The following is a 115,343-nucleotide window of genomic DNA, read 5'->3' on the forward strand; positions in this document are numbered from 1 at the left end:
ACGAGGATTGCTTAGGCAGTTCGTGAAGCGCTTCGGCGTAACGCGATCTGGACGAGCGGTTCGAGGCTCCAGATATCGACATCATCATAATACATAATCTGGCTGAGATTATAATCATCCGCACCTGACAAAAGCTAACGCGCACTGCTCTGCCGAGTTGGTGATCCGAAAGGACACCCAGTGATGTCGTTGGTGGTGTGGACTCTCAAGCGTGAGGTAAGGGCAATTCGTGGATGCCTTGGCATGTACAGGCGATGAAGGACGTGGCACGCTGCGATAAGCGCGGGTGAGCTGTGAGCAAGCTTTGACCCCGCGATTTCCGAATGGGGAAACCCACCTATCCCGATTAATCCGAACTGTGTGGCAACACACAGGTTGGGTTAATTAGGTTAGGTATCACTTAGCTGAATAAAATAGGCTTCGTGAAGCGAACCCGGCGAACTGAAACATCTCAGTAGCTGGAGGAAAAGACATCAACCGAGATTCCGTTAGTAGTGGCGAGCGAACGCGGACCAGGCCAGTGCCTGAATTTCAACTAGTAGAAGTCTCTGGAAAGTGACGCCATAGCGGGTGACAGCCCCGTATACGAAAGTGAGAATTCAGGACTCGAGTAGGGCGGAACACGTGAAATTCTGTCTGAACATGGGGGGACCACCCTCCAAGCCTAAATACTCGTACATGACCGATAGCGAACTAGTACCGTGAGGGAAAGGTGAAAAGCACCCCGATGAGGGGAGTGAAACAGTACCTGAAACGGATTGCCTACAAGCAGTTGGAGGGCTTTTATGGCCTGACAGCGTACCTCTTGCATAATGGGTCTGTGACTTAATGTATCAAGCAAGCTTAAGCCGATAGGTGTAGGCGCAGCGAAAGCGAGTCTGAATAGGGCGCCAGAGTTTGATGTATTAGACCCGAAACCCGGCGATCTAGGCATGACCAGGATGAAGGTGCAGTAACATGCACTGGAGGTCCGAACCGATTAACGTTGAAAAGTTACCGGATGAGTTGTGTTTAGGGGTGAAAGGCCAATCAAGCCGGGAAATAGCTGGTTCTCCGCGAAAACTATTGAGGTAGTGCCTCGCACGAACACCTTAGGGGGTAGAGCACTGGATGGGCTAGGGGGTCGCGAGATCTACCAAACCTAACCAAACTCCGAATACCTAAGAGTGATATGCGGGAGACAGACGGCGGGTGCTAAGGTCCGTCGTCAAAAGGGAAACAGCCCTGACCTACAGCTAAGGCCCCCAAATCGTATCTAAGTGGGAAAGCATGTGGGACTTCCAAAACAACCAGGAGGTTGGCTTAGAAGCAGCCATCCTTTAAAGAAAGCGTAACAGCTCACTGGTCTAAACAAGAGGTCCTGCGGCGAAGATGTAACGGGGCTCAAGATACGTGCCGAAGCTTAGGGTGTGCCACTTATGTGGTACGCGGTAGCGGAGCGTTCCGTAAGCCTGTGAAGCGATCTGGTAATGGGTCGTGGAGGTATCGGAAGTGCGAATGCAGACATGAGTAGCGATAAAGAGGGTGAGATGCCCTCTCGCCGAAAGACCAAGGGTTCCTGCGCAAGGCTAATCCGCGCAGGGTGAGCCGGCCCCTAAGACGAGCCCGAAGGGGGTAGTCGATGGGAACCACGTTAATATTCGTGGGCCTGGTGGTGTGTGACGGATCATGTGTGTTGTCATCCCTTATCGGATTGGGATGGCTTCGAAATGGTTCCAGGAAATAGCCCCACCGTATAGACCGTACCCGAAACCGACACAGGTGGTCAGGTAGAGTATACCAAGGCGCTTGAGAGAAGTGTCCTGAAGGAACTCGGCAAATTGCCTCCGTACCTTCGGAAGAAGGAGGCCCTCACTATGCGCAAGCACTTTGAGGGGGCACAGGCCAGGGGGTAGCGACTGTTTAGCAAAAACACAGGGCTCTGCTAAGTCGGCTTCAAGACGACGTATAGGGCCTGACGCCTGCCCGGTGCCTGAAGGTTAAGTGGAGGGGTGCAAGCTCTGAAATGAAGCCCAGGTAAACGGCGGCCGTAACTATAACGGTCCTAAGGTAGCGAAATTCCTTGTCGGGTAAGTTCCGACCTGCACGAATGGCGTAACGACTTCCCCACTGTCTCCAGGACATGCTCAGCGAAATTGAATTCTCCGTGAAGATGCGGAGTACCCGCGGTTAGACGGAAAGACCCCGTGCACCTTTACTGCAGCTTCAGAGTGGCATTAGGAAGAAACTGTGTAGCATAGGTGGGAGGCTTTGAAGCATCGGCGCCAGCTGATGTGGAGCCATAGGTGAAATACCACCCTGTTTGTTTCTGATGTCTAACCTCGTTCCGTAAGCCGGAACAGGGACCCTCTGTGGCGGGTAGTTTGACTGGGGCGGTCGCCTCCTAAAGAGTAACGGAGGCGCGCAATGGTGGGCTCAGGACGGTCGGAAACCGTCTGTTAGAGTGCAATGGCATAAGCCCGCCTGACTGCGAGACTGACAAGTCGAGCAGAGACGAAAGTCGGTCATAGTGATCCGGTGGTCCCTCGTGGAAGGGCCATCGCTCAACGGATAAAAGGTACGCCGGGGATAACAGGCTGATAACCCCCAAGAGCTCATATCGACGGGGTTGTTTGGCACCTCGATGTCGGCTCATCACATCCTGGGGCTGGAGCAGGTCCCAAGGGTTTGGCTGTTCGCCAATTAAAGTGGTACGTGAGCTGGGTTCAGAACGTCGCGAGACAGTTTGGTCCCTATCTGCCGTGGGCGTCGAAATTTGAGAGGAGTTGACCCTAGTACGAGAGGACCGGGTTGAACATACCTCTGGTGTACCAGTCGTTCTGCCAAGAGCGCAGCTGGGTAGCTATGTATGGACGGGATAACCGCTGAAAGCATCTAAGCGGGAAGCCTCCCTCGAGATAAGATTTCATAGAGCCGTCGGAGACCACGACGTTGATAGATCGGATGTAGAAGTGCGGTAACGCATGGAGCTAACCGATACTAATTGCTCTATTCGCGCTTGAGAGTCTCACACCATCAATGACAACACTGGGGTAACCCAGCGTCAGAGACGGTGCGGATGATTAAGACGACGCCAGATCGCCAATCCCCTCGCCGTCGAGGGATTGGTCACCACACTACAAACCTTGCACGGTATCGATTTTAAAACCCTCACCCAAGCTGCAAAGCCTAAGGTGAGGGACCCAGATATCACAGTGACGCATGTCGCACCGGCTCCATTGCCTGGTGGCTATAGCGTCGGTGTCCCACCCGATCCCATTCCGAACTCGGCCGTGAAACCCGCCTGCGCCAATGGTACTATCGCTCAAGCGATGGAAGAGTAGGTCGTCGCCAGGCATTGAAGCCCGTGCGACATGCATCACACGATATCAAAACCCATTCACAATCTCATCTACCCTTACGTCCCTAACCGGACCGTCGCGGGGTGGAGCAGCCCGGTAGCTCGTCAGGCTCATAACCTGAAGGTCACAGGTTCAAATCCTGTCCCCGCAACCATCTTCATTTGCAACGCCTTTGAGGGAATCCCCGCGGAGGCTTTTTGCGTTTCCGCTCCAGCGCTTAGCTCTAGCATTGACGCAAACTCGCCGCGAAGATGGATCGTAAGTACGCCGTTTTCCGGTTTTGACACCACGGTGTCGATCAGCGAACGGATGCGCTCGATCGCGCTACGGCTGAATGTCGGTCGCGCTTGCCTCCAGTCGCGCCGTCTCCTTCGCATACTCCTCGATGAATACCGCGAGCACCTCGTCACGCACCATCTCGTTCGCGAGACCGGATAGGATGCGGGCGTCGAGATCGTCCTGGCGGATGGTCAGGCGGTTCCCACAAAAGGCTGGGCCTTTCTTTGATGCCCCCTGACAGCCGAACCGCGTGCGACCAGATTTGGCATAGCTCGAACCGCATTCGCCGCAGGTCATCTTGCCGGATGTCAGATATTTCGGGCGCTGCTGTGCGAAGAAGGGCAGGGCAGGGACGGCGTCCCGGGCCTTCATCGGGCCACGCCGCAGCGACTGTTGGCGGTCCTTGACGCTCTGCCATAACGTGTCGCTGACGATGCGTAGGCCTGGTGCTGCGACTGTGGTAGCCTGCTGCTCTTCAGCATTCAGGAATGCATGTCGTTTACCGGTATCGGGATTCTTGCGGTACGTCTGGCGGGCGTAAGCGCGTCTACCGACATAAAGTTGGTTGTTGAGAATGCCAGTACCACGCTCGGCGTTGCCGGTCAGCGTGTTGGGCGTCCATGCAGGTGGACTGCTCGAAGTTGCCCGATCACGTCGACCGCTGCGCGGGGGCGGTACGCCTTCCTCGTTAAGGCGGCGGACTATGCTGCCGGGCGATATGCCAGCAGCATAGTCTTCGAAGATCCGTACGACGATAGCGGCTTGCGCCGGCACGATCTGCTGCAGACCCCTGGTACGTTCGCCGTTCAGGTCGTAGGCGATGCGTTTCTCATAGCCATATGCCGTGCCGCCGGGATTCTTTCCCATTGCGTGCCGCTTGATTAGAGCATCGCGAGTTTTCTCGCTGGTCGCGGCAATCTGTTCGGCGTTGATCGTTCCCATCATGCCGATTTGCAGCGCCCCGACCTCACCTTCCTTACATGTGACAAGGAGGATGCCGCGGAACATCAGTCTTTCGTACAGGGAAGCATGTCCGCCTGGCTTCGCGACACCCGGTCCATCGCATCTGCGAACACTACGTCAACGCCCCCGGTTCCTACCGCGGCAAGTAACGCCTGTAGCCCGGCCCGGTGGATTGTTGCGCCGGACTGCGAACCATCGGTGTAGCAGCCGACCTCGGTCCATTTTCGCTGTGCGAGTTCGCGACGGCACATCGTCAACTGCGTGTCGATCGATAGCGGATCTTGGAGATCCGTTGAATAGCGTGCATACAGCAGTACGCGCATCAGCTTTCCTCAACCTCGTTTCGCTGAACGTTCCCGTCTACATTATAGCCTCCTGCTGTCCTGTTCAGAGCAGCTCGTCTTCGGAACTCGGTTCGTGCAAGATCGCGCGCCAGCAGCTTTGACAGCTCGATGGCCAAGCTGCTGGAGCAGCGAAGTGGGGGCGTCGGTCGCACATCACCTACATAGCCGCCAGCAAGATTGGCCTTCCCGTCCTACCCCCCTAGAGAAGAATCTGCCGCTAACCCGTCGCGGAGATTAGTGAAAACTGGTGGCACGCGGCCTGTCCGCTTTCGGGCGCTGATGGTCAGAAGCCGACGTTCGTTCAGCTGCTTCGTAATGGCAGGTATGCGCCCTTCCCGGACTGATGCGGTCCGAGCGCCCAACAGCCGGAATTGGAAGCTTTCCTGCCGTTGCTTGCGAGAGGGTGGCTGAAATCCTTTCCGCGGCGTCGAAGCTGACCTTTCCGGCGCTGATGGAGCAGGTGAACCGCGGCTTGACCGAGCCAATGGCGTTCGACGCGGAATTTCGATCGCTGCAGAACGTCTGCAATTGCCTCGAGCATCACGGTGGGCGTGTCGGCACGAAGGATGTCGATCCGGTGACCGGCATCCACACCCTCAGCTTCCCCCGCCTGCAGACCTTCTACAAGCGCGGCGACGAGGAGGTCGAACTGCTGCTGGGCGAGACCATTGACACCCACGCGCCCGACAATCCGTTTGGGAAGGAAGAAGTCACTGTCTATCTGCGCACGGATTACGCGCACACGAGATTATGCGTTAGACGAACCGGTCGTCATCGGCGCTATCGACTTCTTCGAAATCGCGATGGCGTGCCACCTGTTCGCCGCCGACTTAGCCTCGAAGCTACCGAGCTCGAATGCGCGCGATGCCGCAACCAGCGAGCCGATCCCGGCCGGCTGATCATTCATCGTGTGGCTGTGCATGGCGTGGGCCGAAATAGCGCTTCTAGAGTCCCGCCCCGCCCCTGGGTTTTGGTGACAGCCAGCGCCAGAGCAGCAACGGATAGCTGCGCGGCTTCAGGTCACGAGGTTCTGCTCGTATCGCTTTAAGAGCAATGACGCGCTATTTCGAGATCCGGGCATCGGAGTCGGCGACGCTTGGAGCGCTTCATCTAAAGCGTGGCATTGGCGAACCCCGCGCCGATCCGGCACTATGTAAATCATGTCTCCCGCTGCCGCCCCACGCCCGACCGCCGAACGCAAGCGCCACCATTTCGTATCGGTGACCTATCTCAGAAGCTGGGCTGATGCCGGCGGCAAGCTCCACGCTTATCGCTGCGACCGTCCAACCTCCCCGCTCCACGTCCGGCCAGAGGAAATCGGCTTCGAGAATTACTATTACAGCCAGACCCGCGAAGACGGCTCGCGCGACAACGATAGCTTCGAGAATCTGTTCGGCAACGTTGAGACGCGGTGGCCGCGCGTGCTGGACGCGGTGAACGCCGGATCGCTCGGCCCGGCCGTCCTCCTCGCGCTCTATTCGATGGTCACGATGATGCGCACGCGGGTGCCCGCAGCGCGCGATTATCATGAAGCGCTGATGGCGTTGGAGACCCGGACCAGCCTCAAGGCCTTGGCCGACATGGGCAAGCTGCCGGCGAAGCTGAAGCGATACGAGGATGAGCTCGACACGGTTGAGGTCACCGTCAATCGCCAGCGAACGCTGGGCACGATGGGCGAGGACATGCGCCGGTTCGGCGACATGACGCGGCGGCTCGGCTTCGAGATACTGCGCGACGATACGGGGATCGGCTTCCTCACCTCTGACAATCCGGTTGCCTATTTCGATCCCGCCGATGCCGGCATTCGCCGACCCTACATAGAGAATACGAAGGTCGAGTTCTACTTCCCGCTGTCGCCGCAATATGTGCTGCACGGCGGGAACCGGCTGCTGCGCCATGGGCCGATTCCGCGCTTTGGCGGTATCGCGGACCCTAAGAAGGTTCTCGCGATCAACCGGATCACGTCCCGTTTCGCCTATCGTCTGGCCTTTGCCCGCGACCGTTCGAACGATGATCTCATCCAGCGCCACGCCGACACATCGCCAGTGCTCGACGCACGTGTCGTACGTCGACCCGGCAAGATCGATTATCACATCGGTCACAAGTTCGCCGGCCGTCCGGTGCTGCCCAAGTTCAGGCCTGAAGCGTGCGAGGACGGCCTCTACGATGAGGATTTCGGACTATAGCACCATACCGTGCTCTCGCCCCCCGGCATCGGATCGCAAGAATCCCATTTCGCTGACGCGGCATGTCGGCGGTGTTGCGCTGGCTACTCACTTTCAATCCCGTTGCCGGGTGGGTGGACGGACGGTTCCGTGGCATGATCGGCGCCGGCCAGCGGCCGGAGGCGTCATTTTGACTAGGGAAGCTTTGTGCGGTTCCGCAAATCCGAAGGCCTGACCGAATCCGAAGCGATCCTCGCGGGCCTGTGCGAGCGTTCGTTCCTGGCGCTGTACACCTATCCCAATCTGTTCAAGCAGCTGGTCGACCTCATGGTCGTATTCCGCTCTGATATCCTGCTCTTCTCCGACAAGAGCTGCGCCTATCCCGACACCGGCGATCCCTTGCTCGATTGGCGGCGCTGGTTTGCGCGCGCGATCGGCAAGTCCGCCCATCAGGTCCGTCAGGCCGAGCGCTGGCTGCGATCTCAACCGGGCATGATCTTCCTCGACCCGGCAGCATCGGCGCCGCTACCAATCGGGCTCCCGCCGCCGGCTTCGGTGAAGGTTCACCGCATCTGCTTTGCGACCGGCGCTGCGGACCGGTGCCGCCGGGAGACCGGCCAGCCGATGCTTGGGATCGACCTCACCGTCACCGATGCCGAAGCGCCGCTGCGCGTCGGCATCGTCAGCGAGGCCGGCGGGTTCCTGCACGTGTTCGACGCCGAGGTGCTCGAACTCGTGCTCACCGAGCTCGATACGATCAGCGATTTCGTCGCCTATCTGGATGCCAAGGCCGCGCTCGCCGCGGGTGGCCAGTTCAAGGGCGCGCCTACCGAAGCCGATCTCCTCGCGTATTACCTCCATCATGGTCGAACATTCCCGGCGGCGACGGGAGACTTCGTGCTCAAGCACAATCTATGGCGTCAGGTCGCGGCCCAGCCGGCCTTCATCGAGGGCCGCCGCCTTAACCGTGAGCACCGAACCTGGGACCGGCTGATCGAATATATCACCCGCCAGTTTCTCGCCGGACAGCTCGAATTCGGCAACGAGCTGACGATGGACGATTATGAAAGGGTCGTCCGGATCATGGCCGGTGAGAGCCGGTTCTACCGGTAGATCCTACCGGCAGATCCTATCGCAGTCGATCGAGGAGCGCGCTGCGCGCGACGCTGGAGAATGGATCGGCTCGCTGCTGCCGTCCGAGCATCCCGACATCCAATACGTCTTGCTGATCGGTCCTGGCGCATCGCGCGACGACTATGCGGAGTATCGCGCCCACCGTTCCCGCGAACTGGTGCTCAGGTGCCATGCCGCCAAGTCCGCTCGCCCGGCCGCGCGCTACATTGTCGGAATCGGCGTCGATGCGGCCGCACAGCGTGGCAGCTCCGAAGACCTCGTCTATCTCGACACGGCGGGCTGGACCGAGGACGATATGGCGCGTGCCAATGCGATCCGCGGCGATCTCGGCTATTTCGTCGAGGGCAGCATGGTCGTGCAGCCGCGCAACGTAGAGGAATATCCAGGCGCCGGACGTTGAATGCTCGGAGCTGATAATCACGCCGACAAGGGGCGCGGACGATTGGACGCGGCCGCCCCGGCTACCTATCTCTTCTGTGATGGCAGACGGCGCACCCGAGCAAGATGAAGCGACGAAGCACGGCATTCTCCCGTCGCAATTCATGCGCCGGCTGCGGCCCGAATATTATTCGGACACGCGAGATCGCACCGATTACCAGCTCGACGCGTCACTGCTCGGGTATCATCTCGAGACGCTGACCAGCCGCAACGAGACTCACGCCTTCGAGATCTTCTGCCGCAAGCTGTGCGAACGCACCATTTGCCCCAATCTGCGGCCCCAGACCGGGCCTGATGGCGGCGGCGACAGCAAGGCCGACACCGAAACTACGCCCGTCGCCGACGAGATCAGCGACCTCTACTATGAGGGCGAGGCCAATTCGGGCCGAGAGTGCTGGGCGTTCGCCTTCAGCGCCAAGCAGCGCTGGAAGCAGAAGATCATCGACGATGTCCAGGGGCTGATCGACACCGGTCGGCGCTATGATCGCATCATCTGCGTGACCAGCCGGTTCGCCAAAGCCATGGACCGCGCCAAGCTTGAAACCGAGCTGAGCGCGAAGGCCGGCCTCCCGGTCACCATCCACGACCGGTCCTGGATCGTCGCGGAGGTGATCGAACATGGCCGAAAGGACATCGCCTACAATCATCTCGGCATCGGCACCGAGGTCAGCGATGCCAGCCGCCTCGGCCCAACCGACTATTCGCGCGTCCAGCAGCTCGAAGCGGTCGAAGCCGAGCTAAGCGATCCGGACGGCTATCGCGGCCTCGAGCAGCACCGTGTCCTCGATGCGCTGCTCGCCGCCAAGCTCGCCCGCGGCATCGAAAAGCCGGGTGTCGACATCGATGGCCGCTTCGCCCGCGCGATCCGGCTCGCCGACCGGCACGGCACCCTCCACCAGCGTATCGAGGCGCGCCATGAGCAGCTCTGGACCGCCTATTGGTGGTTCGACGATTTCGCCTTACTCGATTCCGAATATAGAGCGATCGAGCAATTGGCCGACGATGCCGGCTACGCGCGCACGCTCGGCTTCCTCGTAAATCTCGGCCAGCTCCTCTTCAACGCGGTGATGCACGATCATCTCGATCGCTCCGCGTGCCAGCTCGATCGGCGCATCGCCGCCATCGTCGCGCTGCTGCAGCCGATGGCAGCCGGCGGCGAGCGGCCCAACAACCAGCTCGAAGCCGAGGCTGCCCTCTGCCACATCGGGATGAACGAGGCCGCGCTCGCCGGCGATGGCGAGGCGTTGTCCGAGGTCTGGCAGCGCTTCGCCGCGATCCTCGACCGGGCCGAAGGCCTCGGCGAGTTCGATGCGACACGCGTCATCAAGCTCATCACCGTCGCCGAGCGGGTCGCCGGAGATGACCCCGCTTATGCTTTGCTGGTCGACAAGCTGGCCGATTTCGTCGCGGTCCGTACCGGCGAAGCGCAAGGCGCGCTGATCCTACTGCGTCGCGCGGAGAAGCTGGGTCTCGGCCGTCATTTCGAGATGATCCGGTTGCTATCCAAGGCGGCGTCGCGGCTCACGAAGAAGGAGCATTCCGCCGACCTGACCGACGCGCTCTGCCTCCTCACCGTCGCCTATCGCAGCGCCGGCTTGCTGTGGGCGGCGAGAGCGACCTGCATATTCGCGCTCTCGGCCTTCATCATCGATGCGGAGGAAGGCGGCCGGCTGCGGCTACGCTTTGCGGTGGTCGCGAAAATCTGGGCGACATTGTCGCTCGACCTCCACCATTTTGCCGACTTCGTAGTCGCTATGGGGCTCGTCCGAGGCGCGACCGAGGCGCTGCCGTTTAGCGACAAGGACCGCGCGAAGTGCAGGCGCGATGCGCAAGATTTCGAGATCATCGCGGCAAGCCAGATCGTCAACCTGCCCGACGCCGAGCTCGCCCGGCTCTCCGACTGGCCCGACATCTTCGACCAGGCCCAGCTGATCATGCCGCGCACCGCCCTACTTTACGCGCTCGGCTACGAGAATGTGCTGCGCGCCGATCAGAGCATCCCGCCGACCGAAACCGAAAAGGGCGTCAAGGAGATGTTCTCGTCGCTCGCCAGCCAGCCGGCCGGCACCCAAGGGGCGGCAACCGGACCGATCCTCTATGCGCCGAATGTTCCCCAGACCATCTCGACCACCCTGATTGGGATGCAGGTCGAGATCCGATCCTCCGGCAGCGACCATGCGATCCTTGCCGCCGAGGCCGTCGCCGGAAGTCTGGAGGCCTTCTTCGCCACTACCATCGAGCATCACGTGATGCCGCATACCGAGCGATTTGCGATCGACGTCGTCGAAAATGCCGCGATCGTACGGCCAAGCTTCTCGGTCGATCGCGATACGATGCGCGCGAGGCTCGCTTGGCCGGCAGACCTGCCGCCCACCCGATACGGGGAGCAAGCGATCATTCGCGACTTGTGGGTCGATATCGCCGCCGAGCTGCTCGCCGCAACCTGTTTCGTCCCCGATTCCGAGCGCGTCTTGACCGCGCTGGTCAGCGACGAACGCGTCATCGGCCGCATGGCGCTCGTGACAACCGCTGCCAACAGCTACCACCGGATGAACGGCCGCTACATCACCCGGCCGAGCGGCCTCAGCGACGCGGCGCCCGCATCCTATCCACCGCGCGCCCCGCGGCCGGTCATCGAAAAGATCGATCTCGTCACCATGGCGGCTGCCCGATCGGGGCGGTCGGCCGATGAACACTGTGTCGGCGAACCGGCAGCGGAAAGCCACCGCAAGCTTGGCGTCCGGTCGATCACCGAAGTGCATTTGTGGGACCAGGCGGCGTGGCGCGGCGCCGGTTTCGATCAGAACGGACCTGGCTATCCGCCGCTCTTCGCGTTGATCTTCGAGAATGAGGCGGCCGCAACCAAGATTTTCGAACGGTGGCGCGATGATGTCGGGATCTACGACGAGCAGGACCGGATCCGCCTGTCGCTGATCCGTCGCCTGCCCGACCGTGATCCAAGCCATTATTCGATTCAACTCAGCGCCAACGCACTACCGGGCGAGCTCGAGAGCGGGCAGATGATCGGCTTCACGGTCCGGTCGTTGATCGTGCAAGCCACGAGCGATGAGAATTTGGAGAACTTTTTCGGCAGCTACCGCCACTATCACGCTTATTATCTGATCCCGGCGATCTGGCACGAGGGCATGGCGGAGCCGAACTTCCTTACCAACATGCTGATCCTCAAGCGGCAGCTCAATATCGTCGACGCTGCCGACGTGACCGATCAGCAGATCGAATGGATTGCGGTGAAGCAGTCGCTCGAGCCTGACGAGGGGCGAGGCGGCTAAGGTTTGCCGGACATGATGCTTGTGGGGGATGGCGCCTGCCCCGGCGGGCACGGCTCGGGCACCGATCTCAAGCTATCTGCGGCACAAGCTGATGGATTAGACCGGAGCGCTGCAGCTTTCGGTTCCTCACCTGCTCCGGATACTGAACAACCTGGCGTCGAACGGCTTCTCTGGGCGCCAAGCGGACGTTGCGTTGGTTGCCTCGAACGTCCGGGAAGGGCGCAGAGTAGCCACGAGTGCTGAGTGAATAAGTGTCCGGTTCTGGGATGCAGCGATGTCGCCCTGGACGGCCGAGAGTGGGTCTTCGCGATGGATGCCTCTAGCAGGCGAGGGCCGCGTGCTCGTCTTCTGCCGCGTTTGTGAAACGAAGCGTCACCGGCAGCGTCTTCGGAAGAGGCACGCCTAGGTGGCTGGCCCTCCATCTAAGGCTGACCGCGTCGGCTTCGACCAGATCTCCAGCGGGGCAATCGTCCGAGTGGCTGGGTTTCGTCGGATCCCGGTGGAGGATCCGTTATGGGGGCCGCTCGAACTGGCGTGCGGAGCGGCTGGAACTACTCGACCCGCTTCGAACCGGGCGGCAGCGGGGCAGCATCGGCTCCGCGACGTGGTAAGTTCACGCTGCTGCTTCTACGCGGTCGGTCGTGACTTGCAGTCGGTGACGAATTGCAGAACAAGGTGTCCACGAGTCCCTCCGCCGGGCGAGAGGACCCCAGCGTCCATACCCGTTTGTAACTGGAAGGACGGAGCGATGAACGGGTCGGAACAGACGAGCGCCAGGCGACGATGAACGGTCGCGCTCCACTCAGGCTGACGGTGTTCGGCATGCCGGCACTGCACGACCCGACCGGCAGTCGCATACCTCTGGGCGTGCGGGCTACCGCTCTCCTGACCGTGCTCGCGCTGGAGCCCACCAGCATGGGTCGAGCTGGCCTTGCGCACCTGCTGTGGCCCGATCGGCATCCTGAGCAGGCGAGGGCGAGCCTCCGTCAATGCCTGCTGGAACTGCGCCACGCAGTGGAGCGGCGCGGAACGGAGTTCCCGATCGCTGCGGAGGCAGGTCGCCTCGCGTTGCGGCCGGACCGAGTGACGAGCGATCTCGCCGACATCGAGGCAGCGGCCGCCACAGGCGACCGGGCGGCGCTCGCACGGGCGCTCAGCAACGCCACGCCGCGGGCGCTGCTCGCGGAACTCGAGCCTTCCGTCCCCTTCGTGGAGTGGGTCGCCACGGTGCGAATCCGCGTCGGGACGGAGCTGCGGCGGGCGACGACCGCGCTTCTGGCCCGCGGCGAGGACGCGGCGGACGAGGGGGATTGGGCATCGTCCGCGGAACTGGCGCGCGCCTGGCTCGCCCATGATCCCACCTGTCCGCTGGCCGCAGCCGTCCTCCGCGGACGCATAGCGATGTCCGATGCACCGGAAGCGCGCACGCCCCTGCCGCCGCTCGCGCTTCCCGCGGATGCGCCGCCCGCACTCTACGTCGAGCGATTCGGCCACGGGGGCGCCGCGGAGGACGCCGCCCTGGCGCAGGCCATCCGGGAGGAGGTCGTGTCGGCGCTGTCGCGGTTCCGGGAGGTCCGGGTGGTCGTGCTCGCCGACGACGCACGAGCGGACGCGCATGGCGGGTCCGACACCGCCTACCTTCTGAGCGTCACGCTGCGACCGGTCTCGGACGGAACGGTCGTCACCGCCCGCCTGGCCGCGATGTCCGGGGGTCAGGTGCTGTGGGCATCGCGCTTTCCCCTGGTCGCCGACCGGATCGATGCCGCGATCGACGAGATCGTCGAGAGGATGGCGGCGGCGGTGGCTCCTACCGTCGAGAACCACATCGCGGCATATGTCGGCAATCGGCCGACCGGCACGCTGTATTCGCGCTACCTGTCCGGCCGCGTGCGTTCCATGCGCCCACCGGACCATGCCGCCGCGCGGGCGGCGGCGGACGAGCTCGAACGGATCGTCGCGGAAGCGCCCGATTTTTCGTCGGCGAAGCTTGCGCTCGCGCGTCTCTACAACACGGACTTTGCCTGGACGCGGGCAATGAGCAGCGGCGACGAGGAGCGGGCGCGCGCCCTGCTGCTGGCGCGGTCGGCGGTCGCGGGCGATCGGGGGCACGCGCATGGGCACAGCCTCCTCGGGTGGTGCCATCTGAGGCAGCACGAATGGGGAGCGGCACGCCGCTGCTTCGACGAGGCGATTCGCCTCAACCCCTTTCATGCTGAGCGGCTTATGGAGGTGGCCTACGGCCTTATCCATCTAGGCGACCTCGACGCGGGCGAGACCTTGCTTCGACGCTGTCTGGCAATCAACCCGGTCTCGACCGACGGCTTCCACTTCGATATGGGCATGCTGGCCCTGATCCGCGGCGATCCTCTGCTCGCTACCGAGCATTTGTCGATGATCGTCGATCCCGACTGCTGGGGAGCGATTGCGACGGCTCTGGCCGCCGTTCAGGGGGGAGTGCGAGCCGAGGCGACGATCGCGCGAGCGCGCTCGGCGGTCTCCGCGGTCTGGATGGGGGGGCTGCTGCCGAACCGATCGGCGCTGAGTGATTGGGTGGTGACGCGACATCCCTTCAGGCTGCCGCAGCATCTCGAGCGCTACGTCGATGGGCTCGAGCGGATCGGCGGATGAAGCTTGACCCCGCGCTGTCGCGCGAGGGCTTGGAAGAAGAATGTTCTCGGAGGCGGCGTGCGCGAGGTAGATCGCCACGGATCCAGGCATGCCTTCAGGCATGATTGGGCGTCCAGCGCCTTGATCGGGACGCGGCCGGAAGGAAGCCACCCCGCGAAGCGTTCGAGATCCGCCCCATCGACGGACCTGCGGCAATCACGGAGGATGGCGGTCCACGTGCGCTCCCGCCAGAAGCATCCGCGGGCATGCTCGCGGATGATGCGTGCTGCAGGCGCTGAAAGGATCGCCGCTCGAACGGAGGCGGCGAGGGTCGCGCGCACGTCAACCAGCGGTTCGGTCAGTGCGCGGTATTCCAGTTCGCCGGGGGCATGTAGCAGGGCGACTTCGTCGTCTGCGGTGATGTGACCGCTCCGGTAGGCGGTGAAGACCGCTCCGACCCCCTCCATGCCGAAATGGTGCAACTCGGCCGCCCGCAGCGCTCCCATGCTGGAGGAGCCGAGCACGCGGAACCCCCGGGCCATCAATTCGAGGATCTCCTTGTGCTGGACCGCGGCCTGCGCATCGAAGACGCCGTCTATCAGGGCGACGACGCGCGGCTGCCCGTCCGCGAGGGCCAGCATGTCGCCTGCGCTCGCTGGCGGCAGGCGGACGACGCTTTCCAGCGGCAGCCCCGCCACGCTCGGCCCTGCGAACACGATTGGCGGAAGGCTCATGCCGGGCGCCTGCGGCGGGCTTCGAAGCCGAGACCGGGCACGAAGACCTTGACCGAAATCGCCGAGGCCTGGGCCGGAGAGAGTTCCACGAAGCCGGCCTGAGGATATCCCGCGCCGCCGAGCGCGCCGACTACGCCTTCGAGGTCGGCGAGGCGAGAGGTTCGAAGATCGAAGGGATGTCCTTGCCAGTCGGATCGCTGCGGCAGGGAGATCGGCTGCCTCAAGGTTCCAGCCTGCGCCCCGCTCAGCGGAATGGTGTCGCGCGATCCGGCGATCTGGCTGCAGCGCGTCTGGAGCGCCTCGAGGAGCGCCTTAAGAGCGGACTCCTCCGGGTCGAAGGCGGCCGCCGACCCCCAGACGTGCTCGTGCGGGCTGACGCGGGGGCCGTGGGTGGCGATCTCCGCCACGTGCACGGGCACCGCGATCAATGCCTGGACACGATAGAGGCGCCACCCGATCCCGAGCGCCGCCATGCGGGCGTCGATGGACCGCAGTACATCGGAATGCAGGGTGCGGGTGTCGATTTCCGATCCGCAGCGCGAGACGACCGAACCTGCGATCCATTCGGCGACGGCGTCTCGCTCGATCACCTCGAGGAGCGCCGAAAGGACCGCCGGCTCGCGTGCGAAGTGGGCCGCCTGGCCGTTGCTGTTCCGCGCCAATCCGGGGTGGGTCGCCGCCGCGCAGTCCAGCGAGACGCAGTCGCCGGGCACATGGAAGGCGGGATGGCAGCCGAGCGGTTCGACCGGCACCCATTCGACCGCGGCGGAAGGGTCCGGGGAGCCGCGGCGATAGGCGAAATCGTCCAGGGTCGGTGCGCGTAGGGCAGCCGGCAGCGAATCCCAGCTGCAGCAGATCGCGGCTGATCCGGGCAGCCACTGCTCGGCATGGTGGGATTCGATGGCCTCCATGAGAGCGCCGCGTCGCGCCTCCGCGTCGTCCAGACCCTTGCCCTGGTGGACCGTGAGCGCACGCGACCACGGCCGCACCGCCTGCCAGACGGGCACGCCGACGCAGTCGAGGCCCGTCAGCTCGGCCAGACGCGTCACCCCGGCCTCGATCATCACCCGGGCGAGACGTTCCTCCTCGGACGTGACGCTGCGCCTAGCTTTGATTCGGATCGGTGGACTGGTCGCTGCGGACGAGTCCGAGGGAGGCGTCTATCACGGCCGTGAACGTGCCCCCGGCTGCGACCCCCGCCTCGAAGCTCGCGGCCACCGCGTCGCAGGCTGCGATCTGCGATCCCGTCGCGTCCGTCCTCCGGAAGGCGACCATCGCGAGCGGCATCCAGTAAGTGTCGTCGATCTTGATGATCAGGCGCGGCTCGGAGAGCGCCGGCGTCGCGCCCATCGGCAACTCGCCGTCCAGCGGCTTTACGAAGACATCGGCTTCCATCGTCATCCTCCTACCCGATGCGGCGGACAACTGGCCCGTCGCGCCGCCACCTTCCAGGTTGATCAGTCTTCTGTCGAGCCGCTGCGGACACGTCCGCCGTCAATAATGCGTCAAAGACGCGTCAGCGACTTGCTGACGCACGGTCCCGCGATGCTTGTGACCTGCAGCCGTTCCGAGTGCGGCATTCCGAGCCGGCGCCGCACGACTGCGGTCGTGACCGTGCGGTCTGAAGGAGATCAGATGAGCGTTCCCGAGAACCTGCTGCGGCAACCCCTGGTGTGGCGCCAGCCGGTGCTCGCCCCATTGCTCGCCGACCTGCAGGCCAACATCCTCAAGGGCCACGGTCGACCGCACGCCGAGCTGATGCTGCTGCGGTTCGATCCCGCGCGGCGCACGTCCATCCGTGCCGCGCTGGCCGCTCTCGAACTGACGTCGGCCACCCACCAGCTCGAAGATGCAGAGCGGCGACGCACGGACGCAAAGTTCGACGGAGGACCGGTGGTCCTGCTTTTCTTGACGGCGCGCGGCTACGACGCGCTCGGGGTGGCGTCAGCGCGAGTGCCAGGGGGCGCCGCCTTCACCGCCGGCATGGCTGCCCGGGAGGCGCTCGGGGACCCTTCTTCTCAAGATTGGGAGGACGGATATCGGGAAGGAGCGGACGCCATGCTCCTCGTGGCGGACGGCAGCCTGAAGGGGACCGCGGCCGCCGCCGCCAGGGCGATCGAGGCGCTGACGACCGCCGGAGCCCGGATCGCCGCACGCGAGACTGGCGCCGCCCTGTTCCGCGATGGAGCGGGCATCGAGCACTTCGGCTACGTGGACGGACGCAGCCAGCCGCTGATGCTGGACGACGAGGTGGTCCGCGAGCTGAACCAACAGGGCGAACCGTTCGTCTGGGATCCCCGCTTCGGTCCCCTCGACGTGGCTCTGGTGTCCGATCCCGGCGGAGCGGGGCCGAATAGCTACGGCTCGTTCCTCGTCTTCCGCAAGCTCGAGCAGGACGTGGCGGGCTTTAAGTCCGCGGAGGACGGGCTTGCGGACGCGCTGGACCTTATGGCGCCGGATGCGCGCGAACTCGCCGGCGCGCTCGTGGTCGGTCGATTCGAGGACGGCACGCCGGTGGTTGCCTCGAAGCGGGCGCTCGGCGCCGCGCACGTTGCGAACAACTTCGTCTACGACGGCGACCCGGGTGGCGCGCGCTGTCCCTTCCAGTCCCACATCCGCAAGACCAATCCGCGGGGAGGAACGGTGCCGCTGGGTGCGACGCTCGCCGACGAGCGGAGCCGTCTCATGCCGCGGCGCGGCATAACCTACGGCGCGAGGGCGCCGGACCTCGGCGACCGGCCTGCGAAGGGGGTCGGCCTGCTTTTCATGGCCTACAATCGCGACATCGAACGGCAGTTCGAATTTACGCAGGCGGCGTGGGCGAACGACGACGCCTTCCCGTGCTCGGGAACGGGGCGGGATCCGGTGATCGGCAGCGGTGCCGCCGGCCATCTCTGGCCCAAGTCCTGGGACCACCCGGAGGCGGGAACGCTCGGTTCCGACTTCAGCAGCCACGTGACCCTGCTCGGCGGCGAGTATTTCTTCGCGCCGTCGCTGAGCTTCGTCGGCGGGCTGGCGCTCCGCCCCGATTAACGCGCCACGGCGCAGCGAAGGAGACCGACATGATCAAAGCCTGCACCAGATGCGGCATCTCCACCCTGGCGATGCTCGCGGGAGCCTGCACGACGCAGATCTCGACGCTTCCGGACGTCACCATGACCCTGCCGCAGGCGGCGTTGCCCGGGACGACCTACAACCTCCCGATGCTGCAGTATCGGATCGAGGTCACCCGCACGCTCTCGAATTGTCCAACGACCAGGCTGATCCCGGCTGCGGACGGCTCGTCCTCGCAGCGGGAGCTGTTCGTCGATCCGACGCTGACCTTCGACGTCAAGGTCGTCGCCACTTCGCAATACGTGCGCGGCGAGTCCTACGTGGTTGATTACCGCTCCCTGTCCAATCTCTTCAAGCAGACGGGATTCGGCTTCGCCAACTACCCGGAGACCGGCAACCTCAAGTCGATCAACGTGTCGGCGGACGACAGGACGGGAGACGTGCTGAAGGACGTGGCGTCCGTCGGGTTGACCGTCGCAGCGCTGGCTGGAGGCGGTCCTCTCGCGGGCGCCGCGATGGCGCCGGCGGTGCTCAGGGTCGGGGCGAGCGACACGGGGGGCGGAGGCGTGAAGGGCCTCGCCGCCAAGCCGGTCAAGCAGATCAACGCGGAGGACGACGCGGCACTCTACGAGCTCGCCGGCCGTGCGATCAAGCGGTCGACCTTCATCGACTGCGCGCAGTCGGCCCGCGAGGCCCTCGCAGCCCGCGAGAGCAGTGCGAAGGAGGTCAAGGCGGCGACGGCGGCCCTGACGGCGATCACCGCGCGGGTGCGCAACGGGACGCTAGTTGCCGGCGTCAGGGGTCTGTCCCCGACGGTGAAGGCCGGATATGCCGCCACGCTCGCCAAGGACCTGAGCGCGCTGGACCAGGCCCAGACCGTCCTTGAGGCGAAGACGCTGGCCAAGGGCAAGGCCGACGCGATGCTGCTCGAGACGAGCCCGCGTGTCTGGCCGGAACGGCTGTCGGATCGGGCTGGCCCGCTCAACGCCCCCGAGAAGGTCCGGGACGCATTCACCTCCCAGATGGGGGAGAGACCCGCGCAGGCAAGCCGCGTTCTTGACGTGCACGGCTTCGCGGTGCTCCTAGCCGCCTTCCGCGTTCGGCAGCCCGAACGCTTCGAGCGCCTCGCCGCCCGCTACGCATATCTCAGATCCTACCTCCTCCCGAACGGCGCCTCTCCGCCCAAACCGAGCGAGGGCCCGAGCGCGTGCAAACCGGGCGATCCCAGCCTCGACGTCTCCGCCTGCCTCACTGCTTCGCTACAGCTGGCGATGAGGCTCGACACCGTCGAGATGAACGGCGGAAGGTTCCTCGAAGGTGGATGCGCAGGTTTGGACCCGGAGTTTCCAACTCTTGATTGTCGGAAAATGCTAGAACTGCCGACGTCTGGCGTGTCGGGCGGGCGCGTGACGGGCGGTAGCGGGCGGTCGGCAACTCTCGGTTCGGAGGTAGTGGACGCTTGGGAGTTCCGGAACGGCGAGGCGGTGCCGAAAGGGGGCGTGTTCATCCGCCAGCCCGTGCGGGCGCGGCTGCTCGTGTGCCGCGGCGCGACCTGCGACGCGAACACGTCGGAGAACCTGCTCGTGGTCGATCCCAAGGCCGCGCCGACGTTCGCGCCGCAACTCGGCCAGCTCCGCTTCCTGCCTTTCAGGAACGTGGCGTTCCAGTCCAACGAGCTGGCGCTGGAGCTGGCCGCCGACGGCACCATCGCCAAGTTCGAGTATAGGGACAAGGCGGCGATCGCGGCCGGTATGGCCGCCACCGCCGCCGCGATCGCGAAGCAGGCGGATGACGATCGCACGAAGCGGCGGGACGAGGCCGCCAAGGCCCGGACGCAGGGGGTCGCCGATCTGCAGGCGGAGATCGATGCCCACGAGAAGGAGGCCAGGCTGATCGAGCTCCGGACGCCGAAGACCGCCGATCAGCTGGCGGCGGACCGGGAGATCGCGGACCTGAAAGCCAGGACGGCCCTGCTGGACGCTAAGTTCGCCAGGCAGAAGGCCCACAACGATCTGCTCGCAGCGGGAGGGAGAGATGACTGACCATGCCGGATCACGCAGGATGGGAAAGGTGAGATGACCGAAGCGTCGAAGGTTGTTCCTCATATCGGCGAGAATAAGGGAGACCTGGACAAGGGTGCCGCCCGGCTCCCGGTCTACACGCTAGTCGCAGCGGCCCTGCTCGCCGTCGCCTGGCTGATCGCCTCGTGGCTCATGTATGAGCGGTTCGTGCCGCCCGGTCAGCCCGAAGCGTGGGACCGGGCGCTCGTGCTCTACAATGGGCTGTCCGCCGTCGGCTTCACCGCGATCGGCGTGCTCCTGGGGACGCAAGTTCAGCAGGTGAACGTCGCGGCCGCGCGGCGGGAGGCCGCGTCTGCCAGGCAGGGCGAAGCCGAGGCCAAGTCGGGTGCGGCCGCGACCAAGGCCGGTGCGCGTGCGGCCGCTAAGGCGGCCGGCGCCGGAGACGACCGCGGCGGCGCCGGCGTAACCGATGCGAACGCGGCGCTCGTCCGCCTGGCGCTCGTCCGCAACCAGCTGATCGACATCCTGTAGGAGGGAAAGATGCAAATTCCGGCTTTCATGGGAGCGCCGCTGGCGCTGCGATCATCGGATCGTGGTGGAGCGCCGTCGGGGACCGAGCACGTCGTTCCGGGCTTCGAGCTGGTCTGCCAGGAGCAGACGAATTGGTGCTGGGCTGCGGTGACGCAGGCGGTCGAACGGCTGGATCACAACCCGGTCGAGCAGGCCGACATCGCCACCGACCACATCGCCCGAAGTCGACCCGACGAGGGTTGCGACGTGTTCGATCCGGCCGATGTCGAGGAGCGCGCCTGTGCGGAGGCCAGCTGCGATGCCCACTGCAACTCGCCCCATTCGCTCACCGCCATCCTTAACGAGCGTGGCCGTCTGCGGGAGAACGGCGGGCTGGGCCGCATTAGCTTCTCCGCCCTGAAGGCCGAGATCATGGCGGGTCGGCCGGTGCCGTGCCGCATCGCCTGGCAGACCGGCGGTGCGCACTTCGTCTGCGTCGCGGGGGTGTCGGACGGAGGAGCCGGCAAACGGTTTGTCCACGTCTACGACCCGCTGTTCCCGGGACTGGCCCAGGGGAGGGCCGACCGCTTGACCATGCGCTTCGACACGTTCCGGGACGGCTACGCCGACCGCACGGGCGAGAAGGTGCTGGGCGAGCAGAGCCACGCATATCTGGTAGGATGAGAGCCATGACGATCATGTCCAGAGCAACACCGGAGTCCGCCGACGCCTTCGTCGCGGACGAACTGCAGGCGGTCAGCCGTTCGCGCGGGCGCGGCGACTTCAACACGGCAGCCGCGGACGCGGGAGGAGGTGCCTCCGTGCCGACGGGGGCGGGTCTGCCGCTTTACGGCATGCCGCTCGCCGCTCTGACCGAGGCGGCGCTGAGCGACGGGTCCGATGCCGCGCTGGGCGAGGCGCGTCAGCTGGGCTGGAGATACCTCATCAGCGACGCGCGCGGCCCGAAGATCGTGGACATGCTGGACCAAGACGGTGGGAAGCCGGCGGCGATGGTCATCAAGGGATCGCTCGTGGACCGCTTCGGCAAGGCGGGCGCCCTGGCGGAGGAGGATGCCCCTGATCGACTGTTCGAGGCGCGCGTGCTCGATTTCGGTCGTCTGGGCATGAGCGAGCTGTGGCTGCACTGCGAGGACGGCCCCGACGTCTTCTACTCGCTCGCGACACCGGAGCCGTCTCGGCGCGAGGCCTCGGAGGTGCTCGGGGAGGCAGGCGACCGCGCGCGTCGGCAAGCGAGGCTCTCCGACGGTGGCGGTGGTAAGTCGAAGCGGCACCGGAAGGATGATCGCGGGGGGTGAGCGATGACGCCCGAAGTGAGCGCTGCCGGCGACCGCACCGCGGGGCGTTGGCAACCCGGCGATGCGCCTTGACTGCAAGCGTCGTCGCTAGAGCAGTTTTCGTGCGACGTGAATCGTTGAGGGATGCCCGAGCGGGTCGAAGTCTGATTCAGCCGTGTGTCCGGTGGCGGGAGGCCGGGCATATGCCGCGCGCATGATGTTCGAGAATATAGCCTGCGACCGCCCCTCGACCGTCGCGGCGTTGAAACGGGCGGAACGTGCTCCGAAGTGGTCGACCGTGCTGCAGCCCGGCAGCAGCAGGAAACCAGCCATCGTCCTCGTCCGCCAGGCGTGCCGGAATGCGGTCGAACTGCGCCGCTTGAGAAACAGGCTTGTCATCGATCCCCCTCTCAGCCGATGCATCGGGCAATATAAAGCGCAGCTTAGTCCAACCGAGTCGACGGCTATTCATCGGGGGAAGAAGCGATCATGGTCAAGGGAACTGGTATTTTCCAAGTTGGCGACTTATTCGACCCGCTCGAAGATATGCCGGACGACGAAGGGCAGGTTATCGGGCTCGTCCGCCCTCACCCGGATCTTGACGACGTCTTCCAGATGGCCCGACTGGAATCGACGGAGGACTGGCACGACGTGCACGAGAATGACGTTGCGGGGTTCTCCCCGCTCCGGTCTAGCGGACCGGAAGGCGGGCCGAGGCTGGTGCGCATCTTCCTCCGGAGCGAGAAGCGGCACGCGCTGTCGGAGGTCGCGACCGACCGCGCGGGCGCGGTGGAGGGCGCCACTGAGGCTTTGCGGAGGAACGCCGCGACGAGTGTCCTCTTGGCCGGTGCGCAATACTGCTACTTCGACGCGAACGGACGATATGTCTGCATTCCGATCTGAGGTCCAGGCGGGACGCGCAGGGGTAAGCGGGTGGGGACCGGGTCTCGTCGCCGTGAAGGGGCCCTCGCCGCGCCTCGTGCGTGACCATTCCGCCGCGGCATCTCCGGCCGGCACGTGGGCTCGGTCCACGAGGCGGTCGCCACCCGCGTCGTCGACGTGGACGGGTCGGCCCCGGTCCACGCTCGCGGTGGCGCCACCGGACCCAACCCGAGGAGAGAGCCGGAGCGGGGGCCAAGGGCGCGCAACATCGGGAGTTCGCCTAAGCTGCTAGCATTGCCTTCACCTATCCTGCTTTCGCGTCTTTTATCTCGACGATCTGTCGCTCCACCGTGACCTCTACCTGATGGAAAAGGTCTGACTCGCTGAGTGGGAGGCCGAATATAGCAAGCTCGCCGAAGCCGAGAGCGATTCCGACGATGAGGGCGGTGACCCTTACAGCGTCGGCTACATCGCCGGGCGAGCGCGAGCGTCGTCTCAGCGGCGGGTGACCGCCGCGAGGTGATCGCGACTAGCGCTTGCGCGGGACCGCTGCGAGAAGACATGCCGGATCGACGCTTCGAGCGGTGCCACCAGATTGTCTGCAAAGGCGGCGCTTGGTCCGCCTCTCCCGGTCCGGAGCGCTCTCGGCCCGAGCTGGATGACGAGTGGCCGGTTTCGGGATCGCTCAGAACCAAGCTGAACGGCTGAGATTAGGGCGCTAACCGACCGTTGGATCAGTTATGAACGATTGCCCGAAGTCGGGAAGCAACAGGGGCAGTCCGGACGTCCGCTTCTGGGTCTCCGTGTAGATAGTCCGCGGGTAATTCAGCGTACTTCGGACCGCCACGTACAAACGCGGCCCTAAGGCCGGCCAGAGTTTGCATCCCAAGCAGCCAATGCCTGCGTGACCCCCGCATCGAGATCTTCGTGAGAGACGCCATCGCGAGCCTGAAGAGAAAGGCCGACCAAAAACCCGTCGAACAGCGTGGTCAGTCCGGCCGGATTGGTGTCGTGCCGCAGTGTGCCATCCTCGATCGCCGCGTCGACACAGGCCCGGATCGCCGCACGGTTCGCTACCCGCTCCGCTAGGGTCAGCGCTTGAACGGATTCGCCATCGACAGAGCAGATAGTGCTCGAGAGCGTGACCATGCAACCAGTCGGATGGGCAGGGTCGGTCTGCATCTCAGCTGACCGGCGCAATGCTTGCTCTATGCGCTGCCGCGGCGAAAGCCCCTCATCATGCAAGGCCAGCACCACCTTGCCATGCGTTGCGCGATAGTCTTCTAGAGCGGTCCGATACAGGGCTTCCTTGGACCCAAAGGCCACGTAGAAGCTCGCTGACGAGATGCCGCCCATCGATTGGCGCAATTGCTCCAGCGACACGCCTTCGAAACCATGCTCCCAGAACAGGTGCATTGCCTGCCCGACTGCTTTGTCACGATCGAATCCTCGCGGGCGTCCGGTACGGGCCATGTCATCTTCCTTCGCTGACTTCTGGAGTAGTCGGTCCGGAAGTCGTTGACAACCAGTAGCGCATCATACACTTGTGGATCATTCAGTCCACAAGTGAGGTATTCTATGGCACATCCAATACCCGTACGCGTGGAAGGTGAGCGCGATACGCTGCCGATCGCTGCGCTTCTGGCGCTCGCCATGACCGGCTTTACGGCTATCCTGACGGAAACGCTGCCGGCCGGCTTGCTGCCCAGCATGTCGGAGGGACTTGGCGTTTCCCAAGCGCTCGCGGGGCAAACCGTCACTGCCTATGCCGTGGGTTCGCTGGTCGCCGCGATCCCATTGACGGCCTGGACGCAAGGATTGCGCCGCAAGCCGACGCTGCTGGCGGCAATCATTGGCTTCCTGATCTTCAACACGATCACCGCCATATCAGGTAATTACTGGCTGACCTTGGTCGTGCGCTTCCTGGCCGGTGTGGCGGCCGGCCTCGCCTGGGGTATTTTGGCAGGCTATGCGCGGCGGATGGTGATCGGCCCGCTCAAGGGCAAGGCGCTCGCGATCGCGATGGTCGGTACCCCCATCGCGCTCTCGCTCGGTGTACCAGCGGGCGCCTTTCTCGGCGCGACCGTGGGCTGGCGGGCGGCGTTCTTCGCGATGTCGGGAACGACGGTCTTGCTGATCGGCTGGGTGTTATGGGCAGTGCCCGACTTCGCCGGCCAGTCAGCGCACCGGCGGTTGTCGATTGGAGCCGTCTTCAAGACGCCCGGAATCCGCCCTATTCTCGCGACGATTTTCGCCTGGATGACCGCGCACAACATCCTCTATACCTATGTCGCGCCGTTCGCCGCGCTGTCGGGCCTGCAAGATCGGATTGATGTGCTGCTGCTCACCTTTGGCGTGGCAGCGCTTGTGGGTATCTGGGTGACGGGGCTGCTGGTGGACCGGATGTTGCGCCGTCTGGTGCTGGTCAGCCTGGTCACGTTCGTCTGCGTCGCGCTTGCCTTCATTCTGTTTGGTACGATCCCTGCGGTGGTGATCGCCGGTATCGTTGTCTGGGGGTTATCCTTCGGCGGTGCAGCAACCCAACTGCAGACGGCGTCTGCCGATGCTGCAGGTGACGGCGTCGACCTCGCCAATGCGATGATCACGACCGTCTGGAATAGCGCAATCGCCGCAGGCGGCATCGTCGGCGGCATCTTGCTCGATACGTCGGGTGCAGGCACCTTCTCGTGGGTCGTGCTCGCGCTTTCGCTGACCGCGCTCTGCATTGCTGTCAGCGCGGGTCGCCATGGTTTCAAACCCGGTGCGCGCTCGCCCGGGTGATCGAAGGCGCACGTTGTCTCGATGTATTTCGGGATCGAGCGTCAGGCGCGGGATTGGCGCAACCACGTACCGCGCTGAACCGCCATGTTCGGGCAATCTACGCCTGTCACATCCTCTTGGTGACCACCAGTGCAAGGTCGCAGGAGAGTGACATGATCACAAGACTTATGCCGGCCGCGGTTGCGTTCATTATGCTTGGCACGACCATTGCTGCCAATGCTCAACCCGGCGACCGCGGCTCCCGATATGAGCAGGCGGGTGACCGCGGCGAGATCCGTCGTGGTCGACCCGGCCGTGACCAGATCCGGCATCGCCCCGGTCGATACGGCGACCACGCGCGTCGGCACGACGACCGACGGTATCGCGGTCGATACTATAATGAAGGCCGCTATTATAATCAGCGGTACCGGCATCATGGCGGCTGGCGGTATCGCTAGAACGCATCGACGGTCTGCGCGAGATCACCCGTCCATCCGGCAATAACCGATTGGCCACGTGCCATCGAAGACCCGACCACGGATACCATCACGTTGGTCGACCACTCACAACCATGAGAGATCTTATGATTAAACTGAAAGTTAATGCCCGAGGGTTGCGCCGCCTTGCAATCGGGGCAACCATGATGGGTGCCGTTATGCTCGGCAGCGGGGCCACGGCCCAGAAGCGAAAGGATCAGGCGGCCTGCGCCAAGATGGGCGCTAGTCGCGGCTCGCCAGCCTATACCGGCTGCATGATGCAGCAACAGCGCCGACGCGGCCGGCAGAACTCGACTCTCATGGAGCAGCAACTGATGGCGCAGGAACTGGGCCGACCTGCCCGGGAGAAGCTCGCGGAGAAGCGGGCGCGCAGAGCCCGCGAAAAGGACCGCGCTGGTTACGAAGAGTAGGCCGGCATCCGGGGTGGCGTCGTGCCGGCCGTTCGACAACCATCCCACCCAGATCGGCTGGAGGATGGCGATTCCATTGACGTCGACAACGAGGTGCCCCGGTGCGGATTCTCCTGATCGAAGATGAGTTTGAATTTGCCGACACGCTGCGCGGTGCGCTTGAGCGCGAGCAGTTCATCGTCGATCATGCCGACCGGCTGGCGATGGCGCACGAGGTGACGCGCAGCTTTAGCTATGACCTCGTCCTACTCGACCGGACCTTGCCCGACGGGGACGGCCTCTCGATCATCCCGGCACTCCGCGCCGACAATCCCGGGCTGCCGATCATCGTGCTAAGCGCGAAAGGAGAAGTCCTGGACCGTGTCGCCGGACTCGACGAAGGGGCTGACGACTATCTCATCAAGCCGTTCGCGCTCGACGAGATGTTCGCGCGCATCCGTGCGATACGGCGTCGTCCGGCCGAACTGGGCGCCGACGAGGTTCGGGTCGGCGCACTGCTCTTCGATCTGACCAACGAGGAAGCGACCGTTCGGGGTGTCCGGGTCGACCTGGCCCGCCGGGAATTGCTGGTGCTCGGATCGCTCGTGAAGCGACGCGGCAGGACCGTCCAGCGCGAAGCGCTCGAACAGGCGGTCTATGGGTTCGACGATGATATCCAATCCAATACACTCGATTCCCATGTTTCGCGGCTTCGACGAAAACTTTTCGAAGCCGGGGCGGAGGTCGAAATTCACGCGATCAGGGGCGTCGGCTACCTTTTACGCGCGCTGTCATGACGGCACGGCAATCGCGATCACTGAAACGGCCCTTGATCGTTCAGCCGCTGATTTTTCAATTTGTAACGCTGTTCATATCGTTCTGGGTTTGCCACGATCGTAGGCCTCATATTCGGAGTGGGTAAGGTTGTGCCGTGGCACGGCTTCCCTGGCATGTTCGTGCCGTCAATCGTCGGCTGGGGCGTGCTGGGTTTCGCCGGCCTGTTGTCGGTGATTGGCCATCTTCGTCTCACGCAGACCTGGGTGCAGCAGCAAGGGCAGCATCGCCGCCAGGCCGGCGCGGTATTCGTCTCCAGCCTGATCGGTCTCGTCGCACTCACCGGCTTCACCTTCCCCGCGCTCGGGATCGACGCCTATCCTTGGCCGGTCCTGCTGCTGCCGCTTTACTCGGTCGCCTTGGTCTACGGCATCCTGCGGTATCGCTTCATGGCGACGGACCTTTGGGCTCGGCGTGGGCTCGTCTGGATTCTGCTCGTGGCGCTGGCGGGAGCGGACAGCGTAGGCATCGCCACGGTGCCGCTCGTGCTGGCCGGCCGGCCAGCGGGCCTGTTAGCGACCTGGGCAGCGCTCGCCGCGACGCTTGCGCTCGGCATTCTCGTGCTCGCCCCGCTCAAGCGGCTGGCTGATGCGGTCGTGTTTCCCGGCGGCCGGGTCAGAGACGCCGACGTCGCAGACTGGCGCGACCAGCTAGCCGGAGCGACCGACACGACGGAACTCGCGACGATCGCCAATGTGTTGCTCGTGCTGCGGCTGAACTTGCCAGTGGTCGACGACGGTCCGTCATTGGCGGTCACCGGCGAAACGGTGACCCTGCGTGGCTGGAACGATGCGCCGCCAGCGACACGCCACGTCGTCGACCGGTTCGCCGGGCTCGTTGAGGAAACTGCGCGCCGCCTTGCAGCCGCGCACCGGCTAGTTGATGTCGAACGCCAAGCCAGGATGATCGAACTGGGCGAACTGGCCGCGACCGTCGCGCACGATCTGCGCAACCCTCTCGGGATCGTGACGATGGCAGCAACGGGTGCCCCGTCCGAGGTGCGCGCGGAAATCAGCGAACAGGTTGCGCGGATGAATCACCTCGTCAGCGACATCCTCGATTATTCGCGTGCTTGGACGGTGGTGCCGCAGCCCATTCGCCTGATCGAGCTCGTCGGGCAGATGGGCGTCGGACTCGAAGTGCCTGAGGACCTGAGCGTCATGGCTGACCGCCGGGCGCTCGTCCGAGTGCTCACCAACCTCGTCGACAACGCGCGCGCGCTCGGCACGAACGTCACCATCGTCGCCGCAGAGGGCCCCCCTGTGTTCATCGACGTCTGCGACGACGGGCCCGGCATCGCTCCCGAGATCGTCGACAACCTCTTCCGCCCGTTCGTTTCGCGCCGCCCCGGAGGCACCGGCCTGGGCCTCGCCATCGTCCGCCGCATCATGGAGGCGCATGGCGGAACCGTCACGCTCGCTTGGCGGCCTGGCTGGTCGACCTGCTTCCGTCTTACCTTCGGAGATATGTAATGAGCGGCATCCTGCTGGCCGACGACGAACCCGCCTTCCAGCGGCTCACCGGCGCGTGGCTGCGCGGTCTCGGCCATGACGTCCGCGTGGTCGGCGATGGCGACGCCGCCCGTGCCGCCTTTGCCGAGGCACCCGCCGACCTCGTCCTGCTCGATCTCGCGATGCCACCGCACCATGATCCAGAAGCCGGGCTGGCGCTGATCGCCAGCTTCGCGCCTGCGCCCGTCATCGTCATGACCGGCCATGCCGACCACGCGCTTGCGCTGAAGGCCATTGATGCCGGCGCATGGGATTTCCTTGCCAAACCCGTCGACCCCGACATCCTGCGCATCGTCGTCGCCCGCGCGATGGAACGCGCGGGCCTCGCGCGCGAACTCGCTGCGCTCAAGGCTCGCGAGACCGGTGCCGAGGACATGGGACTCATCGGCACTACACCGGTAATGGCCGCATTGCGCGACCTGATCCGGCGGGTCGCACCGACCCGTCTGCCCGTTCTGGTGCTCGGTCCAAGCGGTACCGGCAAGGAGCTGGTCGCGCGTGCGCTCCACTTTGCCTCCCCGCGCGCCGACCGGAAGCTCGTGCCTGTCCATTGCGGTGCGATCCCGCCCGAGCTGCTCGAAAGCGAGCTGTTCGGCCATCTCAAGGGCAGTTTCACCGGCGCGACGAGCGACCGTCCCGGGCTCGTCGAGACCGCAGCTGGCGGCACGCTGTTCCTCGACGAAATCGGCGAGATGCCCGCGGCCATGCAGGTCAAGCTGCTCCGCTTCCTGGCCGACGGCAGCTTCCAGCCAGTGGGCGCGCGCGAGCCGCGTATCGCGGACGTCCGTATCGTCGCCGCGACCCACCGCGACCTCGCTGCCTGCGTTGCCGACGGCAGCTTCCGCGAAGACCTGTATTACCGACTGAAGGGCGTCGTTCTGCGCACGCCGTCACTCGACGAACGCCCGACCGACGTGTCCCTGCTCGCCACGGTTTTTCTACGCCGCGCCAGCGACGGCACTGGCCAGTGCGCACCGGACGCGCTGGACTGGCTGGCGAAGCGGCGCTGGCCCGGTAACGTCCGTGAACTGCGCTCGGCCGTCGAATGTGCGGCTGCGTTGGCCCCTCGATCGGCAATCGGCGTCGATGTCGGCGCAGCCGATCTCGCCTTCGCCGTCGGCGACGCCGTCGCAGACCTGCCAACCGTCGGCACGCCACAGACGCTCGAGGAGGAGATAGCAGCGCTTGAGTACCGCCGTATCACCGAGGCGCTGGTACTGACCGGCCATAACCACACTCACACCGCCCGCAACCTCGGTCTTTCGCGGGTCGGCCTGCTAAAAAAGCTAGATCGGATGGGACTGCGCTAGGTTCGTCGACTGTCAGTCCGTAGGCGCTGAACAGAGTACGGCAGTTTTCACCTTCCCTGATACTGAGACCCAGAGCCGGACGTTCGAGAGCCCTTGGCGGCGTCCCGACTTCGGCCATTCGTTCACATCGAATGGGACCACGCGTGTAGCGAGTTGGACCACACCAAGACCGTTGGCTGTAAAGGCATTGCGCTAGTGTCTAGCTACGATCGCGCGCGCGGCCTCGTCGACGTCACGAGCAACAAGCGTCGGTTGCGGAATGCCGTCCAGGACTAAAGGTGCGTTCACGCCGCGCGTGACCAGGGCGGCCTTCCATCCGAAGGCCTGCGCGCCGATCGTGTCCCATGTATGGGCTGCGATCAGCCAGATAGTGTCTGGCGATGACCCCATGGCATCCTGCACGAATTGATAGGTCGTCGGCGTCGGCTTGAACCGATGTACGGTATCAACGGTGAACCGGCGGTCGAACATCGGCCCCAGTCCTGCCCTGTCGAGCGCATCAGGCCCGGGACTCTTCGGCGAGTTGGTAAGCGTGACGATCGAGAATCCGGCGTCTTTCAGCGCGGCCAAACCGGCAGCGACATCGGCATGTACCGGCATATCGGCCGTCAGCGCGCCAAGCTGGCGAACATGGTCGTCCGTGACCGCAATGTCGTAGATCTCGCCTAGCATCCGCAATACGCCACCGCCCAGCTTGCCGAACGGGATGTAAGGCCCGGCCAGCGAGACCGCTTCGGCGTACAGGATGACCTGCGCGAACCATTCCCGCATCCGACCGGGAGCCGCGAAAACTTCGGCGAAGAATGGCTCAAGGAACTCGATATCGAGCAGCGTCTCATTGACGTCGAATACGATCAACGGTCGTTTATCCATATGCGCGCGTCTCCAGGCTCCATCTCAGGCGTGATGGCACACACCTAACGATCATAGGCGGTGGCCCGACCCCGTATCCGCCATCATTTTGCAGTTGCTCCGGTTCTGAACCTCAAGACCTGCGGGCCGACCTGTCGCTAAGCGCTGAGACCGCGAAATCTTGTCTGCCAGCGCCTTGCCTCCCCCTACCGTCTAATACTGTTCGTTTTATGATCGATTGTCACAGAAACTCCACAACCCTCGACTAGATGGCCTTCAGCAGCGCGGGTCACCCGCACTGGCAGCTACAAAAGGGGTTCTGATGTTTCGGTCCACGCGACTTTCGTCGCGCGCAGCTCTGCGCGCATTGCTGATGCTCGGCGCCACCGCCGGGGCCGTCGTGTTGGGGACTGTGTCGGTCGACGCGCAGGACTATACCAACGTCGCCGCATCCGGCCGGGTAACGCAGCAGGATGGAACCGCGATCGTCGGTGCCGAGGTCAAGATCACGTCCTCCGATCGCGGTGTCAGCCGCAGCGCGGCCACCGACGTGACCGGCAGCTACACGATTCCCCAGCTGCCCCCCGGCAACTACGACGTCACCATCACCGCGAAGGGCTTCGCGACCTATAACGAGCGCAGCATCGCGCTGACGCGCGAATCCGGTGGCGCCAACAGCTTCCGGCTCGTGCCCGCCGACCAGAGCGGCGACATCGTCGTCACGGGCACCCGCCAGCGCGTCGCCGACTTCCAAGACACGACGGTCGGCAGCACGATCAATCTCGGGTCGCTGACGACGCGCGTGCCGATCGGCCGAACGTTGCGCGACGTCATGCTGCTGACCCCGGGCGCGGTCCAAGGCTCGTCGCCCTCCAATGGCGGCTTTGCAAACCAGGTATCGATCGGCGGCGCTGCTTTCACCGAAAACGCCTTCTACATCAACGGCCTGAACGTCACCGACTTCGTGTCGGGTGGACAGCCAGCCGAAGTGCCGTTCGACTTCTACCAGACCGTCGAGGTCAAGACCGGCGGTGCGCCCGCCGAATTCGGCCGTGCGACCGGTGGATATGTGGTCGCCACGACCAAGTCCGGCACCAACGCATACCATGCGAGCGTGACGGGCATCTGGGATCCCGAAGGCCTGCGCGGCAGCGCGCCGTCGACCCGCACGGTCGACTATGCCCACGCAACCGCCAGCCGTAAGGAAGCGATCTTCCAGGCGAGCGGGCCGATCATCAAGGATCACCTGTTCATCTACGGCCTCTACAACCTGCGCGAGATCCGCTCGCAGACGCCGCAGGCCAATCAGGACAACGCCACCGGGGTCGCCAACACCAGCCCGTTCTGGGGCGGCAAGATCGACGGCTACATCACCGGCGACCATCATCTCGAATTCACCTATTTCGACACCACCAACGAGACGCGCAACCGCAGCTATAACTGGGATCGCACCGCCGACAGGCTAGGCGCCGAGACGGGCGGCACCAATGCGCGCGCCGGCGGAATCAACTATGTCGGTCGTTATACCGGCACCTTCACGCCGTGGCTGACGCTGTCGGGCGCATATGGCGTCAACAAGCTGCGCTCGGGCAGCGTGCCGCTCGATGTCACCAACCCGCAGGTCATCGACTATCGCAGCGACCCCGCCGGCATCCAGATCGGCGCCAACAAGGTCACTGACGCGTTCAGCAGCACGGACAACAAACGCGAATTCTACCGCGTCGACACCGACCTGCAATTCCAGTTGCTGGGCGCGCATCACGTCCGCGGCGGCTACGACCACGAGAAAAACACCCAGACCCAGACATTCGAGACGATCGGCGGCGGCGCGTACAAGATCTTCAACGTCACCGCGGAGTCGGCGGCGCGGATCGGGGCACCGGTCGGTACGCAATATTATACCACGCGCGTCTACGAACAGAGCGGCGTCGCGCACGTCCGTAACGAAGCCTTCTACCTGCAGGACCAATGGTCGCTGTTTGACAATCGGCTGCGGCTCGACATCGGCGTCCGCAACGATCGCTTCAGCAACCAGGGGGTCAACGGAAAGTCGTTCTTCGAATCGGGCAACCAATGGGCGCCGCGCCTGGGCGCCGCGTTCGATCCGGTCGGCGACGGACGCACAAAGGTCTTCGGCTCCTATTCGAAATATTACCTGCCGATGGCCGGTGACATCAACCTGAACGTCGCCGGCAGCCTGGTGACCTACACGCGCTACAATGTGTTCACCGGGGTAAGCGGCACGGGCAGCGTACCGAACGCCGGCGCACCGATCCTGTCGGTCGTCAACACAACGGCCTGCCCCGACACCGGCATTCGCAACTGCGAGGTCTCTGCCGACGGCTCGGCGTTCAACCCGGCCGGCGCGATCGCCACCAACATCAAGCCGCAGTCGGACAACGAGTTCATCATCGGCGCCGAGCACCAGTTCAGCGACCGGATCCGGATCGGCGCATACTTCACGCACCGCGCGCTGACCGACGTGATCGAGGACATCTCGATCGACGCCGGTGCGCGCGCCTATTGCGTCGGCGCCGGGTTCACCGCGGCGGCGTGCCAATCGGCCTATCCGGGGGGCAGCCAGTTCGTGATCGCCAATCCCGGCCGCGACGTGACGACGCAGATCAACAAGCTGCCCGACGGCACCACCCCGACGGTAACGCTCAAGGCGTCCGAACTCGGCTACCCCAAGCCCAGCCGCAACTACAACGCGCTGACGCTCACCTTCGATCGCAGCTTCGACGAGAAATGGAGCCTGTCGGCGTCGTACACGCTGGCGTTCGACAAGGGCAATTACGAGGGCGGCGTGCGTTCGGAAAACGGTCAGCTCGCGATCAACCGCACCGCGGACTTCGATTCACCCGGCTTCGTCAACGGCGCCTATGGCTACCTGCCCAACGATCGCCGCCACAGTTTCAAGGCCTATGGCAGCTACCGGGTGTTCGAGGCGCTCGATCTCGGCGCCAACATGCTGGTGCAGTCGGCGCCGCATTACAGCTGCATCGGCGCGGTGCCGCTTGCAGTCGATGCCTATGCGAACACGTATCACGGCTATGGCTATTATTGTCAGGGCACGCTGATCCCGCGCGGGACGGCGTTCACCGGCGACTGGCTGGCGCAGTTCGACGTCAGCGCGGTCGTCCACCTGCCGATCCCGCATCTGCAGGCGTCACTGCGCGTGGACGTGTTCAACGTCTTCGATAGTTCGGCGACGACGTCGTACAATAACTTCGGCGAGTTGAGCGACGGGTCGGCAAACTCGGACTATCGCGCGCCGGTCAACTACCAGACGCCGCGCTCGGTGCGTCTGACCGCGGTCGTCGGATTCTGACGCCTCCTCGGTCGGCTCGCGCTTGCCAGTCGGCCGAGGCATGGAGCATGTCCTAACCCGACGATGGAGGCCGAAATAGAGAAGCGATCACGACGCCAGCACGAGATCATGGCGCGCCTGCGCGGCGGCCGGACGCTGTCGGTCAGCGCGCTCGCCGCCGAGCTCGCGGTCTCGGACGAGACGATCCGGCGCGAGCTGCGCGCGCTCGAGGATCACGGCGTCATCATCCGCGAACATGGCGGCGCGCGGATGACGACGCCCGTGCATGAAGGACCGCTCCACCAGCGCATGGAGGAGAATGCCGACGCAAAGCTGCGCATCGCACGCGCCGCCGCCGAACTGATTGAGGACGGTGCGATCCTGTTCATCGATTCAGGCACGACCAGCTGCTTCATCGCCCGGCATCTGGCCTCGCGGCGATCGCTGACCGTCATCACCAACTCGCTGCGCGTCGCGACCGACCTGGGCGGGATCAACAACAACCGTCTGTTCCTCGCCGGCGGTCAGATGGACTATGACTATCGCGCCTTTTCCGATCACGTCGCGCAGGACTATGTCCGCGGTTTCACGCCACATCTGGCGATCCTGTCGGTCGGCGGCATCAGCCTGGAGCGCGGGCTTATGGACTTCCATCCCGGCGAGGCAACGATGAGCCGGATAGCCTATGCCACGTCGAAGCGCGTGCTGCTCGCCGCGGACGCGTCGAAGTTCGGGCGGTATGCGCTGATCCAGACCGCGGCGCTGACAGACGTCGACCTATTGGTGACCGACAAGCCGCTCGCGGACGAATACGCACGCGCCTTCGCTCACGCCGACGTCATGATCGCCTAACGAAGGCGCCGGGCGAGCGGGGGCCCGGCGACGAGGATCAGCATGGCACCCCCGCCCGCGACGGCGGCGTGCAGCAGCCAGAAATGCGGGCTGGTGACCCGCTCGTAATACACGCCGCTGAACCCCGCCCACAGGCTCGAGAGGAAGCCATGGAGATAGAATAGCCCCATCCAGAAGCCGATCAGGCGGCGCGGCGCAGCCCCCGCGATTAGGCTTAGCGCGGAGGGCCAGATCAGCACGATCGCGCCGTCGATGAGCAGGAGATAGACCAGCGTCCAGGGCAGCCCGAGCAGCGCCCCGCGGCTGATCGTGTCGCCGAGCGCCAGGACGAGGTACCCGGCCGCGCACAGCACGCCGCCGAGGAATATCTGGACCAGCGACCCGACCTGGATACCGCGCCGCGCAAACGCTCGAGAGAGCAGCCCCGCCCCTGCGATCAACGCGAGCGTGAACACGCCGTCGAGCGCGAGGAACCAGGCGACCGGCATGGTCCAGCCGAAGATTTGCCGATCGGTCCGCTCGCGCGCCCAGAGCAGGAAGATGTTGCCGAGTTGATCATAGGCCGAATAGCAGAGATAGACCGAGGCCAGCGCCACCACGAGCAGCGCGGTTGCCTGCGCATTTCCGGTCGGCGATCCTGGCGGCGATGCGCTCGGCACCTGATGCTCGACCAGGTCACGGCCGGTCATCGCGCACAGCGCCAGCCCCCCTGCGACCGCCGCCGCGGCTGCGCCGATCGCGTAGCTCGGGCCCGCGAACGCGGCGAGCGCGCCGCATACCAGCGGGCCGCAAATGATCCCGGCATTCAGACAGCCCAGATAGGCGGTATAGCCGCGCCGCCGCTGCGCGTCGTCGCGGAACAGCAACCCGACCTGCGCGGACAGGTTGCCCTTCAGCAGCCCGGCACCCACGGCGAAGGGCATGAGCCCAAGAAGGAAGGTCGGTTCGCTGAGCATCAGCGTCAGGCCAAGCAGCATCGCGACGCCGCCGATTGCCACCATCGCGCGCCGGCTTGCGATCAGATCGCCGATCAGACCGCCGACCGGGACCGCAAGGTAGATGAGCGCATTGACATAGCCGTAGAATTGCGAGGCGAGCCCTGTCGTGGAGACGGGACCGAACATCGCCAAGCTGGCCTCGCGCAACACCGTTGCGCCGACGATGCGCGACAGGTCGCCGATCAGCAACCGATCGACCAACAGCAGGACGAGGAGAGCCTTCATCCCCGACACCGCGAACCGTTCGAGAAACTCCATCGCCGCGAGCGAGAGGAAGCGCGGCGTGAATATCCTGTCGTCTACGGTCACGCCGCCATGCATTCCGTCCACCCTGCCCACGGAGCCCGGCTAGGCCGGCTTGGCGACAGCGCCGTGACAGTCGGGCTCAGACGGGGTGCGGGAAGCGCGCGGCCGGTTCGCTGATGCTGGTCCCCCCGGTCTCGATATGACCGGCCAGATGCAGGCGCACCCCGCCGGGCGCGGTCAACAGCAGATCATACCAGCGATGGTCGGCGGACGGGATAGTAAGCTGCGCCGTGCCTTCGGCCGCGACCACGATCTCGCGGCGCGCACCCGAATGCGCGCAGTGCATCGCCATCGCCACCGGCGCAACGCCCCGGTTGCGCAGCCGGACTACGCCGCCCGTGCCGGCATCGTGCCAGGCGGCTTCGATGCGCGCGCCGTCGCCCCCACCGCGATCGTCGCGCTGGAAGCCATTCGGCCCGCGGATCACCAGCGCGTGCGGTTGGCCCGCCCCGACGTCCCACCTCTCCTCGAGGCGCGACTGGCCAGCCACGGTGAAATAGCGCCATCCCGGAAAGGCCAGCTCGTCCTGCACGCCAAAAACGACACCCACCGGGCCTTCGTTTACGAAGCGCAGCGTCAGGCCCGAACTTGACCACAAGGGCTCGACGGCAAACCGGTACGGCAGCGCACGCGCCGGGCGTGTCCCCGTCTCCTGCGCGGGCACGCCCTGTCCGTTGGCGATGACCGGCGGCGGCGCGGTGGCGCACAACCGCTCGGTCTCCGCGACATAGCCAGAGACCGACGGCAAAGCCGCCGCCCAGCGCGTATCGCGCCGCGCGCGTAGCGGCACGTCGAAGTCGAAGATTGAAGTGAGGTCGCCGCAGACCGCGCGCCGCCACGGCGAGATGTTCGGCTCCATCACGCCGAAGCGCTTCTCGAGGAAGCGGAGGACCGAGGTATGGTCGAACAGCTGCGAATTGACCCATCCGCCCCGCGTCCAGGGCGAGATAACCGTCATCGGCACACGGGGCCCAAGCCCGACGGGCTCGCCTTGATAGGTTTCGCTGCGGACGTCGACATTGCTCGCGCCGTACCGCGGCGCGATTCCCGGGACAGGGGCCGGCACGTGATCGAAGAAGCCGTCATTCTCGTCATAGTTGACGATCAGCACCGTCTTCGCCCAGACGTCCGGGTTGGCGGCGAGTGCTGCGACCACGCTGCTGATCAGCACTTCGCCGAACGGCACCGGCGCATCGGGGTGCTCGCTCATCTGCATCATCGGCACGATCCACGACACCGCCGGCAACCGATCCGCGGCGGCATCGGCGGCGAAGGCGGCGATCAGGTGCTTCGCCTGCGTCTTCTCGGGATCGCTGGGCGCGACACCGTCGATCCAGTCGACACAGGCGCGCCCGCGCCGATAGCGCGACGACGCGCGGTTCAGTTTCCGGAACTCGCTGAAATAGCCGAGCGGGTTGTCCGAATAGTTCGCGGCCTCCTGGTATATGCGCCACGCAATCCCGGCGTCTTCCAGCCGTCCGGCATAGCTGCGCCAGCGCAGTCCCTCGGTGGCGTCGTCCTCGGCCATATCGGCACCGGGGTTCGGGTCGGTGCCGCCATTGGTGACGCAGTAGACCCCCTCCTGCCCGACGCTGAGCCCGCTGGTACCGCTGAAATGATAGAGCCGATTCGGGCCGGTCGGGCCCTGCAACGAGCAGTGATAGCCGTCGCAGATCGTGAACTGGTCAGCCAGCGCATGATAATACGGAATGTCCGCGCGGGTGAGATGCGCCATCGTGAGGGGGCCCTTCTGGTCCGCCCATACGTCCCAGTTGCGCCAGCGCGCCTGGCTGTCCTTCCAGCTGTGATCGAGCCCGGTGAAACAGCGTGCGTTGCTTGCGTTATAGTCCAGCCGGAACGGCCAGATCGTCCGTCCCCCGTCGCGATCCGCGCCGCGCTGCGCCCATACCGACCGGCCGCCGGGCAGCGCGACTGGCCGTGGATCCGCGAACCCGCGCACACCGCGCAACGTGCCGAAATAATGATCGAACGAGCGGTTCTCCTGCATCAGGACCACGACATGCTCGACGTCCATGATTGAGCCACCGCCTCCAGATCGGCGCAGCGCGGACGCGGCCCCCCCCTGTGCAGCGGCGGCACCGGATGCACCGAGCATGAAGGTCCGGCGATCAATTCCCATGCCCAGCGCCTTTACAAGCTTGCGACGTCGATGCCGCATCCCAACGATATCCAGCGATCGCCGATACGTAGCCAATGCGTAATAAATATGAATGCGCCCAGATATCTGACCGCTTTTTGCCAATATCGGGCATTATTGCGTCAGCTGTGGCGAACTGCGCAGACGCAGCGATGAGTCGCGCTTGGTCCTCATGCGTGCCTTGCCCTGCCATATAAATACACGCCCGCTTTCGCCGATCGGCACCCAAAAGCGGCCGTTCCGCTCTCCACCAAGCTCGGCCATTCCCGAGATTCGATCGAGAATGGACCAAGGGCAATGGCGGTCGGTACGGGGCCGCAGCAGGGTCCTTGCTACGCCCGGCAGCAATGCGTAGCGTATTAGCCCAGTAGGACACCAGAAGGCGGGGATGATGATCGGGCAAATTCGAGTAGCGTTCGTTTTGGCCTTCGTGTCCGCTCCTGTCGCCGCCCAGCAACAGCCACTTGCTTCTGGACCATCAAAGATTGCTGAGGTCGAGCACGGCCTGACCTCCGCTGTGGTGCTGGCCGGCACGCCAGCGTCACCTCGAACGATTGCCGCAGAGATGAGTCGGCTGCACGTGCCCGGTGCCAGCGTCGCCGTCCTGCGTGGCGGAACGATCGAATGGTCCAAGGGATACGGGATCACGCGCGCGGGGGGATACCGGTGACACCCGACACTCTTTTTCAGGCGGGTTCGATTAGCAAGCCGCTAGCGGCGCTGGCCGCGCTGCGTCTCGTCCAGCAGCGCCGCCTGAAGCTTGATGGCGACGTGAACGGGCAGCTTCGAGGCTGGAAACTGCCGACGCCGCCCGGCGCGCACGTTACGTTGCGTGAGCTGCTCTCGCACACTGCGGGGACCACGGTACATGGCTTTCCCGGCTATGCTGCCGGCCTACCGGTGCCGAGCGTCGATGACGTGCTCGCCGGCCGCGCGCCTGCGAACACCAAGCCGGTTGTCGTGGAGACCACGCCGGGCACGGCTTGGCGCTACTCCGGCGGGGGCTATACCGTCGTTCAGAAGCTGATCGGCGATGTGACAGCCCAAACATTCGCCGACGTGCTACGCGACGAGGTGCTCCGTCCCGCCGGCATGACGCATAGCTACTTCGCGCAGCCGCTCGACGCTGTCTTGCTGGCGAACGCAGCTTGGCCGCACGATGGGACGGGAGTGCCCGTTTTGGGCGGACCCCACACTTACCCGGAACTGGCCGCAGCGGGTCTTTGGAGCACGCCGGGCGACCTGCTGCGCTATGCCATAGCCGTGCGTAACAGCGCTCGCGGCAAGACGGGCGCACTTCTCAGCCGGGCGCTCGCGACGGAGATGCTGACACCCGGCAAGGGCGGTTACGGCCTCGGCCTTGAGGTCCACGGTGCATCTGCCGCTCGCGACTTCTCGCATGGGGGCAGCAACGAGGGATATGAGAACTTCCTGGTAGCCTATACCGACACTGGCGATGGCGTAGCCGTCATGACCAACGGCGCTCAGGGCAATGAGTTGGGGCTTGAGATTACCCGCAGCGTGGCCGCAGCCTATGGCTGGCCAAGCTACCGTAGCATCGAGCGCGCGAGTGTGCCGATCCCGGTGCTCATGCGCGCGCGCCTGGTTGGCAACTACGCAATTCCAAACCTTGGCTCTTTCTCGATCACCGGCGAAGGATCGGGCTTGGCCTTGTCGCTGAAGGAAGGAGTCAGCGAGCCGCTCTATGCGTCGTCGCCGGACACCTACTTCATACTGTCGACTGACATGGTGCTGCATGTGGATAGCACCGGTTCAAAGGTTAGCGGGCGCATTGTTTCCGGCCCGTTCGATGTGCCCTTCACAGAGGAAGCCGACGCCAAACCTTAAGCTGAAACGACTTCCATAATTGATCCTTTTGGGAACGGCAGCAATCGCCAGCTGCCTCCTGAAAGCTGCCTGTCCGCTAAACACCAGGTCGGGACGTTCAGGCGCTCCCAGCTTGCCAACCGTTCCTGAAAGCCGACTGGCAGCTTTCGGGCGGTAAAGCGGACGGACCCAAAACGCTCACACCCGGACGTTAAGGCTGGCGATCCGGGCTCCCGATAACGGCCACTCCATAGGCACGATTTTTCCTGTTTCTCCATGTCCGACAGGTCATTTCGGGAAAAAGCAATCGAGAACTCAGTTACAAGAGCAGGTGCCCCGGACGGCTATCCTTGCGATTGCCCCGGCGACTGTCCCGCCATGAATTCTTTTCCAGCAAAGTCAGGCTGGCAGAAATCATCCACAAACCGCAAACGATCCGATCCGTAACAACACTGACATGAACACTGCCCATAGGGGCCTCCGCTAGGCCGAAATGGCAAGCGGCCCAGGGAGATTTCATGAGACTAACCGCCATTGGCGCCAGTGTTCTGGCGCTTACCGTCGCTTGCGTTCAGCCCGCGTTCGCGCAGGAAACCACCTCTGCCGTCCGTGGTCGCGTCACCGATGCGGGCGGACAGCCCGTCGCCAATGCGTCGGTCACGATCGTTCACATGCCGTCCGGCACGCAGGTCACCCAGGCGACCGACACGACGGGCAATTTCAATGCCTCCGGTCTGCGCGCAGGCGGACCGTTCCGCGTGACCGTCAACGCACCGTCGTACGACAGCAAGACCACAGAAGGCGTGCAGACCGCCGCTGGCAGCACCGTCACGCTGAACGTCACGGTCGATGCGCAGACCGGCAACGACATCGTCGTTACCGCCGGCGCCAAGCGTGACGGTCTCGCCGTCGCCGGGCAGACGAGCCTGAACGCCGATGCGATCCAAGGCATCGCGTCGGTCAATCGTGACCTGCGCGACCTGCTGCGGCGCGACCCGCTCACCAGCCTCGATCCGAACCCGCGCGGTCGGGCGATCTCGATCGGCGGCGCCAGCCCGCGCGGCAATCGCTTTACCATCGACGGCGTCGCGATCGGCGACGATTTCGGGCTCAACGCAGGCGGCCTGCCGTCGGCGCGCGGCATCGTCTCTCTCGATGCGATCGACCAGCTCAACGTGAAGGCGGTCCCGATCGACATTTCCGAGGGCGATCTCCAGGGTGGATCGGTCAACATCATCCTGAAATCGGGCAGCAACCGGTTCCATGGCAGCACCTTCGGAATCTTCGGCGACGATTCGCTTCAGGGCACGAAGACCTACGATAATGTCCGCTCGGACGGGACGGTCGTCCCGGCGGCGGCGGGACGACTGACCCCGGTGCCGAGCTTCCGCGATTACGGCGGCAACCTGTCCGGCCCGATCATCAAGGACAAGCTGTTCTTCGCCATATCCTATGAGCAGCTCAAGGAAAGCCAGGTCAGCGCGCGCGGCCTGGCAGGAGAGGGCGCGAGCACCGAGATCCCGTTCGTCACCCGCGCCAACGTCGACCGCGTCCGCAGCATCCTGAACAGCCGCTACGGCTTCGACCCGCTCGACATCGCCAAAACGTTGCCGGAAAAGGACAAGAAGGCGTCGGCGAAGCTCGACTGGAACATCAGCGACCGGCACCGGCTCGCGCTGACATATATCTACCACAAGAACGAGGTGCCGCGCGATGTCGGCTTCAGCGAGACCGGGTCGAACCCGTCGGTCGGGCTGCAATCCAACTTCTATCTGCTCGGCGAGACGACCAACGCCTATGCCGCCCAGCTGAATTCCAACTGGAGCGACAATTTCTCGACCGAACTGCGCGTCACGCGCCGCGATTACGAGCGGACGCAGAACCCCTATGGCGGCAGCGATTTCCCCGAGTTCGAGATCTGCCTCGACCCCGTGTCGCGCGGCAGCGGGCTGAACTGCCTCGCCCCGACCGGCGCCAACCCCAATGGCCGCGTCCTGCTCGGCCACGATCAGTTCCGCCAGTCCAACTATCTCAGCATCCGGAACAGCGGCGTGTCGTGGTCGGGCCAATATTCGGGCGGCGGCCACGTCATCAAGCTCCTCGCCGAGGGGCAGCAGGTCAAGATCAACAACCTGTTCGTCCCCGCGACCAAGGGGAAATATTACTTCGATTCGATCGCCGATCTCGAGGCGGGGCGTGCGAACCAGCTGACCTATGCCAACGCGCTGTCGGGCGATCCGGCGGACGCGGCCGCGCGCTTCAATTACATGTCCTATACGTTCGGCGTGCAGGACAGCTGGTCGGTATCGCCCGATATCACGGTGACCGGCGGGCTGCGCTACGACTGGGTCGATGCCGACCGACCGCAGCTCAACGTCCGGTTCCTCTCGGCGTACGGCTTCTCCAATGCGGCGATGCCGACGGGCGGCGTGCTGCAGCCGCGGCTGGGCGTGACCTGGGATGCGAAGCCAAACCTGCGCCTGTCGGCCGGCGCCGGCCTGTTCGGCGGCGGGACGCCGGATGTCTGGTTCTCGAACTCCTTCTCGAACGACGGCGTGCGCCAGAACAGCCTGTTGTTCCAGCGCAACGGCACCAGCTTCGTCGATGCCACCCAGACCGGGGCCGCGGCCAACATCGCCCCATCGCTGGGATCGGCGGCGCTCGACAACGTCACCGGCCAGGGCATTCCAAGCGTCTTGGACCAGTATCTGGCGGGTGCCGGGGCCCCCGCGGCGGCCTCGGTCGGAGCGCTCGACCCTGATCTGAAGCTGGCGTCCACCTGGAAGGCCAATGTCGCGCTCAACTGGTCGGGAAGCCTGCCGTTCGGCCCCGGCTGGATCGCGGACAATTGGGAATTCAACCTCAGCGCGCTCGCCAGCGAAGTGAATAACGGCTTCGTCGCGACCGACGTGCGGACCGCCCAGATCGGCGAGCTTCCCGATGGCCGCCCGCGCTACAATCCCGCGGTCGGCGCCAATTGGGACATCGTGTTGCGCAACACGGGCCAGGGCCGTTCGCGCGTTCTCGGCGTAGGGCTGGGCAAGCGCATCGGTGGGCTCTCGCTCGGCGCGAACTACATCTATTCGGACGTGAAGGATGTCGGTTCGTTCACCGGCTATACGCCGACCGAGTTGCTGGGCGTCACCACCGCCGACCCGAACCGCGGCACGCTGGGCCGCTCGAGCTTCGAGACACGCCACAACGGCAAGGTGCAGATCGGCTATAGGGCGGACCTGTTCGGCGACAACGAGTTCCGGATCGACCTGTTCGGGGAATTCCGCAGCGGGCGCCCGTACAGCTACACCTTTACCGACGCCAGCAACGGCCGGTCGCAGGTGTTCGGCACGGTCGGCGGCAATGGGCGGCATCTGTTCTACGTTCCCGATTTCGATCAGGCGGCGATCATCAATGCGGCGGGCCGTCCGCAGGTCGGCGTGGTGGAGTTCGCCGACCAGGCGACGCTCGACGCGCTGCGTGCCACCGTCGACGGCAGCAAATTGCGCAAATATTACGGCGCGATCGCGCCGCGCAACCTGGGCACGTCGCCGGGCTTCTCGAGACTGGATCTCCATGTGTCGCAGGAGATCCCGTTCTTCTTCGGCAAGGCGAAGGTCTTCACCGATGTCGAGAATGTGCTGAACCTGCTCAACCGCAACTGGAACACCTACAAGGTCTTCTCGGACTCGGTCAGCATCGCCAACGTTTCGTGCGTCGCGGCGGCGGGGAATCCGTGCGCCCGCTATCTCTACTCCAATGCGAGCAGGCAGACCGCCACGACCTATCAGAGCGCCTCGCTCTGGCAGATGCGGGTCGGCCTCCGCTTCGACTTCTGACCGACGGACGGGGAGGCCACGGCGCCTCCCCGTCGCGCACAAGGATTACAGCATGCGATTCATCAGGGCCTTTCTCGCCGGCGCGCTGGCGCTGGCATCGACACCGGCGATGGCGTGGGGGCCGACCGGGCACCGCGTCAGCGGCGCGATCGCGGACCGCTTCATCTGCGGCACGACCCGGCTGGAGATCCGCGATCTCCTCGGCGTCGAAACGCTCGCCGATGCCGCCAACTGGGCGGACTATATGCGGATGCAGTCCGATCCCTATTGGAGCAAGACGACCTTCAACTGGCATTTCGTCACGATACCCGACGGCAAGACCTATACGCAGGCGGGCGTACCCCCGCAGGGCGATGCGGTGTCGGCGCTGGCCAAGTTCCGGGCCGTCGTGCGCGACCGCAAGGCGCCGATCGCCGCGCGACGCGACGCATTGCGCATGATCGTCCATATCGCCGGCGATCTCGGCCAGCCGCTGCATTCGGGCAATGCCCGCGACCGCGGGGGCAATGACGAGATCGTGACGCTGCGCGGCCAACAGACCAACCTGCACACGATCTGGGATTCGACGCTGATCGACAGCGAGCAGATGTCCTACACCGAATGGACCGACTATCTGCTCGCCCGGATCACCAGCGAGCAGGCCATCGCGTGGTCGAGCCCCGATCCCGTGTCATGGGTCGACGAGGCGCGGGCGCTTCATCCGCAGGTCTATCCCAAGTCGAAGACGATCGACGGTGACTATCTCTACACCGCCCGGCCACTGCTCCATGCGCAGATGACCAAATCGGGACTGCATCTGGCGGCGTATCTGAACGATCTGTTTGGACGTTGCAGCGGGTAAGGAGATGTCGGCTGGCTTACGTTGGCTATCTTTCTCAAACCCCGCCATTCCAAAAAAATCGATCTATTTTGGGAAAAGCGGCAGCTCCCGTAATGTCGGCTATTGCCACGCGCCTTCCTGGAAGCTGCCGTTCCGCGTTCCACCAAATATGCCTTCAAAAGTAAGAGGCTATGACGGTTCTCGAGAATAGCATTGGCTCAGACACGGCCGAGATCGCGGACCTCTGACACAAGGGAACCAGAGGGGTGAAGTAGACAACGCAATTCGCTTCATCACTATGTAATTGGGCAAGTCAGCATCGACATTCGATAAGCAAATCAAGGTGGCTGCACCTCCCCGCAACCACCGATATAGAACTACAATCGCCGCCCTCACGGGCGGCGTTGTCGGTTGTGCAGCGTATTCATATCTCTGACCGGTTTTGCCCCTCATTGGCGTGGGTGTGGCATGAACTTTGTCATCTGTGACCCCAACGCCATAAGCCGCTGCTGGGCCAATAGACGCGAGGTTAAGCTACCTGTGCCTGCCGTTCAAAATCTGTAGAACTGTGATAGCCCAGGGTCGAGTGCCCGAGCTTGCTGCGCAGAACACCGAGCGCTTTTCAGAACCAGGACATCGGCTAGTCCCCCAGGTGTCGCCAAGGACTCGAACGTTATATCATGCACTCACTTGCAATGCAGGTTATCGGGCAAGTCCAGATCTTGGCTAGCCTGCGACACCGCGGCGCGACACCTTCGCACCAGCTTCACCACATCAAGCTGAACTGCCGCCGTCGCAGGCTTTAAACTCCTGGCTGGGCTTGCGTGTCACAATCCTGAGGTGGATATGTCAATCGTTAAGTATAGCGACCGCTCGTGGCCAGCCAGTGGGACCATTCTCTATCTTTGCTAGAAAACAGGAAACCATGAAGCCGTTGTAGGGTAGGCGGTCAAGGCTAGTGAGCTTTTCCATGTGGTAATAGCCGATGTCTCGGCCTGCCTTTGCTTCACCGCCTCGGCGGCACGGGAATCCCGCATGCATGTTCGATGGTCGCTTCCCTTGCCAGCAAGCGCACAAGCTCGGCCAGCGCTTGTTGCGCTTCTGGTCCCTGTGCCAACATTATCCGTGCAGCGGCCATACCAGCGTTGTGTTACGGCTGTCAGCGGGTACGTACGAAATACACGTCATGTTACATGCCGGTTTCATGAAATCGGATAGTCCCCCCGCCCGGATGCGACTGCCACAAGGCTTCAGCCATCTGCGGCCGGAGCTCGGAGAGATACTCAGGGATCATCGTACATACGTGAAAGGCACTCTAGGGCGATCAGTAAGGAAGCACTTGCCTTCGGTGTAGGAATGACCTGCGTTGCCCTGTCGCGGATCGAAAATGTCCGCACTTGGCCAAAGGCGCAAACGCTCGACCGGATTATCCACGAGTTAGATATTGATTGGCCCGACGTGGCGGTGCGAGGGGTCGGTTCCACGCCGTCGCGGCAATCCGCGGTGTCGGCCTCGAACCTCCAGGATCGAGCATGCGGAAGCTGGTTGATCGGCGGTCTTCACATGGCACGACGATGATCTCGATCGTCCGCGCGAAGATCGCCGCGTCGCTTTCAGCAATACGGTCCTTGCCAATCTCGCTGCTGGTCAGTCGCGCAAGGATGAGGAGGAGTAGCGCGGTGCCCGATGTCGTGCGGTCGTACGTTCTACCGCCGCGTAGTTTTTTTGAGCCATCCCGCGGTTTTCGGCAACACCAGACCTTCTGCACGCAAAGCTGGTGGAAAGCAGCCTGTCTGCTTTCGGCCGGCGATCGGCATAAACGGACGTTCGTTCAGAAGAAGGGGCGGGGGGGGGGGCGAGTGTCGCTTCTTGGTGGAAAGCCGGCAGTTCGCAATAGGTGGCACTTTTAGCGTAAAGCGCCGTATGTTCAGGTGTGCCCCGTCGCCCTTCAAGGCGTCCCGTTCCGGACGTAGTTCCGATCATCAGGGGCGGCGACGCAGTCGCGCCCCATAATGACCTGCGTACGATCAAACGGGCTATCGTCCGATTGGACGCGTCATTTCTGGGAGGTTCCAGCCTCGTAACGTCACCGCCGCCGGCGCCGCGCCGACCGTCTTTGGATAGCGGATTTCGATGCGCCGGGTCTCACCGGGCAGGAGCGCGACATAATTGTCGTTGTAGAATGCCGGCAGGATGCGCTTTCCCGCCGTATCGACTAGCGTCAGCTTCGCATTGAGCGCGGGCACTTTGGTGTCATTGGTGAGCGTCACGGCCACCATCATGTCGTCACCGACGGATATCGGGGCGGCGACCGAGCTGCTCAGGGTAACACTCTGCAGGCTGTTGAGCATCTGGTAGGCTGCCTCGTCCTTGCCGCGCCAGTAGAAATTCTCCGCAACCGTCGTGCCGGACCGATCGGTCATGTCGAGCTTGACCAGAACCATCGGATGCGATGCGAACAGGCGGTCGAGTGGTACGACGGCAAGCGGGGTTGCCGCATTCGCCTTTGCATCGAGACGATCCTCGCGGCTGAACAGTTCGGCATTGTCGAGCCCGACGACCCGCGTGCGTACGAGAAGGCCGGGGCGTGGCTCGCGGGTGGTATTGAGTACGACCAGTTCGTTGCCCGGCAAGTTCAGCTGAACGTGGAGCGGCTCCGCGGCCTTTTTCGCCCCGTAATATGCCGCATGAGTATCATAGTCCCAGCTGTAGATCTGCCATGCGTTCGACGGCCAGGCCGGGTGGGTCATCCACAGGAGCCGACCGGAGTTTTTGGTCCAGAGATGGCCCAGAAACCCTTCATACATCGCCTTGTGCGTCTCGAGATTCATCATCTGTGCTTTCCGCTCGAAATCGGCGAAGCTCGTCGCAGGCCCGAACATCGTCGCCAGCGTCGTCATGAACGTCTTGGTGTCGCCGTTCCCGGCAAAGTGCCAGTCGTGATAGGCCAGCGTGTCGCTGAGCGGCCAGGTCTCGCTATCGGGCATGGTGGCGCGGACGGATTCAAGCGTCGAGAGCGACGGCGTTCCCGTTTCGACTGAGAAGCCGCTGGCCAGATCGGTGAAATAGCCCACCGGTGGCCGGTAGTTGTACGGCCCCGATCCCTGCAGATTGACGACGTTCGAGCTGCCCGTGAACCAGCGCGTGCCATCCTCGCGCGCGATGAGATCGTCGAGCCCTTCGTTCAGCGTGGGATAGGGCACGCCTTCGTTGCGGCCGAACCACAGGATGATCGACGGGTGATTGCGATAGCGCCGCACGACGTCGTCCGCATTCTTGAGGAAGAGCTCTGGGTCCTGCGGCTCGACCTGGAAATTCTGCGTTGATTGCCAGAAATCGTTGAGCACCATCATGCCGGTCTCGTCGGCGAGGTCGAAAAACTCGGCTTCGGTGTTATTACCCATCCAGTTGCGGATGACGTTCATGTGCGCCTCCTTCTGGAGACGGAAATAGGGTGCCAGCCGGTCCCGGCCGACGCGTTTCATCGCATCGTCCATGCCCCAGTTGCCGCCGCGCGCCGCGATCTGCACGCCGTTCACGCGGATGGTCAAATGCGGCTCGGGCATCGTCTCCTCGACAGGCGTCACCGCCGGTGAGGTTTGGCCGGCGACGGTCAGCGACTCGGTCCACCCGTTCGGCGACTGCTTGATCGCTTCGTGACGGACGTCGATAAGACGTTCGCCGCGCAGGCTGCCATCGGTGAACTGCAGATTGACCCGCCGGAGAGCGCCCGCGGTATCGAACAGCGACAGGTCGTAGCTCACCTCACGGATCCCGAACCGGTCGGTACGCGTGTCCGACAGCCGGCCATCAGCCAGCGCCTCGAGCGACAATTGGTACAGCGCCTGCTCGCCATAGCCGTTCGGCCACCAGAGTTTCGGATTTGCGACGCGCAGCTGGGCGAAGTCCTTGGGCGAGAAGGCGACCTTCGTCTCGCCGGGCGATACGGTCACCGTCTTCTCGACATGCACATCGCCAAACGCCGCGCGAACGGTGACGCTGCGCGGCGTGGTGCCGTCGTTGCGAACGGGGACGGTGATGTAAACATCGGCACGGTCGGTCCGTGGCAGCGGCAGGTCGGTGACGACCTGTGGGTCGAGCAGGCGGACGTCGCCATGCGCCAGCAGTTCGACCGGACGCCACAGCCCGGTGTTGCGGTCGCGGATGCCGGGAATCCAGTCCCACCCTTCGGTGGCGACGAAGGTCGGACCGTCGATGGCGAGCTGCCCGCCATTCTCGCCGACGCCGGCGCTGATCGACTGTTCGTGCGGAATGCCGGGATGGGGCGGCGGCGACACGCGCACCGCGACGACATTGTCACCGGCGACGGGGACGAAATCGAACTGGCCGCGGATGAACGCGCCGCGTGTACTGCCGAGCTTGCGGCCGTTTGCCCAAACGTCTGCGGCATAGTTAATGCCGCCGAAGACGAGCGTAAGCCGCTTTCCGGCGGCTTCGGGCGGGACGGTGAAGCTGGTGCGGTACCAGTAATCCTGCCGGGCGAGGCTTTCGGGAATCTTGAGGTTATTCAACCCGTAATAGGGGTCGGGATAGACTCCGCGATCGACCAGCGTGGTCAGCACGGTGCCCGGTACGGTTGCGGCACGCCATGTGCCGCTGGGCACGCCCGGACGTGACAGCGTCGCACCATCGTCGCGCACGTCCGGCGCGGCGGCAAGCTGCCAGCCGTTCACCAGCCAGCGGCCGTCGCGTGCCGGCGCCAACCCCGTCGGCGGTAAGGGCATGTTTAAGACCGGCGACGTGGTGGCGTCGCCGCGTGCCTTTGGCAGCGTCCACGGATCCTGTTGCTGCGTCAAACCGATATTGGCTTGTTTCTGGAGCGGCCAGCCGACGCCGACCTGCCAGAACTGGACGAGCGCGAAGTCTGGCTGCGCGCGGGCCGCGTCGGCCAGTGCCGCGGCGCTCCGCGCGCGCGCGTCGAACGTCGCGTCGGCCAGCGATCCGCCGAAATGCTGCTTCGCGCGGCCGGTGCCGGTGACGGGTGCCAGTGCCAGACGGGGCGTGACGGCGACCGAGCGGCCGGCGCGCGACGCGACCGGCCGGCCGTCGACATAGAGCGTCAGCGTGCGACCGTCCGACACGGCGGCGACATGCGTCCAGCGACCGGCGGCGAGCATGCTTCCGCCGGTGACGCGGACGCTGCCGTCGGCGCCGGTGACGCGGCCATCGACGAGCGAGAGACAGCGGCAGGCCCCTAGCGGATCGCCGACGGCCAGCAGGGTGCCGGTCATGCGCGTCGCACCGGGCCGGACCCAGGTCGACAGAGTCCAGGGCGCATCGGCGGCGACCCCTGCCTGCGCGCCGGTCAGGTCGCGCTCGACGCCGATCCCGCCGGCGAGGATGTCGACGTTATAGGGGCCGGCGTTGCCGATCGCTGCTGGCGCGTCGGCTGGCGCGGTTTGCGCTGCGACCGCGCCCGACAGGGCCGTTCCTAGCAGTAACAGGGTGGTGAGTGTCGCCAGTCGCATGAATAGTCCCTCCTGAGGTGCCGGCTTGGCAGTGCCGCCGGTCAGTTTTGTGCCGCGGTATGCCGGGTCAGTGACCGACCTGCGGATCCTTTGTCCATAATCTTGCGGCACCGCGAACGCCGGAGGCGTCGCCCCAGCGTGCGGGCACGATACGGCCGTCCCACAGATCGGAAAATGTGTGGCGGCGCACGACATCGGGCAGGCCGGCGTAGATTTCGGTGACGTTCGACATGCCGCCGCCAAGGACGATCACCTCGGGGTCGAGCAGGTTGACGACGAGCGCGAGCACACGCCCGAGGCGATCGACATAGGCACTTAGCGCGGCGCGGGCCGCGGGGTCGCCGGAGCGCGCCACGGCAACGATGTCGGGCGCGCTGAGCGCCAGGCCGTGTTCGGTGGCCGCGGCCCGCGCAAAGCCGGTACCCGAAACCCAGCTCTCGATGCAGCCCGACAGCCCGCACCAGCATGGTGGAGGATCGGCCTCGCGTCCGCCGGGCCACGGTAGGGGCAGATGGCCGATCTCGCCAGCGATCCCGTGCGCACCATCAATCGCGGCGCCGGACAGCACGACGCCACCACCGACTCCGGTACCGATCACCAGCGCAAAAACGCTCTGCGCACCCGCAGCGGCACCATCGATCGCCTCCGACAGGGCCAGGCAATTGGCATCGTTGACCAGCCGTACGGGGCGACCGAGCGCCCGGGCGAGGTCCTCGCGAAAGGGGCGGCCATTGAGATAGGTAGAGTTGCTGTTGCGCATGATCCCGGTTCGCGGTGACGGCGAGCCCGGTGCACCGATCCCGACCGTGCAGCGCGCGCCCCCGGCGTCGTCCGCCGCGGCGACCAGGTTCGATATCGCGGTCAGCGCGCTGTCGTAGCTGCCGGGATTGGGAATGCGTTGCCGCCACGCAGCCGCACCGTTTTTCGAGAGCAACACGGCTTCGATCTTCGTACCGCCGAAATCGATACCGAGCGCCGGCGCAGCATCTTCGCATACCAGCCCGCCGATGTTGGCAATGGTACCACTCTCCCCCACGATATCCTCCCCCCATGCTCGTGACCGCTGCACGGCCATCCTGATCGACAATGCCAGTTCGAAAAATAAACGCAAATTGATTATCCAATTGACGGCGCTTTGCGGCGCGGTAGAACACGGGTGGCAAGACAACGGTAAGTTGCGGCTGGCACGTGGGAGAGGGGTAGGGCGCCGCGGCGCCGATCAACTTCATTCTCGCAGGCTAAAGCGTTCGCCAATCGCTGGCGGTGTTGATTGTGAGGGAGAGGGTCGGAATGTTGCGCGCAAAATCCAAGAACATGTTGATGGTCGCCGCGTCGGTGACGGCGTTGGTCAGCAGCAGTACTGCGCTCGCGCAGCAAACATCGACGACGCAGGGGGTGTTGCAAAGCGCGCCCACAGATCAGGCTGCATCGCCGTCCGCCGCTGCGGCCGATCAGGCGAGCGAAACGCAAACCCCGACCACCCCGACGAGTGATGCCGCCGCGGAAAGCGAGGACATCGTCGTTACCGGCATTCGCGGCGCGCAGCGGCGTGCGGTCAACCTGAAGCGCGATGCCGCGTCGGTCACCGATTCGATCTCCGCCGAAGACATCGGCAAGCTGCCCGACGTGACCATCTCGGATTCGCTCCAGCGTATCCCTGGCGTGCAGATCCGCCGCGACGCGGGTGAGGGGGCCGCAATCAACATTCGCGGCCTGCCACAGGTGACGACGCTGCTCAACGGCGAGGCCTATCTCGGCGCGCAGTCGATCACGACGATCCAACCGAATTTCAACGACATCCCGTCGCAGCTGTTCGCCGGCGCCGACGTCATCAAGTCGAGCACGGCGGACCTGCTCAACGCGGGCATCACCGGCACCGTCAACCTGCGTACGCGCCGTCCGTTCGACCTGAAGAAGGGCTTCACCTTCGCGGCTGCCGCCGAGGGCGCGTACGGCGACAAGACCAAGGAATTCGATCCAAACCTGAACGGCTTGTTCGGCTTCCGTGGTGAGAAGGTCGGCTTCCTCGTGTCCGGGGCCTATTCGAACCTGCATCTGTCGAACTCGCACAACGGCATCCAGGAAGGCTATGGCGCAGCGCTCCACAACGAGCAGTTCAACACCGCCGCCAACCCGACTGGCGACGTCAACCTGAGCAGCGGCTTTTCGCCCGCCAATCGTCCCAAGGGCACGATCGTCGGTACCGGCCGCGACGTGAACGGCGATGGTGACTCGAACGACGCGTTCATCGTCCCACAGGGTTTTACCGCCTGGGACAAGGTGAACCAGCGCGAGCGGATCGGTATCAATGCCTCGGCGCAGTGGGAGATCAGCGATGCGCTGACCTTGAACGCCGACGCGTTCTTCACCCGCCAGAACGAGAACGACCGGACTGCCGGCATTCAGATGCAGAACGTCAACTGGCAGGCGGCCGAATTCGTCCCGGGGCAGTCGCGTAACACGGGTTCGGTTGTTTCGCTCAGCAACGGCGGCGTGACTCGCGACTATGACCTGAACACCACACAAGTCTATAATTACGATCTCGGCAACTTCGACTCGTACGCGCAGAATGATCGCTTCAAGTCGCAGTCGCAGAACTACAATGTCGAACTCAAGTACGACAATGGCGGTCGCTTCAAGGCAAGCCTGCGCGGTATCTACGGCAAGGCCTATTCGAATTACGACCAGAGCTATCTGCAGTTCAGCCCGTCCAACGGCGCGCAGTGGCAGCCGGGCGGGATCGGTCATTATCCGACGGGAGACGTCGCGTTCAATCCCGGCGGCTATGTCGTCAACACCTTGGCGGGCGCGGCGTCGCTACCAGCGACGGTCGATTTCACCGGCAACCAGCCCGTATTTACGCTGCCATCGCAGCTGACGAACGCGCTCGGCAATATCGACAGCTACACGATGAAGACGACCTCTTCGGAGGGCAATTACCGGCGCAAGGGCGACCTCAAGCTGATCCGCGGTGACGTCTCCTACGAGGCGAACGACAATGTCAGCCTGGCCCTGGGTGGCCGGTATAGCGAGCGCACGGTCGACGATTTCGAATTCGATCGCGCGGCACCGCTCTATGCCGGGCAGGCGTCGCAGGCGGGTGGCTGCCTGGTCAAATGGAAGGCATTCGACGTCCCCCTGAACGATGCCTCGTGCCGTGCCGGTACGGGCACGTTCGGGACCGCCAGCTTCGCTCCCTACACCGCAGGGCAGGTCCGCAAGGCGAGCGATCCGATCTTCAACGGGCAGGTCAAGCAGTACAACCTGCCGGGCGCTGGCCTGCCGCCGATCTACGTGCTGGATCCCAAGGTGATGGACAACGCGCTGGCGTTCCAGAACAGCTTTTATCCCGGCAACGTGGAAGTGCAGAACCCCGGCGCGTCGTTCAACGTCGGCGTGAAGCAGATTTCGGGCTACGCGCAGCTCAACGTCAAGGGCGACGTGTTCGGCATCCCGGTGTCGGGCAATGCGGGCCTCAAGGTCATCAACACCAAGCTCGACATCACGCAGTTTGTCACCGGTTCGCCACAGCCCTATGGCCTGGCCAATCTGAGCAACGGCACCGTCGAGACCAAGCGCAGCTTCACCGACTTCCTGCCCGCCTTCAATCTCGCGTTCAACCTCGCCGAGAATGTGAAGCTGCGGCTTGCCTATTCCAAGACGATGACGTTGCTCGACCTCAACCAATGGGGCGGCGGCCTTAACCCGACCTATGCGATCGACACGAGCAACCCCGGTTCGCCCGTGTTCCGCGTCACCGGCGGCAGTTCCAACGGCAACCCGCAGCTCGATCCGTGGCGCGCCACCAACGTCGAGGGATCGCTCGAATATTATATCGGCGCGAGCAGCCTGATCAGCGTCGGTGCCTTCTACATCGACGTTGCGAGCTTCATCCAGTCGGGCAACATCGTCCGCACCGACCTGCCCGACAATGACGGCGTCGTTCGCAACCGAACGGTCTCGATCAGCACGCCGGTGCAGGGCGATGGCGGGACGCTGAAGGGCGTCGAGGCAGGCTGGAAACAGTCGTTCAGCGACCTCGGCTTCATGCCGTCGATCCTGACCAACTTCGGTATCGACGCGAACATCACCTATTCGCCGTCCGACTCCGGCGCGGTCGATCTGAAGGGCGATGCAATCCCGTTCCAGGATAATTCGAAGATCCAGACCAATCTGGCGGGCTTCTACCAGGACGATCATTTCCAGGCGCGTGTCGCGTGGAATTATCGCTCCAAGCGCGCGGTGCAGCAGAATTTCGGCGGTATCCAGGGTCTCGAACTCTATCAGCAACCAACCAACTATGTTGACGCGTCGATCAGCTACGACTTCACGCCGAACCTGACGCTGTATGCGCAAGGGTCGAACCTGACCGGAGAATACGAGAAATACTATCTGACCTTCCCAGACGAGAAGGCCTACAACAACATTTACGAGCGCCGGTTCATGGCGGGTGCACGCCTCAAGTTCTGAGGCGTAATGTGTGACGCAGATGCCCGCCGGCTTTCATCGGGGTGGCGGGCACCTGTATGCCGGACTGCGTTGACGGGGAGTTGGTCATGACGGGCAGAACACCGGGTCCGGCATCCGCCCGCGGGCCGCTGCGCTCGATCGTCATCGTCGGGGGCGGCACGGCGGGGTGGATGGCGGCAACGTTGCTCGCCCGGCGGCTCGACCGCCAGCCGGTCAAGATCACGGTTATCGACTCCAGCGCGATCGGCACGGTTGGCGTCGGCGAGGCGACCGTGCCGGGCATCCGCGATTTCTTCCGCGAAATCGGCGTCACCGGGCAGGAGGTGATGGCGGCGACGCAGGGCACGGTCAAACTCGGCATCGAGTTCGTCGACTGGAAGCGCGAAGGCGAGCGCTTCTTCCACCCGTTCGGCCTGTACGGCATGCGATCGCGCGGCGTGGCGTTCCATCATTACTGGCGCAAGATGAACGCTGCCGGTCACGCTTCGCCGCTGGCCGATTTCTGTCTCGCGACCGCGCTGGCGGAGCGCAACCTGTTCATGCCGCCGACCGACCGGCCGGTTCATGATCTGCTGTTTTTCGACTGGGCGGTGCACTTCGATGCCGGGCTATTCGCACGGTTCCTGGCGCAGAAGGCGATCGCATGGGGCGTCGAACACATCGATGCCACTATCACCGATGTGCGCGTCGACGGTCGCACGGGGTTCATCAGCGGGGTGGACACCAGTTGCGGCAAGGCGATCGATGGCGATCTGTTCGTCGACTGCTCGGGGTTCCGGTCGCTGCTGCTCGGCGACGCATTGGGCGTGGCGTATGAGGACTGGACGAACCTGCTGCCGTGCGACCGGGCAGTGGCGATGCCATGCACGCGATCGGGGCCGCTGACCCCGTATACACGCAGCACCGCGCTCGAAGCCGGTTGGCAGTGGCGCATCCCACTCCAGCACCGCGTCGGCAACGGCTATGTCTATTCGAGCCGTCACATCTCTGACGACGAGGCGGTCGCTACGCTGAAGGGGAGGCTCGAGGGCGAAGCGCTAGGCGAGCCAAACATGATCCGCTTTCGCACCGGGCGGCGTACGGCGTTCTGGCAGGGGAACTGTGTCGCACTTGGTCTCGCTGCGGGCTTCATGGAACCGCTCGAATCGACCAGCATCACCCTGATACAGACGGGTATCGAGAAGCTTCTCGCCCTGCTGCCCGATCGCGGGTTTGATCCCGCGCTGGCGGAGGAATATAATCGCACGACCGGACTGGAATATGAGCGGATCCGCGATTTCCTGCTGCTCCACTATTTTGCCAATGTCAGGCGTGGAGAGCCGATGTGGGATCGCTGCCGCGACACGGCGCTCCCCAACGCGCTGGCGCACAAGCTCCGGTTGTTCAAGGCGCGCGGCCATCTGGTCCGGTATGAGTGGGAATCGTTCCAGGATCCGAGTTGGCTGTCGATGTATGCAGGCTTCGGGATCGACGCGGCCGCGCATGATCCCGGTGCCGACCATTTCTCGATTCCGGACCTTGAATCGGCATTTGCCCGGATGAAGGAGTCGATTGAACAGGCTGTTGCGCTCGCGCAGCCGCACGACGCGTTCCTCGGCTTGGCTGCGCGCAGTCCAGGGCTCGCGCAGCCTGCCGAGCCGGGCGGCGCTCCTGATCGCCTGATGATGCCGGCGCGTTAGGGAGTGTCGCGCAGCGTGCAGATTGGCCCGCGCAGGTCTCGCCGCGCAGCCGGGCCAGTCTGTTCGAACGCCATGTAGGCGCGCGTGTCGACCGAATAGCGCGCCCATAGGGGCAACCCGGCGCTGTTGGGATTGCCGGTTCTGACGAAGTTGACCCAATAGCGTTGTAGCGGCGGCTGGCCGGGTTGCGGCGGGTTGAACACATAGCCGATCTCGCTTGCATGGCTGACCGTACCGCCAGCCGGCGCGTAGTCGAACTGATACTGCCACACCGGTACACCGACGCGTGCGAATGCCTTGGAGACGGCAATCGTCGGACAGCGAAAGGTCACGTCATCGGCGATCTGCGCGGTGACGTCACCCAGGCGTGGGTCGTCGACCGGCGTGCCGCCTCGCTGGAGACCGTAGAGATCGAGCGCCCGGTCGGCGCCCGCACCGAATTCGCGTCGAACCGTCGCCTCCGCCGCAGCGCGACCGCCATGCAGGGGCAGTTCCTTCGCGTTGACGCCGATGACGAGCGGCTTGCGCGCGAACCGGCCGCTCGCCAGCAGCTTGGCCGGGGTATCGGTCAGGACGCGACCGTCGATTACCGCCTGCAACCAGATGAAGCTGTCATCGTCCAGATCGGGAACATCGACTGCGTCTTGCGCCTCCAGGATTTTGTCGACGGACAGGTTGCGGAGCTGGGCGGTCGGGGCCGTATCCGGCAGTCCGGCGGCCCTTATGAGACGTTCACCCAGGCGTTCGTTCTGCACTAGCGTGCGCGGCGCGACGCCGAAACCGGGCGTTCCGCTTTCCTGGATCGCCTGCGCGAACAACCCGCGCGAAGCCGGGGCCAGCTGGTGAAGCGCGACGTCCTGCGCGCCGGCGGATTCCCCCGCAATCGTGACGCGCTTTGGATCGCCGCCGAAGCGCGCGATGTTGCGCTGGACCCAGGCGAGCGCCGCCTGCTGGTCCATCAGCGCGTAATTGCCCGAATGCCCGCCCTGTTCACGGCTGAGGGCGGGATGCGACAGGAAGCCTAGCGCGCCGAGGCGGTACTGGACACTCACCAGCACGACGCCCGCTTCGGTGATCCGCGATTCGACGGTGCCGCCCCCGGCGCCCGCGCGATTGCCACCGCCGTGGATCCATACCAGCACCGGCAGCGCCGCGGTCGCGCTCGACGTCGGCGTGCGTACGTCGAGGAACAGGCAATCCTCCGAGCTATTGATCGCCGCGTCCCGGTTCCAGTCGCCATAGACGGGTTGCGGACAGGCCGCATGGGTCGCAATTGCCTCGACAGGTTCAGTCCAACGCGTCGGCCGTTCGGGCGCGCGCCACCGCAGCGGTCCGGTCGGCGGTTTGGCGAAGCGGATGCCGCGGAACACTGCACCGCCGTTCGCAAGCGCCTCGCCGCGGACCGGACCATCGTCGGCGCGCACCACCGGGCCGGCGGTGACGGCTGCGAGCGCCAGCGCGAGGACGATCACTGGGCGAGCGCCTTTGGCGCCGGCTTGGCGAGCGACGCGCGGATCGCCGCTTCGGCAACCGGTCCCATGACGGCATATCCCGCCTTGTTCGGATGGACGCCGTCATAGGTCAGGCTCGCGCGGAACCCCTTGCCGTCGTGTAGCGCCGTCCAGTAATCGGCATAGGTAGCGCCGGTCTGCGCAGCATACCCCTTCAACCAGCTATTCATCGCCACGATCTTGTCGGCGGTTTCGAGGCCGGGCCGCCACGGAAAATTCGCAGCGGGCGGGATCGAGGCGAGGATCACACGGATCCCGTGCGCGCGCGCAAGTTCCGCCATCGTCATGATATTGGCCTTCGACTGGTCGGGCGTCATCGGCCCGGTATTACCGGCAATGTCGTTGGTGCCGGCCATGATCTGTACGACTGCGGGTTTCAGATCGATCACGTCCTGGCGAAAGCGCAACACCATCTGCGGCGTGGTCTGCCCACCGATCCCGCGTCCGATGCGGTTGTTGTCGGTAAAGAAGGTAGGGGCCATGTCGAACCAGCCCTGTGTGATTGAATCGCCGATGAAGACGACGCGTGGGCCCGCCATGCCGGCCGGCAACTCCGCATTGGCCTCCGTGTAGCGGCCGAGCCATGCCCAATCGGTATGCAACCGCTCCTCCGCTTGGCGCGCGGCGCTGGCCTTCACATCATCCGTCTTCGCGATTGTCGGTGCGGCCACTGCTGCCAGAGACAAGCTGAGTAAGATCGTTTTCATATTGCGCTCCGGAACTCTCGCAGCGCTATCGCATAATGAGACGGCAAAGCTAAATTTTGTGCGACCGGCCAACTATGGGTTGTGGTGCCTTATCCTCACACTGATCCAGGGCAGCGTGGGTTTCGCAGAGCGTGGGGCCACGACGGTCTCCAACTTGTTGCCTGCAATCTGGCAGCACGCTTGGGGCGGCGGTGCTGGTCATTGAGCTCAATGACAGCCTAGCACGCTGACCCGCTGGGCCGCTGCAACAGATTCAGTAGATACTCGTAGGGCAGGGGTCGGCGGCAAGCACAGTGGCGAAGTGGGCAGGGCTAGCGCGCGGCCTGCACCTGACGTTCTAAGGCGTCCTGATAATCGTAGGCGTCACGCTCGCGCTCTCCGTGTTCGTGCCGCAAGCGACCAAGGAGCACAGCGTGCCAACCTAAACCGATGTCTGTTTGCGGGCCACGGAAGGAGCGGCTTGAAAGTCTGCCCGTGGGTCGCCGCAGCCGCAGCTGCTGAATATGACGTTGTTGAGCTGACTTCCGATACTGGAATGGGCAAAATATGCGAATTAAGCCCTAGCTTCAATCGCCGCCAAGATTGCGGATCCTGTACGGCCCTGAGCGCTTTGCAAGCGGCTGTCCCTTCCAGCTAAGCTGTACCAGCCCGTCGCTGACTAGCTCGTCTATCGCTTCGTGGACTGCAGGCATTGCGCTGCGCCAATCCTGTGCCATTGAACGGGCCACCTCGCTTGGGCATATCGTCGCCCCGGGTGCGCGGCGCTCGAGCAGGGAAAGAGTGGCTGCCTTCGGATCCGTCATCCAGACTGCGTCGACCGCGCACTCCGGCTGGTCAAGGTGCTATTGGAATTCGGTGCCTTCCTCGGGCAGCTTATCCGTGCAGAACGGGGCAGGATGGTCGTGGGAAACTCGCGCCGATGTGATCTCGGGTCCGTTCTGGGACGACCTCCGCGCGGTAGCGGCAGCGATGGGTGAGTGGAGATTCTATCGCAACAAGCGGGTGGGACCCCGGAGCGAGCTTCGCCCAGATCTCCGCCTACGGGTACAGGCTGGGTTAGTCGTCTCGGCGCCAGTCCGGCGATCGTTCGCCGTCAAGAAGGACATCTCGGCGCAAGTGCGCGGCCGGTTCCAGCGGAACTGGTCGGACCGGGCCGACAAGGAGCATTCTTGCCTATACTTTGGGCCGAGCATCACTTTCGGGACGAGGTTCTAGCCGATCGGATGCAGCCGGCATGGTCGACGAGGGCCCCATTGGAACGCCTGCTCGGCTAGCCTGTCGCGGCGGGCGCGTCGGCTAGAATACGAAGCTAAACGAACTTCGCCTCTTCGGGCGAAGGTAGGACGGTCTGAGCGTCGCCTTATGGGTCTTTGCGGATTCGGTGGGAAGGCGTCGCCGAGCTCGGCGTCTACCGGATCAATATCTTGTTCGGGCGCTCCAAGGCTTGGCGGCGTATCGGCACCCGCTACGACCAGTAACCGACGGACTTGCTCTCCGCCGTCGCTCTCGCGGACACCGTCATTTTGGCTATGATCAACGTATCATAACCTTAATGGCGCATCGCACCGATCAGAGCGAACAAGCGCCGTTGTTTGGGTCAGAAAATCAGACCCACAATGTCGCGTTGCCCTTCTGATGCGGTCTCGCCATTATAGCAAGGACCGGGGGAGAGTGACGTGCGCAAAAGCATCTCGAGAGCGTGTGGTTTGGTGATGCTGCTCGGGTCGATTTCGGCAGCCGCTCAGCAATTGCCGCCCCCTGCTGATTCCCCGACCGCCGGAACGGCGCAAGGCGACGTGTCGGTCACCATCTACACCAACGACGTCGCCCTGGTGCAGGACATCCGTCCGCTGAACCTGGCGAGCGGGCGGGTTCGCCAGAATTTCCCCGACGTGAGCGCAGCGATCCGACCGGAAACGGTGTCGCTGACCGTGCCCGATGCCGCGATCGTCGAGCAGAATTTCGACTATGATCTGCTCAGCCCGTCGAGCCTGATGGAGAAAGCGGTCGGCGAGACGATCACGCTGGTGCGGACCAATCCGGCCACCGGCGCGGAAACCCGCGATCGCGCGAAAGTGCTGGCGGTGAACGGCGGCGTGGTCATCGAATTGAACGGTCATGTCGAGGTACTGCGCGACGATGGGCTGCCGGTGCGCGCGGTGTTCGACCGGGTGCCCGACGCGCTGCGGGCGCGCCCGACGCTATCGGTGACACTGACCAGCACGCGCGGAGGAACCCGCCCGGCGACGCTGTCCTACCTGAGCCGCGGGCTCGGCTGGAGCGCCGATTATGTCGCGCTGTTCGACGACAAGAGCGGCACGGTCGATATCCAGGGCTGGGTAACGCTGAAGAATAGCAGCGGGACGACGTTCGCCAACGCCAAAACGCTGCTGGTCGCCGGCGAGGTCGGCAGCGCCGACGATGACGGCAGCGGCGGCTATGCGCCGCGTCCGCGCCGCCGAACGACGACACGCCCCGGCACCGAGAGCGCCGCGCGCGAGCAGCTCGGCGACTTCTACCTCTATCCGCTGGCCGAACGCACCACGATCGCCGACAAGCAAACCAAGCAGGTCAGCTTCCTCGATGCCAAGGGCGTGGCGGCGGGCGCCGGCTATCGGTTCGAGAATGGCTGGCTCGGCAGTTCGGACGAACCACGCAGCGCGCACTCGGTGCTGCGGTTCAGTAACTCGGGTGCAGCAGGCTTGGGCGATGCGCTGCCGGCGGGGGTGGTCCGGGTCTATGTCCGCGATGCACGCGGGCAGCCGCAGTTCACCGGCGAAAACCGGATCGAGCATACCCCGCAAGGGTCGACCATCGCGCTTCCCACCGGCGACGCGTTCGACGTGAAGGTGCAGCCCGTCACCGTGTCGCGCACGCGGCAGGGCGACAGCCGCTGGCGCACGGCGATGCAGTACAAGCTGACTAACGCCCGCGCCCGTCCGGTCACGGTCGAGCTCATCCAGGGCGGGCTCGACTGGGGCGACGTCCGGGTCGTGGAGGACAGCGCAAAGGGTGAACGTCGCACCGCCGGCACGCTGGCGTGGCAGGTATCCGTGCCGGCCAATGGCAGCACCACGGTGACGGCGACCTTCGACACGCGCTACTGATGCGCCATCTGCTGCTCCTGGCGGTCGCGCTGCTGGCGGGCAGGGCGGAGGCGCAGACGACCGTCACCTCGTCCGCGCCGGACCGCGTCTCGCTCACGGTGTACCGGGCACCTTATGGCCGCGGGGCGATGACCCTCCAGTATCTCGGTGGCTTTGCACTGGTGACGGAGACGCGTCGCGTCCGGCTGCCGCGCGGACCGGCGGTTCTGCGGTTCGAGGGCGTGGCGCATGGGATCGTGCCGGTCAGCGCAGTCATCGACGGCCTGCCCGGCGGCACGATCGAGAAGAACCGCGACGCCCGCCTGTTGTCGCCGGCCTCGCTTGTCGACGGTACGCTGGGTCGTGACGTGACGCTGACCCGAACGGACAGGGCGACCGGACGACCGACCAGCGAGCCCGCGACCATTGTCGCCGGCCCGGCACCGGGCGTCATCCTCCGCACGGCGACGGGGATCGAGGCTTTACGCTGTTCGGGTCTCGCGGAGCGGCTGGCGTTCGCCGGCGTCCCAGGCGGCCTGTCGAGCAAGCCGGTGCTGAGCGTAACGACCATCAGCCCGGCGGCGCGCACGGTCACGGTGCGTCTGTCCTATCTCGCGTCCGGGTTCGACTGGCGGGCGAGCTACGTCGCTGCGCTCGCCGCCAACGGGCGAACGGTCGACCTGTTTGCCTGGCTGACCCTCGCCAACAGCAACCCGGAAGTGTTCCCGAAGGCCGAGGTGCAGGCCGTCGCGGGCCGGCTCAACCGGGTGGCGTTGCCCGCGGTTCCGGCGGCGGCGGGCGGGCTGCGGCTGGTCTGCTATCCGCTCGGCACGACGACGTCGGATCTGCCCGAAACGGAGTTTGAGCCTGCCGACGAGATAGTGGTGACGGCGTCGCGCACGATGGCGCCCCCCCCGCCGCCGATGATGGCGCCCCCGGCACCACCCCCGCCGCCGCCCCCTCCCGAAGATCTTGGCGATCTCAAGCTTTATCGTATACCGACGCCCACGACCGTCGCCTCACGCGCGCAAAAGCAAGTTGCTTTGCTCTTTCAAAAGGGCGTGCCGGTCGACCGTCGCTACCGCCGCGCAGTGTATCCCGGCCAGCAGCTCGACGGCGTGCCGACGTCGATCGTGCTCGTGATGAAGAACGATACACCTGGCGGCCTGGGCGTGCCGCTGCCAGCCGGCAGCACCGCACTCTACGCCGAGCGGGCTGGCGGACGCCTGCTGCTGGGATTGGGCGCGGTCACCGACCGCACGGTTGGCGAGACGGTGCGCCTAGCGGCAGGTATCAGCAGCCAGGTTATGTTGACCCAGGCTATCGTTGCGTCGCGCGTGCCGGTGGCGGCTCCGGGGGAAGCATTGTCGCGAGAGGTCGTGCTGACGGCGACTAACGCCAACCCGTTCCCGGCGACGCTCGACGTCCCGATCGGGGCGGCGGGCCAGGCGATCGAGGCCGATGACAAGGCGCTCAACCGAACCGACGGGATCCTCATCTGGTCGCCGACCCTGCCGCCGGGCGGTCGCGCCAATTTGCGTTACCGTTACTGACCGGCCCACTTCGACCTCCCAGGTCGGGCGATACCGCATACGCCTGATTTCAAGATCTATATAGGGTCAGGAAGCCTGTACTGGTAGCAGCTACGATGCCTCGCCGTCCCCGCCAGTTGCGGCACATGAATGGATGACAGGTTTCGGCGAGCGGAAGGGGCGTTCGGAACGTCGCCTTTTGGGTCGTGACCGCCGAGACAGCCATCGACCAGTTCAAGCCATCGCTGCGTTAGCCGGGGAACGGCTGCTCCCGACAGATCCTTCCGTTCGCGTGGCACAAACCGGACAGGCAGCAACGGGCCCGAATTGGCCGCTCGCGACGCTCTCGATCGTTCCTGCATGCGGTCGTCCGTGCAAATCGGTTGGCGCCACCGATGGGTAAGCTGGAGCGAACAGCGCCCGGTCGACCGTGATGCAGTGGTAGTCCAGTTGGTTCTACCGCAGGAAAATCCTCCTGGGCTGGAGTTGGCCCGGCGGGCATCCATGCCGCCGAATTGTAATGCGAAGCCGTCGCCTGCTAGAATCGAAAGCCCAGCGTTGCCATAATGTTGCGCGGTGCGGCCATGAAGCAGTCCCCACGCGCGAGGCAGGAGGCGAAACCACGGTTGTCCAGCAGGTTGGTCGCGTTGATGGCCAGGCGCCATTTGTCCCAGCTGATCTCCGCCAGCGCATCGACCGTCGTCCGCGACGGGGTGACGATCGTGTACAGCGTGCCGGGCGCGATTCCGGGGTTGAGACCATAGGGGTCGAGCAGCCCGGTCGACTTGCTCTTGCCGCTATACACCACGCCCGCACCGAACCTTAGCTGCGGCCCGCTGGTGTCACCGAAGGTCTTGGTCGACCAGACCGACGCGGTGTGGCGCGGCATATAGTCGAGACTGGTGTTAACGTCGGAATCGAGCTGGCTGTAGCCATAGTTCAGCAGCAGCTCGAAATTGCCCGGCAGCACGCGGCTCGCCTCGAACTCGATGCCCTTGGTGGATAATTCGCCGGATTGGGTCGTCACGTTGTTGGCCAGATAGAGGACGCGGTTGCGCTCCTTGATCTTGAAACCGGTCACGGTGACCAGCGTCCGGGGATCGGGCTGCCATTTTACACCCGCCTCGTATTGCATGCCCATCTGCGGTTTGAAGGGGTCGGTCGGGACGCCGCCAGGCCCCGTCAGCCGGCCGGCGATCGGCAGGAAGCTTTCGGTGTAGCTGAAGAAGGGCGAGACGCCTGCGCCGAGCTCGCCAATGATGCCGGCGCGGAAGGTCGTGGCATTGTCCTCCTGGCCCGAGGAGTTGGTCACATGGTCGCGGCGGGCGCCAACAATCACCGACATGCGATCGAAGAAGCGGATCTGGTCCTGGACATAGACGCCGAGCTGCTTCTGCGAATCATAGGCAAACGGGCCGCTGGGGTCGTAGGTCTGCAGCGACGCATAATCGATGTCGTAGAGATCAACCGTCTCCAACGCCGTGGTCGCGAACCTCTTGCCGACCTTGTTCCAGCTATAGTCGAGGCCGGCCAGCAGCGTGTGCTCGATCTCTGCGCCGGTATTGAACTTGAGCTGGACGTTGTTGTCGGTCGAGAAGACGTTCATCCGCGCATCGCTGGCGTCTGCATACAGCCCGATGGTGCGGCCATCGGTGCCATAAACCGCGAACGGATTGGTCGGGTTGGTATAGCTGTCGGCGTAATGGGTGAAATATTCGAGGTCGCTGTCGATGTATCGTGCCTTCAGGCTGATACGAAGATTGTCCGAGAAGCGATGGACCAGCGACCCGCCACCCTGGAGCGAGCGGCCGGCATAGCGGTCCCAGCCGGCCTTGCCGACGAATGTGTAGGGATCGAGCTGCCCGCCCGGATTGCCGGGATTGGGCGCGAAAGTGCCGACGATCGGCAGGAACTGCGAGGTCGAGCCGGTGTCGTCCTTCTGGTACAGGCCGGTCAGGATCAGATCGGTATCCGCCGTCGGCTGCCAGCGGATCGACGGTGCGAACATCACGCGGTCGTCGGGAACATGATCGATGAAGGTGTCGGAATCGCGCACGCGTCCGACCGCACGGATCGCCAGCGTGTCGCTGAGCGCCAGGTTGATATCCCCTAGCGCCTCCTTGCGGTCATAGCTGCCATAAACGAGGTTCAGCTCGCCGCTGGTGCGGAACTCGGGCGTCTTGGAGACGAGGTTGATGAGACCGCCGATCGAGCCCTGGCCGAACAGCACCGATGCCGGGCCACGTACGATCTCGACCCGCGAGAAATTATACGGGTCCGAGGGGATGCTGGCATAATAGGAGAAAATGTCTCGCATGCCGTCGCGGAACTGCAGCGCGCTGATGCCGCGGACGTTGAAGCCATCGACTCGCGTATCGCGGCCATAGGGATTGGCGAGGACGCCGGCGGCGTACTTCACGGTGTCGCTGATGTTGATCGCGCCCTGCGACAGATACTGGTCGGCCGGGATGATGGTGAGCGGCTGCGGTAGCTCGATCAGCGGGGTTTCGGTCTTTGTGCCGGCGATGGTGCCGGTCACCACGATGTCGTTTTCCGGTGCGGGCGGCTCCGCATTCTGAGCCCAGGCCGCAGAACTGGCCAGCATGCTCGCCACCCCGGCCGCAACGATCAACTTCCCCATATTCCGCCCCTTCGTCTCACTGCAGTCCGACTGTGGGCGCTCTTATATATTTGCGAAAGATTATCAATAGCATTAAGAGTGCCTTGCATGACGCGCACGTACCCAATCTAGTCTCGTCGTCGATGGGCGCGAATTCTGCTGGCCGGGCCAGGCGCGTTCGAGGTGACACTGATGTCGCTTGCCGGCATGCCGCCGCACCCGCCGCTGCACCCGCCTTGGGGGAGGCCCAATGATCCATCTGAAGAAGGAAGAGACCAAGGCGATGGTCGCGGTGCACGGCTGGTCTGGCATCCTGCTCGGCCTACTGCTCTATGCCGTGGTGCTGACGGGCACCGTGGCGGTCTTCGCGCACGAAATCGGCGCATGGTCGGCCGGCCATCTCGCCACGCGCTCGTCGTTCCAGCAGCCGATCGACGCGACGATGCGCCGCCTGACCGCGCAGACCCCGCCGCACTATGGCGAGGCGGTCAATCTGTTCGAGATCGGCGATCACGGCCTGGGCGTGTTCTTTCACCGCCACCAACCCAATGCGAAGGGCGTCCCCGCTGAGAAATGCGTCTTAGGCCAGCTTTAGTGGCCGGTCGAGCGACCGTCTGGCTAAGATTAACGGGCGTCTGAAGTTGGGAAAGCCGGGGAGGGCACTTAACGGCGACTTATGGGTCTCGCCCGACTTCCCCACGGACTAGAACGTATAAGCAAGTCCGATCGTCCCCAGCCACTGATCGCGCGATCCGGCGATCGCAACGAGCGGGCTGCGGGCGATGTCGCCTTCCATGCGTCCATAGGTGCCGCCCGCGACGACCTTAATACCGTGCAATAGGTTGCCGGTGAGCGAATAGCTGCCGATCGCGCCGAACGTCCAGTTCTTGAGGCCACCGCGGGCTGTGTAGACGAGGAGTCCACTCGCCGCGCTCTGTGCCGCGGACACGCTGTAATAGGTCTGCGCATAGCCGCGTTCGACGATGTCGGCGGAGGCGAACACGCCGATCGTGGCCTTGCGCGACAGCGGCGTGACATAAGTGATGCCGGGGCTCCAGATGCCGCTGTCGTGAACCCCGCTGACGTCGTGGCGATAGCCGAGCGTCACCGACAGCGTGTCGTAGGGGCTGGTCAGCACGCCGGTCTTGCCGAGGCCGACATAGCCGCCGAGTTCGACCGCGACGCCAAGCTTGCCGAGCGCGCGGATGCGGCGGTCGTCGATGCTGCCGAGGGCGCTACGGTTGAGATTGAGCTGTGCGATCGGTCCGGCCTGGACGTCCCAGACCGCGCCTGGCGCGTTCTTAATCAGATCGACGCTCAGCTGGTTGCCGGCCAAGGCGAAGCCATAGCCCTTGATCGTCCCGATCGCGGCGGGTGCCGGGGTGATCCGATAGTCGATCGAGCCTTCGTAATCCGGGAGTGCGGCGACCCCGACACCGACGGTGACGGTATCGCGGTACGGATCGGCGGGTGCGTCCTGCGCATGGGCAGGTAGCGTGGTGAACGCCGCCAATGTGCTGCCGAGGATGAGCGACGAAATTCGGATATAGGGCATGAGAAGGTCCGTGATTAAAATGTGATCGGCGCGGCGAGCGGTCAGCCGCCGAGCGCGCGGTGGAGCTGGACGTGCGCGAGCGCGGCGGCGACGCGCTGGCGAACGACGGCCAACTCCGCGGACAAGGCCGCTTCGCGGGCGTCGAGCAGCGGCGCGGCCGCGATGTCGCCGCGGGCGTAGCGGGCCTCGACCATCGCCACCGTCCGGTTACGCGATGCGAGGTCGCGGTCGAACAGGCTGGTGCGGTCGGCGGCGGCGCGGCGCGCCGACAGCGCGTCGTCGACTTCGCGCCAGGCATTGAGGACGGTCTGGCGGTACGCGAGCGCGGCGGTGCGCTCCTCCGAGCGGCGCAGGTCGAGCTGCCGCTGCAACCGGCCGCCGGAGAAGATCGGCAGCGACAGGCTGGGGCCGATGCTCGTGCTGCGCGCGTTCCAGCCGAAATCGGCGAGGTTCAGCACGTCGATATCGAACAGGCCCGTCAGGCTGATCTTGGGATAGAAATCGGCCTGCGCGACGCCGATCTGCGCGGTCGCTGCGTGGAGCCGTGCTTCGGCTTCGACGATGTCGGGACGTGTGCGGGCAACCTCGGAGGGCACGCGCACCGCCGCCGCCGGGAGCGGGCTTTGCGGCCGCAGCGTCGTGCGATCGAACCGGGCGGTATCGGGCGTGCCACCGACCAGTATCGCCAGCGCGCGCTGGGTCGTGGCCGCCTGGTGGTCGAGCTCAACGATATCGCCGTGCAGAGCGCGTAGCTTCTCGTCGATCGCGGCGAGATCGATCGGTGTGGCGAGACCGCGGGCCAGCAGCACCCGCGCGATCGATGCGTTGTTCTCGGCGAGTGCGACCCCGTCCTGCGCGATGCGGCGCTCGTCCCAGAGGCCGCGCAGTTGAAAATAGGTGCGCGCCACCTCGGCCTCGACCGACAGGCGCACGCCGCGCGCGACGGCTTCGGTGGCCTCAACCGAGGCCTGCGCGGCCTCGGCCTGGCGACGATGGCCACCCCAGAGATCGATTTCCCAGCTCGCGCCGACGCCGACGCTGTAGAGATCGAAGTCGACGCCCTTGGGCGGGGTCGTCGTCGGGGTGAGGCCGAGCAGCGTCTGCGTGACCGAGGCGATCCCCGCGGTGCCGATGCGCTCGCGGTTGTACCCCGCCTGCGGTTCGAGATGCGGCGCACCGGCGGCGCGAGCTTGGCCGCGCTCGATCCGCGCGGCGGTGATCCGCTCGATCGCCGCGGCGATATCGAGGTTTGTCGAACCTGCGCGTGCCTCCAGCGCGTCGAGCACCGGATCGTCGAAGCTGCGCCACCAGCGCGCATCGGTGGTAGCCTGCACCGGGGTCGTGCCCTGCCAGACCGGCGGCAGGATTGCTGCGGGCGGTGCAAAGTTCGGGCCGACCGTACAACCCGCCAGCGCGACGGCAAGCAGCAGCGGCGCCCGCGAGAGTTTCGGATCATGCATTTTCGTGGTCCTCCTCGGGAAGGCCGGATGTGCGATCGAACGCGAGCGCGTAGAGCGCGGGGAGGGCGACCAGCGTGAGGATCGTCGCGCCGATCAGCCCGCCGATCATCACGATCGCCATCGGCCCCCAGAAGATGTTGAAGCAGAGCGGGATGAACGCGAGTACCGCCGCCAGTGCGGTCAGCACGACCGGACGCGAGCGGCCGATCGTCGCGGCTCGGATCGCCGCGTGCAGGTCCATGCCGTCTGCCTGGTTGTGCGTCACCTGATCGACCAGGATGATCGAGTTGCGCATGATCATCCCCGCCAGTGCGATCAGTCCAAGCAGCGCGACGAACCCAAACGGCGCGCCCGTCAGCACTAGCGCGACCACCGCGCCGATCAGCCCGAGCGGTGCTGTCGCGAGCACCAGCAAGGTCCGGCTGATGCTCTGCAACTGGATCATCAGCAGCACGAGCATCAGCGCAAAGGTGACAGGCAGCAGCGCATAGATCGCGTCGTTCGCCTTGGCCGACAACTCGCTGTCGCCGCCATCCTCGATCCGGTATCCGGCGGGCAGCGATGTCACGATCGCGGCGACACGCGCGGCGGCGGCGTCAACGACTTCGGACGCCTGCACGTCGCCGGTCATGTCGGCCTGCACGGTCATGCAGAGCTCGCCGTTGCGCGTCCATAGGATCGGCTGCTCGGTGGTCGCGCCGATCTGCGCGACCTGGCCGAGCGGGACCGGCCCGCCCGGCGTGCTGACCGCCATATCGGCGAGCCGCCCCGGATCGGCGCGATCTGCCGCCGTGCCGCGCACGACGATGCCGATCCGCTTGGTCCCACGGAGCACGTCACCCGCCGGCTGGCCCGACATCATGGTCGCGACGTCACCCGCCAGCCCCGCGCGATCGAGCCCCAGCCGCGCGACCCGCTCGGCGTCGAGATCGAGCCGCATCGCGACCGACGGCGTCCCCCAGTCAGCCTGGACTGCAGTCGTCCCCGGCGTGGCGCGCAGTACCGCCTCCAGCCGTGCGGCGATGGTCCGCAACATTTCCGGATCGGGGCCGATCACGCGGTATTGCACGGGGAAGCCCGCACTTGGCCCGAGCGACAGGCGGCGGATGTGGAGCTTGGCCTCGGGGGACGCGTGGTTCGCCAGCAGCCGCGCGATGACGCGTTCGCGCGCGTGAAGGTCGGTCGCGACCAGCACCATCGTCGTGGTCGCCGGGTCGGGCAGCGAGGGGCCGTAGGGCAGATAGAAACGTGGCGATCCTTGGCCGATATAGCTGTCGGCCTGCGCGATATCGCGGTCCTTGGCGATGCTGGCCTCGATCTGCTTCACCGCCGCCGATGTCGCGGACAACGAGGACCCCGGTCGCAGGCTGACGTCGACGATGATCTCGGGGCGGTCCGATACGGGAAAGAATTGCTGGCGGACCAGCATCGCGCCCGCGAGACTCGCTATCAACAGCGCCGCGGTCACCGCGACCACCGTTTTGCGGCGCGTCATGGACGCATCGACGACGCGGCGCAGTCGTCGGTAGACCGGCGTGTCGTACATCGCTTCAGCGTCGTGATGCGCGTGCGCCTCGGGGAGCAGCCGCACACCCAGATACGGCGTGAACACGACTGCGACGACCCAGCTGACCAGCAACGCCGAGCCGGTCACCCAGAAGATCCCGCCGGCATATTCGCTGGTGGTCGATCGCGCGAACCCGACCGGCAGGAATCCGACGATCGTCAGCAGCGTGCCGGTCAGCATCGGGAACGCGGTGTGCGTCCAGGCATGCGCGGCAGCATCGGCCCGGCTCGTGCCCTTTTCGAGCTGGACGACCATCGCCTCGACGCTGATGATCGCGTCGTCCACCAGCAGCCCGAGCGACAAGATCAGCGCGCCGAGCGAAATCCGCTCGAGCCCGATCCCGCTCGCCCCCATGAACAGCGCGACGATCGCCAGCGTTAATGGCACCGACAGCGCGACGACCACGCCGGTCCGCCAGCCCAGCGTCACGAACGCGACCAGCAGGACCACCGTCAGCGCGCAGAAGAACTTGATGAGGAACGCGTTCACCGCCTCGCGAATGTTCTGGCTCTGGTCCTCGACCTGGGTCATCGCGATCCCGGCGGGCAGCGTGCGGCCGAACGTGGCAGCGACCTGTGACAATTGCTTGCCGAAGCCCAGCCCGTCGGCACCAGGCGCCATCGCGACCGCCAGCACCACCGCAGGTTTGGCAGCATGGCGGACCAACCCGTCGGGCGGATCGGCATAGCCGTTGCTGACTGTGCCGACGTCGCCGATGCTGATCGTCCCGTTCGCGGCAGGGATGACGGTGTTTTCGACCGTATCGACGCCGTCGACCGTACCGCCGATCCGGACGGGGACTCGCACCGACCGCTCGACCACGCCAGCGGGTGCGACGCTGCTGCGCTTTGCCAGCGCCTGCACGACGGCGTCCGGCGACAGCCCCAGCGCGGCAAGCCGGCGCGAGTCGACATCGACGAACAGCCGGCGCGGTACCTCGCCGGTGATCTGCACCTTGCCCGCGCCGGGTATGCGCAGCATCGCGTCGCGCGCCTGCTCGGCCAACGCCACCAACCGCGCATTGTCCGCACCGGTCAGTGTGAAGACATAGCCGTAAACCTCGGCATAGTCGTCATCGGCGGCAACCGTCGCCCCCGCGGGAAGCCCCGGCTCGAGATCCTTCAGCTGCTTGCGGACCTGTTGCCAGATCACCTCCACGCGGTCCTTCGGCGCGCTGTCCTTCAGCGAAATGCGGATCGCGCAACGACCGTCGACGCAGTAGGTCTGGAGGAAATCGAGGTCTTCGGTCGCCCGCAGCCGGCGTTCGATGAGGTCCGCGACCTGGGCGCGCATCTGCGCCGGCGACGCACCCGGCCACGCCGCCGCGACGATCATCTCCTTCAGCGTAAAGGTCGGATCCTCGTCGCGCCCCAGCGCGCAGAATTGCGCAGCGCCGGCCGCGAACAGCAACGCCATGAGAAAGCCGACGAGCGCGGGATGACGGATCGCCCAGCGCGACAGGTTGAGGCGGTCCATCGCTCAGTTGCCGCCCGCGACTAGGCCGGCCATGACGACACGCTGCCCCTCCGACAGCGTATCGCCACCACTTGCGACGATCTGCTGGCCATCGGACAGGCCCGAGACGATCGCATCGTCGCCGCGCAGTTCGACCAGATGCACCGGCTGGCGGTGGACGCGATCGCCGCCGCCGCTGCTGGCCCCGTTGCCGGCCTTATCGCCGCCACTCGCCAGCGACCAGACGTGCGGCTGGTTGTCCCGTGCGCCGAGCGCGGTCAGCGGCACGCGGATCGTCGCCTTCGGATCGGGCATCCGCAGCGCGAGCGTCGCTGAACTGTTGAACGGGATCTGCGAGACGTCGCCGAGCACGCTGAACCGCGTGGTCCGCAACCGCAGCGCACCGCCAGCCGCCGGTCCGATCAGTCTCAGCCGCACCTCGGCGATCGTGTCAGGCGCGGACCAGAAGCTCGCGTTCGCCATCGTCCCGGTGGCAACCTGCACGCGCTCGGGCAGGAGAACCTCGATTTCGGGACCGCCCGCGGCCAGCCGGACGACGGTGCTGCCGGCCTCGACGACGGTACCCGATTCGACCGTGCGTTCGGTCACGACGCCGTCCTCTGGGGCGATCAGCACCGCGTCGGCGAGCGTCGCTCGGCTGTGGTCGAACGCCGCGCGCGCCGCATCGCGCTTCGCCGCAGCGGCGCTTGCCGTCAGCGCGCGGTCGCGGACCTCGGCGGCTGACAACGCGCCGATCCCGTCGAGGCTGGTGGCACGCCGCGCCGCTTCGCCCGCGCGGATCGCCTCGGCGGTCGCGGCGGCAAGCTCGGCGCGTGCCTGTCCGGTATCGGCGATCGCCTCGGCATGCGAGAGGCGGGCAAGGACCTGCCCGGCGCGGACGTGGTCGCCGACCTGTACGTTCAGCGCGAGCACCCGGCCGCCGGTCTTGAACCCGAGCGCGATATCGCGGCGTGGGCGCAGGACGCCGCCGAGCGTCACGGTCTGTCCGCCGGCGTGATGGATCGTGACCACGTCGACCAGCGTGGCGTCCGATCTGGGCGATACGACCGGTTCGGAGGAACAGCCGGCGCAGGCGAGGAGGGCCAGACCGGCGGTGATCAGTGTGGTCGGCAGCCCGGTCGGGGCAGTGAAAATCATCGGCATCGTCGCGTCCCGTTGTGAACGCGGTTGCCCTGCCTATCCGGGCCGATCCTGGCCTGCAGATCCTCGAAACCGACCAGTCAATTTCGAAAACGACCGGTCCCGACGCTTGTGAACCGGCTTCGCTAGCCTTTGAGGTGCCGCCGTCGAAACGCGCTGGGGGTTTCGCCGAGGCGGTCCTTGAACACGCGGTTGAACATCACGAGGCTGCCGAACCCGGCGTCCATCGCGATCGTCAGGATCGGCACGTCCGCCTGGGCCGGGTCGGCCAGCGCGCTGCGGACTTCGGCGATCCGGTGTTCGTTGAGGTAGTCGCTGACGTTGCGATAGCCGAGCCCGCCATTGATGTGCCGCCGCACGCGATATTCGGGCATCTCGACCCGCGCGGCGATCATTCCGATCGTCAGGTCGGGATCGCGGTAGGCGCGGTCCCGCGTCATTATTGCCGCCAGCCTCTCGCCGAGACCAACGTCGAGCGGTTCTGGCGCTGCAGCCGCTTGAACTTCGCCGACCACTGGGGCGGCGTCCGTGCTCAGGAAAACCTCGGGGTGATGCAATCCAAACAGCAGCGCGGTGATCACGAACGTGCCCATGAACAGCCCGGCGGCGGCGGTCATCTCGGATACGGCCAGTTCGCCGGTTGCACGGCCGACGATCTCGCTGCCAAGCAGCCACAGGATCATGAGGCCGATCGAGACCACGAAGATCGTCCGCGCCTGCCGCCGCGCCTCGACCAAATCGCTTTGCCGATTGCGCCATGCCAGCCACTGCGCATGGATCGCAAACGCCATTCCCCCTAGATAGACCGCGATATCGAGCCCACGGATCGGCGCGGCCAGTCCGCGCCCCTGCAGGCTGACGTACAGCGTGCAGGCCAGGAACGCCGCGGCCAGCGCCACATCGATCGGCTTAGGTCTGAACGCATCGTCGAACCAGGCGCGCGCGAACAGCCAGAACAGGGGAATCGCGGCGCTCGAGCTCAGATCGAGCAGCGGATCGAACGCGGTCGGCGCATGCGGCAACCCCGCCAGTGTACCCACCACCGTACACAGCGTCAGCGCCAATCCGAACCGGCTCGGCAAGGACGCCGGCGACCGCGCGAACACCACCGCCGCCAGCATCAGCAAGCCGATTGCGCCGCCACGGAGCAGAAGGTCGACTTCTAGGATCACTGTCGACGATACTGGGTAGTGCTTAACATGAGCGGCCGAAACCACGGCGCCGTCGATATGTCGAGCATTACCGTTTCTCGTTACTTAGCGTTGAGCGGCAACTTGTCTTTGCTAGTTGGCGCGAGGTTACCCGGACCCGGGGCTACTGAAGGTCGACCTCCGCATTTCGCGCTCTAAGACGAGGCATTTTAATCGCCGGAAGTAGACCGGTTGGGAGCTTAAACCATCACCGTCTCAAGCTGAACGAATGGCGGAAGTTGGTAGCCGGGAAGGGCACTCGAATGGCCAATTATGGGTCGTCTCGCGGCATACGAGTGGACTACGCTTCTCACTTCTGAGCACGGATTAGGCGCTTTGCAACCCCGGCTTGCCACGCTCGGTAACGAAGGTGGTGTGCGTCGAGAGCGTGCCGTTCCGCGTCGCGATCGTGTCCAGAACTTTCAGGTCACCGCGCCACAGATCGCGGTCGACGTCGCACAAGACATAGCCACGCCTGTCGGTGAGCGCCTTGAGATGCGGATTTTCCGTCCGGGATGAGCGGGTATAGTCGTCGTCCTCGCCGACGCCGTCCGCCCCCGAGCTGATCGAGGTAGCGAGATATTCGCTGCTGATGATCTTGCCGTTGCCGTGATCCTGGATGAGGTCGCCGGCGTAATGGCGGTGCGCGTCGCCGCTGACGGTCATGACGTTACCGGGGCACCGCGCGTCGATATGTGCGAGCAGGCGGCGGCGGCTGTTCATGTACCCTGACCATTGGTCCATCGAGACAAGCTGCTCGGGCTGCCCTGCCTTGTGGTAGCCGAGGTTCATCAGGCACACCTGCTGCGCGATCAGGTTCCAGCGTGCCTTCGAGCGATCGAGGCCTTTGAACAGCCATGCTTCCTGCGGTGCGCCCGTGATCGACCGGTCGGCCGCGAAGGCGTCCGGTCCTTGCGGCGCATCGCGATCGCCATAGACCTGATCGGAACGATATTGCCGTGTATCGAGGAAGAACGCGTCCATCAGATCGCCGAAGCGTGCGCCGCGGTACATTTGCATGTGCGATCCGTCGGGCATCGATGAGCGGCGTAGCGGCATATGCTCGTAATAGGCCTGCATCGCCATCGCACGCCGCGTGCGGAACACCTCCGGCGTGGTGTTGTCCTGATCGATGTCGCCGGCCCAATTATTGTCGATTTCGTGATCGTCGAAGCTGACGAACCAGGGCGCGGCGGCGTGCGCGGCCTGGAGATCGGGATCGCTCTTGTACTGGGCGTAGCGTTGGCGGTAATCGCCGATCGAATAGATTTCGTGGCCGAGGTGGCGACGCACCAGCGGCTTCTTCGCGCCGCGCGCCTCTTCGCCGCGGTCCGGCCCCTCGTAGATATAGTCGCCGTAATGGAACACGAAGTCGATCGGTTCGGCGGCGATGTGACGCCATGCGGTGTAATAGCCCTCCTCGTAATGCTGGCAGCCGGCGACGGCGAAGCGCACGCGGTCGAGCGGTGCGCCTGGCGGGGGCAGGGTCGCCCCGCGCCCGGTGCCGCTACGCTCGCCGCCGCAGGTGAAGCGGTACCAATAGGGGCGTGCGGGAGCGAGTCCGGCGACCTCGACATGGACCGAATGCGCCAGCTCAGGGTGTGCGATCGCCTCGCCGCGCTGAAGCACCTGACGGAAGTCGGGATCGGCGGCGACCTCCCAGGCAACGAGCACGGGGGCCATCATCATGCCGCCATCGGGCTGGAGCGGTAGGGGCGCGAGCCGCGTCCAGATGACGAAGCCCGTGGCATCGGGATCGCCGGCCGCGACGCCCAACGTGAACGGCGGGGTGGGGAAGCGCGGGGCCTCGATCAGGTTGCGGGGCCGCACCTCGGCGGCGGAGGCCCGCCAAGGCAGGACACCAGCGGCGGTCAGGCTTCCCAGGGCGGACAGAAGATAGCGGCGATCGACTTCGTACATGGTCGTACCTCTGTTCGGCTTATCAGCGCAGCATGATGTGGAAAAAGGCACCCTGGCCATAGTCGTCGACTTCGCTGACGTAGCGAAGGCCGTTGCCGACCAGGAATTTCGGCTGGTCATTGAGCAGGTTGGTGATCTCGTATTTGAACGTCACGTGTTTCGTCACGCGGTGCCACAGGCCGAGGTTGACGGTGGTCAGCTCCGCGCGGCCGTTGTCGTCCTGCGCGGTCTCGCCGATGCCCTCCATGTAGCTGCCGCGGTGCGTGACGGTCGTGCGGAACGCGCCGTCGATCGCGGGCAGGCGAAGCGTCGCGCCGCCGTTGATGATCCATTTTGGCTGGTAGATCAGCCGGTCCAGGGTCCGCGTCCCCGCATCACTGGTGATCGACATCCGTCCCTTCAGCCAGGTTGCGTTGAAAAACGGATCGATCCGCTGGCCGAACAGGTTGACGTCGTGATCGGCGGCCTGGAACTCGACGCCGTACAGCCGCGAATTGTCGGCGTTGAGCGGCTGGCGGACCCGGTAGTTGACGTCGTCGATCAGCTGCGTCGTGGTCAGCGTGAAGATGTCGTCCTTGATCCACTTGGCGAACGCGCCGAGCGAGATGATGCCGTCCTTGTGGAAATACTGCTCGAACTGGACATCGAGATTGTCCGACCGACGTGGGCGCAGCTCGGGGTTGCCGCGGCTGATCGAGCAATCTGCCCCGCCGCTGTCCTCGTCGCCACAATTGAGCGATTCCGGTTGCGCGATATTGCCCGGCGTAGGGCGGCCGAGCGTGCGGCTGTACGAAAAGCGCAGCTTTTTGCCGCCGGCGAAGTCCTGGATGCCGGTGAACGACGGCAAGAGGTATTGGTACCCGCCTTTGTTCCGCGTCATCACCGCCGACGCTGTGCCGCCGGTAATCGTCGGCTGGAACGCGGAAAAGCGCGTATGGTCGTAGCGGACGCCCGCGACCAGCGTGGTATCGTCGGTGGCGTAATGGAGCGACAAAAACGGCGTTACCAGCCGCTCGGTGTATCGATAATCCCCGGTGATGCTGTCGTAGGTCGAGTTGGGTACGTCCTTGACGAACTTGGGCCACAACTCCTTCTTCACGCGCGCCCAGTCGACCCACGGGAACGATTGCGGTGCGCCCACGGGCACATAGCCTGGATCGTAAAGATAGGTGTTCATCGCCTGGCCAAGCTTGTATTCGGTCATATCGACGTTGCGCGACAGTTCCAGGTTGCGGAATTCGATCCCTGTGACGAACCCGAAGCCACGATCTTCGGGCTCGGCGTTCCATCCATAATCGACGCGCGCATTCGCCAGCCCCTCGTTGGCCATGCGGTATGTCGTCTGCGCTGTGCTGAGCTTGTACGGCGATCCGAGCACGAGGCCCGGCTTGTTGATCCCGGTGACGTAAGGCAGCCCGCCGGTGCCGTCATTGCCCGCCGCCCAGTCGAGCGAAAGCCCAGTCGGATAGGCGCGGACACCGATATAGGGCTGCGTATTGTCGTACCGGGCGCGGGTGTAACCGCCGCGAACGCGCAACGACGAGCGGTCGTCGTGCCATTCGACATTGCCGATCGCGCCGACGGTCGCCTTGTTCCAGGTATCGTAGCGATAGCGTGAATAGAGGCTGTTGATGTCCGATCCGCCACCCTCCGCGGTCAGGTCGCTGACACTGTTCTTGGTGTAGTAATCATTCTTGTTCATCGTCGAGGATTCCCACTGACGATAATTGAATCCGAGCAGCGACGCATAGATGTCGGTGCCGAGCGGACGCCATTCGAACTTCGCCGAACTGCCCGCAGTCTGGAGGCGGTTGGTATAGCTGCCGTAACTATGGTTGTACGGTACGGCGATGCCGTTCCACGCGGGATCGTCGGGGCCGGCCAGCTTCTTGCCGGCGTCGCTGAAGTAATATTTGGTGTCCTGCCACCATTTGCGCGAGTTGCGGATGCGGTTCTCGTAGCGCGCCGACAGGACCACGCCGAACTGATCGCCCGCGCCGAACTTGTCCGCGAACACCATCTTGCCACCGGCGCCGAAATGCGGCGTGCTGCCGTCGCCGGCGTTGCTGCCGCCATCGCCCTTGAACGACGAATAGATACCGTAGCCGTCGACCATGACATAGAGGCGCCTGAGGGCAAACGCGCTGCGCGTGACGATGTCGACGATCCCCCCGATCGCCGCACCATCCTGTTCGGCGGTAAAGGTCTTGTAGACGTCGTTGTGGAACGCGAGTTCGGACGGAATTTGCTGCAAATTGACCTTGCGCGAACCCTCGCCGTCATTGCCGATCGTCGCGAGCGTGATCCCGTCGATCGTGGTCTGGTTGAGATCGGGCGAGATGCCCCGGATGCTGACGAAGCGCGGCGCATCGCCATCCTCAATCGCGCTGATACCGGGCAGCAGGATCAACTGGCCTGCAACGCTGCCGTCGGCGGACAGAGTTTCGAGATCGTCGAACACGATAGAGTCACGTACCGACGTCGATTGCTCCTTGTCCGAGCGGATCGCGCGATCGCCCATGACGATGATGTCGGACTTGGTCTGCTCGGGATCAGCGGTCGGGTCTTCGGCGTTTGCGGCACTAGCTACGAACAACAGCGGAAGCGCACAGGCCGCGGACGCGGCCAGCCGGACGCGTCTGGCGGGCGAAAGGAACAACATTGAGCCAGCATCTCCGAAAGGGGCGGGCAGAGGCTTCCCCAGAACGGAAAGGCTGGCCCACCCAATGTAAGACCAATCTGCGGTCTCGAGCGCCTCGCCTATGATATCAACGCGACATAATCGCGTCAGTTATGATGACCTTTTATGACGGTCGGCATTATTAAGGCGCACTGTTCGGCCGCGTATCAAAGCTGTTCAGTACTGAGCTACGCCCGCACTCAGCAGCGCGACTAGGCAAGGCGGATAATCTTGCATCGTTCGGGATGACTTTTGGAAGCCATCGATTTCCAGGCAGTCATTTCGACCGACCGCTTAAACGGATGGCAAGCGTTGCCGTGGAACTCCATGAAACAAGGGCGGAAGTTGGGAGGCGGGGAAGGGAACCCGAACGGCGACTTATGGGTCATTCCTGGGCTAGCTATAAATCTAGATTAATTGGCCATATCTTAGGTCATAATTGCGGCAAACCGCCTCGATTTTTGAGTGGGACCTAAACGTTTAGCTGGGATTGCGCGTCAAAATCCTGAAGCGGCTGTCTTAATCGTTTAGGATAGCGACCGCCCGTGTCCAGCCAGCGGAGCCATTCTTTATCTTTGCTGGAAAACAGGAAACCATGAAGCCGTTGCAGGGTAGGCGATCAAGGTTAGTGAGCTTTTCCATGTGGCAATAGCCGATGTCTCGGCCTGCCTTATGCCCCTCCCAGATCAGCGAGGTGTCGCCCGTCTCCTCAACCCGCTTGGCGGTGTGGCCGAACGGCGCGTCCCAAGACCATGCGTCGGTACCCGTCACGCGAACGCCGCGCGAGGTCAGGTACAGCGTAGCTTCGTAGCCGATGCCACATCCTTTCGCGAGAAAGTCGGCTTGGCTGAGCGCCGCGCCAGCGGCCGTATTGATCAGCACGATATCCAATGGCCGAAGCGTGTGACCGGCCGCGTCGAGCGCTGCCGCCATCTCGTCCGCCGTCACGACATGACCGTCAGGGAAGTGCCGCATGTCGAGCTTGACCCCCGGCTGGAAGCACCACTCCAGAGGCACTTCATCAATCGTGATCGCACGTTCGCCGCCGTTCATCGTCGGATGGTAGTGCCACGGTGCATCGAGATGCGTTCCGTTATGCGTCGACAGCGTCAACGTCTCCGATGCAGCGAACCCCAGCCCGCCGGGAACTTGTTCGGCAGTGACACCCGGGAAGAAGGTTTGAAGCTCAGCGACGGTTTGGTCGTGCGTCTGATATGCGATCGAGGGTCGCATGAACGGTGGATCCGTTATCACGTCGGGATCGAGCGTGATCGACAGGTCGATGAACGTCCGCGTCATGCGACATGTCCTCCCAATGCTTCTGCGAGCCAGTCGGCGATGAAGTCGCGGCCGAAGCTCATATTATCGACGCCGACATGCTCGACACCGCCTTCGCGTTCGGTGAAGAACTTGAGTTCGCGTTTGGGGCTGTTGACGAGCTGGTCGTAGGTCCGGTGCGCATAGTCGCGGCCGATTTGTCTGTCATTGTCGCCGTGCGTCACCAGGAACGGCACCGTGATCCGGTCCAGTATGCCCTCGAGCGTCATACCGGCAGCCTTGTCGAGGAACTCGGCCATGTCCTTGGCACCGAACACCCACATGACGTGATTCCAGTAGTGCGGCACGGGATTTTCGCCCTCGCGGCGCAGGCGCTTCTGCTGCACTTCCGCCCAGTCGTGGTTGGCGCCCCAAACCGCCGCTGCAGCGAACCGTGGTTCGAAGGCGACCGCCCTTGGTACGAAATACCCGCCGAGCGAGATGCCCGAGAGCCCGATCCGCGTAGCATCGACGCCGGCTAGCTTTTCCAGCCAGTCGACGACAGGGGTCGCCCAGCGCTCGCTTTCGTGGGTGGCGTGCAGCCCGCCTGAGCGCAGCGCCTCACCCGACCCTGGCTGATCGATGCACAAGGTGGATATTCCACGGCGCAGCAGGGCCTGAGGTAGGCCGGTCCAGTAGAGAAGCTCCTTGCAGCTATCGAGCCCGTTGACGAACACGACGACGGGCGCCTTGCCCGGCGCCTGTGTGAAGACACCCGGCACCATGCCTCCCGGAATCGCGATCTCCACGCGCTCTGCGTTTTCCTGGCCCAGCGCCATGGCGCGTCGGAAGCTATCCTGGCCTTTTGCGAACGTGGCGTTGCGCTCCGGCGTGCCTTGTCCCTGCATCCGTTCGGCGGTGATGTAGTACAGGCTTGCGCGCTGGAGTTTGGTGCCGGCGGATAAGTGGCGCCCCAATGCCTCGTCCTCGGCGGCAAGAACGACCAGCTTGTCGGCCATCTTGACCCATTCGCGCATGAACTGCGGGGTACCCGCGTCCTCGCCCGACTGTGCCGCTTCCAGCAGAGGGCGGCACATCTCCTCGATCTCGCCGATCCGCGCACCGCTTTCGATCGCGATGTCGACCGAGAGGTTCCAGACGTAATTATTGGGGAAATATTGGAACATGGCCATGGTGCAGATACTCAGAACATGGGGTGGGGGTTTTTGGACGATTGCGGCATTGGCTGGATGACATCCCAATGCTCGACGATCTTACCGTCCTTGAGGCGATAGATATCCGCTACGGCGCCGCCAGCCGTCTTCGGATCGCCGCGACCGAACAAATGGATGATCGCCAGATCGCCATCAACGACGATCCGTTTCACGACGAATGTCGCGCCGGGCGTCGAAAACAAGGGCTCCAGCGACGTTATGGCCGATGCGCGACCGTCGGCGATGCCGGGATTGTGCTGGACGTAGTCCGGAACCACGAAGTCGTCGAACGCTCGCCGCACGTCTTTCGCGCGGTACAGGATATCGGCGAACCGCGTCATGATCGCGCGATTTCGTTCGGTCTCGTCGGCTCGACGGGCCGCGACCGGCATCGCCATCAGGGCGATGCCGGCCATGGCTATACCGGCCCGGATCATGCCGCGGCTGGTGTCCATAGACCTGCATCGGGTGCGGGCTTGGGCATAGTCTGTGGACCGCCGACGCCCGTACCCCATTGGTCCATCGTGTCCGGCGAGGGGACGTGGACCGTATGCTGGTGATGATCGTCGTCGACCTCTTCCAGTTCCGACGTATATTCGACGACGTTCATCGCCGGCGTCGTGAAATAGCTGAACGTGTTGTTGCCCGCGGTATGGCGGCCCGGTCCCCATTTGATGTCGACGTCGTTCTTTTTGAGGCGGGCGATGCCCTTCATCATGTCGTCGATCGTCAGCACGTCATAGGCGACGTGGTTGAGGCACGGCGGCCCTGGTAGGAAGGCGAGACGGTGATGCCACGCATTGCAGCGCATGAAGCACATAAAGTCGCCGAGCCAATCTGAGACACGGAAACCGAGTGCCTTCTCGTACCACGCCACGGTCGCCCGGTGGTCGGGCGAATGCATGACGATGTGACTGATCTTGACCGGGATCGCCTCGCCGCGCTTCAGATCGCGTGACTCCCCGCGCTCGACCTCCGCCGAGACCTCCAGCGTGTGGCCATCAGGATCGAAGAACCGGAAGCCGTAGCCGCCACCCAGGGTCGTCTGCTCGTGAGGCTCGGTGATGATCTTGCCCCCCGCATCTTTGACCTGCGCGAAAAGGGCATCGACGTCGGCGCGCGTCTCGGCTGCCCATGCCATCACGTCGATCCGTTGCACGGCGTCCTGACGGAGACGTACGACATATTTCTCGGGCGTACCTGCGGCGGCGAAATACACCATGCCGTCATCGGCTTCGACTTCCGTCAGCCCCCAGATGTCGGCGTAGAACCGCCGCTCGGCTTCCAGGTCTGGAACTGCATAGCCGACGTAACGAACTTCTGAAACGCGTGCCATATCCACTCTCCTTGCCTGCCGATCAGCGCCGGCATTGTGAATTCATCGTCAGTCGAACGCGACGGTTGCCGACAGCGGAAGGTCCAGCGACGATCCGCCAATGCGCAGCGTGGTCGGACCCGATGCGAACACCCATCGATTGCCGCTCCATCGCCGCAGGGCGATCGGATTGACGACGAGATGAATATCCACCGTGCTGCCCGCAGCGACGACCTGTTTGGCGAAACCGGCCAGAGGACCGTCGGCCCGATATGCCTGGACGACGGCGGCGCTGTCGCGCGAACCGTCGTTGCGCACGGTCACGGCCAAATCGACGCAGTGATCGGACCGGGTAGTCGCGGTTGCGGCGACGTAGGTGAAGCGGCCGTAGCCAAGCCCTTCGCCAAACGCGAACGCTGGACGGATGCCCGCCGTGATCATCCCGCGGTAGCCAATGCCGATGCCCTCGGCATAAGGCAGCCGGCCGTCGGCGTCGGGGGTCGCATGTAACGCGGGATACTGGTCCTCCGATGCCGCCAGTGCGACGGGCAAGCGCCCCGATGGTTCGAGATCGCCTGCGACGACCGCGGCGAGCGCAGGCCCAAACGCCTCGCCTGGATACCAGACCGCCAGCAACGCCGCGGCGTCGGTGGCGAACCTTGTATCGAAGGCGTGCCCGACATTGACCGCTACGATCGTTCGCGGGTTGGCGGCGATCACGCGCGCGGCGAGTTCCTGCTGGTCGAGGGGGATCGCAGTGGTATCGCGGTCCTTGCTTTCAACGCCAGCGTCCGCGGTCTCGCCGACGAGCAGCAGTACCGCGTCGGCGCCCCGAGCGATTGCCTCCGCCTCGGCCAGCAAGGTCGCCGCGTCGTTCGGTACCCCAAGCCCGAACCATAATCCATGGGCACGTGCTGGCGTGTACCGAAGCTCTGCTTCGATAAGTACAGGTATCCCTGCTTCGAGCAGGACTTCAACATGGTCGCTGTCGCCGCTTTTCAGCGCGCCCATGACGTCGCTTGCCGGGATCTCGCGTTCCGCAGCGAACACCTGCCGGCCATCAACGACCAGTCGTACCGATCCGGTGCCACCGATGTGCAGGCGGTGCATGCCCGTGACCGTCGGCATTATCCGCCCACTGGCCCGGATACCGCCGTTGCGGTCGAACGCGCCGAGGTCATGCATACCGTGAAACCACGTCAGCGAATTGGTGTTCCGCGTCTCACTGCCGAGCAGGCTTGCAGAGAAATCATGGCCACCGAAGTAATCGACGGTCATGCCGACGTCGCAGCCATCGCCAAGATCGCGCGCGGGGAGTGCAGGCATTGCCGGCAGCCGCGGCGAGGGGGGGCAGCCGGGCGCGAAGACGATCGTCTCCACGCCGAACCGCGCGCGCAGCGCCTCGACAGGCAGGATCGCATCGGGGCGGAGCGCGATCTTGGCGAACGTGCCACCCTGAAAGCAGGGGGCAAGCGCATTTGGTCCGATGACCGCCAACTGGCGAACGCTGCCCGGCGCGACCGGCAACAGGTCGCCATCATTGCGCAGCAGCGTGAAACCAGCGGCGGCTGCCTGGGCCAGAATGGTATCTCGATCCCCTGGCTCAGCGCCCGCATCGCCGCCGGCCCAGGTTCGGGCAGCGATCTGGATCCTGTCGACCGCTTCCTCGACCCGGTTGACACCAACTGTCCCATCAGCCGCTGCGTCGCGCAGCTTCGTGCCCATGAACCGGGCGGGGCCAGGCATTTCGAGATCAAGCCCCGCGTTCAGGGACTCCGCGCCGGCATGCGTACCGAACCAGTCGCTTACCGTGAAACCACCGTAGCGCCATTCGTGGCGCAGGATGTCGGTCAGGACGGGCGCGTTCTGCGCGCAATAGTCGCCGTTGACGCGGTTATAGGCCGTCAGGATGCCGGCACAGCCAGCCCGGGCCACCATTTCAAACGGAAGCAGATAAATTTCGCGCAACGTCGTCTCGTCGACGATCGCGTCGTACCGATCGCGCTGCGTTTCGGAGTCGTTGCAGACCAGATGCTTGGCGATGCTGCCGACACGGCGGCTCTGCAAACCCCTGCTCCACGCGACGCCGAGCGTTCCGGCAAGCAGGGGATCTTCGCCGAACATCTCGAACACCCGGCCGGCGTTCGGCGAGCGAGCGAGATTGAGATTGGGCGCCAGCACCATGTCAACGCCCTTGCGCTTCGCTTCGCCGCCGACCAGCGCGCCGACGACGCCGGCGAGTGCCCGGTCCCAGCTTGCCGCCAGTGCGATGCCGCTCGGAGTCAGGATCGATACGTCGCGCTCGTCGACCCGGCCGCTCGCGATGCCCATCGGACCGTCGGCCATCTTGGCGGATGGGACGTCGTTCGCGGCAACGGTCGACCACATGTCGCGGCCCGCCGTGAACGATAGCAGCGTGTCGTTGATCATCGCGTAGCTCCGGCAAGCAACAGGATCTGGTCGGCCTGCATCGCGACCTGACGTCGCAGGCCGTCGTCGGCGAGCGATCCGTCCTGCGCGAACGGTTGCTGCTCGACGGTATTCACCGCAATGCCGATCGGGGTCGGCCAGCCGCGCATCGCATGCACGATCCCGCGCAATGCCTGAAGCGTGACGCCGCAGGCCTGCCAGCCTGCTGCGGTGACGACCAGCCCGACGGCACGGCCATCGAAATAGACCCGGCGGTCGTCCCGTAGATCCTCGAGGAGATCTATGGCGTTCTTCACCAGACCCGACACGCCGCCATGATAGCCCGGCGAGCCGATCACGATCCCGTCGGCGGCGCGGACGGCTTCGACGAATTCGCGCTGGGCATCGCTGCGCTCGGCGTTTTCAGGGGCGAAATGGGGGAGCGCAGACAGTTCTGCACCACCGAACATGCGCGTCGTCGCCCCGTTCCGCTCAGTCGCGGCAAGAACCGCTCTGACCATCCGTTCGCCGGATGATCCTGGCCGCGTGGTCCCCCCGATGCCAACGATGTACGGCGCGATCATTTCGCGGACTTGAACTGTGGCATGACGTCGCGTGCCAGCAGGTCGAGCGTGCGGTTCGCCCATTCGAGCCGCTGCGGATCGAGCGGCCCGGTCGTCGTGCCGCATAGCACGTTGCCGATGCCGAGTTCTGCATAAGGGGCGAGATGTTCGGCGACCGTCTTCGGACTGCCGTGCAGGCACCAGGTCGCGATCCAGTCCTCGGTAAGCGCCATTGGCGTGTCGTCGGTCTTATGGTTCGCGGCATCGCGCTCGGCTGCGTCGTTATAATATTTCTCGCGATCGACCGCAGCCTGGTAGGCGCGCAGGATGATCTCCAGTTCCTCGCGTGCCTGGTCGTCGCTTTCGGCGATGTGGACGCATTGATAGGTGTGGGTTGTCCAGGACAGGGCATCCGCGACGATCGCCTCGTCATGACCGGCCGCCTCGAGCATGGCGCGATAAGCGGTGAAGTATTTGGTGACGTGCTTGAGCGGCTCGGTACCGCCGATGTTCGGCGGCGTGAACGCGGGGATGAACGCCGGCCAGCCATGCTCCGCGGCACGGCGTGCGCTGGCCTCCTTCATGGCAACGGGCATGAGCCGCGCGTGACGTTTGCCGTACATCGCAGGCGCGATGCGCTGCAGCACCTTGCCCTTATAGGGTCCGTTCTCGAATTCGATCGGCGCGTCGTCAATCTGCTTGGCCCAGAGCTTCTCGGCGATGGCAAGGTTGGCCTCCGCAATCGCCGAGGCTTCCTTGTAGTTCACGCCGAAGCCGATCATCTCCTCGGGCGTGGTGCCGGACCCTACACCAACCAGAAGCCTGCCCTCCGTCAACTGATCCAGGATGTTGACGCGTTCGGCAAAGCGGACTGGACTGTGAAGCGGAACCGAGGTGACTGAGAAGCCGAAATGCACCTTCTTCAGCTGGCCGGCCAGATAAGCGGCGAACATCATCGGGTCGCTCGCGACGGGCATGTAGCCGGTGAAGTGATGGTCGGGAAGAAAGACCGCGTCGAAGCCAAGCTCCTCGGCTTTCTTCGCGTGATCGACGAGATCGAGGATCAATTGACGGTCCTGGTCCGCAGCCGTGGTGCGGGCATTCAAGAAAACCGAAAATCGCATCAAATCTCTCCCGAAGTGGCGGGTTTGTCCCCTGCCGATTTGCCTTTCGTCCGTCACAAAGTGTAACTGACTGGTAGCGGTTCAGAACTAGAACCGTCATTCTGAATTGAGTGATAGCGGCCTGTTGCGCCGCGTGTCAACGGGGACGTTCGCGATGCCTGCAAAAGCGATGACGATAGAAATGGAGCTTGCCGCCACGCCCTCGCGCGTCCCGCAGCAGGGGCGTAGCCGAGCGTCGTACGACCGGATGATCGCCGCGGCTGAAGACCTGCTGCGCGAACGCGGCAGCGATGATTTCACGCTTCTCGAGGTCAGCAAGGCTGGCAAAGTTTCGATCGGTTCGATCTACAACCGGTTCGACAGCAAGGACGATCTGATCCGAGCGGTGCAGGGCCGTGTGCTGCTCGCCGTCGACAAGGCGCAACGCGAAGTCGTCGACCGTGCCGAGTCGCAAGCCGATGATCTCAGGACACTCGTTCCCTTGATCATCGATGGGATCGCCGAATGTCTTCACGAACATGCCGATCTGATGCGCCCGATGATGCTGCGTGCCGGATCGGATCCCATCGTGCTGGCTGCCGGCAAACGCAGCTACATGGAGGTGGAGAACCTGGTCTGCACGGCGCTTCTGGCGCATCGTGACGAGATTAAGCGGCCCGATCCCGAACGCGCCGTCGCGTCTGCTTATCGCATCGCCTATTCTGCGATTGCACGTGCGCTTGGTTTCGGCGCTACCCCTGGAAATGGGGTGGAAGGGGAATGGAAGGTCCTGAAAGAGGATCTCGGCCATATGGCGTCTGCATATCTTCGCTCAGCCGACTGATCGCAGGGAACGCTAAGAATCGCGCCGGAGCGCCGGCGCGACTGCCTGGACCGAAATGTCGACCCTAAGGCGCGCAGCAGTTCGCCGATGCTGCCGGCGCTCGTGCAAAAACTTGTCATTCGTACGACGGGCATCGTCCAAAACCAGTTCGCCGTCACGACTACGGGTATGGCGCTGGTCGACCACGTAAATATCTGATGTCGCCGGCTCTTGCGGCCCTGATGCCACTGCTTGACAGCCCTAACAAAGCATCTATTAGAACCATAGTTCTTATTCGTACCAGCGCGGGGAAAAACCCGCCGATCGAGAAGGGAGAGGATCATAATGCGCAATGCACCCGTAATCCGTGTTCTTTTGGCCGGAGCCGCAACGCTGGTGGTCACCGCGACCGCGCAGGCTCAGCAAACGCCACCATCCGAAGCTCCCCCGGCTCCCATCGAAGCGACACCGACGGAAGGCGCAGCGACAACGGCAGGCACAGCGCAGGACGATGCGGGTCAGTTAGGCGATATCATCGTGACTGCGCAGAAGCGCGCTACCGGAATCCAGGATACGCCGATCGCGATGCGTGCGTTCGACGGGGATCAGCTCATCAAGAGCGGCGTCGGCGATTTGAACGGACTTACGCGCCTCGCACCCGACCTCAACCTGACGACCGAAACCCTGTTCACGCGCATCAGCATCCGCGGTGTCGGAAGCCAGGATGTCTCAGAAACCGCAGACGGCGCACTGACGATCAATATCGACGGCGAGTACATCAACCGCCCGGTCGCCTTGAATGCCGCCTTGTTCGATCTCGAGCGGGTCGAAATCCTGCGTGGCCCGCAAGGAACACTGTATGGTCGCAACTCGACGGCGGGCGCACTGAACGTGATCGCCGCCAAGCCGTTGCTGGGTGACGTTTCCGGCTTCGCGACGGTCGGCTACGGCAACTATGATTCAAAGACGGCGCAAGCTGCCGTCAATCTGCCACTTGGTGACAAGGTGGCCGTCCGCATCGCGGGCCTCCATTCCGATCATGACGGCTATACGAACAACGCCCCCGGCGGAAAGGGCGATACGGGCAACTCCGACGCGCTCCGAGCCTCGATCTATGCCGAGCCGTTCGACCGTCTGAAACTCTACCTCGCCGGCGAATATGTCGACGTGAACCAGAGCGCGCCGTCGCAATTCGGCGTTCAGGTCTCGGCAACCTCGCCTGGCCTGGTCACGCTGCCATCCGGTGCAATCGTGCCGTCGCAGTTCAAGCCGACGTTCGACCGCGACAGCTATCCCCTGGCCGATGTCGGTTTCTTTCGGACCAAACAATATGCGGTCCGTGGTCGCGCGGACCTGGATCTGGATTTTGCGACGCTCAGCTATATCGGCGGCTACCGCGACGTGAACGTCAGCTCGCGCCAGCCCCTGAACGGGTACGTGCCGGCCGTCTTCACCTACTATAACAACCGGATAGACTCCGACACGCAGAGCCATGAAATCCGTCTCGCGGGCGGCAAGGAAGGCGCATTCATCTGGCAGGCTGGCGGATTCTACTACAAGGAGTCGCAGGATATCGCCCGGGGCCTTTTCCTGCCGCAAGCGGGACCAAACGGTAGTTTCCTGAACTTTTTCTATAGACCCTATGTCGACTCGACGTCGAAAGCCGCATTCGGCCAGGCTACGTATTGGGTGCTGCCCGACACGCTCAGTCTGACGGGTGGCATTCGCTACACCGACGACCAGAAGCGGGCCCGCTATGACAATTACGGCTTCCAGTTCAATTCCGGGCCGACGCCGCCCGCTGACGGATCGGCCGGTGCCGTCACCACCTTCCCGCGGCAGGACTCGAGCAAAGTCACGTGGAACGCGGGTGTCGACTTCAAGGCCGCGCGTGACAACCTTCTCTACGCAAAGGTCTCGACCGGCTACAAGGGTGGCGGCTTCGACAATGTCGGAGACTATGCGCCAGAGACGCTGACGGCGTATGAGATCGGGTCGAAGAACCGGTTTGCGGACCGGACGGTCGAGTTCAATGTCTCGGGCTTCTATTACAAGTACACCAACCAGCAGGTTCAGGTGCTGCTCGACACGTCTGTGGGCGCCCGGACGCTGAACGCGGGCAAGTCGCGGATCTGGGGTATCGAAACCGACAGCACGTTCGTCCTGTCCGATCGCGATCGCGCGCATCTGACGTTCAATTACCTCGATGCGAAGTTCACCGACTTCCCGGGTGCGGTATCCGGTCTGAACGGCACTTTCCCGATCGATCTGACCGGCAACACGCCACCCCAGGCACCCAAGGTCACGATCGCCGTCGGCTATGATCACACCTTCCCGATCGGCGACGGCAACCTGGTCGCAAGCGGCTTCTCGCGGTTCAAGTCGCAGTATTTCCTGACGCCGTTCAACTGGGAAGCCGAACGCCAGCAGGCCTACACGCAGACCGATCTGAGCCTCGAATATTCGGCACCCGGCGATCGCTTCTCGATCCAGGGCTTTGTACGCAACCTCGAGAACGAACGGCCGCTTGGCTATGGTTTCTTCACCGGGGGCGGCATCAACGTCTACAACTTCAGCTTCGGCGCCCCGCGGACCTACGGTGCGCAGGCGACCATCAAGTTCTAGGAAACGGCTACGTGGCGGACAACGGGCTCGGTGAATTCGACAGGCGGTCCGCGATCGGCGGCGGGCTCGTGCTCGCCGCCCTCGTCGGAACACCGCTCTGGATCTGGGGCAAGGCGCGTCAGGGCGAGAAGGGGGAGGCGACCGAGGATCAGCGCCGGATGATCGACACCGTCTCCGATCTCGTCATTCCGCGCACCGACACGCCGGGCGCCTCCGATGTCGGCGTTGGTGATTTTGTCATCCTAGCCCTCAACCACGGGCTCGACGGGACGCGCGAACCCGCAGCCGGCGCTGCAATTCAGGGCGGTGGGCCCGTACCGACGCCGCGCGGCGGAATGTATCTGCTCGACGATCTCGCGATCATGCTGCGGATCAAGGCGGGCGGAAATTTCAACGCGGCGACCCCCGTCACGCAGCGCGATGCGCTGGCCGCAATAGACACGCGCGCGTTCGCACCGGGCAACGAGAAGGATCCCTGGCACAAGATCAAGGATCTGATCTTGACGGGCTATTACACATCCGAAGCGGGCGGTTCGAAGGAGCTGCAATATGAACTGGTTCCCGGACGCTGGGATCCCGACGTGCCGTTGAAGCCGTCGGATCGGGCCTTTTCAAGCGACTGGACAGCGGTGGAGTTCGGATGATGCAGGAATTCGACGCCATCGTGGTCGGGTCAGGAATAACCGGTGGCTGGTCGGCCAAGGAACTGACGCAGGCGGGGCTGAAGGTCCTGATGATCGAGCGTGGCCGCGATATCGAGCACGGCACCGGGTACAAAACCGAGACACTGGCACCCTGGGAGCTCCCGTTCCGCGGGATGGGCGATGCCGAACGCTATTGGGCGGAGTATCCGGTTCAGTCGATGAACCGGCATTTCACCGAGTTCACCGAACATCATTTCGTCAACGACCGCGAGAATCCCTACGCCGTTCCCGCCGGCAAGGACTTCAACTGGTGGCGGTCGTACCAGATGGGCGGACGGTCGCTGACGTGGGGCCGACAATGCTATCGCTGGTCGGACTATGATTTTGGCGCGAACAAGGCCGACGGGCACGGCCTCGACTGGCCGATCCGCTATGCCGATCTCGCCCCCTGGTACGACCGGGTCGAGGACTTCATCGGCGTATCCGGTGCGGCCGAAGGGCTGGCGGTTCTGCCGGACGGACGTTTCCAGCCGCCGATGGCGCTCAACGCGGTCGAGCAGCATTGCCGCGACGTGTTCATGAACAAGTTTCCCGATCGTCGGCTGACAGTCGGCCGAACCGCCAATCTGACCGAAGCGAAGGAAGGGCGGTCGAAGTGCCAGTATCGCTCGATCTGCGCGCGTGGCTGTTCCTACGGCGCCTATTTCTCCACGCAGAGTTCGACGTTGCCAGCCGCCAAGGCCACCGGCAATCTGACGGTCATCACCGACAGTGTCGTCGAGGGCGTTGATCACGACCCGGTAACGGGACGCGCGACGGGCGTGCGGTATCTTGACGTCAAGACCGGCAAACGCGGTACGGCGACGGCCCGCCTCGTGTTCCTCAATGCCGGCGCGTTCAATTCGAACCATATCCTGCTGCGGTCGACCTCCGAACGCTTCCCCAATGGGCTCGCCAACAGCTCGGGCGTGCTCGGCACGCACATCATGGATCACGCGACCACACTATCGGGCATCGCGGCCATGCCGGGTTTCGAAACGCATACCAGCTACGGCAACCGCCCGACCGGGATCGTGGTGCCCCGGTTCCGCAATCTGGACCAACAGGACGGTGCCGGCTTCACGCGGGGCTACAGCTTCCAGGGCGGCGCGCTGCAAAGCACGTGGACGGCCGGGAAACGGGCGGCGGGGCTCGGCGTGGACTACAAGGAGTCGTTGCGGCATCCGGGACCCTGGCGGATGATCTTCGTCACCTTCGCCGAAAGCCTGCCACGCGCCAGCAACCGCCTCACCCTCGACCGCGTGAAGACCGATCCGCACGGTGCCCCGGTGTTGAACATTGCGTTCGAACACGGCGCGAACGAACATGCCGCGCTTGCCGATGCCAAGGGCCAGGCCAAGGTCATGCTCGAGGCTGCAGGCGGTCATGTCTTTCTCGGCTTCGATCAGCCAGGTGCCGGCGGGTCGGCGATCCACGAGATGGGCGGCGCGCGGATGGGGAACGACCCGGCCCGGTCCGTCCTCGACAAGTGGAACCGTGCGCATGACGTACCAAACCTGTTCGTGACGGACGGCGCAGCAATGAGTTCGTCCGCCTGCCAGAACCCGTCGTTGACCTACATGGCCTTGACGGCGCGCGCTTGTGCCAACGCGGTATCGATGCTTCGAGAAGGCACGATCTAGCCATGACGACCGTGGCGAGCGCACGCGATCAGGCGTCATCGCTCGCGCCGCGCGCCCGCACGCTGGCCTTCGCGACGCTGACGGTGGCATTCGTGATGGACGTGCTCGACAGCACGATCGTCAATATCGCGATTCCCGCGATCCGTGCCGACCTCGGCGCCGGACCGGTTGCGGTGCAATGGATGGTGGCCGGATATTCGATGGCCTTCGCAATGCTGCTCATCAGCGGTGGCCGCATGGGAGATGTCTTTGGCTATCGCCGGATGTTCATCGGCGGCATGTCGGGCTTCACGCTCGCATCCTTGTTGTGCGGCGTTGCGCCCACGCCGACCGCGCTGATCGTGGCGCGTCTGGTACAGGGGGCGACCGCGGCGTGCATGGGGCCGCAAGTTCTTGCTTTGGTCCAGCTCCTCTATCCGCCGCATGAGAGAGTTGGGGCGCTGTCGTTCTTCGGCATACTTGGCGGGCTGACCGCGGTATTGGGACCGGTGATCGGCGGCGCATTGATCGAGGCAAACATCGCGGGCCTCGGTTGGCGGGCGATCTTCCTGATCAACCTCCCGATCGGTGCTGCCGGTATCGTCGCCGCTTGGTATCTCCTGCCCAAAGGACGCTCGCCCGACCGTCTGCGGATCGACTGGGCGGGGAACGCGCTCGTCGTCGCCCTGCTGTTTGCACTCGTCTTCCCACTGATCGAGGCGCGTGCGCTCGACTGGCCATGGTGGTGCTTCGGATTGTTCGCGACGACCGTACCCCTCGGTATGCTGCTGTGGCGGCATCTGCGCCGGCGAACCGTGCGCACCGGATCGGCGCTGATGGATCCGACGATGTTTCAGGATCGTAGTTTTTCCAACGGCCTGCTGACGTCGCTCGTCTTCGCTGTGGCGGGGGGAGGGTTCCTCCTGGTGTTGACGCTCGTACTGCAGGTCGGGCTCGGCCTTGACCCGCTGTCGGCCGGATTGCTGCACATTCCATTCGCGGTCGGCGTAGGGCTGGGGATCAGCCTGCTCGGTCGCCGTATCCTGCCACGTCTGGGCCGTTCGGTGCTGGCGGTCGGTTCCGGGGCAATGGCGCTGGGGGTGGCCGCGGTGACGGTGACCGTGGCAACCAGCGGCAGCGTGCCGCTGATCGGTTTTGCACTCCTGATCGCCGGTCTCGGCATGGGAACCTGTGCGGGGCCGCTGTCGCCGATCGCGCTCGCGCGGGTGGACACCCGCCATGCCGGCGCTGCAGGCGGTGCGCTGAAGACGGTCCAGCAACTGGGAAACGCCGGCGGTGCCGCAACGGTCGGAACGTTGTTCCTCGTCATGGCCGGTGGGGCGACGTCCGCGCCCGAGACACGTGCCGCGCTCATCCCAGCAGCGATCAGCATATGTCTGCTGCTGTTCTGCGTCGCCGTGCTCAGCCGGCGGTTTCCCCAGCGCCTATTCGACACTGATTGAGAGGATCAAGATGCGGTTTGCGACTCTGAATGACGGCAGCCGCGACGGCAGGCTGGCCGTCGTCTCGATCGACCACGCCAGAGCGCTGCTGGTGGAAGGCGTCGCTACGCTTCAGGTGCTGCTCGACGATTGGGATTATCTAATTCCCGTGTGCCGTGCGGCTCAGCAGCGAGTGGAAGCAGGGCAGGGGGAAGCTTTCGATCCGTCTGCCGCGATGGCACCACTGCCACGCGCCTGGCAATGGCTGGACGGGTCCGCCTACCCGTCGCACGGCGAACTGATGGATCAGGTCCTAGGTATCGTTCCGGAGATAACCGGGCGGCCTCTGATGTATCAGGGACTGTCCGACCATTTCCTGTCTGGTCACGAGAATGTCGCATTTCCCGACCTTTCGCACGGCATCGATTTCGAGGGCGAGTTCGGGGTCGTTCTCGGCAATGTCGCGGTCGGTACACCGGTCGAGGAGTGTGCAAGAGCGATCCGGCTCGTCGTCCAGATCAACGACTGGTCGTTGCGCGCGCTGGCAGGCCCCGAAATGAAGACCGGGTTCGGCTGGATACAAGCCAAGCCGGCGTGCAGCATGGCGCCGGTCGCGCTGACGCCCGACGTGCTCGGAACGGCATGGGCCGAAGGCGGCGTGGATCTGACACTCGAAGTCGATTGGAACGGCCGCTCGTTCGGACGCGCGCAAGGCGGGGCGATGGCGTGGAGTTTCGCTCAGCTGATTGCACATGCCGCTGCTACCCGACGGTTGCCGGCGGGGACAATCATAGGATCGGGCACCGTCTCCAACGCGAATTTCCGGGACGTCGGTTCGTCCTGCATCGCGGAGCGACGCGGTATCGAGATCGTCGATACCGGCACCGCGACCACCGGCTTCATGACGTTCGGTGACCGGGTCCGCATGGAGGCACGCGCCAGAGACGGAACGCCGCTGTTCGGTGCGATCGACCAGCGGGTCGTACAGGCTTGACAGCCCGATCAATAACTAGAATGCTAGTTCTATTAAAGCCGTGGCGAAACATGGCGGGAGAGGCGGAATGCGTTCGATACTGGATTCGATACGACGGTTAACGATGGTGCCTCAGGGCATCACCATCGTCACGGCGGCTTTCCTGCCGATCTTCGCCATCGTATCGATGTTTCCGGCGGTTCCGTCGATCATCGACCATTTCTCGGCCGACCCCGACGCACGGTGGAAGGTGCCGCTGATGGTGTCGGCGCCTGGCCTGACCATCGCATTGATCGCGCCGTTTGCAGGCTTCTTCATCGACAAGTTCGGGCGGCGGCCTCTGCTGATCTGGGCGACGTTCTTCTACGGCATTTTCGGCACTGCACCTTTCTTTCTCGATAGCCTGAACGCCGTGTTCGCTTCGCGACTGCTGCTCGGGGTTGCGGAGGCGGCGATTCTGACGATCGTCAACACGCTGCTCGGCGATTACTGGGATGACCGCGGGCGCCGCGACTGGCTGTTGTTGCAAGGCCTCGCCGGGCCGCTGATGGCATCGGGCGTCATCTTGTTGTCGGGTGCAGCCAGCGGCGTGCGGTGGAACGGGATCTTCCTCGTCTACCTGGTCGCCTTTCCGATTTTCCTCGCGATGCTCGCCTTTCTGTTCGAGCCAAAGAAGGATGGCGCGACCGTCAAGGAGATCGTCGCTGCGCCCGAGGTCACTACGCCGTTCCCATGGGCTGTGATTGCACTGATCGGCGGCGTGACCCTGCTGGCCTCGGCACTCTACTACGTCTTCATCATCAACGGCGGCCTCGCATTCCGCGAAGTGGGCGTACAGGACGGCGCCCGGCTTGGTCAGTTGACCGCGATCCCCAGCCTCTTCGTCGTGCTCGGCTCGGTCATCTTCAGACTGATGAGCGGCCGCTCCAATGCGGTGCAGATCGGTACGCTGTTCCTGCTGGTCGGCCTAGGACTAGCGGGTATCGGCTTGGCGGTCGACTATCGCTGGATGATTGCCGGGTTGGTGATCCAGCAGACCGGCGTCGGCATGGCGGTCCCGGTTCTGATCGCCTGGGCCAGCTCGAAGCTCACCTTCGAACATCGCGGCCGCGGGATGGGTATCTGGACCGCCTGCTTCTTCTTCGGCCAGTTCTCCAGTCCCTGGTTCGTTCACAAGCTCAACGACGCCTTCGGCACGATGCAATCGGCTTTCCTCGCGATGGGGGTTCTCGGCATCGTCGTTGCGCTGATCGCCTTCGTCGCCAGCCGTCGCACGCCATCAGCCCTTACCGCCGCCACGGCCTGACCCTTTAGACTGAAACGAGATCCAGCATGACCGGAACTATAAAGCGAGGCGTCAGCCTCTACAGCTTCCAGAACGAGACGTTCCTCGGCAAGATGACCTTAGAGGACTGTATCCGGACCTGCACGGAAATGGGCGCGACCGGAATCGAGGTCATCGGCGAACAGACATTCTGGGGGTGGCCCGAACAGCCCGTTCCGGAGAACAAGATCACCGACTGGCATGCCCTGATGACGAAGTACGGGACAGTGCCCGTCGCGCATGATGCGATGCTCGACTACAAGCGCTACAACGGCCGCGTCATGGCGCTTGACGAGCAGGTCGCCAGCATGAAGCGCGATATCGATTTCGCCGCGGCGCTCGGTATGCGCTTCGTCAGGTCGCTGGTCTCGGTGTCGCCTGAGGTGCTTGTTGCCAGTGCGCCTCATGCCGAGGAGAAGGGCATCAAGATCCTCCTCGAGGTGCACGCGCCTCTGCACTTCGATCATCCCTGGATCGTCCGGCATGCCGAGGCGTACGAGAAATCGGGCAGCGACGCGCTGGGTTTCCTGCCCGACATGGGCATGTTCCTGCATCGCTTCCCGCCCGTCTGGAAGGAGCGCTTCATCCGTAACGGCGCGCCGCGTCACATCGCCGATTACATCGAAAAGGCATATGAGGACCGTACGCTTAGTGAATACATAGTGATGAACGTGCGCGAGATGGGTGGCGAGGGGGCCGCGATGGCGATGGCCGAGACGCTGCGTCACAACGCAGCCTACGAACCCAAGCGCATGCTCGATTTCATGGGACGCATCCACAACGTCCACGGCAAGTTCTACGAGATGACCGAGGACCTTGTGGAACCGTCGATCCCCTATGACGAGATCGTCCAGGTTCTCAAGCAAGGCGGATACTCCGGCTACATCTGCTCCGAATACGAAGGCAATCGCTGGATCGAAGACGCTCATCCGGTCGAGTCCGTCGAGCAGGTCCGCCGCCAGCAGGCGATGCTTGCCCGGTTGATCGACGAGCCCGTCGCCACGACCAATTCCTCCGCACGCGCAGCCTGAAGGTAGATACGATGTTTGATCAACACATGATCTGCGAAGACACCATCGCAAACGTCGCGGAAAACGGCGCGGCTATCGGCTTCTCGTTCGGCGCAAGACTGCCCTATTACCGGGGCCTGGGCCTCTCGATGGTCGAAGACGTCGCAGTGACGCTGGACGGCGAAGCGATACCGCGGGAAGCGGTGCGGTTGACGCTGCGCGGCCGCACCTGGACGCTCGACGAGATGGAGAACGAGCATGGCGACCGCTGGAATTTCGGCGAGGTCGCCACGGTGACGGTGCTGAAGGACGGTGGACTGTCGGCAGGCGAGCATCGGCTGGAACTCGCGGAACGGATGCGGATCTCGTACCTGCCGTTCGTACCGACGACGCGGTGCGTGAAGACCATCTCGCTGGCCGCCTGACGGGGCCCGACGACAGGATCGACAGGCATGCGTACCCAGATTGCCATCATCGGCGCCGGCCCCGCCGGCATGTTTCTCGCGCATCTTCTCCGCTTGCAGGGCATCGACACCGTCGTCGTCGAACGGCGGGACCGCGCGTATGTCGAAGGGCGTGTCCGCGCAGGCGTGCTTGAACAGGTCACGACGGATCTGATGCGTCAGCTCGGACTGGCCGACAGGCTGGGCCGGGAAGGCCTCGTTCACGGTGGCACGAATTTGTCGCTTGATGGCCGGATGTTCCATATCGACATGGCAGCGCTGACCGGTGGTTCCACAGTCACCGTCTATGGTCAGCAGGAGGTGATGCGCGACCTGTTTGACGCGGCGGAATCACGCGGCCTGTCGATCGTCTGGAACGCGAGCGATGTCGCACTGCATGATCTGGAGGGCGCGCGTCCCGCGGTAACCTGGTCGCTGCACGGCCGTGAGCAGCGGCTCGACTGCGATTACATCGTCGGCTGCGATGGCTATCACGGCGTAAGTCGCGGCGCGATCCCGGCGGACGTGATCAAGACGTTCGAGCGGGCCTATCCCTTTGGATGGCTTGGCATTCTCGCCGACGTGCCGCCGGTCGATCACGAACTTATCTATGCGAACCATGAACGCGGTTTCGCACTCGCATCGATGCGTTCGACCACGCGCAGCCGCTATTATGTGCAGTGCGCGCTCAACGATGACATCGCCAACTGGTCTGACCGCCGGTTCTGGGATGAATTATGCTTGCGCCTCGGCCCTGAAGTCGGTGCGAAGGTGACGCGGGGGCCGTCGTTCGAGAAGGCTATCGCGCCTCTGCGATCGTTCGTCAGCGAGCCGATGCGGTGGGGAAGATTGTTCCTTGCAGGCGATGCAGCGCATATCGTCCCGCCAACCGGGGCGAAGGGCATGAACCTGGCGGTATCGGACGTGACGATGCTCGCCGAGGCACTGGTCGAGAAATACAAGGATCGATCGGACGCCGGCATCGACGGCTACTCGGCGCGCGCGCTAGCCCGGGTCTGGAAGGCCGAGCGGTTCTCGTGGTGGTTTACGTCCGTCACGCACCGGTTTCCGGCGATGGACGGATTCGATCGCCGGATCCAGATCGCCGAACTCGATTACATTCGCGGCTCCGAGGCGGCGCAGCGGTCGCTCGCGGAGAATTATGTCGGACTTCCCCTGGGGGCAGCATGAAGAGCAAGATCTACGACAGCCCTGCGAACGCGCTCGAAGGCGTACTGTTCGACGGCATGACGGTCATGTCGGGCGGCTTCGGGCTGTCGGGCAACCCCGAAAGTCTGATCCCTGAGATTCGAGCGGCCGGGGTGACGGGATTGACCGTCATTTCCAACAATGCGGGGGCGGACGGGTTCGGCCTGTGGATGCTGCTGGAAAGTCGCCAGATTGCAAAGATGATCTCGTCCTATGTCGGTGAGAACAAGCTGTTCGAGCAGCAATATCTCAGCGGTGAGCTGGAACTCGAACTGACGCCGCAGGGGACGCTTGCCGAGCGTATCCGCGCGGGCGGTGCGGGTATACCGGCGTTCTATACGAAGACTGGCGTCGGCACGATCGTCGCGAAAGGTAAGCCGGTCGAGACCTTCGACGGCGAGGACTATGTGCGGGAGACGTGGCTAAAGGCAGACCTGTCGATCATTAAGGCGTGGCGTGCCGACCCGGCCGGCAATCTGATGTTCCGCAAGACCGCGCGCAACTTCAACCCGAACATGGCGACCGCGGGCGCGGTCACGGTGGTAGAGGTCGAGGAGATCGTCGAGGCAGGCGCGTTCGATCCCGACTGCATCCACGTTCCCGGCATCTATGTCGACCGCATCGTCCTGTCCACGATCAACGAGAAGCGCATCGAGAAGCTTACCGAGCGCCACCGGGAGACGACATGATGGCCGACCAAACCAAAGGCTGGACCAGGGAGCAGATGGCCGCGCGCGCGGCGCACGAATTGCACGACGGCTTCTACGTCAATCTTGGCATCGGCATTCCGACGCTGGTCGCGAACTATATTCCGGACGGCGTGAACGTCACGCTGCAGTCGGAAAACGGCATGCTGGGCATGGGACCATTCCCCTTCGAGGGCGAGGCCGATCCCGACCTGATCAACGCGGGCAAGCAAACGATCACCGCGCTGCCGACGTCGAGCTTCTTCTCCAGCGCCGACAGCTTTGCGATGATCCGCGGCGGGCATATCGATATGGCGGTGCTTGGTGCGATGGAGGTCGCCGCCAACGGCGACATCGCCAACTGGACGATCCCCGGCAAGATGGTGAAGGGGATGGGGGGCGCGATGGACCTGGTCGCCGGTGTCCGTAAGGTCGTGGTGGTGATGGATCACGCCAACAAGGCGGGTGAACCCAAGATCCTGGAGGCGTGTACGCTGCCGCTCACCGGCAAGGGGGTGGTCGACCTGATCATTACCGACCTGTGCGTGCTCGCCTGCGACAAGCAGGCGGGCGGCCTGACGCTGGTGGAACTGGCGCCGGGCGTGACGCTGGAGGAGGTGCGGACGAAGACGGGTGCGGCATTCGACGCGCCCGCCTTCGCGCAGGAGAGCGCGGCGTGATCGCCTATTCGCCGGACGAGGCGGGGCTGTCGCCCTCGCTGCATCCCGACTATCGCTCGAGCATCGATCGCAGCCCGCGCCAGCCTCTGATCGCGATCCCACCGACACTGACCGAGACGACCGGTCCCAGCGCGTGGGACCGCCTGATGGTAGGGCCCTCGGGAATTGATCTTACAGCGCAACATCCGGGCGTACCGCAAGGTCAGCGGATCATCGTCTCCGGGCGCGTGCTCGACGATCGCGCACGCCCGGTGGCCAACACCGTCATCGAGATCTGGCAGGCCAATGCGGCGGGCCGCTATATTCATTCCGGAGACACTTGGGACGCACCGCTCGACCCGAACTTCACCGGGGCCGGGCGGGTCGTCACCGATGCCGACGGGCAATACAGCTATGTCACGATACGGCCCGGTGCCTATCCGTGGGGCAATCACAAGAATGCCTGGCGGCCGGCGCACATTCACCTGTCGCTGCTGGGCCCTGCGTTTGCGACGCGGCTGGTGACGCAGATGTATTTCCCGGACGATCCGCTGGTCGAGATCGATCCGATCGCCAACGCCATACCGATGCCCGCCCGCCAGCGGATGGTCGGCCGCTTTGATATCAAGAGCACGAAGCCCGCCTGGGCGCTTGGCTATCTGTTCGACATCGTGCTGAAGGGGCGCGACGAGACGCCGTTCGAGGATGTCGACCATGACCATTGAGATCGCCCCGGGGATCGCCCCGGGAATCGCCGTCGAGGACCGAGAGGCGCCACCGCGGATGGATAACCAGGATCCGGCGATTTTCGGGCAGACCCCGTGGCAGACCGTCGGACCCTTCTTCCATTACGGCCTGCCATGGAAAGGCGGCGCCGATCTCATCGGCAAGTCGGACATGGGCGCCCGTACGGACCTGTTCGGCGAAGAGCACTATTTGCTCAACCTGTCGTCACCGACCGGCACGCCCGAGGGGGAGGTGATCGAGATCGCGGGGCAGGTGTTCGACGCGAAGGGCGTGCCGATCCTCGATGCGATGATCGAGATTTGGCAAGCCAATGCCGCGGGGCGTTATATGAGCATTGATGATCGACGAGAGACGGTGCCGATCGACCCCCACTTCATTGGCTTCGGCCGCGCGTCTGTTGATCAGGACGGGATCTACCGGTTTCGCACCATTCGACCGGGGCGCGTGCCGGGACCCGGCAACACGCTGCAGGCACCCCATCTGGCAGTGTCGGTGTTCGCGCGGGGTATCATCAAACGGCTCGCGACGCGGCTGTATTTCGCTGATGGCGAAGGCAATGACGAGGATCCGGTGCTCACCGCGGTTCCGGCAGACCGTCGCAATACGCTGGTGGCTAACCGGCGAGACGGCGGGCGTTGGTGGTTCGACATCCGGTTGCAAGGCGATGCCGAAACAGTATTCTTTGCGGTATGATGGCGGATGACTGATCGCCTCCGCATGCGGCCTGCAACGACCCCTTCGATGCTGGCCGTCTTCGACGACGACGCCACCATCGCTCACGCACTCGCATTCGAAGGCGCTTTGGCGAAAGCGCAGGCGGCGGAAGGAGTGATCTCGTACGAGCTGGCGGTGGCAATTGTCGACGCCTGCATGACGGTGCCGATCAATTCTGCGACATTGGCCGAGGAAGCGGCGCTGGCTGGCACGTTGGCGATACCCCTCGTCACGCGCTTACGTGCCGCATTGGATGGTGATGCTAGGAAAGCGGTCCATAAGGGTGCGACCAGCCAGGATGTCGCCGATACCGTATTGATGATGCAGACGCGGAGAGCGACCGACCTGGTACTCCTGGACCTCGACCGCATCGTCGATGCGCTTGGTCGTTTGGCCCTGCGTCACGCTGAGACACCGGCGGTAGGCCGCACGTTGTTGCAGGATGCGTTACCCGTCGCGTTCGGTCTGCGGATCGCGCACTGGGCGGCCAGCGTCGCCGATGCTGCTCAGCGGCTGCGGCGCGACGTCGAGGACCATGCGCGAATTCAGCTTGGAGGCGCCGCGGGTGCGCGGGCGGGGCTCGATGGCGCGGGTCTGGCCATTGCATCGATCATGGCCAGCGATCTCGGCCTGGCGGTCAGCGAGCCATGGCATGCGCGCCGCATCGGCATTGCCGCCATCGGCACGAGCCTGGCCATAGCGACTGGCGCAATCGGCAAGATGGCGCGCGACATAGCGCTCTTGTCGCAAAACACTGTTGGGGAGGCGCGTGAACCGGCCGTTGCAGGTCGCGGTGGATCATCGGCCATGGCGCACAAGCGCAACCCGACCGGTTGCCAGATCGCGCTGTCGGCAGCGCTCCGTGTACCGGGTTTGGCCGCGACCCTGCTTGTCGGACTGCCGCAGGAGGAAGAGCGCGGGCTTGGCGGCTGGCAGGCGGAGGGACCGGTACTCGCGGACCTGTTCCTGCTCGCGGCCGGCGCGGCCGATGCAATGGCTAGCGTCGCCGAAGGTTTGGAGATCGACGAAGACGCGATCGCGCGCAACCTGTGCGATGCCGATATCGGTACCGATATCGGCGAAAGCGGGGCCATTGTCCGCGCGCTTGTCGCCAGAGACGAAGGATAACTTCATGCCATTCGCAATCCGTGACGACGTGCGCCTTTACTGGAAGCTCGACGGAGCCTCCGACCTGCCCGTGCTCGTCCTGCTTAATTCGATCGGCACGGACATGGCGTTGTGGGAGACCAGCGTCCCGCATTTGCTGCCCGCCTTCCGGCTCCTGCGGATCGACACGCGCGGGCACGGCGCATCAGACGCACCTGATGGTGACTATAGCCTCGCGATGCTGGCCGACGATGTCGTCGCAGTGATGGACGCTGCGGGGGTACAGACCGCGGCCGTTGCCGGCGTGTCGCTCGGCGGAATGATCGCAATGGAACTGGCACTGGCGTACCCGACGCGAATTACCGCGCTCGCGCTCGTCTGCACGTCGGCGACGATGGACGCTGGCGCATGGCGTGACCGGATCGAGGTCGTACGCGCAGAGGGTACGGCGGCTGTCGCCGATATGGCCATGGGCCGGTTCCTGTCGCCGCGCTTCGTGGCGACGCACGGTGGCGCGGCCGAAAGCGTGCGGCAGGGGCTGATCGCGATGGCCGATGCCGGCTATGCGGGTTGCGGTGCAGCGATCCGTGATATGGCGCTGATCGAGCGGTTGCCGGCGATCGATATGCCGACGCTCGTCGTCGCGGGCGATCGTGATATCTCGACGCCGTTTGCGGGCCATGGCGAACGCATCGTGGCAGCGGTTCCCGGCGCACGGGTGGTGCATCTCGATGCCGCACATCTCGCACCAATTGAGACACCCGCGGTGCTTGCAGTAACGCTTCGCGATTTCCTGAAACCGGCCGATACCCACGATGCCGCAAACACATTGTTCGAGGCGGGGCTGCTCAACCGGCGCCGGGTACTCGGCGATGCGTGGGTCGACGCGTCGCTGGCCGGGCGGACTGACTTCACCGCCGATTTCCAGGCGATGATCACCCGGATCGCCTGGAATGAAATTTGGGGCCGACCGGGTCTCGATGACCGCAGCCGTAGGTTCATCGTGCTCGCGATCACCATAGCACTCGGTCGTTGGGAGGAGTTCGCGCTTCACGTTCGCACCGGATTGATGCGTGACGGCTTCACCCGTGAGGAACTCAAGGAAGTGCTGATGCAATCGGCCATCTATGCGGGCGTGCCCGCGGCAAATACCGCCTTCGCCGAAGCGGGCAAGATCATTGCCGAGCTCAATTCTGACAGTTGAAATTCGAAGGACACGACGCTCGGCTGGCGGTTCGTCAACCCGCCTTGACGACGGCGCGGCCACGATGAAATAGGGCCGCAGAGCTCTGGCGCGGCGATGACCGAATGGCCAAAATTGGGAATGGGGAAGGGCGCTTTGAATGACCGGTTATGGGTCATCTGGAAGCTCTCGCGAGGAGGCGCACGCCGCCGAGAACGGCCCCCTCAGGTAAGACGACGAAATCGCTCCTCGGCAGGCGTCTGGACCCGTCCGTCCGGCAGGATTCCCGCCGACGCCTGTCCGTCCCTTCAGGCTGTGTCGTCGGGCAACTTGGCCACGCGTGCGATCGACGTGGCAAGGCATGCATTTGACGCGGCGAGGATCTGGTAGAATACGTGGCGGCCCAACATCGCGCGGCGGTGTCTGCTCATTGGGAAGACGATGGTGACAGAGCAGCTTGCGCCGTCACCATCGCCCCGAGCCTAGTAACGGTCGTCAGTCGGACGTCGGCGCCGCAGCTGCCAGCGCCGGATATTTGATGCCGAGCTGATCGAGATAGGTCGGGTATTTGGCCGGGTCGTAGTAGAATTTCCTCATCGCCGGGCGCATCCGCTCCATGATCTCCGTGTTTAGGTGGATGGCGGGCGGGTCGTTGGCGGTGACGACGGGGTCGTATTTCTGGTCCTTGAACTGCACGGTCTGCTGGAACGCCTTGGCGTCGGTGACGAGCTGCGGCGTCGTCATGATGTCGAGCACGGTCATCGACACTGCCTTGGCGCCCGCCACCGCGCCCTTGTGCGCGATCGGCGTGGCCATCGCGATCGCCGACAGCACGTTGTGGCCGATCATGCTGGGGATGTTGGAGGGATAGCGCACGGTGATCGTCGGCACGGTCCACATGATATCGCCGATATCGTCCGATCCGCCGCCCAGCGAGCGTTCGCGGTTGGCCGGCGTCGACAGTTCGGCGACCGTGGTGGGCAGCGGCTTGACGGTTCGCTTGTTGGTCTGCTGCACCGTCCTGGCGAAGGCCTGGTCGTCTGCGCTCCAGCTCGGCATGCCGACCGCGCTGATATTGGCATAGGCGGCCTCCGCCAGCGGCTTGTTGCCGTAATTGGGCGCGGCATAGCCGAGCAGCTTGTGTTCGACGGTGGTGCCGGTCGCCCTGGCGGCCGCATCGGCGATCTCGTTGCCGGTCGTGTAGAGATCGCGGACGCTGCCGAAATCGAGGTCGCGGAAATAATACCAGACGCTGGCGAGGTCGGGGACGATGTTGGGCTGCCCGCCGCCATTGGTGATGACGTAGTGCGAGCGCTGCGTGACGGGCAGGTGCTCGCGGCGCATGTTCCAGGCGACGTCCATCACCTCGACCCCGTCGAGCGCGCTGCGCCCTTCCCACGGCATCCCCGCCGCATGTGCGGTCTTGCCGTGGAAAGTGTATTCGGCGGACACCAGCGCGTTGTTGCCGCTATTGCCCCAGCCGGTGCTGAAATCGCTGCTGACATGCGCGAAGATCGACATGTCCACGCCCTTGAACAGGCCTTCGCGGACATACCAGGCCTTGGTCGCGAGCAGTTCCTCGGCGACCCCGGGCCACAGCATCAGCCGGCCGGGGATCCGGTTCTTCACCATCACGTCCTTTGCCGCGATCGCGGCGGCGATCATCATCGGCATGCCCGAATTATGCCCTTCGCCATGGCCCGGTGCGCCCGCGATCATCGGTTTCAGCGTCGGCGAGCCGGGATATTGCGACAGGCCGAGCAGTCCGTCGACGTCGCTGCCGAGCGCGACCAGCGGTCCGCCGGTGCCCCAGGTCGCGGTCCAGGCGGTGGGGATGCCGGCGACGCCGCGGGTGATGGTGAAGCCCTCCTTCTTCAGGATGCCGGTCAGATATTCCATCGTCTGGAATTCCTGAAAGCCCGGTTCGGCGAAACTGAAGAGGGAATCGACCATCTGCTGGATCAGCTTGGCGTGCGCCTCGACATCGGTGACCGCCTGTTTCTTCAAGGCGTCGCGATCGATGCCTGCGGCGGCGGGGGAGGCCTGGATCGGGGCAGGTTCGGCGGCAGCGGCGGTGCTGCACAGGGCGGCGGCGATCAGCGCGGCGAGCATTGGGCGGGTATCGGCCATGTCTTTATCTCCTGAACGGTGATGTCGTAGGGGTGGGAGAGGGCGCGTGCCCTCAGAGCCCGATGCGCACGCCCATCCGGAACACGCGGCCGAGCACGTCGTAGAGCGCGCGGTTGGTCTGCGGATAAGCGGGGGTGTTGTTGCCGGTCGGCCCATTGGCGACGAGCACCGGATCGCTGTTCAAAATGTTGCGGATCGACAGGAAGACCTGTGCCTTCGCGCCGCCGGTCTCGAACGCGTAGCTTGCGTTGACGTCGTAGAAGAACTGCCCGTCGATCCGGTTCATGTTGACCGTGCGGTAATCGGCGGTCGAGAGCGGGCAGTCGGTGGAGCAGACGACGTAGTTGTTGTTGTAGACCCCGCCGCTGACGCCGCGGGCGATGCCCTGGACGCTGAACCCGGAATCGAGATCGTAGCCAGCGGTGAAACGATAGGTCCAGTCGGGCAGGCCACCGGTGTTCTGGCCGGCCAGATCGGTGGTCGCGGTGACGCCGTTGTTGCTGGTCAGTTCGAACGCGTAGCTGGCCAGTGCGCGCAGCGTCATCGTGCCGGGACCGACCTGCCGGCGATAGCTGGATTCGATATCGATGCCGCGCGTCTTGACGCTGACGAAGTTGGTCGGCTTCACCTCTATGCTGGTCACCGGCAGGCCCAGGGTCGTGACGCCGCGGCCGCCGGTGGTCGAAATGAACGAACACGCATCGGCAATCGCCTGCTGATAGCATTGGTCGACGATCGTCTGCGCGAGCAGCGAGTCGATCGCCCCGTCGAGCTTGATGTCGTAATAGTCCACCGAGGCGGCGAAGCCCGGCAGGAAGGTCGGCGTGAGGACCACGCCTGCGCCATAGGTCTTGGCGATTTCGGGGCGCAGGTCGGGATTGCCGACGGTGGATTCGTTGAACTGGTTGGCCGCAATGCTGCCGTTGACCTGCGGCACGTTGACGGTGTTGGTGCGACCGGTACCGGGCGCGAACAGCTCGCTGAGATTGGGCGCACGGATATCGCGCGAGATCGTGCCGCGCAGCTTGATGTCCGGGATGACCTGCCAGGTCAGGCCGGTCTTCCACGTCTCGACGGTGCCCGATGTGGAGTAGTCGGTGAAGCGGAACGCACCGTTGAAATCCATGCCCTTGAAGATCGGGATGACCGATTCGAGATAGGCTTCCTTGACGGTGTACCGGCCCCTGGTCGGCAGGTAGTTGCCGTAGATCCAAGTGCCGGTGGTGACGCCGTTGGCGACGATCGGCTGGTAGAGCTGGTCGACCGATCCGGTGACCGATTCCTTGCGGGACTCCGCGCCGAACGCCACCGAGATCGGGCCTGCCCACAGATCGACCAGGCTGTTGGTCGAAAAGTTGATCGCCGCGACTTCCTGCTTCAGCGTCTGTTTGCGCAGCGGCTGGCGGCCATTGTAGAGGACATAGGCGATCGCCTCGGGCGAGGCGCCGTTGGTGCCGAGCCGGTTGAGCGGCGCGCAGGACGGGTCGTTGTTGCCCGCATTCGCATCGACATTGATCCGGCACACGATTGTGCCGGGAGCGTATCCGCCGCTGTTGCCCGCTACCGCGACGACCGCGTCGGTCGCCGCCGCCATCCGCGAGACGTTCCAGGCGTTGGTCAGCCGCTCGTTCGTCTTCGTCTTGCCGAGCTGATAATAGCCGCCCCATTTCCAATCGATCGTGCCGGTCGAGAAGGCCCCGTCGGCGCCGGCGACGTAGCGGAACACCTGCCGCTCATTGTCGCTGCCCTGCGGCGGCAGGAAGATGTTGCTGGTGCCGATCTGGATCGAGCTGAGGTTGTTCGCCGCCATCGCCGCGCGCGTCGCATCGGGCAGATAGGCGTTGTCGCGCTGGATCGTCACGCCGGTGGTCGGCGTCTGCTGATAATAGCTCTGGCCGCGATAGTTGCTGTACGAGAACTGGCCGTAGAGTTCGACCAGCGGCGAGACCTCGTAGCTCAGCCGGCCGAACACGCTGCTGCGCTTTTCCTCGGGCTGCAACGTCGCGCTGCTGCGATGCCCGGCGGTGGTGATGTCGGTGTCGCCGCCGACCATCCACTGGCCGCTGGTGGCGCCGAAGTTCAGCTGGTTGACGCTCGCCTTGCCGGTCGCGGGATCGACCGAACCGAAATAGGTGCCGCGCAACGGGCCGGTGCTGACAAGCCCGCCCGGCGTGAACTGGCCCGTGCCGATGCCCGATGCGATCAGGAATTCATTGACGCAGGGCGTGTTCAGCGATGCGGCATCGGTGCACCGTGCCGCCGAATAGGCAGGATTGTTGGCAAGGAAATAGCCGCTGTCGTTCCAGTCGCGGTCGATCGTCTGGATGCCCTCTTGCGAGAAATGCTCGCCCGACACGATCAGATGGCCGCGCCCGTCCGCGAACGCCTTGCCGCCGGTCGCCGTCACCTTGTGGTTCGGCGCGTCGCCATAGGTGGTGACGCCGTGCTCATACTCCATCTTGAAACCGGTATAGTCGCGGTCGAGAATGAAGTTGATCACACCCGACACCGCGTCCGAGCCATAGGCGGACGAGGCGCCGCCGGTCACGACTTCGACACGCTCGATCAGCGCCTGGGGGAAGGTGTTGACGTCGACCTGGCCGGTGGTGGTCGAGGCGACCGAGCGCTGGCCGTCGAAGAGCACGAGCGTGCGGTTCGCGCCGAGGTTGCGCAGATTGACCGAGTTGATGCCGGCGGCGCCGTTGCTGAGCGAGCCGTTGCTGCTGGCCGAGGTACCGCTGCCGCGCACCGCGGGCAGCGTGTTGACGAAATCGGAGATGTTGGCGGGCGCTTCCGCCTTGAGTTCCTTGGCCGTGATGACGCTGACGGGGGTGGGGGCGCTGTAGCCGTCGCGTTCGATCCGCGATCCCGTGACGACGATGGTGTCGTCCCCGGGTACGACGTCGCCGGTGACGGGATCGGTCGCGAGTTCGGGCTTGCCGCCCGGGACGTTCGTCGTCTCCTGATCCGTCGGGGCGGACTTGGCCGGGCCACGTTCGGTCTGGAGCGCCGTATCGGGCGGGCCCGCAACTGTCCGGGCGGACGCAGTCTGCGTGGCGAGGCACAGCGCCAGCACGCCCACGCTGACGAGGCTGGCGGATTTCAAGCGGGCAGTCGGCCGGACGCGCATCGAGAAGGCGCCAACGTCGGCGCCATACAGAACAGTCATGGAGAGCCCCCTTCAGGTGATCGGGTGCCGTCCAGATATCCCCTCGTTTATATTTTTCGCTGGTTCCTGCCTGTTGGACTCGATGGCCGGGTATCCCGGTCCTGTTCCGACCCGGAGCCTATCAGATCCCGCCTGCCGCTTCCTCGCAATCTGGAGATGAAATCTATGTTACTTTTGCGGAATCGACAACGTTTTGAGCAACCATTGATGCTTTACGGCGTGCCTGATATTATTAAGTTGTGATATCGGCGCGTTGAACGTCACCTTTGATCGTTGACCGCCGCCGGTGCGACCGAGCGCTGCGCGACCTCGCGCATCAGGAAGCTGCTGCGGATCCGGGCGACATGCGGCAGCATCGACAGTTCGCGGCGATAGACACGGTCGTAGTCCTCGAACGACCGGACATGGACGATCATGATGAAGTCGACTTCGCCCGACACGAAGCTGCAGAACGACATCGACGGACACAGGATTACCGCGGATTCGAATTCGTTCAGCACATGTTCGGCCTGCGAACTGAGTTCGATCGACACCATCGCGGTAATGCTGAACCCCAGCTTCGCCATGTCGAGCTTCGCGGTGTAGCCCGCGACGACGCCGTTTTCCTCCAGGATTTTGCGACGCCGCGCGGTCGCGGTGCTCGAGAGATGGATGCGCTCGCCCAGCATCACGTCGGATGCGCGGCCATCGCGGATTAATTCGCGCAGAAGCCGGTAATCGGTAGGATCGACAAGATTGTTTTCGGTTTCGTGCATCATTCACCCCGATTATTGCCGAATTTCGTCACCCAGGCTTCGAAACTGCGCAATATCGCCGGATACCGCAACCTGGATCATGCTAGTTTGCTGCATGGCAGCAATTGGGGGACGAGGCGATGCGCGGGATCATCTGGGGTACGACGGTCGGGCTGGTGGCCGCAGCGAGCGGCGGCGGACCCGTCGCGGCGCAGCAGGTCGCGCGGGCGGCGACGCAGGCGGCGCTGCTGCCGGTCAGGGCGTTGCCGGCCGAGGGACGTATCCTCGTCACGCTGCCCGCCGCCGATGCGGACGGGGCGTCGGGACGGTTCCTCTACGCGACCTCGCTCCGGACGGGTATCGGCTCGGCCAATCTGCGGCTCGACCGCGGGATGTTGGGGCCCGAACACATCGTCGCATTTCGGCGGATCGGCAAGAAGGTCGCGGTGACGTTCGAAAACCACCAGTTCCGCGCGACCGGTGACGACGGCGTCGCGGCGGGCGGGCGCACCAGCTTTCCGACGAGCATCATGGCGATGCTCGACATCGTCGCGACCGAAGCCGATGGCGGCGTGACGGTCGACATCGCCCCGTTCCTGACGCGCGACACGGTGGGGATCGCCGAGTCGTTGAACGCGAGCTGGGCGATGGCCGGCGCGGGCGGCGGATCGGCGGCGGGTAAGGGGTTCCGCCTGGTCGATCCGCTCAGCGTCGCGGATGCCGGCTCGGTGAAGGTCTTCCCCGACAATATCGAGGTCGACGCGCTGCAGACCTATCAAACCGACACGCCGGGCCGCGAGGTCGAGCGGATCGCCGCCGAGCCGCGGCAGATCGGTTTCACCGTCCACCACAGCTTCGTCCGGCTGCCTGCGCCCGGCTTCGTCTCGCGCAAGTTCGACATCCGGTCGGCGGCGGGGGGTAACCAATATTACGACTATGGGACGCCGCTGGGCGAGGATGTCGTCCAGCAGTTCGCCAACCGGTTCCGGCTGGAAAAGGTCGATCCGGCCGCCGCCCGCTCCCGCGTCAAGAAGCCGATCGTCTTCTATATCGACCGCGCCGCGCCCGAGCCGATCCGCACCGCGTTGCTGGAAGGCGTCAATTACTGGGCGACGGCGTTCGACAAGGCCGGGCTGATCGACGCGTTCCGGGCGGAGATCCTGCCCGTCGGCGCCGATCCGCTCGACGTGCGGTACAGCATGGTCAACTGGTCGAACCGGCTGACGCGCGGCTGGTCCTATGGCGGCGGCATCGTGGATCCGCGGACCGGCGAGATCATCAAGGGCAATGTCGTGATCGGCGCGCTGCGCGTGCGGCAGGATATGGCGATCTTCGAGGGGCTGGTCGGCGCCGCGCAGACCAACAGCGGCAGCGGCAATGATCCGGTCAGGGCGTCGCTCGACAGGATCCGCCAACTCGGCGCGCATGAGGTCGGTCATGCGATCGGCTTCATGCACAATTTCGCGGGGAGCACGCAGGACCGGACGACGGTGATGGATTATCCCGGACCGCGTATCAAGCTGACCGATGGCCGCATCGACCTGTCGGACGCCTATGCGAAGGGCGGGGGGGTGTGGGACGATTTCACCGTCGACTGGCTGTATGCCGATGCCGCGCCCGGTACCAATCCGGACGTGGCTGCGCGGGCCAAGGCGCTCGCGATCCAGGCGAAGGGCGTCCGCTTCATCACCGACATCGACGGCCGCGCGTCCGATACGCCGAGCCCCTGGGGCAGCATGTGGGATGACGGCCCCGATCCGGTCGCCTCGCTCAACCATATGATGGCGGTTCGCCGCATCGCGATCGCGCAGTTCGGGCCCGGCGTCTTGCGCGGGGGCGAGGCGCTGTCCGATCTGCGGCGCAAGTTCGTGCCGGTATGGCTGCTGCATCGCTACGATATCGACGCGGTGGGCAAGCTGGTCGGCGGGATCGACTATGCCTATGCGGTCGCGGGCGACAATCATCCGGCCGCCGCGCCGGTTGCCGCCGCCACGCAGGACGCGGCGATCGCCGCCTTGCTGGCGACGCTTTCGCCGGATGTGCTGACCGTGCCCGCGACGCTGGTGATGCCCCTGTCGTCGCCGATGAACGGGCGCAGCGACGTACAGTTCGACCAGGAGGTGTTCCGCAATGCGGGCGCCGCCGCGTTCGACCCGCTGGTCGCCGCCGATGTCGCCGCGCAGGTGACGCTGGATTCGCTGCTGGCGCCGGCGCGGCTTGCGCGGGTGTACGAACAGCATCGCCGCGACCCGGGAATGCCCGGCGTCGACACGCTGCTCGACCGGCTGATCGCCGCCACCGTCACGGCACGGCGTGACGCGGTCGGCCGCCGGATCGCCTATCGCACGATCATGACGCTGGCCGCCACGGCCCGCGACGATGCGACGTCGCCCGACGTCGCGGCGCTGCTCGGCGATCGGCTGCGCGGGATCGCGACGCGACTCGCGAAGGCCGGCAGCGACGAGGATGGCGCCTGGAGCCGCCACGTCGCGCTGCTCCTGACCGACGAGGACCGACTAACGCGCGAACTCGACAAACGTCGTGCGGTGCCGACGATTCCGCCGGGCATGCCGATCGGGGGCGATACGGGCTGGTCCGACGATTGAGCGATCCTATCATGCCGGATCGAGATGAACGAATGTCGGAAGTCGGGAGGTGGAACGAACGCTTTGGACGACCGCTTGTGGGTCCTATCAGCCCCGCGCTGCCGGGCAGTTCCACCCATTTGCTGCCGTCCGTTCATAGTCGTAGCGCGCTGAAAATTAGAGGTTAGTCAGACCATCTCGAACGGCATCGGCATCTACGGGATGATGCTCGCTCGACGGCTTGTCACCTGAAGGTTTGGTCTTGGAACGTGTCTTCTGATATTCCTAAAGACCTGTTTATAGACGATTGGTGTAGAAATCAGTGGACTGGTGATCGTTGTATTCTCTACCAAATCCTGGCCGACACTATGATATTTTGAGGTTCGCTCGCTGTCGTCGCCGCGAAATTTCAGAGCGACGGTTCCACCGTCAGCTTCTACCGATACATCGAAAACAAGCTCTGCGACGAGTTTCCAGGTGACCGGATCTCCGCCTATCCAAACTACGATGGGTGTTTTGGCATCATAGGCGAGCCCGACCCGACCTCCTGCGGTAGAAATTCTAATCCTATTTACCGCGATGGACTTGCGGAGCCTCATCCGAATGCGAGGGCGCTTGTCGTCGGAAATGGTGGCGGTGCCGCTGTCGATTACTTTGAAAGCATTGTCACTCCGCACAGTGTCCAGTTCATAGATGCCTGAAACAACACCCTGCACCGGGCTCGCGGAGCCTGAGGTAGAACTTAACATGGCAACTGCGATCACCGTCGATAAAGTATGATGACGCATCACACGCTCCTCGAATTTCGCTGCTCGTGGGTACGGGGGTAGCGACGATCCGGGGTAGCGCATAGGTGATACCTTGGCTGTCGGGGCGGGGGACTTACTCTCGCTTGTAGACACCCCGACGTGCGGAGGGCTGGCAGTCCGGAACGCCCATTTGCGGACGTCGCTCGTTTCGCTAAAGTGCGCTTCTAGAGGAGGGGCGTGTGCTGATACAAAGACTCGGCTGGCTCTCGCGCTTAAGCGTTGTCGCAGTATCTTTTCTGTATATGCTTTTACTTCTGCCGCATACGGCCGGTATAGCCACTAATAATTTCAGATCTGGATGGTTCATTGTTGCGGTTATTATTTATCTGGCTTGGTTTCCAGTAGCTCTTCTTCATCACCGATTACGGAGCACAAAAAGCGGGTTGGTAGAATTTCTTTCCTTTGCGGCTCTGACTTTATGTGCAGCCTCCTTCGCGGCATTGTTCAAAAACGCTTAGAACAGCCTTCCTAACGTCCGCTTTCGACCAGGTCGCGACGTTCGTCCGAGGATGTCTGGGGTGGGAAGTTGATCATTCGCGACGATGAACGAGCGTCCGAAGTCGGGGAGCGGGAAGGGTGGGGCGAATGGCGATTTATAGGTCTTGCGGGAAGGGGGGATAGGCAAGGCAGCGCTCGACGAAAATGCACCGTTAGCAAGTCGGGCGTTCGACGGCAGCTTCTGCCGGAATCTGCAAATGGGTCGGCGGGTATCCGTCTGACAGCAAGGCGCCCTAAGTGCGCGCCATTTGGCACCATCTGCCATTTTCAACGAACGGCGTTCGCGTTGTCGGCAAAAACGCGATCAATAAGTGCCGGTGACGCCTCGGTACTCCCGTGGCCATCGCCGATCCAACAGTCGCGGGCGCAATAGTGAAGTACAGACTTGACCAAAAGGCTTTTGAAAATTAGTGAAGTCAAAGCTTCACTGAGGAGCGAGTCGATGACCATCACACACGATACCTTCAAAATCCGCAAAACCTGCGATGCCGCTCCGCCCGCGATTTTTGGCGCCTTCGCTTTTCAGGACCGCAAGAGCAGGTGGTACGCCGCCAGTCCCGGACACGAGCCATTGTCCTACAGCTTCGACTTTCGTCCGGGCGGTGAGGAGAAGCTCACCGCCAGGATGCTGCCAGGCACTCCTATCGCGGGAAGGGAGCTGTGCTGGACCTCAACCTATGCTGAGATCGTCGATAACGCTCGGATCGTGTTCTTCCAAACGCTCGACGTCGATCAGGCCCGCGTATCTGCTGCCGTGGTCACCGTGGAAATTGCGCCGCTCGGCGACAAGAGCGAGGTCTTGCTGACGCACCAGGCCGTCTATTTCGAAGGCGCCGACGGCCCGGCAATGCGCCGGATGGGGTGGGACTTCCTGCTCGACACGATGGCTTCGGAACTGCACCCCGCATGAT

Annotated in this window: 81 protein-coding genes, 1 tRNA gene and 2 rRNA genes (1 of these 84 cut by a window edge); 50 read left to right on the forward strand and 34 right to left on the reverse strand. The window is 64.3% G+C overall.

The annotated features are described in order from the left end of the window. Positions 1-206: 206 nt before the first annotated feature. The 3 genes from J3A66_RS00020 to J3A66_RS00030 all read left to right on the forward strand — a co-directional run bounded on the left by J3A66_RS00020 (position 207) and on the right by J3A66_RS00030 (position 3,495). A 23S ribosomal RNA gene (locus tag J3A66_RS00020) occupies positions 207-3,003 on the forward strand. 218 nt (positions 3,004-3,221) lie between these two features. Continuing rightward, positions 3,222-3,336, forward strand: a 5S ribosomal RNA gene (rrf, locus tag J3A66_RS00025). A gap of 82 nt (positions 3,337-3,418) precedes the next feature. Next, positions 3,419-3,495, forward strand: a tRNA-Met gene (locus J3A66_RS00030). 170 nt (positions 3,496-3,665) lie between these two features. Here the strand turns inward: J3A66_RS00030 and J3A66_RS00035 are convergent. Together J3A66_RS00035 and J3A66_RS00040 are read right to left on the reverse strand one after the other, a co-directional pair. Further along, the gene (locus J3A66_RS00035) at positions 3,666-4,628 is read right to left on the reverse strand and encodes a recombinase family protein (RefSeq protein WP_209566451.1); all 963 of its coding nucleotides are present in this window, start codon (positions 4,626-4,628) and stop codon (positions 3,666-3,668) included. After that, entirely contained in the window at positions 4,628-4,906 is a 279-nt protein-coding gene (locus J3A66_RS00040; RefSeq protein ID WP_209566452.1) for a recombinase family protein, read from the reverse strand. Before J3A66_RS00040 ends, J3A66_RS00035 begins: the two co-directional genes overlap by 1 nt. A gap of 424 nt (positions 4,907-5,330) precedes the next feature. On the opposite strand from J3A66_RS00040, the gene J3A66_RS00045 reads away from it, so the two are divergent. The 6 genes from J3A66_RS00045 (at position 5,331) to J3A66_RS00070 (ending at position 14,582) form a co-directional block, all read left to right on the forward strand. Further along, on the forward strand, positions 5,331-5,975 hold the full coding sequence (locus J3A66_RS00045) for a hypothetical protein (protein WP_209566453.1): 645 nt from the start codon (positions 5,331-5,333) through the stop codon (positions 5,973-5,975). A gap of 112 nt (positions 5,976-6,087) precedes the next feature. Further along, the gene (locus tag J3A66_RS00050) at positions 6,088-7,113 is read left to right on the forward strand and encodes a DUF4238 domain-containing protein (protein ID WP_209566454.1); all 1,026 of its coding nucleotides are present in this window, start codon (positions 6,088-6,090) and stop codon (positions 7,111-7,113) included. Between the two features lie 186 nt (positions 7,114-7,299). Beyond that, entirely contained in the window at positions 7,300-8,205 is a 906-nt protein-coding gene (locus J3A66_RS00055) for a hypothetical protein (RefSeq protein WP_209566455.1), read from the forward strand. Further along, positions 8,183-8,626 carry a hypothetical protein gene (locus J3A66_RS00060; protein ID WP_209566456.1) on the forward strand — a complete coding sequence of 148 codons (444 nt, stop codon included), beginning with the start codon at positions 8,183-8,185 and terminating at the stop codon, positions 8,624-8,626. The genes J3A66_RS00055 and J3A66_RS00060 overlap by 23 nt, the downstream gene beginning before the upstream one ends. Before the next feature lie 142 nt (positions 8,627-8,768). Next, positions 8,769-11,954, forward strand: coding sequence for a hypothetical protein (locus J3A66_RS00065; protein ID WP_209566457.1), 3,186 nt, complete (start codon positions 8,769-8,771; stop codon positions 11,952-11,954). A gap of 783 nt (positions 11,955-12,737) precedes the next feature. Next, positions 12,738-14,582, forward strand: a complete 1,845-nt coding sequence (locus J3A66_RS00070) for a tetratricopeptide repeat protein (protein WP_209566458.1) — start codon at positions 12,738-12,740, stop codon at positions 14,580-14,582. Here J3A66_RS00070 and J3A66_RS00075 read toward each other — a convergent pair. The 3 genes from J3A66_RS00075 to J3A66_RS00085 are packed head-to-tail and all read right to left on the reverse strand — an operon-like array spanning position 14,549 to position 16,690. Beyond that, positions 14,549-15,295, reverse strand: a complete 747-nt coding sequence (locus J3A66_RS00075) for a TfuA-like protein (protein WP_209566459.1) — start codon at positions 15,293-15,295, stop codon at positions 14,549-14,551. The genes J3A66_RS00070 and J3A66_RS00075 overlap by 34 nt on opposite strands. Next, complete coding sequence (locus tag J3A66_RS00080) at positions 15,292-16,362, reverse strand: YcaO-like family protein (protein WP_192138707.1); 1,071 nt, start codon at positions 16,360-16,362, stop codon at positions 15,292-15,294. Before J3A66_RS00080 ends, J3A66_RS00075 begins: the two co-directional genes overlap by 4 nt. A gap of 37 nt (positions 16,363-16,399) precedes the next feature. Next, on the reverse strand, positions 16,400-16,690 hold the full coding sequence (locus J3A66_RS00085) for a hypothetical protein (RefSeq protein WP_192138708.1): 291 nt from the start codon (positions 16,688-16,690) through the stop codon (positions 16,400-16,402). Between the two features lie 240 nt (positions 16,691-16,930). Here J3A66_RS00085 and J3A66_RS00090 point away from each other — a divergent pair, with 240 nt between their 5' ends. The 5 genes from J3A66_RS00090 to J3A66_RS00110 are packed head-to-tail and all read left to right on the forward strand — an operon-like array spanning position 16,931 to position 22,196. Then, positions 16,931-18,328, forward strand: a complete 1,398-nt coding sequence (locus tag J3A66_RS00090; RefSeq protein ID WP_209566460.1) for a peroxidase — start codon at positions 16,931-16,933, stop codon at positions 18,326-18,328. Positions 18,329-18,357: 29 nt separating this feature from the next. After that, positions 18,358-20,391: a hypothetical protein gene (locus tag J3A66_RS00095; RefSeq protein WP_209566461.1), complete on the forward strand. Its 2,034-nt coding sequence runs from the start codon at positions 18,358-18,360 to the stop codon at positions 20,389-20,391. Between the two features lie 33 nt (positions 20,392-20,424). Further along, a complete protein-coding gene (locus J3A66_RS00100; RefSeq protein WP_209566462.1) occupies positions 20,425-20,901 on the forward strand; it encodes a hypothetical protein in 477 nt (158 codons plus the stop codon). Between the two features lie 9 nt (positions 20,902-20,910). Further along, complete coding sequence (locus J3A66_RS00105) at positions 20,911-21,564, forward strand: papain-like cysteine protease family protein (protein ID WP_192070846.1); 654 nt, start codon at positions 20,911-20,913, stop codon at positions 21,562-21,564. 5 nt (positions 21,565-21,569) lie between these two features. Further along, on the forward strand, positions 21,570-22,196 hold the full coding sequence (locus tag J3A66_RS00110) for a hypothetical protein (RefSeq protein ID WP_192070847.1): 627 nt from the start codon (positions 21,570-21,572) through the stop codon (positions 22,194-22,196). Positions 22,197-22,283: 87 nt separating this feature from the next. On the opposite strand, the gene J3A66_RS00115 is transcribed toward J3A66_RS00110, so the two are convergent. After that, on the reverse strand, positions 22,284-22,574 hold the full coding sequence (locus J3A66_RS00115; RefSeq protein ID WP_209566463.1) for a hypothetical protein: 291 nt from the start codon (positions 22,572-22,574) through the stop codon (positions 22,284-22,286). Positions 22,575-22,664: 90 nt separating this feature from the next. Between J3A66_RS00115 and J3A66_RS00120 the strand changes: the two genes are divergently transcribed. Further along, positions 22,665-23,078: a hypothetical protein gene (locus tag J3A66_RS00120; protein ID WP_192070849.1), complete on the forward strand. Its 414-nt coding sequence runs from the start codon at positions 22,665-22,667 to the stop codon at positions 23,076-23,078. Between the two features lie 840 nt (positions 23,079-23,918). Here J3A66_RS00120 and J3A66_RS00125 read toward each other — a convergent pair. Then, on the reverse strand, positions 23,919-24,530 hold the full coding sequence (locus J3A66_RS00125) for a TetR/AcrR family transcriptional regulator (protein WP_209566464.1): 612 nt from the start codon (positions 24,528-24,530) through the stop codon (positions 23,919-23,921). A gap of 129 nt (positions 24,531-24,659) precedes the next feature. Between J3A66_RS00125 and J3A66_RS00130 the strand changes: the two genes are divergently transcribed. From J3A66_RS00130 to J3A66_RS00150, 5 genes are all read left to right on the forward strand, one after another. Next, positions 24,660-25,838 (forward strand): MFS transporter, encoded by a 1,179-nt coding sequence (locus J3A66_RS00130; protein WP_348633956.1) that lies wholly within the window; start codon positions 24,660-24,662, stop codon positions 25,836-25,838. A 562-nt stretch (positions 25,839-26,400) separates the two neighbouring features. Beyond that, entirely contained in the window at positions 26,401-26,724 is a 324-nt protein-coding gene (locus J3A66_RS00135; RefSeq protein ID WP_192138715.1) for a hypothetical protein, read from the forward strand. Between the two features lie 101 nt (positions 26,725-26,825). Further along, the gene (locus J3A66_RS00140; RefSeq protein WP_192138716.1) at positions 26,826-27,500 is read left to right on the forward strand and encodes a response regulator transcription factor; all 675 of its coding nucleotides are present in this window, start codon (positions 26,826-26,828) and stop codon (positions 27,498-27,500) included. Between the two features lie 153 nt (positions 27,501-27,653). Beyond that, positions 27,654-29,009: a sensor histidine kinase gene (locus tag J3A66_RS00145; RefSeq protein WP_209566466.1), complete on the forward strand. Its 1,356-nt coding sequence runs from the start codon at positions 27,654-27,656 to the stop codon at positions 29,007-29,009. After that, positions 29,009-30,358: a sigma-54 dependent transcriptional regulator gene (locus J3A66_RS00150; protein WP_209566467.1), complete on the forward strand. Its 1,350-nt coding sequence runs from the start codon at positions 29,009-29,011 to the stop codon at positions 30,356-30,358. Before J3A66_RS00145 ends, J3A66_RS00150 begins: the two co-directional genes overlap by 1 nt. A gap of 192 nt (positions 30,359-30,550) precedes the next feature. Here the strand turns inward: J3A66_RS00150 and J3A66_RS00155 are convergent, their stop codons facing one another. Then, positions 30,551-31,216, reverse strand: a complete 666-nt coding sequence (locus J3A66_RS00155) for a haloacid dehalogenase type II (RefSeq protein WP_244654667.1) — start codon at positions 31,214-31,216, stop codon at positions 30,551-30,553. Positions 31,217-31,532: 316 nt separating this feature from the next. Here J3A66_RS00155 and J3A66_RS00160 point away from each other — a divergent pair, with 316 nt between their 5' ends. Then, positions 31,533-34,541 carry a carboxypeptidase regulatory-like domain-containing protein gene (locus J3A66_RS00160; RefSeq protein WP_209566468.1) on the forward strand — a complete coding sequence of 1,003 codons (3,009 nt, stop codon included), beginning with the start codon at positions 31,533-31,535 and terminating at the stop codon, positions 34,539-34,541. 63 nt (positions 34,542-34,604) lie between these two features. Continuing rightward, a complete protein-coding gene (locus J3A66_RS00165) occupies positions 34,605-35,372 on the forward strand; it encodes a DeoR/GlpR family DNA-binding transcription regulator (RefSeq protein WP_274602288.1) in 768 nt (255 codons plus the stop codon). On the opposite strand, the gene J3A66_RS00170 is transcribed toward J3A66_RS00165, so the two are convergent. Continuing rightward, positions 35,369-36,679, reverse strand: coding sequence for an MFS transporter (locus J3A66_RS00170; protein ID WP_342212553.1), 1,311 nt, complete (start codon positions 36,677-36,679; stop codon positions 35,369-35,371). The genes J3A66_RS00165 and J3A66_RS00170 overlap by 4 nt on opposite strands. Positions 36,680-36,755: 76 nt before the next feature. Further along, complete coding sequence (locus J3A66_RS00175) at positions 36,756-38,816, reverse strand: phospholipase C, phosphocholine-specific (RefSeq protein WP_209566469.1); 2,061 nt, start codon at positions 38,814-38,816, stop codon at positions 36,756-36,758. 409 nt (positions 38,817-39,225) lie between these two features. Between J3A66_RS00175 and J3A66_RS00180 the strand changes: the two genes are divergently transcribed. From J3A66_RS00180 to J3A66_RS00195, 4 genes are all read left to right on the forward strand, one after another. After that, the gene (locus tag J3A66_RS00180; protein ID WP_209566470.1) at positions 39,226-39,504 is read left to right on the forward strand and encodes a hypothetical protein; all 279 of its coding nucleotides are present in this window, start codon (positions 39,226-39,228) and stop codon (positions 39,502-39,504) included. Further along, entirely contained in the window at positions 39,501-40,682 is a 1,182-nt protein-coding gene (locus J3A66_RS00185) for a serine hydrolase domain-containing protein (protein WP_209566471.1), read from the forward strand. Before J3A66_RS00180 ends, J3A66_RS00185 begins: the two co-directional genes overlap by 4 nt. A gap of 497 nt (positions 40,683-41,179) precedes the next feature. After that, on the forward strand, positions 41,180-44,494 hold the full coding sequence (locus J3A66_RS00190) for a TonB-dependent receptor (RefSeq protein ID WP_209566472.1): 3,315 nt from the start codon (positions 41,180-41,182) through the stop codon (positions 44,492-44,494). A gap of 52 nt (positions 44,495-44,546) precedes the next feature. Then, positions 44,547-45,335, forward strand: coding sequence for a S1/P1 nuclease (locus tag J3A66_RS00195; protein WP_192070863.1), 789 nt, complete (start codon positions 44,547-44,549; stop codon positions 45,333-45,335). Positions 45,336-47,350: 2,015 nt separating this feature from the next. On the opposite strand, the gene J3A66_RS00200 is transcribed toward J3A66_RS00195, so the two are convergent. Next, positions 47,351-50,803 carry a LamG-like jellyroll fold domain-containing protein gene (locus J3A66_RS00200; RefSeq protein WP_209566473.1) on the reverse strand — a complete coding sequence of 1,151 codons (3,453 nt, stop codon included), beginning with the start codon at positions 50,801-50,803 and terminating at the stop codon, positions 47,351-47,353. A 67-nt stretch (positions 50,804-50,870) separates the two neighbouring features. Continuing rightward, on the reverse strand, positions 50,871-51,914 hold the full coding sequence (locus tag J3A66_RS00205; RefSeq protein ID WP_245336636.1) for an ROK family protein: 1,044 nt from the start codon (positions 51,912-51,914) through the stop codon (positions 50,871-50,873). A gap of 179 nt (positions 51,915-52,093) precedes the next feature. Here J3A66_RS00205 and J3A66_RS00210 point away from each other — a divergent pair, with 179 nt between their 5' ends. After that, positions 52,094-55,273 (forward strand): TonB-dependent receptor, encoded by a 3,180-nt coding sequence (locus J3A66_RS00210; protein ID WP_245336637.1) that lies wholly within the window; start codon positions 52,094-52,096, stop codon positions 55,271-55,273. A gap of 86 nt (positions 55,274-55,359) precedes the next feature. Continuing rightward, on the forward strand, positions 55,360-56,952 hold the full coding sequence (locus tag J3A66_RS00215; protein WP_245336638.1) for a tryptophan halogenase family protein: 1,593 nt from the start codon (positions 55,360-55,362) through the stop codon (positions 56,950-56,952). Here the strand turns inward: J3A66_RS00215 and J3A66_RS00220 are convergent. The 3 genes from J3A66_RS00220 to J3A66_RS00230 form a co-directional block, all read right to left on the reverse strand. Then, positions 56,949-58,424: a carboxylesterase family protein gene (locus J3A66_RS00220; RefSeq protein ID WP_209566475.1), complete on the reverse strand. Its 1,476-nt coding sequence runs from the start codon at positions 58,422-58,424 to the stop codon at positions 56,949-56,951. The genes J3A66_RS00215 and J3A66_RS00220 overlap by 4 nt on opposite strands. Then, positions 58,421-59,170 carry an SGNH/GDSL hydrolase family protein gene (locus tag J3A66_RS00225; protein ID WP_107934156.1) on the reverse strand — a complete coding sequence of 250 codons (750 nt, stop codon included), beginning with the start codon at positions 59,168-59,170 and terminating at the stop codon, positions 58,421-58,423. The genes J3A66_RS00220 and J3A66_RS00225 overlap by 4 nt, the downstream gene beginning before the upstream one ends. A 566-nt stretch (positions 59,171-59,736) precedes the next feature. Beyond that, positions 59,737-59,973 (reverse strand): DUF3253 domain-containing protein, encoded by a 237-nt coding sequence (locus J3A66_RS00230; RefSeq protein WP_209566476.1) that lies wholly within the window; start codon positions 59,971-59,973, stop codon positions 59,737-59,739. Positions 59,974-60,882: 909 nt separating this feature from the next. On the opposite strand from J3A66_RS00230, the gene J3A66_RS00235 reads away from it, so the two are divergent. Both J3A66_RS00235 and J3A66_RS00240 read left to right on the forward strand, forming a co-directional pair. Continuing rightward, entirely contained in the window at positions 60,883-62,277 is a 1,395-nt protein-coding gene (locus tag J3A66_RS00235; RefSeq protein ID WP_245336877.1) for a DUF4139 domain-containing protein, read from the forward strand. Further along, a complete protein-coding gene (locus J3A66_RS00240; protein ID WP_209566477.1) occupies positions 62,277-63,809 on the forward strand; it encodes a hypothetical protein in 1,533 nt (510 codons plus the stop codon). The genes J3A66_RS00235 and J3A66_RS00240 overlap by 1 nt, the downstream gene beginning before the upstream one ends. Before the next feature lie 517 nt (positions 63,810-64,326). On the opposite strand, the gene J3A66_RS00245 is transcribed toward J3A66_RS00240, so the two are convergent. Beyond that, a complete protein-coding gene (locus J3A66_RS00245) occupies positions 64,327-66,393 on the reverse strand; it encodes a TonB-dependent siderophore receptor (protein WP_245336878.1) in 2,067 nt (688 codons plus the stop codon). A gap of 265 nt (positions 66,394-66,658) precedes the next feature. Here J3A66_RS00245 and J3A66_RS00250 point away from each other — a divergent pair, with 265 nt between their 5' ends. Further along, complete coding sequence (locus J3A66_RS00250; protein WP_209566479.1) at positions 66,659-67,003, forward strand: PepSY-associated TM helix domain-containing protein; 345 nt, start codon at positions 66,659-66,661, stop codon at positions 67,001-67,003. A 108-nt stretch (positions 67,004-67,111) separates the two neighbouring features. Here J3A66_RS00250 and J3A66_RS00255 read toward each other — a convergent pair whose 3' ends face one another. The 14 genes from J3A66_RS00255 to J3A66_RS00320 all read right to left on the reverse strand — a co-directional run bounded on the left by J3A66_RS00255 (position 67,112) and on the right by J3A66_RS00320 (position 87,278). Next, the gene (locus J3A66_RS00255; protein ID WP_209566480.1) at positions 67,112-67,963 is read right to left on the reverse strand and encodes a MipA/OmpV family protein; all 852 of its coding nucleotides are present in this window, start codon (positions 67,961-67,963) and stop codon (positions 67,112-67,114) included. 41 nt (positions 67,964-68,004) lie between these two features. Beyond that, complete coding sequence (locus J3A66_RS00260) at positions 68,005-69,423, reverse strand: efflux transporter outer membrane subunit (protein WP_209566481.1); 1,419 nt, start codon at positions 69,421-69,423, stop codon at positions 68,005-68,007. Then, positions 69,416-72,466 carry an efflux RND transporter permease subunit gene (locus J3A66_RS00265; protein WP_209566482.1) on the reverse strand — a complete coding sequence of 1,017 codons (3,051 nt, stop codon included), beginning with the start codon at positions 72,464-72,466 and terminating at the stop codon, positions 69,416-69,418. Before J3A66_RS00265 ends, J3A66_RS00260 begins: the two co-directional genes overlap by 8 nt. A gap of 3 nt (positions 72,467-72,469) precedes the next feature. Next, a complete protein-coding gene (locus J3A66_RS00270) occupies positions 72,470-73,609 on the reverse strand; it encodes an efflux RND transporter periplasmic adaptor subunit (RefSeq protein ID WP_209566483.1) in 1,140 nt (379 codons plus the stop codon). 122 nt (positions 73,610-73,731) lie between these two features. After that, on the reverse strand, positions 73,732-74,778 hold the full coding sequence (locus J3A66_RS00275) for a helix-turn-helix domain-containing protein (RefSeq protein ID WP_348633957.1): 1,047 nt from the start codon (positions 74,776-74,778) through the stop codon (positions 73,732-73,734). A gap of 345 nt (positions 74,779-75,123) precedes the next feature. Further along, complete coding sequence (locus J3A66_RS00280; RefSeq protein ID WP_209566484.1) at positions 75,124-76,716, reverse strand: alkaline phosphatase D family protein; 1,593 nt, start codon at positions 76,714-76,716, stop codon at positions 75,124-75,126. A gap of 22 nt (positions 76,717-76,738) precedes the next feature. Continuing rightward, positions 76,739-79,378: a TonB-dependent receptor gene (locus J3A66_RS00285; RefSeq protein WP_209566485.1), complete on the reverse strand. Its 2,640-nt coding sequence runs from the start codon at positions 79,376-79,378 to the stop codon at positions 76,739-76,741. 537 nt (positions 79,379-79,915) lie between these two features. Continuing rightward, complete coding sequence (locus J3A66_RS00290; RefSeq protein WP_209566486.1) at positions 79,916-80,695, reverse strand: cyclase family protein; 780 nt, start codon at positions 80,693-80,695, stop codon at positions 79,916-79,918. Then, positions 80,692-81,846, reverse strand: coding sequence for an alpha/beta fold hydrolase (locus J3A66_RS00295; RefSeq protein WP_209566487.1), 1,155 nt, complete (start codon positions 81,844-81,846; stop codon positions 80,692-80,694). Before J3A66_RS00295 ends, J3A66_RS00290 begins: the two co-directional genes overlap by 4 nt. An 11-nt stretch (positions 81,847-81,857) precedes the next feature. Beyond that, the gene (locus J3A66_RS00300) at positions 81,858-82,322 is read right to left on the reverse strand and encodes a nuclear transport factor 2 family protein (protein WP_244654671.1); all 465 of its coding nucleotides are present in this window, start codon (positions 82,320-82,322) and stop codon (positions 81,858-81,860) included. Further along, positions 82,301-83,203: a VOC family protein gene (locus J3A66_RS00305; protein ID WP_209566488.1), complete on the reverse strand. Its 903-nt coding sequence runs from the start codon at positions 83,201-83,203 to the stop codon at positions 82,301-82,303. Before J3A66_RS00305 ends, J3A66_RS00300 begins: the two co-directional genes overlap by 22 nt. A 48-nt stretch (positions 83,204-83,251) precedes the next feature. Beyond that, positions 83,252-85,612: a glycoside hydrolase family 3 C-terminal domain-containing protein gene (locus J3A66_RS00310; RefSeq protein WP_209566489.1), complete on the reverse strand. Its 2,361-nt coding sequence runs from the start codon at positions 85,610-85,612 to the stop codon at positions 83,252-83,254. Beyond that, positions 85,609-86,175 carry an NAD(P)H-dependent oxidoreductase gene (locus J3A66_RS00315; RefSeq protein WP_031441476.1) on the reverse strand — a complete coding sequence of 189 codons (567 nt, stop codon included), beginning with the start codon at positions 86,173-86,175 and terminating at the stop codon, positions 85,609-85,611. Before J3A66_RS00315 ends, J3A66_RS00310 begins: the two co-directional genes overlap by 4 nt. Next, positions 86,172-87,278: an LLM class flavin-dependent oxidoreductase gene (locus J3A66_RS00320; RefSeq protein WP_209566490.1), complete on the reverse strand. Its 1,107-nt coding sequence runs from the start codon at positions 87,276-87,278 to the stop codon at positions 86,172-86,174. Before J3A66_RS00320 ends, J3A66_RS00315 begins: the two co-directional genes overlap by 4 nt. Positions 87,279-87,432: 154 nt before the next feature. Here J3A66_RS00320 and J3A66_RS00325 point away from each other — a divergent pair, with 154 nt between their 5' ends. The 16 genes from J3A66_RS00325 (at position 87,433) to pcaD (ending at position 104,528) form a co-directional block, all read left to right on the forward strand. Then, positions 87,433-88,101 carry a TetR/AcrR family transcriptional regulator gene (locus J3A66_RS00325; protein WP_042467529.1) on the forward strand — a complete coding sequence of 223 codons (669 nt, stop codon included), beginning with the start codon at positions 87,433-87,435 and terminating at the stop codon, positions 88,099-88,101. Between the two features lie 516 nt (positions 88,102-88,617). Continuing rightward, on the forward strand, positions 88,618-90,705 hold the full coding sequence (locus J3A66_RS00330) for a TonB-dependent receptor (protein ID WP_348633958.1): 2,088 nt from the start codon (positions 88,618-88,620) through the stop codon (positions 90,703-90,705). A gap of 11 nt (positions 90,706-90,716) precedes the next feature. Further along, positions 90,717-91,349, forward strand: a complete 633-nt coding sequence (locus J3A66_RS00335; protein ID WP_209566492.1) for a gluconate 2-dehydrogenase subunit 3 family protein — start codon at positions 90,717-90,719, stop codon at positions 91,347-91,349. Then, positions 91,346-93,031 carry a GMC family oxidoreductase gene (locus J3A66_RS00340; RefSeq protein WP_209566493.1) on the forward strand — a complete coding sequence of 562 codons (1,686 nt, stop codon included), beginning with the start codon at positions 91,346-91,348 and terminating at the stop codon, positions 93,029-93,031. Before J3A66_RS00335 ends, J3A66_RS00340 begins: the two co-directional genes overlap by 4 nt. 2 nt (positions 93,032-93,033) lie before the next feature. Next, a complete protein-coding gene (locus J3A66_RS00345) occupies positions 93,034-94,473 on the forward strand; it encodes an MFS transporter (protein ID WP_209566494.1) in 1,440 nt (479 codons plus the stop codon). 10 nt (positions 94,474-94,483) lie between these two features. Continuing rightward, a complete protein-coding gene (locus J3A66_RS00350) occupies positions 94,484-95,446 on the forward strand; it encodes a fumarylacetoacetate hydrolase family protein (protein ID WP_209566495.1) in 963 nt (320 codons plus the stop codon). Positions 95,447-95,486: 40 nt separating this feature from the next. Continuing rightward, positions 95,487-96,731 (forward strand): MFS transporter, encoded by a 1,245-nt coding sequence (locus J3A66_RS00355; protein ID WP_348633959.1) that lies wholly within the window; start codon positions 95,487-95,489, stop codon positions 96,729-96,731. Positions 96,732-96,757: 26 nt separating this feature from the next. Next, positions 96,758-97,780, forward strand: coding sequence for a TIM barrel protein (locus J3A66_RS00360; protein ID WP_209566496.1), 1,023 nt, complete (start codon positions 96,758-96,760; stop codon positions 97,778-97,780). An 11-nt stretch (positions 97,781-97,791) separates the two neighbouring features. Next, positions 97,792-98,184, forward strand: a complete 393-nt coding sequence (locus tag J3A66_RS00365) for a DUF6379 domain-containing protein (RefSeq protein WP_209566497.1) — start codon at positions 97,792-97,794, stop codon at positions 98,182-98,184. Between the two features lie 27 nt (positions 98,185-98,211). Continuing rightward, positions 98,212-99,393 carry a 4-hydroxybenzoate 3-monooxygenase gene (pobA, locus tag J3A66_RS00370; RefSeq protein WP_209566498.1) on the forward strand — a complete coding sequence of 394 codons (1,182 nt, stop codon included), beginning with the start codon at positions 98,212-98,214 and terminating at the stop codon, positions 99,391-99,393. Next, complete coding sequence (locus J3A66_RS00375) at positions 99,390-100,100, forward strand: CoA transferase subunit A (RefSeq protein WP_209566499.1); 711 nt, start codon at positions 99,390-99,392, stop codon at positions 100,098-100,100. Before pobA ends, J3A66_RS00375 begins: the two co-directional genes overlap by 4 nt. Next, the gene (locus tag J3A66_RS00380) at positions 100,097-100,777 is read left to right on the forward strand and encodes a 3-oxoacid CoA-transferase subunit B (protein WP_209566500.1); all 681 of its coding nucleotides are present in this window, start codon (positions 100,097-100,099) and stop codon (positions 100,775-100,777) included. Before J3A66_RS00375 ends, J3A66_RS00380 begins: the two co-directional genes overlap by 4 nt. Then, positions 100,774-101,481 carry a protocatechuate 3,4-dioxygenase subunit beta gene (pcaH, locus tag J3A66_RS00385; protein ID WP_209566501.1) on the forward strand — a complete coding sequence of 236 codons (708 nt, stop codon included), beginning with the start codon at positions 100,774-100,776 and terminating at the stop codon, positions 101,479-101,481. The genes J3A66_RS00380 and pcaH overlap by 4 nt, the downstream gene beginning before the upstream one ends. Further along, positions 101,471-102,196 (forward strand): protocatechuate 3,4-dioxygenase subunit alpha, encoded by a 726-nt coding sequence (pcaG, locus tag J3A66_RS00390; protein ID WP_209566502.1) that lies wholly within the window; start codon positions 101,471-101,473, stop codon positions 102,194-102,196. The genes pcaH and pcaG overlap by 11 nt, the downstream gene beginning before the upstream one ends. A 48-nt stretch (positions 102,197-102,244) precedes the next feature. Continuing rightward, positions 102,245-103,345, forward strand: coding sequence for a lyase family protein (locus J3A66_RS00395; protein ID WP_245336639.1), 1,101 nt, complete (start codon positions 102,245-102,247; stop codon positions 103,343-103,345). Between the two features lie 4 nt (positions 103,346-103,349). Then, the gene (gene pcaD, locus J3A66_RS00400) at positions 103,350-104,528 is read left to right on the forward strand and encodes a 3-oxoadipate enol-lactonase (protein ID WP_209566504.1); all 1,179 of its coding nucleotides are present in this window, start codon (positions 103,350-103,352) and stop codon (positions 104,526-104,528) included. 474 nt (positions 104,529-105,002) lie between these two features. On the opposite strand, the gene J3A66_RS00405 is transcribed toward pcaD, so the two are convergent. The 3 genes from J3A66_RS00405 to J3A66_RS00415 all read right to left on the reverse strand — a co-directional run bounded on the left by J3A66_RS00405 (position 105,003) and on the right by J3A66_RS00415 (position 110,561). Beyond that, positions 105,003-106,637 (reverse strand): amidohydrolase, encoded by a 1,635-nt coding sequence (locus tag J3A66_RS00405; RefSeq protein WP_245336640.1) that lies wholly within the window; start codon positions 106,635-106,637, stop codon positions 105,003-105,005. 52 nt (positions 106,638-106,689) lie between these two features. After that, on the reverse strand, positions 106,690-109,806 hold the full coding sequence (locus tag J3A66_RS00410) for a TonB-dependent receptor (RefSeq protein ID WP_245336641.1): 3,117 nt from the start codon (positions 109,804-109,806) through the stop codon (positions 106,690-106,692). A 260-nt stretch (positions 109,807-110,066) separates the two neighbouring features. After that, positions 110,067-110,561, reverse strand: a complete 495-nt coding sequence (locus J3A66_RS00415) for an Lrp/AsnC family transcriptional regulator (RefSeq protein ID WP_031441456.1) — start codon at positions 110,559-110,561, stop codon at positions 110,067-110,069. Between the two features lie 119 nt (positions 110,562-110,680). Between J3A66_RS00415 and J3A66_RS00420 the strand changes: the two genes are divergently transcribed. Beyond that, on the forward strand, positions 110,681-113,146 hold the full coding sequence (locus J3A66_RS00420; protein WP_209566505.1) for a zinc-dependent metalloprotease: 2,466 nt from the start codon (positions 110,681-110,683) through the stop codon (positions 113,144-113,146). Positions 113,147-113,340: 194 nt separating this feature from the next. Here the strand turns inward: J3A66_RS00420 and J3A66_RS00425 are convergent, their stop codons facing one another. Beyond that, positions 113,341-113,913: a hypothetical protein gene (locus J3A66_RS00425; RefSeq protein WP_209566506.1), complete on the reverse strand. Its 573-nt coding sequence runs from the start codon at positions 113,911-113,913 to the stop codon at positions 113,341-113,343. Positions 113,914-114,874: 961 nt separating this feature from the next. Between J3A66_RS00425 and J3A66_RS00430 the strand changes: the two genes are divergently transcribed. Together J3A66_RS00430 and J3A66_RS00435 are read left to right on the forward strand one after the other, a co-directional pair. After that, positions 114,875-115,342, forward strand: coding sequence for an SRPBCC domain-containing protein (locus tag J3A66_RS00430; RefSeq protein WP_209566507.1), 468 nt, complete (start codon positions 114,875-114,877; stop codon positions 115,340-115,342). Then, positions 115,339-115,343, forward strand: the 5' end (the start) of a protein-coding gene (locus tag J3A66_RS00435) for a metalloregulator ArsR/SmtB family transcription factor (RefSeq protein WP_209566508.1). The gene runs 358 nt beyond the window's last position; 5 of the gene's 363 nt are visible here — the first part of the coding sequence; it begins with the start codon at positions 115,339-115,341; its stop codon lies beyond the right edge, outside the window. Before J3A66_RS00430 ends, J3A66_RS00435 begins: the two co-directional genes overlap by 4 nt.

This window comes from Sphingomonas sp. PvP018 (genome assembly GCF_017876865.1).
In the GTDB taxonomy this organism is placed as follows: Bacteria; Pseudomonadota; Alphaproteobacteria; order Sphingomonadales; family Sphingomonadaceae; genus Sphingomonas; species Sphingomonas aerolata.

What these genes read in the sequence shown, in the direction of transcription:
- J3A66_RS00035 (WP_209566451.1), bottom strand. Translation starts at nt 4,628, where the DNA reads ATGTTCCGCGGCATCCTCCTTGTCACATGTAAGGAAGGTGAGGTCGGG.
- J3A66_RS00040 (WP_209566452.1), bottom strand. Translation starts at nt 4,906, where the DNA reads ATGCGCGTACTGCTGTATGCACGCTATTCAACGGATCTCCAAGATCCG.
- J3A66_RS00050 (WP_209566454.1), top strand. Translation starts at nt 6,088, where the DNA reads ATGTCTCCCGCTGCCGCCCCACGCCCGACCGCCGAACGCAAGCGCCAC.
- J3A66_RS00065 (WP_209566457.1), top strand. Translation starts at nt 8,769, where the DNA reads ATGCGCCGGCTGCGGCCCGAATATTATTCGGACACGCGAGATCGCACC.
- J3A66_RS00070 (WP_209566458.1), top strand. Translation starts at nt 12,738, where the DNA reads ATGAACGGTCGCGCTCCACTCAGGCTGACGGTGTTCGGCATGCCGGCA.
- J3A66_RS00075 (WP_209566459.1), bottom strand. Translation starts at nt 15,295, where the DNA reads ATGAGCCTTCCGCCAATCGTGTTCGCAGGGCCGAGCGTGGCGGGGCTG.
- J3A66_RS00085 (WP_192138708.1), bottom strand. Translation starts at nt 16,690, where the DNA reads ATGGAAGCCGATGTCTTCGTAAAGCCGCTGGACGGCGAGTTGCCGATG.
- J3A66_RS00090 (WP_209566460.1), top strand. Translation starts at nt 16,931, where the DNA reads ATGAGCGTTCCCGAGAACCTGCTGCGGCAACCCCTGGTGTGGCGCCAG.
- J3A66_RS00095 (WP_209566461.1), top strand. Translation starts at nt 18,358, where the DNA reads ATGATCAAAGCCTGCACCAGATGCGGCATCTCCACCCTGGCGATGCTC.
- J3A66_RS00100 (WP_209566462.1), top strand. Translation starts at nt 20,425, where the DNA reads ATGACCGAAGCGTCGAAGGTTGTTCCTCATATCGGCGAGAATAAGGGA.
- J3A66_RS00105 (WP_192070846.1), top strand. Translation starts at nt 20,911, where the DNA reads ATGCAAATTCCGGCTTTCATGGGAGCGCCGCTGGCGCTGCGATCATCG.
- J3A66_RS00110 (WP_192070847.1), top strand. Translation starts at nt 21,570, where the DNA reads ATGACGATCATGTCCAGAGCAACACCGGAGTCCGCCGACGCCTTCGTC.
- J3A66_RS00115 (WP_209566463.1), bottom strand. Translation starts at nt 22,574, where the DNA reads ATGACAAGCCTGTTTCTCAAGCGGCGCAGTTCGACCGCATTCCGGCAC.
- J3A66_RS00120 (WP_192070849.1), top strand. Translation starts at nt 22,665, where the DNA reads ATGGTCAAGGGAACTGGTATTTTCCAAGTTGGCGACTTATTCGACCCG.
- J3A66_RS00125 (WP_209566464.1), bottom strand. Translation starts at nt 24,530, where the DNA reads ATGGCCCGTACCGGACGCCCGCGAGGATTCGATCGTGACAAAGCAGTC.
- J3A66_RS00135 (WP_192138715.1), top strand. Translation starts at nt 26,401, where the DNA reads ATGATTAAACTGAAAGTTAATGCCCGAGGGTTGCGCCGCCTTGCAATC.
- J3A66_RS00145 (WP_209566466.1), top strand. Translation starts at nt 27,654, where the DNA reads ATGTTCGTGCCGTCAATCGTCGGCTGGGGCGTGCTGGGTTTCGCCGGC.
- J3A66_RS00150 (WP_209566467.1), top strand. Translation starts at nt 29,009, where the DNA reads ATGAGCGGCATCCTGCTGGCCGACGACGAACCCGCCTTCCAGCGGCTC.
- J3A66_RS00160 (WP_209566468.1), top strand. Translation starts at nt 31,533, where the DNA reads ATGTTTCGGTCCACGCGACTTTCGTCGCGCGCAGCTCTGCGCGCATTG.
- J3A66_RS00165 (WP_274602288.1), top strand. Translation starts at nt 34,605, where the DNA reads ATGGAGGCCGAAATAGAGAAGCGATCACGACGCCAGCACGAGATCATG.
- J3A66_RS00175 (WP_209566469.1), bottom strand. Translation starts at nt 38,816, where the DNA reads ATGGGAATTGATCGCCGGACCTTCATGCTCGGTGCATCCGGTGCCGCC.
- J3A66_RS00180 (WP_209566470.1), top strand. Translation starts at nt 39,226, where the DNA reads ATGATCGGGCAAATTCGAGTAGCGTTCGTTTTGGCCTTCGTGTCCGCT.
- J3A66_RS00190 (WP_209566472.1), top strand. Translation starts at nt 41,180, where the DNA reads ATGAGACTAACCGCCATTGGCGCCAGTGTTCTGGCGCTTACCGTCGCT.
- J3A66_RS00195 (WP_192070863.1), top strand. Translation starts at nt 44,547, where the DNA reads ATGCGATTCATCAGGGCCTTTCTCGCCGGCGCGCTGGCGCTGGCATCG.
- J3A66_RS00200 (WP_209566473.1), bottom strand. Translation starts at nt 50,803, where the DNA reads ATGCGACTGGCGACACTCACCACCCTGTTACTGCTAGGAACGGCCCTG.
- J3A66_RS00210 (WP_245336637.1), top strand. Translation starts at nt 52,094, where the DNA reads ATGTTGCGCGCAAAATCCAAGAACATGTTGATGGTCGCCGCGTCGGTG.
- J3A66_RS00215 (WP_245336638.1), top strand. Translation starts at nt 55,360, where the DNA reads ATGACGGGCAGAACACCGGGTCCGGCATCCGCCCGCGGGCCGCTGCGC.
- J3A66_RS00225 (WP_107934156.1), bottom strand. Translation starts at nt 59,170, where the DNA reads ATGAAAACGATCTTACTCAGCTTGTCTCTGGCAGCAGTGGCCGCACCG.
- J3A66_RS00230 (WP_209566476.1), bottom strand. Translation starts at nt 59,973, where the DNA reads ATGACGGATCCGAAGGCAGCCACTCTTTCCCTGCTCGAGCGCCGCGCA.
- J3A66_RS00235 (WP_245336877.1), top strand. Translation starts at nt 60,883, where the DNA reads ATGCTGCTCGGGTCGATTTCGGCAGCCGCTCAGCAATTGCCGCCCCCT.
- J3A66_RS00240 (WP_209566477.1), top strand. Translation starts at nt 62,277, where the DNA reads ATGCGCCATCTGCTGCTCCTGGCGGTCGCGCTGCTGGCGGGCAGGGCG.
- J3A66_RS00245 (WP_245336878.1), bottom strand. Translation starts at nt 66,393, where the DNA reads ATGCTGGCCAGTTCTGCGGCCTGGGCTCAGAATGCGGAGCCGCCCGCA.
- J3A66_RS00250 (WP_209566479.1), top strand. Translation starts at nt 66,659, where the DNA reads ATGATCCATCTGAAGAAGGAAGAGACCAAGGCGATGGTCGCGGTGCAC.
- J3A66_RS00255 (WP_209566480.1), bottom strand. Translation starts at nt 67,963, where the DNA reads ATGCCCTATATCCGAATTTCGTCGCTCATCCTCGGCAGCACATTGGCG.
- J3A66_RS00260 (WP_209566481.1), bottom strand. Translation starts at nt 69,423, where the DNA reads ATGCATGATCCGAAACTCTCGCGGGCGCCGCTGCTGCTTGCCGTCGCG.
- J3A66_RS00265 (WP_209566482.1), bottom strand. Translation starts at nt 72,466, where the DNA reads ATGGACCGCCTCAACCTGTCGCGCTGGGCGATCCGTCATCCCGCGCTC.
- J3A66_RS00270 (WP_209566483.1), bottom strand. Translation starts at nt 73,609, where the DNA reads ATGCCGATGATTTTCACTGCCCCGACCGGGCTGCCGACCACACTGATC.
- J3A66_RS00280 (WP_209566484.1), bottom strand. Translation starts at nt 76,716, where the DNA reads ATGTACGAAGTCGATCGCCGCTATCTTCTGTCCGCCCTGGGAAGCCTG.
- J3A66_RS00285 (WP_209566485.1), bottom strand. Translation starts at nt 79,378, where the DNA reads ATGTTGTTCCTTTCGCCCGCCAGACGCGTCCGGCTGGCCGCGTCCGCG.
- J3A66_RS00290 (WP_209566486.1), bottom strand. Translation starts at nt 80,695, where the DNA reads ATGACGCGGACGTTCATCGACCTGTCGATCACGCTCGATCCCGACGTG.
- J3A66_RS00295 (WP_209566487.1), bottom strand. Translation starts at nt 81,846, where the DNA reads ATGGCCATGTTCCAATATTTCCCCAATAATTACGTCTGGAACCTCTCG.
- J3A66_RS00300 (WP_244654671.1), bottom strand. Translation starts at nt 82,322, where the DNA reads ATGGACACCAGCCGCGGCATGATCCGGGCCGGTATAGCCATGGCCGGC.
- J3A66_RS00305 (WP_209566488.1), bottom strand. Translation starts at nt 83,203, where the DNA reads ATGGCACGCGTTTCAGAAGTTCGTTACGTCGGCTATGCAGTTCCAGAC.
- J3A66_RS00310 (WP_209566489.1), bottom strand. Translation starts at nt 85,612, where the DNA reads ATGATCAACGACACGCTGCTATCGTTCACGGCGGGCCGCGACATGTGG.
- J3A66_RS00315 (WP_031441476.1), bottom strand. Translation starts at nt 86,175, where the DNA reads ATGATCGCGCCGTACATCGTTGGCATCGGGGGGACCACGCGGCCAGGA.
- J3A66_RS00320 (WP_209566490.1), bottom strand. Translation starts at nt 87,278, where the DNA reads ATGCGATTTTCGGTTTTCTTGAATGCCCGCACCACGGCTGCGGACCAG.
- J3A66_RS00325 (WP_042467529.1), top strand. Translation starts at nt 87,433, where the DNA reads ATGCCTGCAAAAGCGATGACGATAGAAATGGAGCTTGCCGCCACGCCC.
- J3A66_RS00340 (WP_209566493.1), top strand. Translation starts at nt 91,346, where the DNA reads ATGATGCAGGAATTCGACGCCATCGTGGTCGGGTCAGGAATAACCGGT.
- J3A66_RS00345 (WP_209566494.1), top strand. Translation starts at nt 93,034, where the DNA reads ATGACGACCGTGGCGAGCGCACGCGATCAGGCGTCATCGCTCGCGCCG.
- J3A66_RS00350 (WP_209566495.1), top strand. Translation starts at nt 94,484, where the DNA reads ATGCGGTTTGCGACTCTGAATGACGGCAGCCGCGACGGCAGGCTGGCC.
- J3A66_RS00360 (WP_209566496.1), top strand. Translation starts at nt 96,758, where the DNA reads ATGACCGGAACTATAAAGCGAGGCGTCAGCCTCTACAGCTTCCAGAAC.
- J3A66_RS00365 (WP_209566497.1), top strand. Translation starts at nt 97,792, where the DNA reads ATGTTTGATCAACACATGATCTGCGAAGACACCATCGCAAACGTCGCG.
- pobA (WP_209566498.1), top strand. Translation starts at nt 98,212, where the DNA reads ATGCGTACCCAGATTGCCATCATCGGCGCCGGCCCCGCCGGCATGTTT.
- J3A66_RS00375 (WP_209566499.1), top strand. Translation starts at nt 99,390, where the DNA reads ATGAAGAGCAAGATCTACGACAGCCCTGCGAACGCGCTCGAAGGCGTA.
- J3A66_RS00380 (WP_209566500.1), top strand. Translation starts at nt 100,097, where the DNA reads ATGATGGCCGACCAAACCAAAGGCTGGACCAGGGAGCAGATGGCCGCG.
- pcaG (WP_209566502.1), top strand. Translation starts at nt 101,471, where the DNA reads ATGACCATTGAGATCGCCCCGGGGATCGCCCCGGGAATCGCCGTCGAG.
- J3A66_RS00395 (WP_245336639.1), top strand. Translation starts at nt 102,245, where the DNA reads ATGCTGGCCGTCTTCGACGACGACGCCACCATCGCTCACGCACTCGCA.
- pcaD (WP_209566504.1), top strand. Translation starts at nt 103,350, where the DNA reads ATGCCATTCGCAATCCGTGACGACGTGCGCCTTTACTGGAAGCTCGAC.
- J3A66_RS00405 (WP_245336640.1), bottom strand. Translation starts at nt 106,637, where the DNA reads ATGGCCGATACCCGCCCAATGCTCGCCGCGCTGATCGCCGCCGCCCTG.
- J3A66_RS00410 (WP_245336641.1), bottom strand. Translation starts at nt 109,806, where the DNA reads ATGACTGTTCTGTATGGCGCCGACGTTGGCGCCTTCTCGATGCGCGTC.
- J3A66_RS00415 (WP_031441456.1), bottom strand. Translation starts at nt 110,561, where the DNA reads ATGCACGAAACCGAAAACAATCTTGTCGATCCTACCGATTACCGGCTT.
- J3A66_RS00420 (WP_209566505.1), top strand. Translation starts at nt 110,681, where the DNA reads ATGCGCGGGATCATCTGGGGTACGACGGTCGGGCTGGTGGCCGCAGCG.
- J3A66_RS00425 (WP_209566506.1), bottom strand. Translation starts at nt 113,913, where the DNA reads ATGCGTCATCATACTTTATCGACGGTGATCGCAGTTGCCATGTTAAGT.
- J3A66_RS00430 (WP_209566507.1), top strand. Translation starts at nt 114,875, where the DNA reads ATGACCATCACACACGATACCTTCAAAATCCGCAAAACCTGCGATGCC.